The 112,446-nt window shown below is 69.0% G+C and carries 98 protein-coding genes, 2 tRNA genes and 2 pseudogenes (2 of these 102 only partly in view); 60 read left to right on the forward strand and 42 right to left on the reverse strand.

Annotation, left to right across the window (positions count from 1 at the left end):
- From AC07VX_RS15755 to AC07VX_RS15780, 6 genes are all read left to right on the forward strand, one after another.
- Nucleotides 1–1,700: the 3' portion of a DNA topoisomerase IV subunit B gene (locus tag AC07VX_RS15755; RefSeq protein WP_493166411.1), read on the forward strand. 295 nt of this gene lie to the left of the window's left edge; only the last 1,700 of its 1,995 coding nucleotides appear in the window; its start codon lies beyond the left edge, outside the window; it ends in the stop codon at nt 1,698–1,700.
- Nucleotides 1,700–2,731 (forward strand): histone deacetylase family protein, encoded by a 1,032-nt coding sequence (locus tag AC07VX_RS15760; RefSeq protein WP_493166410.1) that lies wholly within the window; start codon nt 1,700–1,702, stop codon nt 2,729–2,731. The genes AC07VX_RS15755 and AC07VX_RS15760 overlap by 1 nt, the downstream gene beginning before the upstream one ends.
- The gene (locus tag AC07VX_RS15765; protein WP_493166409.1) at nt 2,728–3,252 is read left to right on the forward strand and encodes a GNAT family N-acetyltransferase; all 525 of its coding nucleotides are present in this window, start codon (nt 2,728–2,730) and stop codon (nt 3,250–3,252) included. The genes AC07VX_RS15760 and AC07VX_RS15765 overlap by 4 nt, the downstream gene beginning before the upstream one ends.
- Nucleotides 3,249–3,905 (forward strand): lytic transglycosylase domain-containing protein, encoded by a 657-nt coding sequence (locus tag AC07VX_RS15770; protein ID WP_493166408.1) that lies wholly within the window; start codon nt 3,249–3,251, stop codon nt 3,903–3,905. The genes AC07VX_RS15765 and AC07VX_RS15770 overlap by 4 nt, the downstream gene beginning before the upstream one ends.
- Nucleotides 3,902–6,229, forward strand: a complete 2,328-nt coding sequence (gene parC, locus AC07VX_RS15775) for a DNA topoisomerase IV subunit A (RefSeq protein WP_493166407.1) — start codon at nt 3,902–3,904, stop codon at nt 6,227–6,229. Before AC07VX_RS15770 ends, parC begins: the two co-directional genes overlap by 4 nt.
- Before the next feature lie 196 nt (nt 6,230–6,425).
- Nucleotides 6,426–6,923: an FxDxF family PEP-CTERM protein gene (locus tag AC07VX_RS15780; RefSeq protein ID WP_493166406.1), complete on the forward strand. Its 498-nt coding sequence runs from the start codon at nt 6,426–6,428 to the stop codon at nt 6,921–6,923.
- Here AC07VX_RS15780 and AC07VX_RS15785 read toward each other — a convergent pair whose 3' ends face one another.
- From AC07VX_RS15785 to AC07VX_RS15805, 5 genes are read right to left on the reverse strand one after another with little or no spacing between them, the layout of a single operon-like run.
- Nucleotides 6,924–8,936, reverse strand: coding sequence for an alpha/beta hydrolase family protein (locus AC07VX_RS15785; protein ID WP_493166405.1), 2,013 nt, complete (start codon nt 8,934–8,936; stop codon nt 6,924–6,926).
- A gap of 24 nt (nt 8,937–8,960) precedes the next feature.
- Nucleotides 8,961–10,976, reverse strand: coding sequence for a S9 family peptidase (locus AC07VX_RS15790; RefSeq protein WP_493166404.1), 2,016 nt, complete (start codon nt 10,974–10,976; stop codon nt 8,961–8,963).
- Between the two features lie 41 nt (nt 10,977–11,017).
- Nucleotides 11,018–11,515: an outer membrane protein assembly factor BamE gene (locus AC07VX_RS15795; protein WP_493166403.1), complete on the reverse strand. Its 498-nt coding sequence runs from the start codon at nt 11,513–11,515 to the stop codon at nt 11,018–11,020.
- Nucleotides 11,516–11,524: 9 nt separating this feature from the next.
- Nucleotides 11,525–12,565, reverse strand: coding sequence for a quinone-dependent dihydroorotate dehydrogenase (locus tag AC07VX_RS15800; RefSeq protein ID WP_493166402.1), 1,041 nt, complete (start codon nt 12,563–12,565; stop codon nt 11,525–11,527).
- On the reverse strand, nt 12,556–13,518 hold the full coding sequence (locus tag AC07VX_RS15805; protein ID WP_493166401.1) for a LysR family transcriptional regulator: 963 nt from the start codon (nt 13,516–13,518) through the stop codon (nt 12,556–12,558). Before AC07VX_RS15805 ends, AC07VX_RS15800 begins: the two co-directional genes overlap by 10 nt.
- A gap of 106 nt (nt 13,519–13,624) precedes the next feature.
- Between AC07VX_RS15805 and AC07VX_RS15810 the strand changes: the two genes are divergently transcribed.
- The 8 genes from AC07VX_RS15810 (at nt 13,625) to rpiA (ending at nt 21,982) form a co-directional block, all read left to right on the forward strand.
- Complete coding sequence (locus AC07VX_RS15810; protein ID WP_493166400.1) at nt 13,625–14,551, forward strand: DMT family transporter; 927 nt, start codon at nt 13,625–13,627, stop codon at nt 14,549–14,551.
- 28 nt (nt 14,552–14,579) lie between these two features.
- A complete protein-coding gene (locus AC07VX_RS15815) occupies nt 14,580–15,701 on the forward strand; it encodes a 3-deoxy-7-phosphoheptulonate synthase (RefSeq protein WP_493166399.1) in 1,122 nt (373 codons plus the stop codon).
- Between the two features lie 299 nt (nt 15,702–16,000).
- Nucleotides 16,001–16,429 (forward strand): DUF2141 domain-containing protein, encoded by a 429-nt coding sequence (locus AC07VX_RS15820; RefSeq protein WP_493166398.1) that lies wholly within the window; start codon nt 16,001–16,003, stop codon nt 16,427–16,429.
- 11 nt (nt 16,430–16,440) lie between these two features.
- A complete protein-coding gene (locus AC07VX_RS15825; RefSeq protein WP_493166397.1) occupies nt 16,441–17,922 on the forward strand; it encodes a carotenoid oxygenase family protein in 1,482 nt (493 codons plus the stop codon).
- Nucleotides 17,923–18,167: 245 nt separating this feature from the next.
- Complete coding sequence (locus tag AC07VX_RS15830) at nt 18,168–18,836, forward strand: PEP-CTERM sorting domain-containing protein (protein ID WP_493166396.1); 669 nt, start codon at nt 18,168–18,170, stop codon at nt 18,834–18,836.
- A gap of 18 nt (nt 18,837–18,854) precedes the next feature.
- Entirely contained in the window at nt 18,855–19,490 is a 636-nt protein-coding gene (locus AC07VX_RS15835; RefSeq protein ID WP_493166395.1) for a PEP-CTERM sorting domain-containing protein, read from the forward strand.
- A 5-nt stretch (nt 19,491–19,495) separates the two neighbouring features.
- Nucleotides 19,496–21,268, forward strand: a complete 1,773-nt coding sequence (locus AC07VX_RS15840) for a glycoside hydrolase family 16 protein (RefSeq protein ID WP_493166394.1) — start codon at nt 19,496–19,498, stop codon at nt 21,266–21,268.
- A gap of 54 nt (nt 21,269–21,322) precedes the next feature.
- The gene (rpiA, locus tag AC07VX_RS15845) at nt 21,323–21,982 is read left to right on the forward strand and encodes a ribose-5-phosphate isomerase RpiA (RefSeq protein WP_493166393.1); all 660 of its coding nucleotides are present in this window, start codon (nt 21,323–21,325) and stop codon (nt 21,980–21,982) included.
- A gap of 48 nt (nt 21,983–22,030) precedes the next feature.
- Here the strand turns inward: rpiA and AC07VX_RS15850 are convergent, their stop codons facing one another.
- The 8 genes and pseudogenes from AC07VX_RS15850 to AC07VX_RS15885 all read right to left on the reverse strand — a co-directional run bounded on the left by AC07VX_RS15850 (nt 22,031) and on the right by AC07VX_RS15885 (nt 32,518).
- On the reverse strand, nt 22,031–23,587 hold the full coding sequence (locus AC07VX_RS15850) for a M4 family metallopeptidase (RefSeq protein ID WP_493166392.1): 1,557 nt from the start codon (nt 23,585–23,587) through the stop codon (nt 22,031–22,033).
- 294 nt (nt 23,588–23,881) lie between these two features.
- Nucleotides 23,882–24,898, reverse strand: a pseudogene (locus AC07VX_RS15855) (methyl-accepting chemotaxis protein); the annotation flags it as partial.
- Between the two features lie 407 nt (nt 24,899–25,305).
- Nucleotides 25,306–27,177, reverse strand: coding sequence for a bifunctional tRNA (5-methylaminomethyl-2-thiouridine)(34)-methyltransferase MnmC2/FAD-dependent 5-carboxymethylaminomethyl-2-thiouridine(34) oxidoreductase MnmC1 (gene mnmC, locus AC07VX_RS15860; RefSeq protein ID WP_493166391.1), 1,872 nt, complete (start codon nt 27,175–27,177; stop codon nt 25,306–25,308).
- Nucleotides 27,174–28,469, reverse strand: a complete 1,296-nt coding sequence (locus AC07VX_RS15865) for an MgtC/SapB family protein (RefSeq protein ID WP_493166390.1) — start codon at nt 28,467–28,469, stop codon at nt 27,174–27,176. Before AC07VX_RS15865 ends, mnmC begins: the two co-directional genes overlap by 4 nt.
- Nucleotides 28,469–29,839: an MBL fold metallo-hydrolase RNA specificity domain-containing protein gene (locus tag AC07VX_RS15870; RefSeq protein WP_493166389.1), complete on the reverse strand. Its 1,371-nt coding sequence runs from the start codon at nt 29,837–29,839 to the stop codon at nt 28,469–28,471. The genes AC07VX_RS15865 and AC07VX_RS15870 overlap by 1 nt, the downstream gene beginning before the upstream one ends.
- Nucleotides 29,836–30,495: a Rossmann-fold NAD(P)-binding domain-containing protein gene (locus tag AC07VX_RS15875; RefSeq protein ID WP_493166388.1), complete on the reverse strand. Its 660-nt coding sequence runs from the start codon at nt 30,493–30,495 to the stop codon at nt 29,836–29,838. Before AC07VX_RS15875 ends, AC07VX_RS15870 begins: the two co-directional genes overlap by 4 nt.
- Before the next feature lie 27 nt (nt 30,496–30,522).
- Nucleotides 30,523–31,701, reverse strand: a complete 1,179-nt coding sequence (locus tag AC07VX_RS15880; RefSeq protein WP_493166387.1) for a DUF5666 domain-containing protein — start codon at nt 31,699–31,701, stop codon at nt 30,523–30,525.
- Complete coding sequence (locus AC07VX_RS15885) at nt 31,673–32,518, reverse strand: DUF6502 family protein (RefSeq protein ID WP_493166386.1); 846 nt, start codon at nt 32,516–32,518, stop codon at nt 31,673–31,675. The genes AC07VX_RS15880 and AC07VX_RS15885 overlap by 29 nt, the downstream gene beginning before the upstream one ends.
- 83 nt (nt 32,519–32,601) lie before the next feature.
- Here AC07VX_RS15885 and AC07VX_RS15890 point away from each other — a divergent pair, with 83 nt between their 5' ends.
- Nucleotides 32,602–33,042 carry a (2Fe-2S)-binding protein gene (locus AC07VX_RS15890; protein WP_493166385.1) on the forward strand — a complete coding sequence of 147 codons (441 nt, stop codon included), beginning with the start codon at nt 32,602–32,604 and terminating at the stop codon, nt 33,040–33,042.
- A gap of 13 nt (nt 33,043–33,055) precedes the next feature.
- Complete coding sequence (locus AC07VX_RS15895; RefSeq protein WP_493166384.1) at nt 33,056–35,287, forward strand: xanthine dehydrogenase family protein molybdopterin-binding subunit; 2,232 nt, start codon at nt 33,056–33,058, stop codon at nt 35,285–35,287.
- Between the two features lie 135 nt (nt 35,288–35,422).
- Here the strand turns inward: AC07VX_RS15895 and AC07VX_RS15900 are convergent, their stop codons facing one another.
- Nucleotides 35,423–36,910 carry a DEAD/DEAH box helicase gene (locus tag AC07VX_RS15900; RefSeq protein ID WP_493166383.1) on the reverse strand — a complete coding sequence of 496 codons (1,488 nt, stop codon included), beginning with the start codon at nt 36,908–36,910 and terminating at the stop codon, nt 35,423–35,425.
- A 162-nt stretch (nt 36,911–37,072) separates the two neighbouring features.
- Nucleotides 37,073–38,641, reverse strand: coding sequence for an ABC transporter substrate-binding protein (locus AC07VX_RS15905; RefSeq protein WP_493166382.1), 1,569 nt, complete (start codon nt 38,639–38,641; stop codon nt 37,073–37,075).
- A gap of 93 nt (nt 38,642–38,734) precedes the next feature.
- On the opposite strand from AC07VX_RS15905, the gene ettA reads away from it, so the two are divergent.
- The 4 genes from ettA (at nt 38,735) to AC07VX_RS15925 (ending at nt 43,234) form a co-directional block, all read left to right on the forward strand.
- Complete coding sequence (gene ettA, locus AC07VX_RS15910; RefSeq protein ID WP_493166381.1) at nt 38,735–40,399, forward strand: energy-dependent translational throttle protein EttA; 1,665 nt, start codon at nt 38,735–38,737, stop codon at nt 40,397–40,399.
- A gap of 139 nt (nt 40,400–40,538) precedes the next feature.
- A complete protein-coding gene (locus AC07VX_RS15915; RefSeq protein ID WP_493166380.1) occupies nt 40,539–41,024 on the forward strand; it encodes a Spy/CpxP family protein refolding chaperone in 486 nt (161 codons plus the stop codon).
- Between the two features lie 91 nt (nt 41,025–41,115).
- Nucleotides 41,116–41,835, forward strand: coding sequence for a response regulator (locus tag AC07VX_RS15920; protein WP_493166609.1), 720 nt, complete (start codon nt 41,116–41,118; stop codon nt 41,833–41,835).
- Between the two features lie 10 nt (nt 41,836–41,845).
- Nucleotides 41,846–43,234, forward strand: a complete 1,389-nt coding sequence (locus AC07VX_RS15925; RefSeq protein ID WP_493166379.1) for a HAMP domain-containing sensor histidine kinase — start codon at nt 41,846–41,848, stop codon at nt 43,232–43,234.
- Here AC07VX_RS15925 and AC07VX_RS15930 read toward each other — a convergent pair.
- From AC07VX_RS15930 to trpS, 3 genes are read right to left on the reverse strand one after another with little or no spacing between them, the layout of a single operon-like run.
- Entirely contained in the window at nt 43,231–44,574 is a 1,344-nt protein-coding gene (locus AC07VX_RS15930) for an MATE family efflux transporter (RefSeq protein WP_493166378.1), read from the reverse strand. The genes AC07VX_RS15925 and AC07VX_RS15930 overlap by 4 nt on opposite strands.
- On the reverse strand, nt 44,571–44,981 hold the full coding sequence (locus AC07VX_RS15935) for a DUF3717 domain-containing protein (protein WP_493166377.1): 411 nt from the start codon (nt 44,979–44,981) through the stop codon (nt 44,571–44,573). The genes AC07VX_RS15930 and AC07VX_RS15935 overlap by 4 nt, the downstream gene beginning before the upstream one ends.
- Nucleotides 44,978–45,979 carry a tryptophan--tRNA ligase gene (gene trpS, locus AC07VX_RS15940; protein WP_493166376.1) on the reverse strand — a complete coding sequence of 334 codons (1,002 nt, stop codon included), beginning with the start codon at nt 45,977–45,979 and terminating at the stop codon, nt 44,978–44,980. Before trpS ends, AC07VX_RS15935 begins: the two co-directional genes overlap by 4 nt.
- 45 nt (nt 45,980–46,024) lie before the next feature.
- Between trpS and purN the strand changes: the two genes are divergently transcribed.
- On the forward strand, nt 46,025–46,657 hold the full coding sequence (gene purN / locus AC07VX_RS15945) for a phosphoribosylglycinamide formyltransferase (protein ID WP_493166375.1): 633 nt from the start codon (nt 46,025–46,027) through the stop codon (nt 46,655–46,657).
- Here the strand turns inward: purN and AC07VX_RS15950 are convergent.
- Nucleotides 46,650–47,294 (reverse strand): DUF1345 domain-containing protein, encoded by a 645-nt coding sequence (locus AC07VX_RS15950; protein WP_493166374.1) that lies wholly within the window; start codon nt 47,292–47,294, stop codon nt 46,650–46,652. The genes purN and AC07VX_RS15950 overlap by 8 nt on opposite strands.
- A gap of 35 nt (nt 47,295–47,329) precedes the next feature.
- Here AC07VX_RS15950 and AC07VX_RS15955 point away from each other — a divergent pair, with 35 nt between their 5' ends.
- The 3 genes from AC07VX_RS15955 (at nt 47,330) to AC07VX_RS15965 (ending at nt 50,538) form a co-directional block, all read left to right on the forward strand.
- Nucleotides 47,330–48,592 (forward strand): RsmB/NOP family class I SAM-dependent RNA methyltransferase, encoded by a 1,263-nt coding sequence (locus AC07VX_RS15955; RefSeq protein ID WP_493166373.1) that lies wholly within the window; start codon nt 47,330–47,332, stop codon nt 48,590–48,592.
- Nucleotides 48,593–48,732: 140 nt separating this feature from the next.
- The gene (locus tag AC07VX_RS15960) at nt 48,733–49,944 is read left to right on the forward strand and encodes a DesA family fatty acid desaturase (RefSeq protein WP_493166372.1); all 1,212 of its coding nucleotides are present in this window, start codon (nt 48,733–48,735) and stop codon (nt 49,942–49,944) included.
- A 99-nt stretch (nt 49,945–50,043) separates the two neighbouring features.
- Nucleotides 50,044–50,538: a DUF3016 domain-containing protein gene (locus AC07VX_RS15965; protein ID WP_493166371.1), complete on the forward strand. Its 495-nt coding sequence runs from the start codon at nt 50,044–50,046 to the stop codon at nt 50,536–50,538.
- A 97-nt stretch (nt 50,539–50,635) separates the two neighbouring features.
- On the opposite strand, the gene rpmG is transcribed toward AC07VX_RS15965, so the two are convergent.
- The 3 genes from rpmG to trxB form a co-directional block, all read right to left on the reverse strand.
- Nucleotides 50,636–50,806, reverse strand: a complete 171-nt coding sequence (gene rpmG, locus AC07VX_RS15970; protein WP_025564431.1) for a 50S ribosomal protein L33 — start codon at nt 50,804–50,806, stop codon at nt 50,636–50,638.
- Between the two features lie 34 nt (nt 50,807–50,840).
- A complete protein-coding gene (gene rpmB, locus AC07VX_RS15975; RefSeq protein ID WP_025564080.1) occupies nt 50,841–51,074 on the reverse strand; it encodes a 50S ribosomal protein L28 in 234 nt (77 codons plus the stop codon).
- A 189-nt stretch (nt 51,075–51,263) separates the two neighbouring features.
- The gene (gene trxB, locus AC07VX_RS15980) at nt 51,264–52,223 is read right to left on the reverse strand and encodes a thioredoxin-disulfide reductase (RefSeq protein WP_493166370.1); all 960 of its coding nucleotides are present in this window, start codon (nt 52,221–52,223) and stop codon (nt 51,264–51,266) included.
- 163 nt (nt 52,224–52,386) lie between these two features.
- Between trxB and AC07VX_RS15985 the strand changes: the two genes are divergently transcribed.
- Genes AC07VX_RS15985 through AC07VX_RS16005 form a run of 5 tightly spaced genes read left to right on the forward strand, consistent with a single transcriptional unit; the run spans nt 52,387 to nt 58,273 of the window.
- Nucleotides 52,387–53,055 carry a Crp/Fnr family transcriptional regulator gene (locus AC07VX_RS15985; protein WP_495119381.1) on the forward strand — a complete coding sequence of 223 codons (669 nt, stop codon included), beginning with the start codon at nt 52,387–52,389 and terminating at the stop codon, nt 53,053–53,055.
- A gap of 17 nt (nt 53,056–53,072) precedes the next feature.
- A complete protein-coding gene (locus tag AC07VX_RS15990) occupies nt 53,073–55,451 on the forward strand; it encodes a DNA translocase FtsK (RefSeq protein WP_493166369.1) in 2,379 nt (792 codons plus the stop codon).
- Complete coding sequence (lolA, locus tag AC07VX_RS15995; protein WP_493166368.1) at nt 55,448–56,053, forward strand: outer membrane lipoprotein periplasmic chaperone LolA; 606 nt, start codon at nt 55,448–55,450, stop codon at nt 56,051–56,053. The genes AC07VX_RS15990 and lolA overlap by 4 nt, the downstream gene beginning before the upstream one ends.
- Before the next feature lie 44 nt (nt 56,054–56,097).
- A complete protein-coding gene (locus AC07VX_RS16000; protein WP_493183918.1) occupies nt 56,098–57,390 on the forward strand; it encodes a replication-associated recombination protein A in 1,293 nt (430 codons plus the stop codon).
- Complete coding sequence (locus tag AC07VX_RS16005) at nt 57,368–58,273, forward strand: amino acid ABC transporter substrate-binding protein (protein ID WP_493167443.1); 906 nt, start codon at nt 57,368–57,370, stop codon at nt 58,271–58,273. Before AC07VX_RS16000 ends, AC07VX_RS16005 begins: the two co-directional genes overlap by 23 nt.
- Here AC07VX_RS16005 and AC07VX_RS16010 read toward each other — a convergent pair.
- Both AC07VX_RS16010 and AC07VX_RS16015 read right to left on the reverse strand, forming a co-directional pair.
- Nucleotides 58,270–59,610 carry a sigma-54-dependent transcriptional regulator gene (locus AC07VX_RS16010; protein WP_493167441.1) on the reverse strand — a complete coding sequence of 447 codons (1,341 nt, stop codon included), beginning with the start codon at nt 59,608–59,610 and terminating at the stop codon, nt 58,270–58,272. The two genes, AC07VX_RS16005 and AC07VX_RS16010, sit on opposite strands and share 4 nt — an antisense overlap.
- Nucleotides 59,603–61,450 (reverse strand): sensor histidine kinase, encoded by a 1,848-nt coding sequence (locus AC07VX_RS16015; RefSeq protein WP_495122017.1) that lies wholly within the window; start codon nt 61,448–61,450, stop codon nt 59,603–59,605. The genes AC07VX_RS16010 and AC07VX_RS16015 overlap by 8 nt, the downstream gene beginning before the upstream one ends.
- 305 nt (nt 61,451–61,755) lie before the next feature.
- Here AC07VX_RS16015 and AC07VX_RS16020 point away from each other — a divergent pair, with 305 nt between their 5' ends.
- Genes AC07VX_RS16020 through AC07VX_RS16035 form a run of 4 tightly spaced genes read left to right on the forward strand, consistent with a single transcriptional unit; the run spans nt 61,756 to nt 65,312 of the window.
- Nucleotides 61,756–62,679: a branched-chain amino acid ABC transporter permease gene (locus AC07VX_RS16020; RefSeq protein WP_493167439.1), complete on the forward strand. Its 924-nt coding sequence runs from the start codon at nt 61,756–61,758 to the stop codon at nt 62,677–62,679.
- A gap of 13 nt (nt 62,680–62,692) precedes the next feature.
- On the forward strand, nt 62,693–63,775 hold the full coding sequence (locus AC07VX_RS16025) for a branched-chain amino acid ABC transporter permease (protein ID WP_493167438.1): 1,083 nt from the start codon (nt 62,693–62,695) through the stop codon (nt 63,773–63,775).
- A 13-nt stretch (nt 63,776–63,788) separates the two neighbouring features.
- Nucleotides 63,789–64,574, forward strand: a complete 786-nt coding sequence (locus AC07VX_RS16030) for an ABC transporter ATP-binding protein (RefSeq protein WP_493167437.1) — start codon at nt 63,789–63,791, stop codon at nt 64,572–64,574.
- Between the two features lie 15 nt (nt 64,575–64,589).
- Nucleotides 64,590–65,312 (forward strand): ABC transporter ATP-binding protein, encoded by a 723-nt coding sequence (locus tag AC07VX_RS16035; protein ID WP_493167436.1) that lies wholly within the window; start codon nt 64,590–64,592, stop codon nt 65,310–65,312.
- A 147-nt stretch (nt 65,313–65,459) separates the two neighbouring features.
- On the opposite strand, the gene AC07VX_RS16040 is transcribed toward AC07VX_RS16035, so the two are convergent.
- From AC07VX_RS16040 to AC07VX_RS16060, 5 genes are all read right to left on the reverse strand, one after another.
- On the reverse strand, nt 65,460–67,796 hold the full coding sequence (locus tag AC07VX_RS16040; RefSeq protein WP_493167435.1) for an alkaline phosphatase D family protein: 2,337 nt from the start codon (nt 67,794–67,796) through the stop codon (nt 65,460–65,462).
- A 13-nt stretch (nt 67,797–67,809) separates the two neighbouring features.
- Nucleotides 67,810–69,282 (reverse strand): OmpP1/FadL family transporter, encoded by a 1,473-nt coding sequence (locus AC07VX_RS16045; RefSeq protein ID WP_493167434.1) that lies wholly within the window; start codon nt 69,280–69,282, stop codon nt 67,810–67,812.
- 157 nt (nt 69,283–69,439) lie between these two features.
- On the reverse strand, nt 69,440–70,492 hold the full coding sequence (locus AC07VX_RS16050) for a Leu/Phe/Val dehydrogenase (RefSeq protein WP_495122018.1): 1,053 nt from the start codon (nt 70,490–70,492) through the stop codon (nt 69,440–69,442).
- Nucleotides 70,493–70,587: 95 nt separating this feature from the next.
- Nucleotides 70,588–71,316 (reverse strand): 2OG-Fe dioxygenase family protein, encoded by a 729-nt coding sequence (locus AC07VX_RS16055; protein ID WP_493167432.1) that lies wholly within the window; start codon nt 71,314–71,316, stop codon nt 70,588–70,590.
- Nucleotides 71,317–71,321: 5 nt separating this feature from the next.
- A complete protein-coding gene (locus AC07VX_RS16060) occupies nt 71,322–72,350 on the reverse strand; it encodes a CDP-6-deoxy-delta-3,4-glucoseen reductase (protein WP_493167431.1) in 1,029 nt (342 codons plus the stop codon).
- 47 nt (nt 72,351–72,397) lie between these two features.
- Here AC07VX_RS16060 and AC07VX_RS16065 point away from each other — a divergent pair, with 47 nt between their 5' ends.
- A complete protein-coding gene (locus tag AC07VX_RS16065) occupies nt 72,398–73,285 on the forward strand; it encodes an SDR family oxidoreductase (protein WP_493167446.1) in 888 nt (295 codons plus the stop codon).
- On the opposite strand, the gene AC07VX_RS16070 is transcribed toward AC07VX_RS16065, so the two are convergent.
- Nucleotides 73,282–73,863 carry a rhomboid family intramembrane serine protease gene (locus tag AC07VX_RS16070; protein ID WP_493167430.1) on the reverse strand — a complete coding sequence of 194 codons (582 nt, stop codon included), beginning with the start codon at nt 73,861–73,863 and terminating at the stop codon, nt 73,282–73,284. The genes AC07VX_RS16065 and AC07VX_RS16070 overlap by 4 nt on opposite strands.
- A gap of 89 nt (nt 73,864–73,952) precedes the next feature.
- Nucleotides 73,953–74,037, reverse strand: a tRNA-Leu gene (locus tag AC07VX_RS16075).
- A 90-nt stretch (nt 74,038–74,127) separates the two neighbouring features.
- On the opposite strand from AC07VX_RS16075, the gene cysM reads away from it, so the two are divergent.
- The 3 genes from cysM to AC07VX_RS16090 are packed head-to-tail and all read left to right on the forward strand — an operon-like array spanning nt 74,128 to nt 75,798.
- Nucleotides 74,128–75,024, forward strand: a complete 897-nt coding sequence (gene cysM / locus AC07VX_RS16080; protein WP_493167429.1) for a cysteine synthase CysM — start codon at nt 74,128–74,130, stop codon at nt 75,022–75,024.
- Nucleotides 75,021–75,566: an NUDIX domain-containing protein gene (locus AC07VX_RS16085; protein ID WP_493167428.1), complete on the forward strand. Its 546-nt coding sequence runs from the start codon at nt 75,021–75,023 to the stop codon at nt 75,564–75,566. The genes cysM and AC07VX_RS16085 overlap by 4 nt, the downstream gene beginning before the upstream one ends.
- A 4-nt stretch (nt 75,567–75,570) precedes the next feature.
- Nucleotides 75,571–75,798, forward strand: a complete 228-nt coding sequence (locus tag AC07VX_RS16090) for a sulfurtransferase TusA family protein (protein ID WP_493167427.1) — start codon at nt 75,571–75,573, stop codon at nt 75,796–75,798.
- Here the strand turns inward: AC07VX_RS16090 and galU are convergent.
- Nucleotides 75,795–76,688: a UTP--glucose-1-phosphate uridylyltransferase GalU gene (gene galU, locus AC07VX_RS16095; RefSeq protein ID WP_493167426.1), complete on the reverse strand. Its 894-nt coding sequence runs from the start codon at nt 76,686–76,688 to the stop codon at nt 75,795–75,797. The genes AC07VX_RS16090 and galU overlap by 4 nt on opposite strands.
- A gap of 87 nt (nt 76,689–76,775) precedes the next feature.
- Here galU and AC07VX_RS16100 point away from each other — a divergent pair, with 87 nt between their 5' ends.
- Nucleotides 76,776–77,723 (forward strand): NAD(P)-dependent oxidoreductase, encoded by a 948-nt coding sequence (locus AC07VX_RS16100; protein ID WP_493167425.1) that lies wholly within the window; start codon nt 76,776–76,778, stop codon nt 77,721–77,723.
- On the opposite strand, the gene AC07VX_RS16105 is transcribed toward AC07VX_RS16100, so the two are convergent.
- Complete coding sequence (locus AC07VX_RS16105; RefSeq protein ID WP_493167424.1) at nt 77,717–80,533, reverse strand: valine--tRNA ligase; 2,817 nt, start codon at nt 80,531–80,533, stop codon at nt 77,717–77,719. The two genes, AC07VX_RS16100 and AC07VX_RS16105, sit on opposite strands and share 7 nt — an antisense overlap.
- 155 nt (nt 80,534–80,688) lie before the next feature.
- Between AC07VX_RS16105 and AC07VX_RS16110 the strand changes: the two genes are divergently transcribed.
- The 5 genes from AC07VX_RS16110 (at nt 80,689) to AC07VX_RS16130 (ending at nt 83,504) form a co-directional block, all read left to right on the forward strand.
- On the forward strand, nt 80,689–81,141 hold the full coding sequence (locus AC07VX_RS16110) for a Spy/CpxP family protein refolding chaperone (protein ID WP_493167423.1): 453 nt from the start codon (nt 80,689–80,691) through the stop codon (nt 81,139–81,141).
- On the forward strand, nt 81,141–81,428 hold the full coding sequence (locus tag AC07VX_RS16115) for an ATP-binding protein (protein ID WP_493167422.1): 288 nt from the start codon (nt 81,141–81,143) through the stop codon (nt 81,426–81,428). Before AC07VX_RS16110 ends, AC07VX_RS16115 begins: the two co-directional genes overlap by 1 nt.
- 7 nt (nt 81,429–81,435) lie before the next feature.
- Complete coding sequence (locus AC07VX_RS16120) at nt 81,436–82,149, forward strand: response regulator transcription factor (RefSeq protein WP_493167421.1); 714 nt, start codon at nt 81,436–81,438, stop codon at nt 82,147–82,149.
- A complete protein-coding gene (locus AC07VX_RS16125; protein WP_493167420.1) occupies nt 82,146–83,219 on the forward strand; it encodes a HAMP domain-containing sensor histidine kinase in 1,074 nt (357 codons plus the stop codon). The genes AC07VX_RS16120 and AC07VX_RS16125 overlap by 4 nt, the downstream gene beginning before the upstream one ends.
- A 108-nt stretch (nt 83,220–83,327) precedes the next feature.
- Nucleotides 83,328–83,504: a hypothetical protein gene (locus tag AC07VX_RS16130; RefSeq protein ID WP_493167419.1), complete on the forward strand. Its 177-nt coding sequence runs from the start codon at nt 83,328–83,330 to the stop codon at nt 83,502–83,504.
- Between the two features lie 62 nt (nt 83,505–83,566).
- Here AC07VX_RS16130 and AC07VX_RS16135 read toward each other — a convergent pair whose 3' ends face one another.
- Complete coding sequence (locus tag AC07VX_RS16135) at nt 83,567–84,202, reverse strand: response regulator (RefSeq protein WP_493167418.1); 636 nt, start codon at nt 84,200–84,202, stop codon at nt 83,567–83,569.
- A gap of 194 nt (nt 84,203–84,396) precedes the next feature.
- Here AC07VX_RS16135 and AC07VX_RS16140 point away from each other — a divergent pair, with 194 nt between their 5' ends.
- Together AC07VX_RS16140 and AC07VX_RS16145 are read left to right on the forward strand one after the other, a co-directional pair.
- Nucleotides 84,397–84,663 carry a hypothetical protein gene (locus AC07VX_RS16140; protein WP_493167417.1) on the forward strand — a complete coding sequence of 89 codons (267 nt, stop codon included), beginning with the start codon at nt 84,397–84,399 and terminating at the stop codon, nt 84,661–84,663.
- Entirely contained in the window at nt 84,660–85,124 is a 465-nt protein-coding gene (locus AC07VX_RS16145; protein WP_493183911.1) for a BON domain-containing protein, read from the forward strand. Before AC07VX_RS16140 ends, AC07VX_RS16145 begins: the two co-directional genes overlap by 4 nt.
- 128 nt (nt 85,125–85,252) lie before the next feature.
- On the opposite strand, the gene pobA is transcribed toward AC07VX_RS16145, so the two are convergent.
- The 3 genes from pobA to AC07VX_RS16160 all read right to left on the reverse strand — a co-directional run bounded on the left by pobA (nt 85,253) and on the right by AC07VX_RS16160 (nt 89,260).
- Nucleotides 85,253–86,425: a 4-hydroxybenzoate 3-monooxygenase gene (pobA, locus tag AC07VX_RS16150; RefSeq protein WP_493167445.1), complete on the reverse strand. Its 1,173-nt coding sequence runs from the start codon at nt 86,423–86,425 to the stop codon at nt 85,253–85,255.
- 63 nt (nt 86,426–86,488) lie between these two features.
- Nucleotides 86,489–88,036 carry an acyl CoA:acetate/3-ketoacid CoA transferase gene (locus tag AC07VX_RS16155; RefSeq protein ID WP_493167415.1) on the reverse strand — a complete coding sequence of 516 codons (1,548 nt, stop codon included), beginning with the start codon at nt 88,034–88,036 and terminating at the stop codon, nt 86,489–86,491.
- Nucleotides 88,037–88,060: 24 nt separating this feature from the next.
- A complete protein-coding gene (locus AC07VX_RS16160) occupies nt 88,061–89,260 on the reverse strand; it encodes a thiolase family protein (RefSeq protein WP_493167414.1) in 1,200 nt (399 codons plus the stop codon).
- Between the two features lie 201 nt (nt 89,261–89,461).
- Between AC07VX_RS16160 and AC07VX_RS16165 the strand changes: the two genes are divergently transcribed.
- Genes AC07VX_RS16165 through AC07VX_RS16180 form a run of 4 tightly spaced genes read left to right on the forward strand, consistent with a single transcriptional unit; the run spans nt 89,462 to nt 93,425 of the window.
- Nucleotides 89,462–90,271 (forward strand): crotonase/enoyl-CoA hydratase family protein, encoded by an 810-nt coding sequence (locus tag AC07VX_RS16165; protein ID WP_493167413.1) that lies wholly within the window; start codon nt 89,462–89,464, stop codon nt 90,269–90,271.
- Entirely contained in the window at nt 90,268–92,118 is a 1,851-nt protein-coding gene (locus AC07VX_RS16170; RefSeq protein ID WP_493167412.1) for a feruloyl-CoA synthase, read from the forward strand. Before AC07VX_RS16165 ends, AC07VX_RS16170 begins: the two co-directional genes overlap by 4 nt.
- Nucleotides 92,115–92,879, forward strand: coding sequence for an SDR family NAD(P)-dependent oxidoreductase (locus tag AC07VX_RS16175; protein ID WP_493167411.1), 765 nt, complete (start codon nt 92,115–92,117; stop codon nt 92,877–92,879). Before AC07VX_RS16170 ends, AC07VX_RS16175 begins: the two co-directional genes overlap by 4 nt.
- A gap of 48 nt (nt 92,880–92,927) precedes the next feature.
- Complete coding sequence (locus AC07VX_RS16180; RefSeq protein ID WP_493167410.1) at nt 92,928–93,425, forward strand: MarR family winged helix-turn-helix transcriptional regulator; 498 nt, start codon at nt 92,928–92,930, stop codon at nt 93,423–93,425.
- Nucleotides 93,426–93,477: 52 nt separating this feature from the next.
- Here AC07VX_RS16180 and AC07VX_RS16185 read toward each other — a convergent pair whose 3' ends face one another.
- Nucleotides 93,478–93,975, reverse strand: a complete 498-nt coding sequence (locus tag AC07VX_RS16185) for a MarR family winged helix-turn-helix transcriptional regulator (RefSeq protein WP_493167409.1) — start codon at nt 93,973–93,975, stop codon at nt 93,478–93,480.
- 166 nt (nt 93,976–94,141) lie between these two features.
- Between AC07VX_RS16185 and AC07VX_RS16190 the strand changes: the two genes are divergently transcribed.
- The 11 genes and pseudogenes from AC07VX_RS16190 to AC07VX_RS16240 all read left to right on the forward strand — a co-directional run bounded on the left by AC07VX_RS16190 (nt 94,142) and on the right by AC07VX_RS16240 (nt 110,385).
- Entirely contained in the window at nt 94,142–94,918 is a 777-nt protein-coding gene (locus AC07VX_RS16190) for an amino acid ABC transporter ATP-binding protein (RefSeq protein ID WP_493167408.1), read from the forward strand.
- On the forward strand, nt 94,915–96,018 hold the full coding sequence (locus AC07VX_RS16195) for a 2-hydroxyacyl-CoA dehydratase (RefSeq protein WP_493167407.1): 1,104 nt from the start codon (nt 94,915–94,917) through the stop codon (nt 96,016–96,018). The genes AC07VX_RS16190 and AC07VX_RS16195 overlap by 4 nt, the downstream gene beginning before the upstream one ends.
- Before the next feature lie 11 nt (nt 96,019–96,029).
- Nucleotides 96,030–97,292 carry a 2-hydroxyacyl-CoA dehydratase subunit D gene (locus AC07VX_RS16200; RefSeq protein WP_493167406.1) on the forward strand — a complete coding sequence of 421 codons (1,263 nt, stop codon included), beginning with the start codon at nt 96,030–96,032 and terminating at the stop codon, nt 97,290–97,292.
- The gene (locus AC07VX_RS16205) at nt 97,289–98,425 is read left to right on the forward strand and encodes a CapA family protein (RefSeq protein WP_493167405.1); all 1,137 of its coding nucleotides are present in this window, start codon (nt 97,289–97,291) and stop codon (nt 98,423–98,425) included. The genes AC07VX_RS16200 and AC07VX_RS16205 overlap by 4 nt, the downstream gene beginning before the upstream one ends.
- A gap of 22 nt (nt 98,426–98,447) precedes the next feature.
- Nucleotides 98,448–99,701, forward strand: a complete 1,254-nt coding sequence (locus tag AC07VX_RS16210; protein WP_493167404.1) for a CaiB/BaiF CoA transferase family protein — start codon at nt 98,448–98,450, stop codon at nt 99,699–99,701.
- A gap of 2 nt (nt 99,702–99,703) precedes the next feature.
- Entirely contained in the window at nt 99,704–100,567 is an 864-nt protein-coding gene (locus tag AC07VX_RS16215) for a transporter substrate-binding domain-containing protein (protein ID WP_493167403.1), read from the forward strand.
- 23 nt (nt 100,568–100,590) lie between these two features.
- Nucleotides 100,591–101,481 (forward strand): amino acid ABC transporter permease, encoded by an 891-nt coding sequence (locus AC07VX_RS16220; RefSeq protein ID WP_493167402.1) that lies wholly within the window; start codon nt 100,591–100,593, stop codon nt 101,479–101,481.
- A 209-nt stretch (nt 101,482–101,690) separates the two neighbouring features.
- On the forward strand, nt 101,691–104,408 hold the full coding sequence (locus AC07VX_RS16225) for a TonB-dependent receptor plug domain-containing protein (protein WP_493167401.1): 2,718 nt from the start codon (nt 101,691–101,693) through the stop codon (nt 104,406–104,408).
- Nucleotides 104,409–104,448: 40 nt separating this feature from the next.
- Nucleotides 104,449–107,562, forward strand: coding sequence for a CocE/NonD family hydrolase (locus AC07VX_RS16230; protein WP_493167400.1), 3,114 nt, complete (start codon nt 104,449–104,451; stop codon nt 107,560–107,562).
- Nucleotides 107,559–108,608 carry an alpha/beta hydrolase gene (locus AC07VX_RS16235; protein WP_493183909.1) on the forward strand — a complete coding sequence of 350 codons (1,050 nt, stop codon included), beginning with the start codon at nt 107,559–107,561 and terminating at the stop codon, nt 108,606–108,608. Before AC07VX_RS16230 ends, AC07VX_RS16235 begins: the two co-directional genes overlap by 4 nt.
- Before the next feature lie 31 nt (nt 108,609–108,639).
- Nucleotides 108,640–110,385: pseudogene (locus AC07VX_RS16240) on the forward strand (CocE/NonD family hydrolase).
- Nucleotides 110,386–110,439: 54 nt separating this feature from the next.
- On the opposite strand, the gene AC07VX_RS16245 reads toward AC07VX_RS16240, so the two are convergent.
- The 4 genes from AC07VX_RS16245 to AC07VX_RS16260 all read right to left on the reverse strand — a co-directional run.
- Nucleotides 110,440–110,715 (reverse strand): MipA/OmpV family protein, encoded by a 276-nt coding sequence (locus AC07VX_RS16245; RefSeq protein WP_493167398.1) that lies wholly within the window; start codon nt 110,713–110,715, stop codon nt 110,440–110,442.
- A 251-nt stretch (nt 110,716–110,966) separates the two neighbouring features.
- Nucleotides 110,967–111,042: transfer RNA gene (locus AC07VX_RS16250), tRNA-Ala, on the reverse strand.
- A gap of 11 nt (nt 111,043–111,053) precedes the next feature.
- Nucleotides 111,054–112,013 carry an NmrA/HSCARG family protein gene (locus AC07VX_RS16255; RefSeq protein ID WP_493167397.1) on the reverse strand — a complete coding sequence of 320 codons (960 nt, stop codon included), beginning with the start codon at nt 112,011–112,013 and terminating at the stop codon, nt 111,054–111,056.
- 159 nt (nt 112,014–112,172) lie between these two features.
- A protein-coding gene (locus AC07VX_RS16260) for a winged helix-turn-helix domain-containing protein (RefSeq protein WP_493167396.1) crosses the window boundary here: on the reverse strand, nt 112,173–112,446 show its final stretch. The gene runs 2,372 nt beyond the window's last position; only the last 274 of its 2,646 coding nucleotides appear in the window; its start codon lies beyond the right edge, outside the window; it ends in the stop codon at nt 112,173–112,175.

A 112,446-nucleotide genomic window follows, 5' to 3' on the forward strand; every position in this document is an offset into this window, starting at 1 on the left:
AGATCGTCTTCACCCGCCTGCATGCCGGCGGCAAGTTCGACAAGGGTTCAGGCGGCGCCTACAGCTTCTCGGGTGGCCTGCACGGCGTGGGTGTGTCCGTCACCAACGCGCTGGCCAAGCGGCTGGAAGTGGCCGTCTGGCGCGACAAGCAGGTGGCCGGCATCGCGTTCGAACATGGCGACGTCGTCCAGCAGGTGGTGGTACGGCCGGCCGCCAGCGGCGATCGCAAGCAGGGCACGACGGTGCGTGTCTGGCCCGAGGCCAAGTATTTCGAGACCGCCGAGCTGCCCAGGCATGAGCTGGTGCACCTGCTGCGCTCCAAGGCCGTGCTGATGCCGGGCGTGACGGTCACGCTGAAGATCGAGAAGACCGGCGAGGTGACGACCTGGCAGTACAAGGCCGGCCTGCGCGACTACCTGGCCCAGGCCCTCACGGCCGATCCCATCATCCCGTCCTTCGAGGGCGAGGGCTTTGCCGGCGCCGGCGAGAGCGAGAACTTCGCCGAAGGCGAGGGCGCCGCCTGGTGCGTGGCCTTCACGGAAGACGGTTCGCCGCTGCGCGAGAGTTACGTCAACCTCATCCCGACGGTGGCCGGTGGCACCCACGAGTCCGGGCTCAAGGACGGCCTCTTCGGCGCCGTCAAGGGCTTCATCGAGATGCACTCGCTGCTGCCCAAGGGTGTGAAGCTGATGCCCGACGACGTGTTCTCTCGCGCCAGCTTCGTGCTGTCGGCCAAGGTGCTGGACCCGCAGTTCCAGGGCCAGACCAAGGAGCGCCTGAACTCCCGCGACGCGCTGCGCCTGGTGTCGGCCTATGTCAAGCCGGCCTTCGAGCTGTGGCTGAACCACCATGTCGAGCATGGCAAGAAGCTGGCCGAGCTCGTCATCAAGCAGGCCCAGACGCGCCAGCGCGCCAGCCAGAAGGTCGAGAAGCGCAAGGGCTCGGGCGTGGCCGTGCTGCCGGGCAAGCTCACTGACTGCGAGAGCCGCGACCTGCTGCACAACGAGGTCTTCCTCGTCGAGGGTGACTCCGCCGGCGGCAGCGCCAAGATGGGCCGCGACAAGGAGACCCAGGCCATCCTGCCGCTGCGTGGCAAGGTGCTGAACGCCTGGGAGGTCGAGCGTGACCTGCTGTTCAAGAACAACGAGATCCACGACATCTCGGTGGCTCTTGGCGTGGACCCGCACGGCCCCAACGACACGCCGGACCTCTCCGGCCTGCGCTACGGCAAGGTCTGCATCCTGTCCGATGCCGACGTCGACGGCTCGCACATCCAGGTGCTGCTGCTCACACTCTTTTTCCGCCACTTCCCCAAGCTGGTCGAGACGGGGCATGTCTTCGTCGCCCGCCCGCCGCTGTACCGTGTGGACGCACCGGCCCGCGGCAAGAAGCCGGCTGCGAAGCTGTATGCACTGGACGACGGCGAGCTGACCGCCACGCTGGACAAGCTGCGCAAGGAAGGCGCCCGCGAAGGCAGCTGGAGCATCAGCCGCTTCAAGGGCCTGGGTGAGATGAGTGCCGAGCAACTGTGGGACACGACGCTGAACCCAGAGACGCGCCGCCTGTCGCGCGTCGAGTACGGCCAGCTCGATTTCGCCGCGACCGTGGACGCCTTCAACAAGCTGATGGGCAAGGGCGAGGCCGCCTCGCGCCGCGAATTGATGGAGCTGCACGGCGACGCCATCGAGGTCGACGTCTGATGCAGACGGTCTATAACGCTGTGCACGCGGCCCATGCGGCGACGCATGAGTTCTTCCGCGGCCGTCTGGTGCCGGCGTTCGAGATCCCGGCGCGGGCCGACTACATCCTGCACGCCGTGCACAAGGCCGGTCTGGGCGAGGTGCTTTCGCCCGTCGACCATGGCCGCGTACCGCTGGAGCGTGTGCATTCGACGCGCTACCTGGACTTCCTCCAGGGCGCCCACGCCGAGTGGCTGGCCACTGGCGGGGAGGGCGACGCCTTCCCGGCCGTGTGGCCCGTGCGCTCCCTGCGCAGCGACATCGAGCCCGCCAGCTTCGCGGCCCGCATGGGCCTGTACTCAATGGACAGCGGCACGCCGCTGACGGCCGGCAGCTGGGCCGCGGCCGATGCCGGCGCCCAGGCCTCGCTGACGGCGCTGGACCTGGTGCTCGCCGGCCAGCGTTCGGCCTATGTGCTGACCCGCCCGCCCGGCCACCACGCTGGCGCCGACTTCTTCGGTGGCTACTGCTTCGTCAACAACGCTGCCGTGGCTGCGCAGGCGGCACGCGATGCAGGCCTCAAGCGCGTGGCCATCCTGGATGTGGACTACCACCACGGCAATGGCACTCAGGCCATCTTCTACGACCGCGCCGATGTCTTCTACGCCAGCATCCACGGCGATCCGCGCACCGAGTACCCCTTCTTCCTCGGTCATGCCGACGAGACCGGTGCGGGCGAGGGCGCCGGCTTCAATGCCAACTTCCCGCTGCCGGTGGGGGTCGCCAACGAGGACTGGTTCGCCGCGCTGGAGCAGGCCCTCGCGCGGTTGAGTGCCTACAAGCCCGATCTGCTCATCGTGTCCCTCGGCGTGGACACCTACGGTGGCGACCCCATTTCCCACTTCAAACTGGACGAACCCGAGTTCCGGGCCATGGGTCGCCGTCTGGCCGCCTTTGGCGCGCCGACACTCTTCGTCCAGGAGGGCGGCTATGCGACCGAGGCCATCGGCCGCAACGTCGTCGCCGTGCTGACCGGTTTCGAGGGCACATGAGCCTGAGATTGCGCCCGACCATGCTTTCCGATCTCGACTGGGTCGTCTCGGTCGAGCGCGACGGCGCCAACCTGCCCTTCATCACGCCCTGGGAGAGGCCTCAGCACGAGGGTGCCATCCGCTTCCCGGACTCGCGCCACTTCGTCGTCGAAGAGGGCGATGGGCTGGAGCGCATCGGCTTTGTCATCCTGCAGGGTTGTCGCAACCCCAACGGCTCCGTCGAGCTCAAGCGCCTGGTGCTGCAACCCAAGGGCCGTGGCCTGGGCCGCTCGGCCGTGCGCCAGCTCAAGGCCATGGCCTTCACGCAGCTCAAGGCGCACCGCTTCTGGCTGGATGTCAAGGCGCTGAACACGCGGGCGCTCAGGCTGTACCAGAGCGAAGGCTTTGTCGAGGAAGGCCGGCTGCGCGAGAGCGTGCGCGTGACCATCGACGGCGCCGACGGCTACGACTCGCTGATCGTCATGTCGCTGCTCGACCGCGAATACCAGGCCCGCGTGGCCCTGGGGCTGGAGTCGGCATGAGGCGCTGGCTGCCCTGGCTGCTGCTGCTCCTCGCGCTGCCGGCGCGCGCCGAGCTGTGGGGCTATGTCGATGCGGTCGGCGTGGCACATTTCGCCTCGCGCCGGATCGATGCGCGCTACGCGCCCGTGCTGGGCGGTGCCGGCATGCAGCGCGTGCCGGGCAAGACCGACGCCGGCCCGGCCCTGCTGAACTGGCTGGACATTGCCCCCGAGGTCAAGGCCGTGCAGCCCTGGGTGCGCGAGGCAGCCGAGAAGACGGGGGTCGACGCCGAACTGCTGAAGGCCGTCATCGCCGTCGAGTCCGGCTACCAGCGCGGTGCGGTGTCGCCGCGCGGGGCGCTGGGCCTGATGCAGATCACCCCCGAGACGGCCAGCCGCTACGCGACGCCGGCCGACGCCGCGCGGCTCATCGAGCCGCGCATCAACATCCACACCGGCGCGCGCATGCTGGCCGACCTGATGCGCCGCTTCGGTCGCATCGACGCGGCCCTGGCGGCCTGGAATGCCGGCGAGGGCGCCGTACGCCGCGCCGGCAACCGCGTGCCCGACATCGATGAAACCCAGGCCCATGTGCATCTCGTCCTCGAGCTGTACTGGGCCCTGCTGCAGCAGAGCCAGCCGGCCCGCGCGCAGCGCCTGACCTTGCATCCATGAGTTCCCAGACCACCATCGACTTCACCGCCCCGACCGAGGGCGACGGCAGCAACGCGCTGACCCTGGCCGCCTACGCCCAGCAGGCCTATCTCGAATACGCGCTCAGCGTCGTCAAGGGCCGCGCGCTGCCGTCCTACGCCGACGGCCAGAAACCCGTGCAGCGCCGCATCCTCTACTCGATGCAGCGCCTGGGCCTGGGCTGGAGCGGGAACTCCGGCGCCAAGCCCGTCAAGGGCGCCAAGGTGGTGGGCGACGTGCTCGGCAGCTTTCATCCGCACGGCGACCAGTCGGTCTACGACGCGCTGGTGCGCATGGCCCAGGATTTCTCGCTGCGCTATCCCCTCATCGACGGCCACGGCAACTTCGGCAGCCGCGACGGCGACGGCGCCGCGGCGATGCGTTACACGGAAGCGCGCCTGGCCCCTATCGCTCGTCTGGTGCTGGACGAGATCGACGAAGGCACGGTGGACTTCCGGCCCAACTACGACGGCACGACGCAGGAGCCCGTCGAGCTGCCGGCGCGCCTGCCCTTCGCGCTGCTGAACGGCGCCAGCGGCATTGCCGTGGGCCTGGCCACCGAGATCCCCAGCCACAACCTGCGCGAGGTTGCTGCCGCCGCCGTTGCGCTGCTGAAGGACGACCAGCTCTCCGACGATGCGCTGTTCGACCTGATCCCGGGCCCCGACTTCCCCGGTGGCGGCCAGCTGATCAGCGCGCCCGAGGAGATCCGCGCCGCCTACACCTGCGGCCGCGGCAGCCTCAAGGTACGCGCGCGCTGGAAGATCGAGGATCTGGCCCGCGGCCAGTGGCAACTCGTTGTCACCGAGCTGCCCCACGGCACCAGCGCCCAGAAGGTGCTGGAAGAGATCGAGGAGCTGTCCAACCCCAAGGTCAAGGCCGGCAAGAAGACGCTGACGGCCGAGCAGCTGCAGCTCAAGGCCAGCCTGCTGGCTGTGCTGGACGGCGTGCGCGACGAGTCCAGCAAGGACGCCGCCGTGCGCATCGTCTTCGAGCCCAAGAGCCGCACGGTCGAGCAGCAGGACCTCATCAACGCCTTGCTGGCCCACACCAGCCTGGAGAGCAGCGCCTCGGTCAACCTGACGATGATCGGCGCCGACGGCCGGCCGACACAGAAGAGCCTGCGCGAAGTGCTGACCGAGTGGGTGGGCTTCCGTCAGACGACGGTGCGCCGCCGCACCGAGCACCGTCTGGCCAAGGTCAACGAGCGCATCCACGTGCTCGAAGGCCGGCAACTGGTGCTGCTGAACATCGACGAAGTCATCCGCATCATCCGCGAGTCGGACGAGCCCAAGGAGGCTTTGATCGCCCGCTTCAACCTGAGCGACCGCCAGGCCGAGGACATTCTCGAAATCCGGCTGCGCCAGCTCGCGCGGCTGGAGGCCATCAAGATCGAGCAGGAGCTGTCCAAGCTGCGCGACGAACGCACCAAGCTGGAGGACATCCTGGGCTCGGCGGCCGCGCTGCGGCGTACCGTGATCAAGGAAATCGAGGCGGACGCCAAGCAGTACGGCGACGACCGCCGCACACTGATCCAGGCCGAGAAGCGCGTCGTCGCCGAGGTGAAGATCGTCGACGAGCCCGTCACCGTCATCGTCAGCCAGAAGGGCTGGGTGAGGGCACTCAAGGGCCACGAAGTGGACGTGGCCGCGCAGACCTTCAAGGCCGGCGACGCCCTCTGGGGCCACTTCCGCTGCCGCAGCGTCGATCCGCTCATCGTCGTGGGCAGCAATGGCCGCGTCTACTCGGTGCCCGTGTCGACGCTGCCGGGCGGCCGGGGCGACGGCCAGCCCATCACGACCATGATCGAGCTGGAGAGCGGCAGCCAGATCGCCCACTACGTGGCCGGCGCGCCGGCGCAGCGGCTGGTGTTCGCAGGTTCAACGGGTTATGGCCTGATCGCCCAGATCGGCGACCTCGTCGGCCGCCAGAAAGCCGGCAAGACCTTCCTGGCGCTGGACGATGGCGAAGTGCCGTTGCTGGCCAGCGTGCCTGACGACGCCGTCGCCCTCCAGCTCGGCGTGCTCAGCGCGCAGGGCCGATTGCTGAGCTTCCCGCTGGACGAGCTCAAGCACCAGCCCAAGGGCGGCAAGGGCCTGATGCTGATGGACCTGGAGGCAAAGGACAGCGTTGCATCGGTGGCCTGCTTCACGACCCAGCTGCGCGTGCTCGGCAGCGGCCGCGGCGGCAAGCCGCGCGAGGAGATGCTGAAGAACCAATCCCTGGCGGCTCACGCCGGCAAGCGTGCCCGCAAGGGCAAGGCGGTGGATGGACTCCAGAAGGTGGCGAGGCTGAGCACCGATTGAGGCATGCGCTCAGAAAAGGTGTCATGGCGCCGTGACTTGGTGCACATCTGACAAAGATCCGGCCTGCGCTTACACCGCGCTACAAGAAGGTTCCTGGGCCTCCCTAGGCCGAAGGGGCTATGCGGCTTTTCATAACTTCGCTGCACCGCACAATGATTTTCGGCGGTTGTGCTTGACCGTCAGTCAGGAGCTACCAATGAAGTTGAAATCCATTGCCGCCGCCTCCGTGGTGGCATTCACCGCGATGAGCAGCCATGCCACAGCCACCAGCTGGGGCTCGCATGATCTGCTCGAAAGTGCCCTCGGCCTCGGTGCCGGAGGCGTTATCTTCGACACCTTCAGTTTTTCCCTGGGTGCCCGGTCCGACGTGGCCAGCAGCGTGACGTCGCTGGGCACCATCATGCCGGCGACCTACAGCCTGTTCTCGGTGGGCGGAGACGGCTTGGTCGGCACGTCTGACGACGTGGGTGTGGCGGCCTGGACCTTTGGCGGTCCGCCGACGGTGCATACCGTGACCCTGGGGGCCGGCAACTACTACTACTCGGTGTTTGGTTTCGCGAGCGGCGTCGCGGCCTACTCGATCAATTCGGCGGCGACCGCAGTGCCGGTGCCGGAACCCGAGACCTACGCCCTGCTGGGCGCCGGCCTCGGCGTCATCGGCTTTGTCGTCTCGCGCCGCCGTCGCGATCGTTGATCAGGGCTTGACCGGGGCGCCGCCGATGTGGCGCTCCAGGAAGCGCTCGACACGCCCCCAGAAATCCTTGTTCGTCTCCAGCGCGCGCCAGCCATGGCCCTCGTTCGGATAGACGACCCATTCCAGGCCCTGGTAGCCCGCCGCTGCCAGGGCCTCTTTCATGGCGAAGCCCTGCTTGATCGCAACGCGCGTGTCCTCGGCGCCGTAGGCCATGAGCAGCGGGCGCTTGAGCTTGGCGGCCTGCCGCACCGGTGAGTTGTCCGCCAACATCTGCGCGTCGGCCACGGGGTCTCCTACCAGTTGTGGCAGGTCGTAGCTCTTGAAGAGATCGCCGACGTCGGTGCTGTTGCGGCTGAAGAGGAAGTCCAGGCCGGTGACGCCGGCCCATTCGAAACCGCAGGCGAAGACGTCAGGGTCACGGATCAGCCCCATCAGCGTGGCATAGCCGCCGTAGCTTGGGCCGGCGATGCAGATGCGCTTGGGGTCTGCCATGCCCTTCTCGACTGCCCAGCGGGCGGCATCGACGAGGTCGGCCTGCATGGCCTGGCCCCACTGCCTGCGGCCGCGGTTCTCATGGCGCGTGCCGTAGCCCGTGCTGCCGCGGAATTCGGGTTCGATGACCAGATATCCCCGGTTGGCCAGGAACTGAGCGTGCTCTTCCCAGAACCAGTGGTTGCCGCGCATCCAGGGCCCGCCGTGCACCAGCACGATCGCCGGGCGGGGCCGTGGGGGGCCCAGCGGCCGGGTGAGCTGGAGCGGCATGGCGACGCCGTCGCGTGTCTTGATGCGCAGCACCTCGCGCGGCGCCATCTCGGCCGCGTTGATACCTGGCTGCGAGCGGAACAGGGCCTGGAGACTGCCGTCGGCACGGTCGTAGAGATAGGTGATCTCGGGTTGCCGGTCCGAGCGCGAGAGCACGAGCAGACGGCGGTCATTGCGGCAGTCGCGGCACTGGAGGAGGTTGACGGTGCTGGAGAGCTTCTTGTCGATGCCGTCCTGCAGCGCCTTCATGTCGCGGTCGAACCAGGCGGTGTCGGCCACGTCCGCTTCATAGGTCAGGCCCTGCAGCCGGTTGCTCGCGGGGTCCAGGATGGCCTCGCCGGCCCAGTCGTAGCCGGGGATGCTGATCAGCGTGTCGCCGCCGCCGAGTTCGGTCGTCTTGAGGCGGCGCACGACGCGGATGTCGTCATGCGGGCTGCCCTCGTCGGACGCGCTCACAAGCAGGTCGCCACCTGCCAGCCGTGCGAGCGGGATGGGCCATTCGTCGACGTTGCGCCGGCCGGTGCGCCAGCGCTTCCAGGCCCTGCTCTCTTCGTCGAAGAGGTGCACGCCGAAGTCTGGGCCGTCGTAGGTGATGCAGGCGAAGGCCTTGCCATGGTGGTCGACGGACCAATGGCGCACATGGGCCGGCACGTTCTCGGTTTCGAGCCTGAGCTTGCCGGTTCGGGTGTTGAGCCGGCCCAGCACGAGGTGGCTCACCTCGCCCGTCGAATCCCACTCGACGCGCTGCACCATCACCTCCTCGCTGCCGTCGTCCAGCACCCGCACGACGCTCCATTCCCAGGGCAGCACGCGGTCGACCTCGGCCTTGCTGCCCACGCGGTTGATGACCGGCTTGGGCTGGTCGTCGATGAGCTGGCGGACGTCGCCGCTGGGCAGGTCCAGCAGCCACAGGCCGTTGCTCAGGGGCTCGTCGCGCAGCAGGTTCGCCTGCCCGACGTGGAAGACCAGCCGCGTCGGCGTCAGCCAGTGCACGCCGATGACATCGCGGTTGTCGACGGACGCCACCAGTCGCGTGCTGTTGCCGTTCTCCAGGTCCAGCATGGCGAGCTGCGTGCGCTCGCCGGGGCGGTTCACCAGCACCGCGACCTTGCCCAGGTCGGGGGACAGTTGCGCGCCCAGGAACATGGGCGGCCGCATGAAGGTCTCGACGGGCAGCCTGGGCGCCTGGGCGGCAGCCAGAGTGGACGACAGCAGGGCCAGCAGCGCGCCGGCCCGGGCGATGAATTTCATGAGAGGGCTTCCGGCGTGGGTTGGTCAGGGCTTGGCGGCGCCACCGATGTGTCGCTCCAGGAAGCGTTCGACACGCCCCCAGAAGTCCTTGTTCGTCTCCAGCGAGCGCCAGCCATGGCCCTCGTTCGGGTAGACGACCCATTCCAGGCCGGCGTAGCCAGCCGCTTCCAGGGCCTTCTTCATGTCAACGCCCTGCTGGGCCTCGACGCGGCGGTCCTCGGCGCCGTAGGCCATCAGCAGCGGTTGCTTGATCCTGGCGGCCTGCCGCACGGGCGAGTTGTCGGCGAACATCTGCGCGTCCTTCTCGGGGTCGCCGATCAGCTGCCGGAGGTCGTGCTCCCACAGGCTCTGGATGTCGGTGCGGCTGCGGCTGAACATCGCGCCAAGGTCGGTCACGCCCACCCATTCGAAGCCGCAGCGGAAGAGCTCGGGATGGCGCACCAGGCCCATCAGCGTCGCGTAGCCGCCGTAGCTGGCGCCAGCGATGCAGATGCGCTGGCCGTCGGCCAGGCCCTTGTCGACGGCCCATTGCGCCGCGTCGGCGAGGTCGGCCTGCATGGCCTGGCCCCACTGCTTGCGGCCGAGGTTTTCGTGACGCAGGCCATAGCCCTCGCTGCCACGGAACTCGGGCTCGATGACCAGGTAGCCGCGGTTGGCCAGGAACTGGGCCATGTCGCTCCAGTACCAGTGGTTGCCGCGCACCCAGGGGCCGCCATGCACCAGCACGACGGCCGGCCGTGCGCCGGCCGCTCCCAGTGGCTTGGTCAGCTGCATGGGCATGTCCAGCCCGTCGCGCGTATTCACGCGCAGCACCTCGCGCGGCGCCATGTCGGCCGCCTTCAGCGTCGGACGCGAGCGAAACAGCGTCTTGATCTGACGGCTGTCGCGGTCGTAGACGTAGATGATTTCCGGCTGGCGGTCCGACGCCGCGTGGACGAGCACGCGCCTGTCCTTCAGGCAGTCGCGGCAGCTGATGTGGTTGACCGTTGCGGGCAGCAGCTTGTCGACCTCGGCCTGCAAGGCCTTCATGTCCTTGTCGAACCAGGCGGTGTCGGCGGCGTCGGCCTCGTAGCGCAGACCCAGGGGCCGGCCGCTGTCGCGGTCCACCACGACCTGGCCGGTCCAGTCGTAGCCGGGAATGCTCAGCAGGGTCTGGCGCGCTTCACCGGCCGCGCTGAAGCGTTGCACGACGCGGATGTCGCCTTTGGACTCGGCACGGTCGTAGCCGGCCACCAGCAGGTCGCCGCCGGGCAGGCGGGCCAGCGGCATTGGCATGGCGTCGATGTTGCGGCGGCCCGAGCGCCAGAGCTTCCAGGCCTTGGTGTCGGCGTCGAAGAGATGCACGCCGAAGCCGGCACCCTCGTAGGTGATGCAGGCCTGGGGCTGGCCCTGGCGGTCCACCAGCCATTGCGCCACGTGGTTGGGCACGTTCTCCGTGATCAGCGTCAGCTTGCCCGTACGGGTGTTCAGCCGCCCCAGCACTTCGTGGCTGAACTCGCCCGTCTCGTCCCAGGTGTAGCGCTGCACCATGACGTCGTCGCTGCCGTCGTCCAGCGCGCGCAGCAGCCGCCAGGTCCAGGGCAGCAGCTTGTCCACGGCTTCTTTGATGCGCGTGCCCAGCTGGGCCTCACCGGCCGTCATGTTGTAGCGGGTGGAGATCAGCTGCTTCACTTCGCCGCTGGGCACGTCCAGCACCCACAGGCCCACCGAGATCGGCGTGTCGCGCAGCTCATGCCGCTGGCCGGCCTGGAACACCAGGCGCGTCGGACTGAGCCAGTGGACGCTGCTGACGTCGAGCTGGTCGACCGCGGCAACCACATCGGTGGGGCTGTCATCGTCCAGGCGCGCCAGGGCCAGTCTGGTGCGCTCGCCAGGGCGGTTGACCAGTACCGCGACGTGGCTCTGGTCTGGCGACAGCACGGCGCGCTCGAAAGCCGGCGGCCTGAAGAAGGCCTCGATGGGTAGCTTCGGTGCCTGGGCGCCAGCGATGGTGGACGACAGCAGGGCCAGGGCTGCGATGGCCCGTGCGATGGATCTCATGACTTCTCCCTGAAAAACGGGGCGAAGCCTAATCGATCCTGCTAATCGTCAAAGCCAGGGAAGAGCCTGCTGGGGAAGACCATGCTCTGTGTCGTGCGCGCGACGAGTCCGTCCTTGAAGTGGACGTTGAAGCGCATGCCGTAGCCCGACTGGTCGGGCTCGATGGTCCAGTCCCACACGTCCTCGCCGCTGAGGCGGAAGAACACGCGCGAGCGCTCGCGGCCCAGCAGGCGGCTGACCTGTTCGGGCGTCATGCCGGGCTCGATGCGCGCCCGGCCGGCAGGAGAGAGGCCGTCCTCGACGCCCAGCAGCCGACCGTCGGCACCCAGTCGCACCATGTAGACGTGCCGGCCCATGGGCTGGCTCGAATACTCCAGTGTGCGGCCGCCGTCGGCCTCGGGCCAGACGCGGCCGGGTGGCCCGTAGATCGCGACGACATCCACCTCGCGGCTCGTGCCTGGCAGCAGCCGCGCATCGCGGTCCGGCGTCGCGCAGCCGGCGAGCAGCGCGAGGCAGAGGGCGAGGGCGGCGAGGCGCATGGCGTTGATTCAGCGGCGGGCCAGGGCCCTCGCGCAGTCGCTGACGAGGCCCGGGCCCTTGTAGATGAGACCGGTGTAGACCTGCACCAGATCGGCACCGGCCTCGATCTTGGCACGAGCATCGGCACCGCTCATGACGCCACCGACGCCGATGATGGGATAGCCGGCCGGCAGCGCCGCGCGCAGCAGGCGGATGACGCGGTTGCTGGCCTCGAACACCGGCGCACCGGACAGGCCGCCCGTCTCGTCGGCATGGGCCAGGCCCTGCACCTTGTCGCGGGCGATGGTGGTGTTGGTGGCGATGACGCCGTCGATGTCGTTGGCCTTCAGCGTCTGCGCGATGACGGCCACCTGGGCTTCCTCCAGATCGGGCGCGATCTTCACGAACATCGGCACCTTGCGGCCGCTCCGGGCCTGCAACTGCAGCTTGCGCTGTTGCAAGGTGGACAGCAGCGCGTCCAGCGCCTCGTCGCTCTGCAGCGCGCGCAGGTTCTTGGTGTTGGGGCTGGAGATGTTGACGGTGACGTAGTCGGCGTGCGGGAACACGCCCTCCAGGCCCAGCAGGTAGTCGTCGGCTGCGTTCTCGATGGGCGTGGCGGCGTTCTTGCCGATGTTCAGGCCCAGGATGCCGCCGGCCTTGCGGAAGCTGTGGGCGCGCTGCACGTTGGCGATGAAGCTCTGCAGGCCCTCGTTGTTGAAGCCCAGGCGGTTGATCAGCGCGTGAGCCGCGGGCAGGCGGAACATGCGCGGCTTGTCATTGCCAGGCTGCCCCTTGGGTGTCACGGTGCCCACCTCGATGAAGCCGAAGCCCATCGCGCCCAGGCCGTCGATGCAGCGGCCGTTCTTGTCGAGGCCCGCGGCGAGGCCGATGCGGTTGGGAAAGCGCAGGCCGGCAACCGTCACCGGGTCGCTGACACGTTCGCCGCACCACAGCGCTTGAGCGGGCGTGTTCTGCAGCTTGGCGATGCTGTTCAGCGTCAGTTCGTGGGCGTGCTCGGGGTCCAGGCCGAACAGGAAGGGGCGGGTGAGGGCGTAGGGGATCAGGGGCATGCCTGCATTGTCTCTTCCCGGTCCCAGGGCGGCACCTCGCCCATCTTCTCCAGCATGAAGTCGATCAGCGCCCGCACCTTGGGGGCCGGGTGGCGGCTGGGCAGGTAGACCGCGTAGAGCGTGTCGGCGTCGGCCAGGCCGCCCACCGGCTGCCAGCCGGGCAGCAGCGCGCGCAGCCGGCCGGCGCGCAGGTCGGCGCCGATGGCGTAGGTCGGCAGCACCGCCAGGCCCATGCCGGCCAGGGCCGCCACGCGCAGGCTCTCGCTGCTGTTGGCCGTCAGCCCGCTCTCGAAGCGCAGCACGCCGCGGGTCTCGACCTCGGCTTCGCCGTGATCCGCGTGCCTGAAGCGCCAGCGGTCGGGCGACTGCAGATAGCCGAAGCGCAGGCAGCGGTGGCCGGCGATGTCGGTCACGGTCTGCGGCTCACCGTGCGCCTGGAGATAGGCCGGCGCCGCGCAGAGCACGAAGCGCATGGCCGCGAGGCGCCGCGCGACGAGGCCGTCCGACGGCTTGTGCGTGAGGCGCAGCACCACGTCGAAGCCTTCTTCGGCGAGGTCGACATAGCGGTCGTTCAGCCCCAGCACCACGTCCAGCAGCGGGTGGCGGGCGCAGAACTCGGCCATCAGCGCCGTGAACTGCAGGTTGCCGAAGGCGGTGGACGTCGACAGCCGCAGCACGCCGCGCGGTTCGTCGCGGCGGCCGGCGAGCTCGGTCTCCATCGCCAGGGATTCATCCAGCAGCCGCAGCGCCCGTTCGTAGACGGCCCGGCCCTCGGCCGTGGGGCTGACGCTGCGCGTCGTGCGGTGCAGCAGCCGGGTGCCGAGCTGGTCTTCCAGGCGCTGGACCTGCTTGCTGACGGCAGACTTGGTCGTGCCCAGCAGCCGCGCTGCACCCGAGAAGCCACGCGCGTCGACGACGCGGGCAAAGGCTTGCAAGTCTTCGAGGCGGCCCATGTTGACTGTGCTCCGTTTGGAAACTCTGAATCAATTTATGGCTGGATTGTGTCTCGAATGATTGATTCCTAGAGTGGCGGCCTGTCTCTCTGCACGGAGTCGCCTCATGTCCTCCACCACCTTGTCGCCCTGCGCCGCGCAGTCCTTCCGGCCGAGCCTGCTGGAGCGACTGCCGGGCGCCGTCGCCGCGTCCAGTCTGCCCATGCTCTTTATCCTGCTCTGGAGCAGCGGCTACGTGGCCGGCAAGCTGGCCCTGCCGCACACCGGGCCGCTGACGCTGCTGACGCTGCGATTCGGCCTCGCCGCCGTCGTGCTGATCACCGTGGCCATCACCACCGGCGCGCCCTGGCCGCACCGTGCACGGGCCTGGGGGCATCTGGCCGTCGTGGGCCTGCTGATGCAGGTGCTGCACTTCTCCTGCATCTACTTCGCCTTGCAGTGGGGCCTGAGCGCCGGCGTGGCCGGTCTGCTGATCGGCCTGATGCCGCTGGCCACCGCGCTGGGCGCCCACCTGTGGCTGGCCGAGCAGCTCAATGGCCGGCAATGGCTGGGCCTGCTGGGCGGCCTGGCCGGCGTGGCGCTGGTCGTGGCCGACAAGCCGCTGCACGGCGCCTGGGCCGGCTATGCGGTCGCGGGCCTGGGCCTGCTGGGGCTTGTTGCCGGCACGCTGTACCAGAAGCGCTTCTGCGCCCACATGGACCTGCGCAGCGGCGCCGGTGTGCAGATGGCCGTGTCGGCCCTGGCCGTGGCGCTTTTGGCCGGCCCGACGGAAGGCTTTGCCGTTGACTGGCGGCCCGAACTCGTCGGTGCCTGGTTATGGCTGGGCCTGGTGAACTCCATCGGCGCCTTCAGCCTGATGTTCATCATGATCCGTCGCGGCCAGGCGGGGCAGGTGGCGCGGCTGTTCTTCCTGATCCCGGGCGTGTCGGCGCTGATGGGTTTCGTGCTGCTGGGCGAGCGGCTGGAGCCGCTGGCCATCGCCGGTTTCGGGCTCTCGGCGATCGCCGTGTGCCTGGCGGCCGGCAAGCGGTGAGAATCGAGGGCTTCCCTGGAGCCCTGCGATGAAACCTTTGGACGACCCCCACCACGACCACGAAGCGGGCTCCCGCGACGAAACCCGCGACACCACGCGCACCGACGACACCCGCATCGGTGCCGTCCGTGCGCTGATCAGCCCGGCCCTGCTGCTGGAAGAGCTGCCCATCCCCGACGCGACGCTGGAGCTGGTCGAGCAGGCCCGTCAGCAGATCAGCGACGTGCTGCACGGCCGCGACGACCGGCTGCTGGTCATCGTCGGCCCCTGCTCCATCCACGATCACGACCAGGCGATGGACTACGCGCGGCTGTTGAAGGCCGCGCGCGACGAGCTCAGCCGCGACCTGCTCATCGTCATGCGCGTCTACTTCGAGAAGCCGCGCACCACGGTGGGCTGGAAGGGCTACATCAACGACCCACGCCTGGACGGCAGCTTCCACATGAACGAGGGCCTGCGCCTGGCCCGCCAGCTGCTGCTGGACGTCAACGGCCTGGGCCTGCCGGCGGGCACCGAGTTCCTGGACCTGCTGTCGCCGCAGTACATCTCCGACCTCATCGCCTGGGGCGCCATCGGCGCGCGCACGACCGAGAGCCAGAGCCACCGACAGCTGGCCTCGGGCCTCTCCTGCCCGGTCGGCTTCAAGAACGGCACCGACGGCGGCATCAAGGTCGCCAGCGACGCCGTGCTGGCCGCCAGCAGCGCCCACGCTTTCATGGGCATGACCAAGATGGGCACGGCCGCCATCTTCGAGACCCGCGGCAACGAGGACTGCCACGTCATCCTGCGTGGTGGCAAGGCGCCCAACTATGACGCGGCATCGGTCAACGCCGCCTGCGACTCACTCAAGACTTCCGGCCTGCGCGAGCAGGTGATGATCGACTTCTCGCACGCCAACTCCAGCAAGAAGTACGAGCGCCAGGTCGATGTCGGCCGCGACGTGGCCGGCCAGATTGCCGGCGGCGACGCACGCATCACCGGCGTGATGATCGAGAGCCACCTGCAGCCCGGCCGCCAGGACCTGGCCGAAGGCCAGACCAAGGCCGACCTCAAGCCCGGCGTGTCCATCACTGACGCCTGTCTGGGTTGGGCCCAGACCGAGCCGCTGCTGCGCGAGCTGGCAGCGGCCGTGCAAAAGCGCCGCGGCTGAATAGACGGTGTCCCTCGCCCAAGCTGGCCACGCTGGACGCGGGCCTGCCTGGTCGGTCCCCCGGGGTGGGCGATGCTTGCGGCTTCGAGCCGCAAGCACATCGTCAGCGCGGGCCGGCTAGGGAGCGGCCCGGCGCTCGGCCCGCAGAACAGCCGTCGGTGAATCCCATGGCAAACGGCTGACGCTCGTCTGGCGCCGTTGGCGCCCTTGAATTGCCACCCGTCGCAGCGCGCTCGCGCCGCGGCGGGGCGGTTTCCATCATTCAGCCATTCCCACTGCTGAACCCGATGGAGACCGTGATGAAACGACAGACCCTTGCCGCCGTCCTGGTCGCGCTGCTGCCGCTGTGCAGCCGGGCGGCCGACCTCACCCTCGACGTGGAGGGCCTGGACACCAGCCGCCTGCAGGGCGCGTCACTGATGGTGGCCATCTACACCGAGCCGGCCAACTGGCTGCGCCAGCCCCAGGTGGGCCGGCGCTTCCCGCTGGACGCGGCCACGGAGGGCAAGCTGACCGTCGTGCTGAAGGATCTGCCCGACGGCCCGCTGGCGCTCAGCCTGTTCCAGGACGCCAATGCCAACGGCCGTCTTGACATGAACGCGATGGGCATTCCCGTCGAGCCCATGGGCTTTTCGAACGACGCCATCGGCAACTTCGGGCCGCCGAAGTTCGCCCAGGCTGTCGTGACGCCGGTGGCGGGCCAGCCGCTCAAGATCCGCCTGAACTGAGGAGCGCCGCCATGACGACGACCCGCCGCTCCCTTCTCGCCGCGCTGCTGGCTGGCGGCCTCAGCCCCGAGTTGCTGGCCCTGGGCCTGCCCGCGGACGGCTTTGCGCCGGATGCGCCCGAGCTGGCGCCGCTGCGCGGCCTGGCCGGTGAAGCGCTCGACACTGCCGGCGCCACCATCGAAGGCCGCCTGCCCGCGGCGCTGCGCGGCCGCTACTTCCGCAACGGGCCGGGCCTGATGCAGCGGGGTGCCGAGCGCTACCGCCACTGGTTCGACGGCGACGGCTTCGTGCAGGCCTGGATGCTGGCCGACGGCCGCGCCAGCCACCGCGGCCGTTTCGTGCAAACGGCCAAGTTCCGCGCCGAGCAGCAGGCCGGGCGCTTTCTGCTGCCCGCCTTCGGCACGGCCATCAAGGCCGAGCGCCCGGTGCGCGGGCCGGACAGCGTCAACGTGGCCAACACCAGCGTGCTGCTGCAGGGCGAGCATCTCTACGCGTTGTGGGAAGGCGGCAGTGCCTACGAGCTGGACCCGGCGACGCTGGCCACGCGCGGCGTCAAGACCTGGACCCCCGAGCTGCGCGGCATGCCGTTCTCGGCCCATCCCAAGGTCGAGCCAGACGGCACGGTGTGGAATTTCGGCACCTACAACGGCCGCCTCGTCGTCTACCAGATCGATGCCGCCGGCCAGGTGCGGCGGCATGCCGTGCTGGACGTGGGCGCACCGGCCATGCTGCACGACTTCGCCGTGTCGCAGCGCCATCTTGTCTTCCTGCTGCCGCCGATCACCATGGACCGCGCCGCGCTGGCGGCCGGCGCCGCCATGACCGATGCGATGCGCTGGGCCGCCGAAGCGCCCATGCGCGTGCTGGTCGTGGACAAGGCCGACTTCTCGAACTGGCGCGTCTTCGAGATGCCTGCAGCGCTGGTGCTGCATGTCGGCAACGCCTGGGACGACGGCCGCCTGCTGCGCGTGGACTATGTGCAGAGCGTGCCGCTGCCCGCGTACAACGCGGCCTCAGGGCAGATCATGCGTGGCCTGCGCACGGCGCGCGAGGTGTCCACGCCGCGGGTGCTGGAGATCGACCTGCAGACCGGCCGGCTCAGCCTGGCGGCCCGCGACGAGGCGGTCGAGTTCCCCGTCGTCGACCCGCGCGTCGTCGCGCAGCGGCATCGCTTCGTCTGGTACCCCACCGCCATCGACACCGGCCCGCGCTGGGGCTTCAACGGCTTGATGCGGCTGGACATCGAGACCGGGGCGCGCGAGCGCTTCAGCTTCGGCGCGGATGTCGTCGTCGAGGAGCATGTGCTGGTGCCCCGGCCCGGCAGCACGAGGGAGGGCGAGGGCTGGCTGGTCGGCATGGGCTATGACGCGCGCCGCCAGCGCAGCTTCCTGAGCGTCTTCGATGCTCTGCACCTGGCCGACGGGCCGCTGACGCGGGCCTGGCTGCCCTACTGGGTGCCCTACGGCTTCCACGGCAGGTTCTACGCCGCCTGAAGCCGCACGCCAGACCTTGGACACAGCCGCCCGGCAGGCCAGCTGCGGCGGCGTCTTGCTGTGAAACTGGGGGGCAGGTCTAACCCGGAGATCAAGGGCAGGCCGCATTGACAGCCCGAATTCCCGGCCCTAAGGTCGCGCCGCGTGAAAGCGCTTTCAGAAAGCGCTTTCAGTTTTGGCGATCGGCAGACAGTTCGTCGTCGCCTCGTTCGGGCCGCCAGAGCCCATCAAACCCAGGAGACAACATGCTGAATCTGAAGACCTCCGCGGTCATTGCCGCGGCCCTGATCGCCGGCGCGGCCGGTGCCGCCACCACCAACGGCTTTGCCAATGGCGGTTTCGAGGCCGCCGGCAGCGGCGGCCAGATCGCCGCCGGCTGGCTGACGGCTGCGACGAGCAGTCCGGCCACCCTGTCCACCGACGCCCACTCCGGCAGCTTCGCCCTGCTGCTCAGCGCGCCGGGCGGTTTCGACGCCTCCATCGCGCTGCAGGACTCCGTCGGCCACGGCGGTATGCCGGCCCTGACGGCCGCCAATGTCGGCGACGCACCCTGGCTCACGTTCTGGGCCAAGGGCGACGCCAGCACCACGGGCAATGCCTTCGTGAAGCTGCAGTACTTCGGCAGCGGCGGCAACGTGCTGGCGCTGGAGCGGCAGTTCCAGTCCCAGATCAACCTGAACGGCTGGACCCAGATCAGCTTCCAGGCCGCGGCCATTCCCGTGGGCGCGACGGCACTCTTCCTCGAGATCGGCACCGCCGTGGGCCCAATCCTCGACGGTCGCCCCAACGCCGTCCTGGTGGACGACCTGCAGTTCATGCTGACCACCGCCGCCGTGCCGGAGCCGAGCAGCTATGCGCTGCTGGCCGCCGGCCTGGGTGCCGTCGCCGCCATCGCTCGCCGCCGTCGCGCCTGAGATCGCAGGAGACAAGCCATGCAATTCCAGATTCACGCGCTTTCCAAAACCGCCGCGGCCCTGCTGCTTTGCGGCCTCGCTGCCCATGCCAGTGCCGCCGGCACCGTCGTGCTCGACACCTACGGGTCCGATGTCGACAAGCTGGACGGCTGGCCCACGCCGCTGTTCCCGGGCCAGGACATCGCCATCGCCTTCAGCCTGGTCGGCGCCACGTCTGTCCAGTCGCTTCTCACGTCTCTCGACGGCGTGGGCGGCGTGACGCTGGGCATCGTGGCGCGCACCGGTGCCTCGCCCGGCGCCAATGGCTGGCTCTACAGCACCCACCTTGTCGACCCCTTGCAGAACACGCTGCTGTCTCCCACCGGCTGGTCCCTCGCCGCCGGCAACTACTGGTTGATGGCCGTGGCCGACAGCGGCTTCAGCGGCCAATGGCAAAGCGGCACCGACTCGCCGAACGGCAGTTGGGGCTACTCGTCCGGCAGTGGCTGGGTGGACATGAGCGCCTCGCCCTTCACCGGCATGCCCGGGGCCCGCATCACCGTCGCCGCTGCCGTGCCCGAGCCGGCCACCTACGGCCTGATGCTTGCCGGCGGCCTGCTCGTCGCCGCCGCCGCCCGTCGGAATTCCGGCAAATCCAACGTCCGCCAAGGATGAACGTCATGAACCGTCAACAAATCATCGGCGGCCTCGTCGGCAGCGTCTTGCTGGCCGCCAGCGCCGCGGCCTCCGCCAGCGTCACCAGCCCCGTCATCGGCAAGCTGCTGTGGTCCGAGGAATTCAACGGCGCCAGCCTGAACACCAGCCTCTGGACGGCCAGCAACGGCAACGGCTGTCAGATCGGCCTGTGCGGCTACGGCAACCAGGAGCTGCAGTCCTACAGCCCCAGCAACCTCAGCATCGCCGACGTGCCCTTCGAGCCCGGCACGCGGGCGCTGGCCATCACGGCGCGGCGCGAGGTGGTCGGCAGCAACCAGTTCACCTCCGGCAAGCTGGACACTGCCGGCAAGCTGCAGGTGAAGTACGGCCTCATCGAGGTCCGCATGGCCACGCCCAAGGTCGGCGTGGGCCTGTGGCCGGCCGCATGGATGCTGGGCACCAGTCTGCAGCCCTGGCCGCGCAAGGGCGAGATCGACATCATGGAGCAGGGCGGCCGCCAGCCCGCGGGCCTGCCGCCCATCTCGCCGGACCAGTTCGTCGGCTCCAACGTCATCACCTACGCCGATGCGGCCTGCGTGCCCGGCAACGAGAGCTGCGCCGCCTCCACCGCCTGGCAGAACAAGAACTGGGTCACCCCGAGCCGGTCGCTGGCCAACCGCTTCGTGACCTACCGGCTGTACTGGACGGACACGCAGATCCGCTTCACGCTGCTGGACGGCACGCGCGAGTACGACATGTACAAGGCGCCCATCTCCACCGTCGGGTCGCCCGCGCTGCAGGCGCCGTTCTACCTGCTGCTGAACATGGCCGTGGGTGGCAACTTCACGCCGGCGGCCACGCCCGCGCAGATCACCGCGCCGCTGCCCGCCACCACCTACGTGGACTACGTGCGCGTCTACGAGCTGGACGGCCTGGGCGAGGTCAAGCTGGGGGTGGGCATCTCGCAGGAGGTCGGCAAGTTCGGGGTGTTCACCGACACCACGCCGGTCAACAACGGCCAGGCACTCGGCAGCTCGGCCGACTTCTACATCTGGAACACCGGCTCCATGGGCGGCGGCACCCTCCCGCCCTACGAGGGCAGCAACGTGCTGGCCTTGAGCTACTTCGCGCCCGGGCAGTGGTTCGGTGGCGCCATCGCGTCGCGCGAGGCGCACGACATGAGCGGCTTTCGCAACGGCCACATCAAGCTCAAGATCAAGGCGCCCGCCAACGTGGCTTTCAAGATTGGCATCCTGGACACCTACACCAACCACGGTTGGGTGACCTTCCCCGCCAACACCACCGCTTACGGCCTGGTGCGCAACGGCGACTGGGGCACGGCCACCATCCCGGTGGCCGAGATCGCCGGGCCGCTGGTGGCGCTGCAGTCCATGAGCTCGCTGTTCGAGTTCCTCAGCGTGGACGGCGCCAACCCGACCTCTGCCTTCCAGATCGCCTTCGACGACATCATCTGGGACTCGGGCGTGCCGAGCGCGCCGCAGGTGGCGGCGGCCGCGCCGGCGCTTGCCAGGATCGCCGCGGTTTCCGGCAGCTCTGCCCAGGCCGGCGCCACCACGCTGGAGTTCGCCGTACCGGCCAGCGGCTGGGTGGACGTGCACTACAGCGTCAATGGCGGCGAAGCCCGGACCGTGCGCATGCGCCAGGACGGCGGCACCAGCCGCTACACGGCCGGCGGCCTGAAGCGCGGTGACGTCGTCGAGTACCGCTTCACCGCCTGGGACGTTGCCCGTCAGATGGCGGTCGACTCGGCCTCCAAGGTGGCGGTCGTCAAGTAAGACCCGCGGGGATCGGAAGGGTCCCGGCCCTTGCGATCCCTCAAAATCGGGGTCATGAACCAAGACCAACTCAAGCAACTCGTCGGTCGCGCCGCGCTCGACTACGTCATTCCCGGCCAGGTCCTCGGTGTCGGCACGGGCTCCACGGTGGACTGCTTCATTGACGCCCTGGCCGCCAGCGGCATCGCCGTTGCGGGTGCCGTCTCCAGCTCGGAGCGTTCCACGCAGCGCCTGCTCAAGCATGGCATCAAGGTGCTGGACGCCGCCGAGGTGACCGGCCTGACCGTCTACATCGACGGCGCCGACGAGATCGATCACGGCGGCTTCATGGTCAAGGGCGGCGGCGCCGCGCTCACGCGCGAGAAGATCGTGGCCGACCTTGCGAGCAAGTTCGTCTGCATCGCGGATGCCTCCAAGCTCGTGCAGACGCTGGGCAGGTTCCCGCTGCCCGTCGAGATCATCCCCATGGCCGCGGCCCAGCTGACGCGCCGCTTCGCCCAGCTCGGCGGCACGGCAAAGCTTCGCGAGGGCGTCGTCACCGACAACGGTGGCCACATCCTCGACGTGACTGGCCTGGCCATCACCGACCCGCTGGCCTTCGAGACCGAGGTCAACCAGTGGCCCGGCGTCGTCACCGTCGGCGTGTTTGCGCGCCACAAGGCCAGCGTGTGCCTGCTGGGCGGTGCGGAAGGCGTAAAGACGCTGACATTCTGAAACAAGAAAGGGGCGCCACCGGCGCCCCTCGGTCGGTGTGCCGATGGCTCAGTTCACGCCCACGGCCGTCCAGGCTGCGGCCACGGCATTGGCCTGGACGCTGCCCGCGCCGTAGAGATCGTTGGCCGCCAGGATGCTCTTGGCGCGCGCATCGGCGTAGTTGGTCGACGAGGTGAACTTCGTCGTCAGCGCGCGGTACCAGATCTTGGCCGCCGCATCGCGGCCGATGCCGGTCAGCGAGCCCGTGCCGGTGGCGACGCGGGTGTTGCCGGCCACGCAGGTCGGGCTGTTGCCGTAGGCGCTGTTGGTGCCCTCGGCCAGCAGGAAGTAGAAATGGTTGGCCACGCCCGAGCTGTAGTGCACGTTGAGGCTGCCGACGCCTGAGTACCAGCAATCCGCCGAGGCGCCGTCGCTGCTGGGCTTGACCATGCTGCGCAGCGAGCCGCCACCCACCATGATCTTCTCGCCGATCAGGTAGTCGCCGGCGTCGCTGGTGTTGTTGGCATAAAACTCCACCATCGTGCCGAAGATGTCGGAGGTGGCCTCGTTCAGGCCGCCGGACTCCCCGGAGTAGGTCAGGTTGGAGGTGCGGCTGGTCACGCCGTGCGTCATCTCGTGGCCGGCCACGTCCAGCGACACCAGCGGCTTGATGCTGGTGCCGTCGCCGTCGCCGTAGGTCATGCAGAAGCAGGAGTCCGACCAGTAGGCGTTGGCGTAGTTGCGGTTGTAGTGCACGCGGTTGTAGGCGCCCTTGCCGTCGTTGGCAATGCCGTTGCGGCCATGGACGTTCTTGTAGTAGTCCCAGGTCATGGCGGTGCCGTACTGGGCGTCGGCCCCGGCGCTGGCGGCATCGCTGGTGGCGTTGTTGCCCCAGATGTTGTCGGCGTCGGTCATGACGCTGCCGCCGCTCCTGCGGCCACCCATGTCGATCGTGTAGGTGTTGCCGCGGCTCGGGTCGCGCAGCTCGTAGCCGCTGCTGATGCTGTTGGTCGTCAGCACCACGTTGCCGCTGTAGAGCGTCTTGCCGGTGCCGTTGGCGGCCGCGGTGTGGATGTCGTCCCAGGCGTCGAGCTGGCTGCCCGTGTTCGCGTCCACGATGACGTGCTTCTCGAAGGGCGTGCCGTCGGCGCCTTCGCCGGAAACGGGCACGTCCCAGGCCAGGGCAGGGGCCTGGTCGCGGGCGTAGATGACGAGCTCGGGCTTGCCGGTGTCGCCTGCCATCGTGCGCTGCACGGCCAGCGCGGCGCGGTTGGCGTTCAGGCCGGGCTTGGTGTCGACATCCAGGCGCCAGCGCAGGGTGTGATGCATGGCGCGCAGCGTGCCGGAACGATCGTTCTGCACGACGAGGTCGCCGCCGATGACGCGCAGGCCTGCGACGCTGCGATCCATGCGGACATGGCTGCTGCCATCGGCGTCGACGACGACGTCGCGCACGCTGTAGCTGTGGTCGCGGCCGTCCATGCTGAGGCCGGGGAACTGGCGCACCTGGGCTTCGGCGCGGCTCTTCATCTGCGCCACCTCGGCGGCGCGGTCGGATTGGGCCTGGACGGACGAGGCTGCCAAGGCGAGGCTCAGCAGCGTCAGGCGAAAGAGGGGGTGATACATCAGGGCTCCTGGTCTTCTTTGGTTGTGCGCGGCGGGTCTGCCGCGGGGTGCGCCGGTGCGGCGCGGGCGTGACTTTGCTCACCCGCCGCAGCCCCGCCCCTCGGGATCATCCCGGGCTGGCGCCGGCATGCAACAGTTGCGGGTCCTTGCGGATGCCTCAGGCCGCCGGGGCATGCTTTTGCATAGCGGGGCTCAATGGGCCGACCCTGAACCCGGGACGGGCAGTTCCGGATTCCCAGGAACGAAAAAGCCGGGCTGGGCCCGGCTTCGGTGTTGCTGCAGCCGACGCGCGGCTCAGAAGGTCTCCCAGTCGCCGTCGTCCGTGGCGGCCGCAGGCGCCGGTGCCGGCGTAGGCCGGGGGGCGGCTACGGGCGCGGCGGGCTTGGCGGCGGCCGGCCTGGGGCTGGCCGGGGCCTTGGCCGGCAGCGGCTTGGCCATGGGCTTGATCGCGGCGTGCTTGGGCGCTGCCGGCGCCCGGGCAGCCACCGGGCGATGGGTGACGCCGGCGAGCTTGAAGACGCCGATGGATTCGGCCATGCGGGCCGACTGCTCGCGCAGGCTCTCGGCGGCGGCGGCGGACTCCTCCACCAGGGCGGCGTTCTGCTGCGTCATCTGGTCCAGCTGCACGACGGAGCCGTTGACGACGCCGATGCCCTCGCTCTGCTCGCGCGCCGCGGCGCTGATCTCGCCAATGATGTCGGTCACGCGCTGCACGCTGGCGACGATCTCGGTCATGGTGCTGCCGGCGGCCTGCACCTGCTGGGTGCCGGAGTCCACGCGCTCCACGCTGGCGCTGATCAGCGTCTTGATCTCCTTGGCCGCGCCGGCCGAGCGCTGCGCCAGCGAGCGCACCTCGGCGGCCACGACGGCGAAGCCTCGGCCCTGCTCGCCGGCACGCGCGGCTTCCACGGCGGCATTCAGCGCCAGGATGTTGGTCTGGAAGGCGATGCCATCGATGACGCCGATGATGTCGTTGATCTTGCGCGAGCTCTGGCTGATCTCGTCCATGGTGGCGACGACCTGGGACACAGCCTCGCCGCCGCGCTGGGCCACCGATGCGGCCGAGCTGGCGAGCTGGTTGGCCGTCATCGCGGCGTCGGCCGTCTGCTTGACGGTGCCGGTCAGCTCGCTCATGGATGACGCCGCGTTCTGCAGATTGCTGGCCGTCTGCTCGGTGCGCTGACTGAGGTCGAGGTTGCCGGTGGCGATCTCGGTGCTGGCCGTGCCGATGCTGTCGGCGGCGCTGCGCATGTCGCCGATGATCTTCTGCAGCGAGCGCTGCGTGGCCTCCAGTGCCGTCAGCAGGCGGCCCACGTCATCGGAGCCGCCGTTCGGGATGGGATGGGTCAGGTCGAAGCGGGCCAGCGCCTCGGCGGCCTCTGTGGCTGCGTGCAGGCTGGAGCCCGAGCCGCCGCCGCCCAGCAGCAGGCCGGCCATACCGGCGATCCAGGTCAGCACGAGGCTGGCGATGAGCCAGCCCTTGGCGGAGCCGTCGCCGGCCAGCGCCATGCCCACGCAGACCGTCACGATACCGATCGTGGCCAGGAGCGCCCACTTCATCTTTTGCGAACCGCTGCCAGAACCGAACATGCTGTCGTCTCCATCGGAAAAAGGAAACGCCGGACCGGGCCGGCGACAGCGCGCAGTGTGCCGCCCGTGCCCGCCGTGCCGGCCGTCGATGAGCCGGTCAAACCGGCAATAGTTGCGCGAAGCCTGGGTCAGCGACCGGGCCGGCGCTGGCGTCGCAACGCGAAGCGCAGCGGGTCGACGGCGTCCAGCAGGTCGGCTTCCAGCGGCCGCGGCCCACCCAGGGCGAGGGCCGCTACCAACTGCCCGGCCAGCGCCGCCCAGCCGATGCCGCGCGAGCCGAATGCGGTGCAGACGACCAGGCCCGCGCGGCGCGGCTGCAGCCGCAGCTGCTCGGCCAGGGGGCCAGGTGTTGCCAGGCCGCCGATCAGCGGCAGGCGGTCGGGCGTCAGCAGCCGCCAGCCGACGCGGCCGGCGAGCGCGGCACGGGGCACCTCGGCCAGGCCGCCCAGGCGCGCGTAGCGGGCGAAGTTGTCGGCCTGGTCGGCCTCGCGCAGCGCGGGGTCGAGGTCGTCGTCCTGCGTCGTGGCGCCGCACCACAGGCCACCCTGGCCGTCGGCGATGGCGTAGCCCTCGCCGGCCATCGGCACGGCTGGGCACCAGGGGGCGGCGGGCAGGTGGCTGATCTGGCCGCGCTGCACGACGAGGTCCTGCGCCAGGTTCGCCAGGGCGCCGAGGAGCGGCAACTGGCCGTGGCCGCCGGCGAGCACGACCAGGGGGGCGCTGTCGATGATCTTGCCGCCGGCGCTCAGCAATTGCCAGCCTTCAGGTCCTTCGCGCAGCGCCGCCACCGCGCTGCCCAGCCTCAACTCGGCCCCGCTCGCGGCCAGCATGGCCCGCGTGTAGTCGGCAGGGGCCAGCGCACCGCCGCCGGGATAGAACCAGGCCGGGTTGGCCAGGGCGGTGCCGGCCAGGGCCGCCGCCGCGTGGGCGGACAGTGGCTCCACATAGCCGGGCGCGCCCTGCATGGATTCATGCGCCAGCCGGGTCTCCAGCCGCAGCAGGCCGCGCTGGTACGGCAGGCTCAGCTCGGCCAGCCGGGCCTGCGTGGCCAGGGCCGCGGCGCGGTTGAAGCGGGCGTGAGGGCCATCGTCCGGATTGACGGTACCGTGGAAGAGTCCGGCAGGGTTTCCCGAGCTGGCCTGGGCCGGCGCGGGCAGGGCGTCGATGACGGCACAGGCCACACCCTCGCGTGCCAGGGCCAGCGCGCAGGCGGCGCCCGCGAGTCCGGCGCCGACGATGACGGCACGGCGGGCCTGCGGCGCCAGCGGCTCGCGGCCTGGGGGCCGCTGCGGCAGGTGGCGTGGCGCGAAGCGGGCGACGGTCATCTCCGGCTTGTTGGCAAAACCAGGGGCCAGTCCGACCTCGAAGCCGAGTGAAGCAAGCGCACGGCGCATCGAACGGTTGATGCTCCAGGTTGCGGCCGTCGTGCCGGGAGCGGCGTGGCGCGAGAGGCTCTTCAGCAGCCACTCGTCCCACAGTTCCGGGTTGCGCTGCGGTGCGAAGCCGTCTAGATAAAGCGCATCCGCCGTCAGGACCAGTTCGCGCAGCAGCTCACGCGCATCGCCCAGTCCCAGCAGCAGCTCGACGCGGCCGGTCTCGAAGCTCAGCGCGTGCAGGCCCGAGGTCAGCGGAGGCCAGCGCTCGACGAGCTGCGCGGCCAGCTCGGCCAGAGGGCTGTCGGCGTGGGCCCGCGCGAGGTCTTCCCTGCGCAGCGGATGCTTCTCGACGCTGACGAAGACCAGGCGCTCGCAGCGTGCCGCGTCCTGCCGCCAGGCATCCCAGGTGGCGAGGAAGTTGTTGCCCAGGCCGAAGCCCGTCTCCAGCACGACGAAGCGCGCGCGCCCCTGCCAGCGACCCGGCAGGCCGTTGCCGTCGACGAACACGTGGCGGGACTGGGCCAGTGCACCGGCGCGCGAGTGGTAGACGTCGCCGTAGGCGGGCGACGCCGGCGCCGCCGGGTCGGAGAAGTCGACCTCGGCCGGGGGGACGGCCAGCGTCATGCCAGGCCGCCGTGCAGCGCCGCAGCCAGGCCCGTGCCCAGCAGCAGCGGCAGGGCCAGCGCCGGGATGATGTAGCGCGCGAAACGCCAGCCGCCGGCGACCACGGCGGCGATGCTGCGCGTCGCGCTGTTGCAGGCGAAGGCCAGCAGCAGGCCGAGCAAGGCCTGGTGGATGGTGATGCTGCCGGCGGCCTGCAGGCCCGCCAGCGAGGCGATGGGTGCGTGCACGTCGGCAAAGGCGGCCAGCGCGACGGCGCCGTAGAGGCCGGAGGCGCCGAAATGCTCGCGGCCCCAGCTCACGGCCACGGCCACGGCGCTCAGCATCAGCGACAGCAGCAGCGCCTCGCGCAGCCGCAGCGGCCCGCGGCGGTTGGCAACCTGGGAACTGCTGGCATGGCCGTCCTGCTCCAGCCGGTGCGAGCGGCGGGCCAGCAGCCAGCCCAGGCCGCCGCACAGAGCGATGCCGAATAGCGCGACCGGCAGAACGGCCAGCGCGGCCTGCGGCGCCAGCGCAAACAGCATGGCCTCGGCCTGCAGCCAGGTGGCGCAGGTGGACATCACCGCGCCAGCCGCGCAGGCCATGCGCAGGCCCGGCTCTGCGCGCGCCCTGGTGCCCATGGCGGCGATGGTGGCCGTGCTGGACACCAGCCCCGACAGCAGGCCCGACAGCGCCAGCCCGGCCTGCGGCCCGGCCATGCGCAGCGCGACATGTCCCACCGCCTGCAGCGTCAGCAGCAGCAGCATCAGGCCCATCAGGGAATGCGCCTTCATGCCGGCGAGCCAGGGCAGCGGCTGCTGCGGCATCAGCGGCAGCACCACCAGGGCCAGCGCGCCAAGCAGCAGGCCATCGTGCAGCTCCTCCTCGCGCAGCACCTCGGTGGCGAAACGGTGCAACCGCGTGCGGGCGGCGAGCAGGGCGGTCATGACGACGGCGGCCGGCGCGCCGAGCAGCGGTGCAGTAACGCACAGCGCACCGATCAGGTAGGTGAGCAGCAGGGCCAGCGCCGTCGTCAGGTGAGGGTCGCGGCCGCGGCCGCGGGCGTAGGCGACGCCGGCCAGCGCGGTGATGGCCACGGCGCCCACGGCGACAAGGCCCGGCAGGGCCAGGGCCTGCGCGAGCGCGCCGCCCATCGAGGCCAGCGTGAAGGTGCGCAGCCCCGCCGGTTCGCGGTGCGGGCCGTGGTACTTGCTGCGCTCGCGCTCCAGCCCGATGAGCAGGCCGCTGCCGAGCGCGGCGGTCAGGCCGGTAAGCAGTTCGTTGGAGACGCCGAAGGCCGGCCCGAGGCCGTCCATCACCAGCTGACGGTTTCGCCGTGCTGGGGCACGCGCACCGCCCAGCCCAGCTCGTCCTGGATGCGGCAGCGCAACGCGTCCGCGGCGGCCGGCTCGCCATGCACGACGTAGACCTGCTCGGGCGGCCGGGGCAGGGCGCGCAGCCACTGCATCAAACCGTCGGCGTCGGCATGACCGGAAAGCCCTTCGAGCTGGCTGACCTCGGCGTTCACCGGCACCCAGCGGCCGCGCACCTTGATCTCGCGCTCGCCGCCCACCATGCGCGCGCCGCGCGTGCCACCGGCCTGGAAGCCGGGAAAGGCGATGTGGTGGCGGGCCTGGGGTGCCATCGTCTCGATGTAGTTCAGCACCCGGCCGCCTGTGGCCATGCCGCTGGCGGAGATGACGATGCTGGGCTTGGCGCGGGCCTGGGCCAGCGTGGCGGCGAGCTTGAGACTCTGGGCCTGCTTGGTGACGTAGTGCACGCGGTCGGTCAGGCTGCGGGCGTCGCTGGCCGAGATGCGCAGCAGCCGGGCGTGCTGGACGGTCAGCTCGGTGGCCTGCTCGGCCATGGGGCTGTCCAGCCAGATCGGCACGTCCAGCGGCAGCTCGCCCGCGTTGCGCAGGCGTTGCAGCAGCAGCAGCAGGGCCTGGGCGCGGCCGACGGCAAAGCTGGGCAGCAGCACGGAGCCGCCGCGCTTGAAGGTGTTGCGCAGGATCTGGCCGAGGTGGGCCTGGGCGTCCTGGGCCGGGTGCAGGCGGTTGCCGTAGGTCGATTCGATCAGCACGATGTCGGCCGCGGCCGGCACCTGGGGCTGGGGCATCAGCAGGTCATTGACGCGGCCGATGTCGCCCGAGAACAGCAGCGAGCGGCCGGCATGGCTGACATGGACGCTGCTGGCGCCCAGCAGATGGCCGGCCGGCGTGAATCGCACCTCGGTGGCGCCGAGCTTGAGCTTGCCGTCTCGCGGCAGGGGGGCGAACTGCTTGAGCGTGGCCTCTGCCTCGCGCACGCTGTACAGGGGCAGGGCCTTCTCGTGGCGGCTGCTGCCCTCCTTGTTGGCGCGGCGGGCATCTTCCTCCTGCAGATGGGCGCTGTCGCGCAGCATGACTTCGCAGAGGTCGCGTGTGGCGGAGGTGGCGTAGATCGGGCCCTTGAAGCCCTGGCGGCGCAGCGCGGGCAGGTAGCCGCAGTGGTCCAGGTGGGCGTGGGACAGCAGCACGGCGTCGAGCTGCATGGCGGGGGCACCGAGGGCCATCCAGTTGCGCTCTCGCAGGGCCTTGTAGCCCTGGAAGAGGCCGGCGTCCAGCAGCACGCGCTGCTCGCCCAGCGTGAGGAGATGGCGGGAGCCGGTGACGGTGTCGGCGGCGCCGAGGAAGGTGATTTTCATGGGACTCCAAGGGTCTGCATGGCGCGCGATTCGAGCACCTGCACGGCCGGGCCGTCTTGCGAAAGCGCAAGCCTCAGCGCGCGGGCGACGCGCTCGGCGGCGATGGGCCGCCAGGCGGTCGGGATCAGTCCGGCCACGGGGCGCAGCAGGCGCAGCGTCCAGGACTCGGCGGTGCGCCGCGGCTGGGCCAGGGCTTCGCGATGGCCGTCGAGCAGGGAGGGGCGGGCGATGACGAGGCGTTCGAAGCCGAGGGCGATCAGGACTGCTTCGGCCTCGCCCTTGACGCGGTTGTAAAAGACGCTGGAGCGCGCGTCGGCGCCCAGGGCCGAGACGACGCCGCAATGCGTGGCGCCGCGTTCGCGGGCGGCGCGTGCGACGGCCACGACGGCGTCCAAGTCCACCGCGCGGAAGGCGGCCTGCGAGCCGGCCTGGGCCATCGTCGTGCCAAGCGCGATGAAGACGCGCCGGGGCGCGGGCAGATCGGCCGGCAGGTGCAGCAGGTCGACGACGGCTTCGCGGCGCGCGGCGCTGGCGGCCAGGCCGGCAAGCGGGCGGCGCACGAGGGCCAGCACGGGCGCGTCGTCAAGCTGGGCCAGCAGCTCACGCCCAACCAGGCCGCTGCCGCCCGCGACCCATGTCAGATCGGGGGGATTCATGCCCCCGATCTTGCCTCAGCGGCGGCGTCACTCCAGCGCGATCTGCAGGGCCATCAGCACGTTGTCGCCGGGCAGCCAGTTGCCCTTCACGGCCAGCTTGCGGCCGTTGCGCAGGCCCGCGGCGCTGCCGCCGCTGAAGCGGGTGGCGGCCGTCCAGTGCACCTGCCAGCCCTTGAGCATGAAGGTCTGCTGAGCGGTGTCGAGCGCGGCCAGCCGGCCGCTGATCTCCAGCGGCTCGGGCGCCTCGGCAGCCACCTCGGTGGCGACCAGCACGCCGTCGTGCATGCGGCCATGCACTTCGGCCACGGCGCCGGCCTGCAACTGGGCCTGGCCCTCGATCTGTGCGCCGCTGGCGTCCACCGGCACGCCGTCGAGGGCGAACTGGCGGGCCGACGTGAACTGCGTGATGCGGCCCTGCAGCTCAACGGCCAGGCCCTCGGGCGGACGCAGTGCGTCGTCGCGGGCCTGCAGCAGCTGCCAGCTGCCGTCGGCCAGCGGTGCGCCGAGCACGAGGCGCACGAGGGCGCCGGGTGCGAGGCCGGCGGGGATGAGCGAGGCATTCGCTGCGCGGGCCAGCAGCGGGCCGACCTGCAGCCAGTCGCTGCCGCGCGCGCTCAGCAGGCCGCGCAGCATGGGGGCGTCCTTGGGCTGGGCGCGCTCCAGGCGCGAGGCGACGATGCGGCCGGCGATCAGGTCGAGCTGGCCCCAGACCTGCACGTCGGCCGGCGCGCCCGCAGCGCCGGGGCCGCGCAGCGCGCTCGCCGGCACGCTGACGCGCTGGCCCAGCGCGAGCAGGGTTCGGCTGTCCAGCCAGGTGGCGGTGCCGACGAGCTGGGTGTCGACGATGACCGAGTAGGCCTGGGCGGACGAGGCGACGATGGTGCCGGCCAGCACGCGGGCGGTCATGCCCTCGGCGAGCTCGCTGCCGCGCAGCGTGGCGCCGTCGCCGTCGGTCAGCGTGGCGCCGCCGGTGGCGAGGCTGACGCCACCGACGGTGAGCGGCGCGGTGGCCGTGACGGTGGCGCTCAGGAAACTCTGGATGCGGCCCGTGCCGCCGGTGGCCACGCCCAGCGGGTGGGCGCTGGGGGCTTCCTCGGTGAGCGTACCGCCACCGCCGCAGGCCGCCAGGCCGCTGGTGCCGGCCAGGGCCAGCCAGTGGCGGCGTGACAGCGGGGTTTCAAGGCTGGGCAGCGGGGGGCGCTTCATCGTGGGGCTCCGGTTCGTTGTAGGTGAAAAGGCCCAGGCGGGCGCGGTGGGTGCCGGGACGGCCGGCAGCCTGGTCGGCGGCGATCAGGCGCTCCAGCTCGGGAATCAGTTCGGCGCGCAGCCTCGCCCACTGGGCGCGGGCGAGGTCGGCAATAGCGCCGGCGGAATGCGCGCTCAGCTCGTCGGCGTAGATGGCCTGCTCGAAGTGGCGGCGGTCGCGGTGCACGACGTTGGCGGCGGCGGCGGCGAGGTGGTCTCCGACGTTGGCGCCGAGGAAGCCGAACATCTGTGCGTCGTCCTGCGTGGGCGAGACGCGGTCAGGCACGAAATGCACGGTCTGGCCGTCGTCCGACAGCTGCACCAGGCCCAGGCGCAGCATTTCGTCGAGCAGGCTGCGCGGGTGCACGTGGCGGGTGATGGACTGGGCCAGGCTCTCGAAGCTGGGCGCCGGGCCGCTGCGCGCAAGCGCGCGCGGCCGGCCGTCGGGGCCGGCGCAGTCGGGGTGGGTCATCCAGTGCGCGTAGGCGCGCCCGGCCGGGCTGGGGTGCTGGGCGGGCAGCGGGCAGAACTCGCCGATATCTCCACTCAGGCGCGCCACTTCGCGCCGGCTCAGGCCCGTGGCGACGGCGACCTGGCTCACGTCGCGCGCCCCGCTGGCGCCCGTGGCCTGCCGGGCGTCGCGCGCGGCGCGCACGAAGGCGCGCTTGAGCAGTTCCTCCACCGGCGCGTGGGGCAGGCCGTGGTCCACGCACAGGCGTGCCAACGGCGCGAGGAGGGCCTCGAGTGCGGGGAGTAACAACTCATCACGTTTGTCCATTTGACGAGTCAATTCTGAGCGCGCACCATGAAATGCGCAATTTGTGCATTTGTTTGAAATCGTAAGCGAGAAGGAGACGCGCGATGCCGAGTTACACGCTGAATGTGAACGGGCGGGACCAGCAGGTCACCGTCAGTTCGTCCGGGATGCCCCTGCTGTGGGTGCTGCGCGACGTGCTGGGGTTGACGGGCACCAAGTACGGCTGCGGCATCGAGATCTGCGGTGCCTGCACCGTCTGGGTCAACGGCGAACCGCAGAAGAGCTGCGACATGGACGTGTCGTCGGCCGTGGGCAAGCGCATCACGACCATCGAGGGCCTGTCGCCCGACCGCAGCCATCCGGCGCAGAAGGCCTGGGTGCTGCACCAGGTGCCGCAGTGCGGCTACTGCCAGAGCGGCATGCTGATGAAGGTGGCGGGCGCGATGAACGCCGGTCATCACGGCGCGGAGATCGCGAGCGAGGTCAGCAACCTCTGCGTCTGCGGCACCTACCAGCGCATCAAGACGGCCGTGGCCGGGCTGTGAGGGGAATGAAGCCATGAACGCACGCATTCCCGAAGCCGCCGCCGGCCTGGACCGGCGCCAGTTCCTCGCCGCCGGCAGCGGCCTGACGCTGGGCCTGGTGCTCGGCGGCAAGGCCGAGGCGGCCACCAGCACCGCCGTCAACGCCTGGCTGACCATCGGCAGCGACGGCAGCATCACGCTGGCCAGCGGCGCCTCCGACATGGGCCAGGGCTCGTTCTCCGGCCTGGCCCAGATCCTGTGCGAAGACCTGATGGTGGACCCGACCCAGGTGCGCGTCGTGCCGGCGGCGCCGTCGCTGGCCAGCCCGGCGCCGGTGGGCGTGGCCATCAACACGGTGGGTTCCAGCGTCACTCGCAACAACTTCTGGCGGCTGCGCGACGCCGGCGCCATCGCCCGCGAGATGCTGGTCAGCTCGGCCATGGTGGAACTGGGCGACGCCACGCGGGCCAACTATGCGGTGGCCAAAGCGGTGGTCACCCATCTGCCCAGCGGTCGCAGCTTGGCCTACGCGCAGCTGGCCGCGCGCGCCGCGACGCTGCCCGTGCCGGCCTCGGCGCCATTGGTGCCGGACGCGCAACTGCGCTGTATCGGCAAGTCACTGCCGCGGGCCGACATCCCGGCCAAGGTGGACGGCAGCACGGTCTACGGCATCGACGTGCGCCGGCCCGGCATGGTCTATGCCGCCATCCGCCACTGCCCCACGTTCGGCGGCGTGCTGGCGGCCACGCCGGCGCTGCCCAGCGGCGCGCTCGCGGTGGTTCCTGTCAAGGTGGCGCCCGGCACGGCGCGCGGGCTCGAGGCCGTGGGCAACGTCAATGCCGTGGCCGTCGTCGGCCCGACGACCTGGGATGCCTGGCAGGCCGCCAGGCGCCTCAGCCCCAACTGGACGCTGCCTGCGAATGCGTCAGCGCTGAACAGCGCGCAGTTCATGGCCGACGCCCAGGCTCTGATGACCTCGGCGACCCCTTACGTCGCCGGTGCGGCCAATGGGCCGGGTACGGCCTACACGGTGGAGAGCAGCGGCATGCCCGATGCCGCCATCGCCGCGGCTGACCTGAAGCTGGAGGCGACCTACAGCCTGCCCTATGTGTCGCATGCCTGCATGGAGGTGCTGAACTGCACGGTGGACTATCGGCCGGGTGTCGGCTGCGAGGTGTGGGCACCGACGCAGTCGGCCCGGTCAGCGCTGACGCTGGTCATGGCGCTGACGGGCATGACGGCGGCCCAGGTGACCATCCACGTGACGGCCCTGGGCGGCGGCCTGGGGCGCAAGGCCGAGCAGGACTTCATCAGCCAGGCCGTGCAGGTGGGCATGGCCGTGCAGAAGCCGGTCAAGCTGATGTGGCCCCGCGAGGAGGACTTCACCCACGACCAGTACCGCCCGATGGCCCTGGTGCGCGTGCGAGCCGGGCTGAACAAGTCGGGCCAGGTGCTGGGTTGGACCTACCGCAACGTGTCGCCCTCCATCCTCGGCCAGCGCGGCGTGCCGCTGCCGGCGACCGGGGACAGCCAGGGCTACGAGGCCTCGCAGGCGCTGCCCTATGACTTCGGCGCGCGGCTGACGGAGTGGGTGAGCCACACGGCGGGCATCCCGGTGGGCTTCTGGCGCTCGGTGGGCGCGTCCATCAACACCTTCGCGGTCGAGTCCATGGTCGACGAGATGGCCCTGGCGGCCGGTGCCGACCCCTACCAGTACCGCCGTGCGCGCCTCACGAACTCGCGCTGGATGGCGGTGCTGGACGCAGCGGCGCAAGCCGCGGGCTGGGGCGGCACGGTGCCGGCAGGCCGTGCGCGCGGCATCGCCATCGGCACGGCCTTCAACACCATCGTGGCCCAGGTGGTGGAGGTCAGCGCGACGACGACCGGCCCGAAGGTGACGCGGGTCTGGTTGGCCATCGACTGCGGCTGGGTGGTGAACCCGAATTCGGTGGAGGCGCAGCTCATCGGCGGCGTCGTGCACGGACTGAATTCCGCGCTCTATGGCAAACAGACCTTCGTCAATGGCGCGGCGCAGGGGAAGAACTTCAACACCAACCGGATGATTCGCCTCGGCGAGATGCCCCAGGTGGTGGTGAAGCTGATGCCGCAGCCCGCGGTGCTGGATCGCAGCGCCGTGATGGGTGGCGTGGGCGAGCTCGGCGTGCCGACGCTTGCTCCGGCTCTGGCCAACGCCTGGGCCCGGCTCAGCGGCAAGCGGGTGAGGGCGCTGCCGTTCTACCCGGATGCCACGATGGGCGACGGCTGAGGCGCTCAGCAAAAGCAACGGCCCGCGCTCCGAAGAGGGCGGGCCGTCGATCGGTCGCTCATGCCCGGCCGCCTGCATGCGGCTGGGCCTTCGACCCGCGTCGCAGAGCACGCAAGTGCTCCGCTCGGTCCTGCCTCAGCGCTTGGGCTGGGTCAGGCGCGGGCCGTTGTTGTGGCGCGGCGTGCTGCCATCGCCACGGCTGGGCTGGCTGGAGGCCGAGCGCGGCGCGTGCTGGGCATGCGGCTTGGGCGCAGGCTTGGCGCCGCCGTGGCCGGTGTGGGCCTGCGGCTTGCCGCCCGGGCGGCCACCATCGCGCTGGCCGCCGCGGCTGTCGCCGCCTCGGCCACCACCACCGCCACCACCGCCACCCGGCCGGCCACCACGGCCGGCGTGCTGCGGCGGGTTGGGGTTGCGGCCCCGGCTGCCGTTGGGGTTGAGCACGGTGCGGCCCAGCACGATGGGCTCGGCACGCTCGTTGGGGTCGGGCGCGAAGCCGGGCACGATCTCCTTCGGGATCTCGCGCTTGATGAGCTTCTCGATGTCGCGCAGGAAGCCGTTCTCGTCGACGCAGACCAGGCTCACGGCCTCGCCCTGGGCGCCGGCACGGCCGGTGCGGCCGATGCGGTGGACATAGTCCTCCGGCACGTTGGGCAGCTCGAAGTTGACGACGTGGGGCAGCTGGTCGATGTCGATGCCGCGGGCGGCGATGTCGGTGGCCACCAGGCAGGTCAGGTCGCCGGACTTGAAATCGGCCAGCGCCTTGGTGCGTGCGCCCTGGCTCTTGTTGCCGTGGATGGCCATGGCGCTGATGCCCTGGTCATTCAGGTAGTCGGTCAGTCGGTTGGCGCCGTGCTTCATGCGCGTGAAGACTAGCACCTGGTGCCAGTCGCCGCTCTTGATCAGGTGGGCCAGCAGTTCCTTCTTGCGCTCGCGGCCGACCGGGTGGACCTTCTGCGCAATGGCGTCGTTGGTCTGGTTGCGGCGGGCCACTTCGATCAGCGCCGGGGCATTGAGCAGGCGGTCGGCGAGATTCTTGATCTCGTCGCTGAAGGTGGCGCTGAACAGCAGGCTCTGCTTCTTGGCGGGCAGCAGCGCGAGCACCTTCTTGATGTCGTGCACGAAGCCCATGTCGAGCATGCGGTCGGCTTCGTCGAGCACGAGGATCTGCACTTGCGACAGGTCCAGCGTGCCTTGCTGCGCGTGGTCGAGCAGACGGCCGGGCGTGGCGACGAGGATGTCGACGCCGTCGCGCAGCTTGTTGATCTGCGGCTGCATGCCGACGCCGCCGAACATGACCATGCTCTTCAGCGGCAGGTACTTGCCGTAGGTCTGCACGCTTTCCTCGACCTGGGCGGCCAGTTCGCGGGTGGGCGTCAGCACGAGGGCGCGGATGGCGATCTTGCCGCGCTTGTTCAGCAGCTTCTCGCCGGTGGACAGGCGGTGCAGCATGGGCAGGGTGAAGCCGGCGGTCTTGCCGGTGCCGGTCTGCGCGCCGGCCATCAGGTCGCCACCGTTCAGCACGGCGGGAATTGCCTGGGCCTGGATGGGGGTGGGGGTGGTGTAGCCAGCGTCAGCAATGGCCTTGAGCAGCGGAGCCGCCAAGCCGAGGGAATCGAAACTCATCTAGAAAGGGAGTGAGCACGCCTGGTCGCATCGCCTGCCGCGCCGCTCAGGGGCGGCGCCAGTCTTCGGGCAGGGCGGGCAGCGTGCAGGGGCTGAAAAGAGAACGCCGCGCAAGACTGGAAGCGCGGCGGTGAGCCATTCTAACGGCTGGGACGGCGCGGACTATTTCGAAACCGTGACCCAGTCCATGTTTGCCCAGTTGTTGGGCGAATGCGGGATGCTGACCTCGCGCTTCATGGCCCAGGGAATGACCTGGCGGTGCAGCGGGATGATGTTGACCTGGTCGCGGTAGGCCTGCAGCGCCGACTTGATCAGGCCTTCGCGCTTCTTCGGGTCGGTCTCGACGGTGGAGGCGGCGGCCAGCGCGTCGGCCTCGTTGTTGACGATGCCGCCGTAGTTGGCCACGCCCACGCCCTGCTCGCCGCGGTTGCGCAGCACTGGCGTCAGCATGATCTCGGCGTCGGTGGAGCCGCCGCCCCAGCCGGCGAGGTAGAGGCTGGTGTCGAACTTTTCGACCTTGGGGAAGAACACCGTGCGCGGGATCGCGTTCACCTTGACCCTGACCTTGACCTGCGCCCACATGCTGGCCAGCGCAATGCAGATGCGCTCGTCGTTGATGTAGCGGTTGTTGGGGCAGTCCATCGTGATGTCGAAGCCGTCGGCGTAGCCGGCCTCGGCCAGCAGCTTGCGAGCCAGCGCAGGGTCGTAGGGCAGGCGGGTTTCGAGCCTGGCGTCGCCGTAGGCTCCACGAGCCGACGGGGTGATGCCGCCGGTAGGCAGCGAGTAGCCGCTCATGAGCTTGGTCTTGATGGCCTCGATGTCGATGGCGTGGTACATCGCCCGGCGAACGCGCACGTCCTTCAACGGATTGCGGTCTCCCGGCGCCTGGCCGTGCAGCAGCTTGTCGCGCGCCTGGTCCATGCCGACGAAGACGAGGCGGTTCTCCTCGCCGTCCAGTACCTTGAGCTGGGGCAGCGTGCGCAGCCGGGCTAGGTCACGCGGCGGCGGGTCGATGACGAAGTCGATTTCGCCGGAGATGAGGGCGGCGGTGCGCGTGGCATCGTTGCCGATGGGCAGGTAGACGAATTCCTGCAGATTGCCCTCGAACCTGTTCCACCAGGCCGGGTTGCGCCTGAAGACCGTCTTCACGCCCGGCTGGCGGCTCACCAGCATGAAGGGGCCGGTGCCGTTGGCGTTCTGGCTGGCATAGGACTCTTCCTGCTTCTTGAAGTCCAGCGGCCGCGTCACGCGGTGCTCCTCGCACCAGCGCCGATTCATGATGTAGAGCGTGGTGAGCATCTCCGGCACGATGGGGTTGGGCTTGTCCAGCGCGAAGACGACGGTCAGTGGGTCGACGGCCTTGGGGATGCCGACCGCATTGGCATAGACGCGTTGCGGCGCGTTCGGGTCGCGCAGGCGCTGCATGGAAAAGACCACATCGTCGGCCGTGAAGGGCGAGCCGTCATGGAACTTCACGCCCGGGCGCAGCTTGAAGCGCCAGATCAGCGGCGTCACCTGGGTCCACTCCGTCGCCAGCGACGGACCCACACTCACGTCCTTCATGCGCCGGGTCAGGGTCTCGTAGACCTGGTTGTTCAGGCTGTTGGTCATGACCTCGTTCTGCGAGTGCGGATCTGTCGTCTGCATGTCGCCCTGGCTGGACCAGCGCAGGCTCTGGGCCTGGGCGAATCCAGCAGCGAAAACGAGCAGGACGGCGAAAAGACGGAGCATCTGACTTCCTGAAAACCCGGGCTCGGCGACAATAGCAGGCAACGCAGGCCTCCTCGGGGGCCTGCCGCCATTTCAGCCTCACAGGATTTGCCCATGGCCCAGTACGTCTTCTCGATGAACCGTGTGAACAAGACGGTTCCCCCCAAGCGCCACATCCTCAAGGACATCTCGCTGAGCTTCTTCCCCGGCGCCAAGATCGGCGTGCTGGGCGTGAACGGCTCGGGCAAGTCGACCATCCTGAAGATCATGGCCGGCGTCGACAAGGAGTACGAGGGCGAAGCCATCCCGATGCCGGGCATCAAGATCGGCTACCTGGAGCAGGAGCCGCGCCTGAACCCCGACCAGACGGTGCGCGAGGCCGTGGAAGAGGGCATCGGCGGCGTGCTGGCCGCCAAGAAGCGCCTGGACGAGGTCTACGCCGCCTATGCCGAGCCGGATGCCGACTTTGACGCGCTTGCCGCCGAGCAGGGTGAGCTGGAGGCCATCATCTCTGCCGCCGGCTCCGAGAACACCGACCTGCAACTGGAACTGGCTGCCGACGCGCTGAACCTGCCGCCCTGGGATGCCCAGATCGGCGTGCTGTCCGGCGGCGAGAAGCGCCGCGTGGCGCTGTGCCGCCTGCTGCTGAGCAAGCCCGACATGCTGCTGCTGGACGAACCGACCAACCACCTGGACGCCGAGAGCGTGGAGTGGCTGGAGCAGTTCCTGCAGCGCTTCCCCGGCACCGTCGTGGCCATCACCCACGATCGCTACTTCCTGGACAACGCCGCCGAATGGATCCTGGAACTGGACCGCGGCCACGGCATCCCGTGGAAGGGCAACTACTCCGAGTGGCTGGACCAGAAGGAACGCCGCCTGGAGCAGGAGCAAAAGAGCGAAGACGCCCGCATGAAGGCGATGAAGGAGGAACTCAAGTGGGTGCGCTCCAACGCCAAGGGCCGCCAGGCCAAGAGCAAGGCGCGCCTGGCCCGCTTCGAGGAGCTGAGCGACGTTGAGTACCAGCAGCGCAACGTGACGAACGAGATCTTCATTCCCGTGGCGGAGCGCCTGGGCAATGAGGTGATCGAATTCGAGAACGTCACCAAGTCCTTCGGCGACCGCGTGCTCATCGACAACCTCAGCTTCAAGGTGCCGGCTGGCGCCATCGTCGGCATCATCGGCCCCAACGGCGCGGGCAAGTCGACGCTCTTCCGCATGATCCAGGGCGTGGAGCAGCCGGATTCCGGCACGGTCAAGATCGGCAAGACCGCCAAGCTCGCCTTCGTGGACCAGAGCCGCGAAGGCCTGGCGGCCAACAAGACCGTCTGGGAAGACGTCTCCGGCGGCCTGGACAACATCGTCGTCGGCAAATTCGTCATGCCCAGCCGTGCCTACATCGGCCGCTTCAACTTCAAGGGCAACGACCAGCAGAAGATGGTGGGCCAGCTCTCCGGCGGCGAGCGCGGTCGCCTGCACCTGGCCAAGACCCTGGCCCAGGGCGGCAACGTGCTGATGCTGGACGAACCGTCCAACGACCTTGACGTCGAAACCCTGCGCGCGCTTGAAGAAGCGCTGCTGGAGTTTGCCGGCTCGGCCATGGTCATCAGCCACGACCGCTGGTTCCTGGACCGCATCTGCACCCACATCCTGGCCTGCGAGGGCGATTCGCAGTGGTTCTTCTTCGACGGCAACTTCCACGAGTACGAGGCCGACAAGAAGAAGCGCCTGGGCGAGGAAGGCGCGCGACCGAAGCGCATGCGCTTCAAGCCCATCAAGTAAGGCGGGCGGCGGGAGAGGCCGGTTCACGAAAAGTGAAATGGGCCTTGTTTGCCGACACAGTTCTTTACTCCGCCCCCAAAGATGCCTCACAGGCCGCCTGGAAGATGAGCCCACTCACTCTTCTTTCAGGAGACCTCTGATGAAGTCCTTCCAGATCCAGCACATCTTGCGCGTCGCCACCGTGGCGGCCGCGCTGGCCGTCGGTGGCGTGTCCGCCCAGGCTCAGCCCGGCCCCGGCCATCACGGCGGCCCGGCCATGATGGCCCCCGGCGGCCTGTTCGGCGGCCACATGGACCACCTGCTCGACGCCGTCAACGCGACGGATTCGCAGCGCAGCCAGGTCGAAGCCATCTTCAAGGCCGCCCGCCAGGACCTGGCCGGCCAGCGCGACGCCGGCATGAAGCTGCACCAGCAGATGGCGACCCTTTACACGGCCACCAACATCGACGCCGCCGCCATCGAGGCCGTGCGCGTGCAGATCAGCGCGCTGCACGAGACCGCCTCCAAGCGTCTCAGCCAGGCCAGCATCGACGCCGCCCGCGTGCTGACGCCCGAGCAGCGCGCCAAGATCGCCGAGCTGATGAAGAAGCGCCAGGCACGCATGGCCGCCCGCCAGGCCGGCTGATTGGCTCTCGTTCAGGAGTTCTGCGATGCTTGAGCCCCGTTCCACCGGCGTCGAAGCGCGCCGGCTTCCTTTCTCTTCCCTCGCCCCGGTGATGAGTAGCGCCCGACTGCTGTTGATCGACGACGATGCCCGCCTGACCGGCATGGTGGGCGACTACCTCCGCGCCGCCGGTTTCGAGGTCAGCACGGCCGGCAACCTGGCCCAGGCCCGCGAGGCCCTGGCGCACGGCCGCTTTGAGCTGCTGGTGCTGGACCTGATGCTGCCCGACGGCGACGGCCTGGACTTCTGCCGCTGGCTGCGCGGCGATGCGCGCTGGCGCCACCAGCCGGTGCTGATGCTGTCGGCCCGTGGCGAGCCCATGGATCGCATCCTGGGCTTGGAACTGGGCGCTGACGACTACCTTGCCAAGCCTTTCGAGCCGCGCGAGCTGCAGGCCCGCATCAAGGCCCTGCTGCGCCGCCTGGAGCCCAAGCTGGATGGCGACGAGGTGTTGCGCTTCGGTCGCCTCGAGATCGACCTGGCCGCCCGTGTGGCGCGTCTGGACGGCAAGATCTGCGATCTGACCAGCCACCAGTTCGACCTGCTCGTCGTGCTGGCGCAGAGCCCCGGCCGCGTGCTGAGCCGCGACCAGATCATGGACGCGCTCAAGGGTCATCCGCTGGAGGCCTTCGACCGCTCCATCGACGTCCACATCTCGCGCATCCGTGCCGTCATTGAGGACGACCCCAAGAACCCCCGCCGCGTGCTGACGGTGCGCGGAGCCGGCTATGTCTTTGCCCGCAAGCAGGACGCCGACGCCGACGCCGCCTGAACGCCCTGGCTTGAAGTCTCTCTACGTCCGCATCTACCTGACGCTGGTCGCGCTGCTGCTGGCCTTCGCCTTCGGCTCGGCCTGGCTGTTCCAGCGCCATATCGAACAGGAGCGCGGCAACGTCGAGACGGCGGCGGGCGAGCGGCTGAACGCGATGGCTGGCCTGCTCAAGCTGGCGCTGCCGCCGGCGGGCGCGCCGCGCGCAGAACAAGCCGAGGCCTTCACCGACTGGGGGCAGCGCCTGCGCATGCCGCTGGCGCTGGAAGACGCCGACGGCAAGCGCATCGCGACGACGCAGATGTTCCTGCGCCGGGTCGATGATCCCGGCGCCATCGTCGTCAGCGCCAACCTGGGTGACGGCCGCAGCCTGGAGATGGTGCGTAGCGTGCGTCCGCCCGGACCGCAGGGGAACGCTTCCGGCCCTGGTGGCCCTGGTGGCCCTGGTGGCCCCGGAGCTCGCCTGCCGCGCGCGGACGAGGGCCCCTGGACCGGGCCCTGGCTGCAGCGCCCGGTATCGCCCGGCGCGCCGGCGGTGTCGACGCTGGCCGTTGTGCTGGTGCTGCTCTTCATCGGCGTGGCCGCCGGCGCCTACCCGGTGGTGCGCCGGCTGACGCGCCGGCTCGAATCCCTCAAGCGTGGCGTCGAGCAGTTCGGCGCCGGCCATCTGGGCCATCGCGTCGACGACGGCGGCCGGGACGAGGTGGCGGCGCTGGCCGCCAGCTTCAATCAGGCCGCCGATCGCATCGAGACGCTGCTGCGATCCCACCAGACGCTGCTGGCCAATGCCAGCCACGAACTGCGCTCGCCGCTGGCGCGGCTGAAGATGGCCTTCGCAATGCTGGACGACGCGGCGCCGGCCCAGCGTCAGCGCCTGGCGCACGAGATCGACGTCAACATCGCCGAGCTGGACGCCCTTGTCGAAGAGGTGCTGCTGGCCAGCCGGCTGGAGGCAGGCACGTCGCTCGGTGAGACCCATGCCGTCGAACTGCTGGCGTTGGGCGCCGAGGAGGCCGCCCGCGCCGAGGCTGCCTTCGAGCCCGAGACGGACACGGCTCGCGTCGAGGGGCAGGAGCGGCTGCTGCGCCGCGCGCTGCGCAACCTGCTCGACAACGCTCGCCGCTACGGTGGGCCGGAGGTGGAGCTGGCCTTGCGGCCGGTGGCCGGCGGCTATGAATTCGTCGTTGCCGACCGCGGCCCTGGCGTGCCTGCCGACCTGCGAGAGCGCATCTTCGAACCCTTCTACCGCCTGCCCGGTCATGCCGAAATGGCGGGTGGCGTGGGCCTGGGCCTGAGCCTGGTCAAGCAGATCGCCGAGCGCCACGGCGGCAGCGTGCGCTGCCTGCCGCGCGATGGCGGCGGCAGCCGCTTCGTGCTGTTCCTGCCTGCGGTGAAGGGCTAGCGGTTCTCGTCGAATACGCGCCTGAGCAGCAGGCCCAGCAGCAGCGCCGCCGCGAGCAGGCCGGCCGTGGCCGCCTGCCAGAAGCCCACCGCACCAGCTCCTTCATGGCCGAAGGCCAGGAAATAACCACCGCCGATGCCCAGGCCCCACAGCGCGACGACGTAGATGATCATGGGCAGCGTGGCGACCTGGTAGGCGCGCAGCACGTAGGCCGCCACCGTCTGCAGCGCATCGCCGAGGTGGAAGAACCAGACCCACACCAACAGCGGGAGCGCCGCCGCTGCGGTCGCCGCGTTGGACGTGTAGAGCGCGACGATGGGCTCCCGGGCCAGTGCGACGATGGCACCCACGGCAGCGGCCGTCAGTGTGGCCAGCGTCATTGCGTGGCGCCCCACGATGCGCGCTGCGCGCTTCTCGCCGGCGCCCAGGTGCTGGGCCACCAGCGTGCCGGCCGCGGTGGCCAGCCCCAGGGCAATCATGAACATCATCGCTACGAGGTTGACCGCGATCTGGTGGCCGGCCACGGGTGTTGCGCCCAGCCGGGCGATGAAAAAGGCCATGAAGGTGAAGCCCGTCACCTCGACGAGGATGGAGCCGCCCATGGGCAGGCCCAGCTTCACGAGGGCGGCCTGTTCGTGCCAGTGCGGCCGGGTCTGCCACAGATGGGGAATGCGAAAGGGTTGGTAGAAGGCATCCCGCCTGAGCAACAGCATCGCAGCGCCGGCCTGGCCGATCAGGGCGATGGCTGTGGCCCAGCCGCAGCCGGCCACGCCCATGGCCGGAATGGGTCCCCAGCCGAACACCAGCAGGGCATTCAGCGGCACCTTGGCCGCCAGGCCCGTGAGCTGCATGGCCATGACGGCCTTGGGCCGGCTCACGGCCGTGGAGAAGCCGCGGAACGCCGTGAAGAGCAGGGCGGCTGGCAAGGCCAGGGCTTCCGGTCGCGTGTAGGCGCGCACCTTGGCAGCTTGCGCGGCGTCGAGCTGGGCCAGGGCCGTGAACGGGTCGGGGAACCACAGCGCCAGGCAGCCTGGAATGCAGAGCAGCAGCGCCAGCCACTGGGCCTGCACGAAGCTGCTGCCCGCGCCGGGCAGATCCTGCGCGCCGAACTGGCGGCCCGCGATCGGGCCCACGGCGAGGATGACGCCCATCAGCCCGACGAAGATGGTGACGTAGGCAGCCGAGCCGACGGCCAGGGCCGCCAGGTCCTCGGGGCTGACGCGGCCCATCATCAGCGTGTCGATGGTGCTGAACATCATCACGGCGATCTGTCCGACCAGGACGGGCCAGGCCAGAGGCACGAGGCGGCGAACGCTGTCGGCGAAGCGGATCCGGCTCATCGCGCCGCTCTTTCGGCGTAGCGGTTGAAGCGCCAGGCCGTGCCGTCCTTGGTGATGCGTTGCCAGACGATGCGCTTCTCGAAGGGGCCCAGCTCGGGCCAGTGCTGCACCTCGTCGAAGCTGCGGCCGCAGCCCTTGCAGACGGGGTCGCCTTGGGCCGTGGAGCAGATGGCGATGCAGGGCGAGTCCGGCGTGGTTTCGTACCAGGCCAGCCAGGCGCCCAGGGCCTGGTCGCTCAGCGCGTCGACGTCCAGCTCGCTGGTGCGGTTCCACGCGAGCAGCGCATAGGCCTCCGCCAGCGCGCGCACTTCGGGAGCGGCGCTGACGCCGTCGGGCGAGGGTGAACGCTCGCGCCACCAGTTGATGGCGGCTTCGAGGTCGGTGACATGGACGGTTTCGAGACTCAAGCCACCAGCCCCATGGCGGCGCGCACTTCGCGCAGCGTCTTGCGCGCGACGGCGCGGGCGCGCTCGGTGCCGACTTCGAGTGTCCACTTCACCTGCTGCGGGTCCAGCGCCGCCGCGCGCTCGCGCCAGGGGGCCTGCTCACGCTGGATGGCCTCGATCAGCGGCTGCTTGCAGTCCAGGCAGCCGATGTCGGCCGTGCGGCAGCCGGTGTCGCAGGCAGTGCGCGTGGCATCGTCGCTGTAGATCTGGTGCAGCGGCCAGACGGGGCAGCGCGCCGGGTCGCCGGCGTCCGTGCGGCGCACGCGCTGCGGGTCGGTCGGCATGGTGCGGATCTTGGCGGCGACAGTCTCGGGCTCGTCGCGCATGGCGATCGCGTTGTCCAGGCTCTTGCTCATCTTCTGGCCGTCGAGGCCCGGTACACGGGCGGTTTCGGTCAACAGCGCCTGGGGTTCGACGAAGACCGGCATGGCCTCGGCATAGAGCCGGTTGAAGCGGCGCGCAACCTCTCGAGTCACCTCGACGTGGGCGGCCTGGTCTTCGCCGACCGGCACGCCGGCGGGCTTGTAGAGCAGGATGTCAGCTGCCTGCAGCAGCGGGTAGCCCAGGAAGCCGTAGGTGGCCAGCTCGGGGTCGGCAGCCACCTGGTCCTTGTAGCTGGGCATGCGCGCCAGCCAGGAGGAGGGCGTGCACATGGCCAGCAGCGTGAACAGCTCGGCGTGCTCGGGCATGCGGCTCTGCAGGAAGAGGGTGCAGCGCTCGGGGTCGATGCCGGCGGCCAGCCAGTCGGTGACCATCTCGTAGACGTGCCGGGTCAGCGTCTCTCCACTGGGGCGCTGGGTGGTCAGGGCGTGCCAGTCGGCGACGAAGAAGAAGCCCTCGTGCGTGTCCTGCAGCCGCACCCAGTTCTTGATGGCGCCATGGTAGTGGCCGAGGTGCAGGGCGCCCGTTGGGCGCATGCCCGACAGGACGCGTGGGCGGATGGGGGTGGTGGTCGACATGGGGGGCGGATTGTCGGACAAGGCCGCCGCCTACACTGAAGGCCTATGAAAAGGCTGGTGATTCTGATTTCGGGACGGGGCTCCAACATGGAGGCCATCGTGAGGGCCTGCAAGGCCGAGGGGTGGCCAGCCGAGGTGGCTGCCGTCATCAGCAACCGGCCCGATGCGGGCGGTCTGCAGTTCGCCGCCGAACGCGGCATTGCGACGGCCGTCGTCGACCACAAGGCCTACGCAAGCCGCGAGGATTTCGACGCCGAGCTGGCCCGGGTCATCGACGGCTTTTCGCCCGACCTTGTCGTGCTGGCGGGCTTCATGCGCATCCTGACGCCGGGCTTCACGGCCCGTTATGCGCGCCGCATGCTCAACATTCACCCTTCTTTGCTGCCGGCCTTCACGGGACTGCACACCCATGAGCGGGCGCTGACCATGGGATGCAAGGTGGCCGGCGTGACGGTGCACTTCGTGACCGCCGAGCTCGACCACGGCGCCATCGTCATGCAGGCGGTCGTTCCGGTGCTGCCGGGCGACGATGCCAAGGCGCTGAGCGCACGCGTGTTGACGGCCGAGCACCGCATCTATCCGCAGTCGGTGCGCTGGTTCATGGAAGGCGCGCTGATGTGGGACGGCGAGGTGGTGCGTCACCGCGACGGCGCGGCCCAGCAGCTTTTCGTCAGCTGATCAGCCCGGCCAAGATATTGATCGCCAGGGCCAGCACGCCCGTGTTGAAGACGAAGGACAGCAGGGCCTGCAGCAGCACCAGGCGCCGCATGGGCCGCGAGCTGACGGTGATGTCCGACGTCTGGGACGTGGCGGCGACCGTGATCGAGAAATAGAGAAAGTCCCCATAGTCCGGCGGCCCGTCGTCGCCGGGGAATTCCAGGCCGTGGGTCTTCTGCCCGCGGCGGTGGTAGAGGCTCGCATAGGCCAGGCCGAACTCGACCGGCAACAGCAGCCAGGAGCCAGCCACGGTGGCCAGGGCGAGCAGGACGTAGCGGCTGTCGTGCGATTGCCGCGCCGCCTGCAGCTCAAGCGTGATCGCGGCCAGGCTGGCCAGCGCGCCCAGGACGGCCAGCGCCAGCATGGCCGGGATGCCTTCGGTCAGGTCGCGCGCCTTGCTCTGCACGTCGGCGGCATCGCGGCGGCCGAGCATCATCCACAGCACCAGCGGCAGGTAGATCCAGATCACCAGATTCCATCCCAGCAGCGCGCGGGCGACGGCGGACAGCGGGCCGGGCCAGACCATCGCGATGGCGCTTCCGACCAGCACCGCCGTCAGCAGGCGAGGGCGCAGGCGCAACTGGGTCCAGAGCTTCATGCGGGTCGGCTGGGCGAGCTTGGGATAATGCGGCGATGCATCCTAATGCCCTGCTGGAGCTGTGCGCCGAGCTGATCGCCGCCGTCAACAAGCTCGATGCGCCGGCCGACGCCACCGTCTCGGCCTTCTTTCGTCAACACAAGAACCTCGGCCAGCGCGAGCGCGCCAGCCTGGCAGAGACCGTCTACGCGATGCTGCGCGAGCGGCTCAAGTTCCAGAATCTGGCCCAGAGCGGCAGCGGACCCATGCCGCGGCGCCTGGCCATCCTGGCCTGGCGCGGCAGCGACAGCTTCCTGCGCGGCGCACTCAGCTCTACCGAGCAGCAGTGGCTGGTGCAGGTGCAGGCCATTGCGCCCGACAGCCTGGCGTCCAAGCTGCGCCACAACATGCCCGACTGGCTGGCCGAGCCGCTGCTGGCGCGGCTGGGTGAGGACGAGTTCTGGAAGCTTGCAGCGGCGCTGAACGAGGCCGCCCCGCTTGACCTGCGCGTCAACACGCTCAAGCTCAGGCGCGAGGAGGCCCAGGCGCAACTGGCGGCAGCGGGCATCGCCGCAGTGCCGACGCCTTACTCGCCACTGGGTCTGCGCATCGATGGCAAGCCTGCGTTGAACAAGCTGGAGCTCTTCACCAATGGTTCCGTCGAGGTGCAGGACGAGGGCAGCCAGTTGCTGGCCCTGCTGCTGGCGCCCAAGCGCGGCGAGATGGTCGTGGACTTCTGTGCCGGCGCCGGCGGCAAGACTTTGGCGCTGGGCGCGGCGATGCGCAACACCGGGCGGCTCTACGCCTTCGACGTTTCCGGCCACCGGCTGGATGCGTTGAAGCCGCGCCTGGCGCGCAGCGGCCTGTCCAACGTCTATCCGGCCCAGATCGCCCACGAGCGTGACGACCGCATCAAGCGCCTGGCCGGCAAGATCGACCGGGTGCTGGTGGACGCCCCCTGCTCGGGCCTGGGCACGCTGCGTCGCAACCCGGACCTGAAGTGGCGCCAGTCGCCCCAGGCCGTGGCCGAACTGCAGGCCAAGCAGCGCGCCATCCTGGCCAGCGCCGCCCGCCTCGTGAAGCCGGGAGGCCGGCTGGTCTACGCCACCTGCAGCCTGCTGGACGCCGAAAACGAGGTCATCGCGGCCGAGTTCGCCGCAGCGCATCCGGATTTCAAGCCGCTGGACGCCGCCGAGGCGCTGGCCAAGGCCCAGGTCGAACGGTCGGCCGAACTGGTCGACGGCGGGGCGCTGCGCCTGTGGCCGCACCGGCACGCTACCGACGGTTTCTTTGCCGTCGCATGGGAGCGGGCGGCCTGAAAAGGCTTGATGGCGGACAAGGAACGCGTCGATTCGCACGTCGCCGCCCGAATGCGGTGCCATGGACCCCTTGATTTTGGGGGCCTTCCTCTACAATTAGTATTCTTTTGCATGGCCTATTCGGCCGAGGTCCTGGACGCATGAACGAATTCTTCGACGCGCTGCTGAACTGGGTCGCCAACGGCCTGGCTGATTTCAGTGCTTGGCAATTGGTGATCTACACGCTGGTTGTGACCCACATCACGATCGCTTCGGTCACGATCTTCCTTCATCGTGCCCAGGCTCACCGCGCGCTGGATCTTGGTCCCATCCCGTCGCATTTCTTCCGTTTCTGGCTGTGGCTGACGACCGGCATGGTCACCAAGGAGTGGGTGGCCATCCACCGCAAGCACCACGCCAAGTGCGAGACCGAGGAAGACCCTCACAGCCCGCAGACCCGCGGCCTGAAGAAGGTGCTGGCCGAGGGCGCCGAGCTCTATCGCGCCGAAGCCAAGAACATGGAGACCATCGCCAAGTACAGCCGCGGCACGCCGGACGACTGGATCGAGCGCAATCTCTACACCAAGTACAGCTGGCAGGGCGTGGGCCTGATGCTGATCATCAACGTGGCATTGTTCGGTGCCGCCGGCGCGACGATCTGGGCCATCCAGATGGCCTGGATCCCGATCTGGGCGGCCGGCGTCGTCAACGGCATCGGCCATTATTGGGGCTATCGCAATTTCGAGGCACCCGACGCATCGACCAATCTGACGCCCTGGACGCTGATCATCGGCGGCGAAGAGCTGCACAACAACCACCACACCTACCCCACGTCGGCCAAGTTCTCGGTCAAGCCGTACGAGTTCGACATCGGCTGGATGTACATCCGCGGCCTTGAGATGCTCGGCTGGGCGAAGGTCCGCAAGACGGCGCCCAAGCTGAGCCTGGGGGAGATCAAGCCGGCCGATGCCCGCACGCTGGAGGCGCTGATCGCCAACCGCTACGAGGTCATGGCCAGCTACGCCCGGGACCTGAGGTCCGCTTGCGCGGCCGAACTGGCCAAGATCAAGGCCGAGAGTGGCAAGCACAGTGAGCGATTTGCCCAGTTCAAGCTGGCCAAGCGCTGGATGCATCGCGACGAGGAGCGTATTCCCGTTGCCGTGCAGGGCGATCTGGCCAACGCGCGTGCTGCTAGCCCCGTCATCGACAAGCTGGTGACGATGCGCGAGGAACTGCGCCAGATGTGGACCCGCACCAATGTGTCGGCCGAGCAGCTGGTGGCTGACCTGCAGGCTTGGTGCCGCCGCGCCGAGGAAAGCGGCATCGCCGAGTTGCAGGCCTTTTCGATGCGTCTGCGCGCCGCTCACGCCTGAGGCCGGGTTTCGCCGATGTAAAGGGCGCCCCTTGCGGCGCCCTTTTTTCTGACCTGGCCTAGACTTGAACCATGCAGTCGCTGAATTAGGAGGCTTGCCATGACCTACCGCTGGATCGTCCTGGCCGTGATGGCCCTTGCATCCACTGCCGTGAGTGCGGATGTGCAGGTGAACTTCATCCATCCCGAGAAGTTCACCGACACCAAGGACAACAACGGCTTCCGCCAGCCGGATGTGCTGAAGGACATTGAAGCCCACCTCAAGTCTGAGGCGGAGAGGCGCCTGCCGGGGCGCGACGTCCGCTTTGACGTGCTGGATGTGGATCTGGCGGGCGAGGTCGAGCCGTTTCTGTGGCGGGGTCAATGGCTGCGCGTGATGCGCTCCATTACGTCGCCTTCCATCGAGCTGAGCTGGGAAGTTCGCGAGGCAGGCAAGGTCGTTCAGCAAGGCAAGACGCGCCTTCGGGACATGAACTACCAGGACGGCTTCAACGCCTATTACAGCGGTGATTCGCTGCGCTACGAGAAGCGCATGCTTGACCGCTGGATGCAGCGCGAATTCGGCGCGGCCCTGGCGTCTGCGCCCAGCCGCTGAAGCCGGTCTGCCCAAAAGAACAAACCCGCCAGCGTTGCCGCTTGGCGGGTTTGTTTTTGCCGGGAGGGCAGGGCGGTCGGTCAGACCGCCCAGGCCATCACTTCAGCTTGATTTCCTTGTACAGGACGTGCTTGCGCGCCTTGGGGTCGAACTTCATGAATTCGAGCTTTTCGGGCGTGGTCTTCTTGTTCTTGTTCGTCGTGTAGAAGTGGCCGGTGCCCGCAGTGGACTCCAGCTTGATCTTTTCGCGGCCGCCTTTGGATGCCATGGTCGTATTCCTTTAGTGAGTCAGTGAACGACGATCAGAGCTCGCCCTTGGCGCGCAGATCGGCGACGACCTGGTCGATGCCGACCTTGTCGATCAAACGCAGAGCGGCGTTCGTGATGCGCAGGCGCACCCAGCGGTTTTCCGATTCCACCCAGAAACGGCGGTATTGCAGGTTCGGCAGGAACCGACGCTTGGTTTTGTTGTTGGCGTGGGAAACGTTGTTCCCGACCATGGGCTTCTTGCCCGTGACTTGACAGACGCGTGCCATGACGCTTCTCCGGTTTGACTTCTCTGACCAGCTACCCGAACGCTCGGGCAACCCTTTGACCGCAAATGCCTGCTAAATCCTCACCCCGACAACATGGTCAAGAGCGTCGGATGCGGTCTATCCGGCAGGCAAGCCCGCGAGTATAGCGGCAAACCCGCAGATGCGCCACCGACTGCGAATCGCTTTGAATCAGCCGTTCTCCTGCTCCAGGAAGCGCTGGGCGTCCAGGGCCGCCATGCACCCCGTGCCGGCGCTGGTGATGGCCTGGCGGTAGACATGGTCCTGCACGTCGCCGGCGGCAAACACGCCCGGCACGCTGGTCATCGTGGCAAAGCCGTTCAGGCCGCTCCTGGTGATGATGTAGCCATCCTTCATCTCCAACTGGCCCTTGAAGATGTCGGTGTTGGGCTGGTGGCCGATGGCGATGAAGCAGCCGTGCACGGGGATCTCGGCCTTGCTGCCGTCCTGCACGTTGAGCGTGCGCACGCCAGTCACGCCCGAGGCATCGCCCAGCACTTCGTCGAGCTGCTGGAACAGGTGCAGCTTGATCTTGCCGGCGGCGGCCTTCTCCATCAGCTTGTCGACGAGGATGGGCTCCGCGCGGAACTTGTCGCGTCGATGGATCAGGTGGACGGTGCTGGCGATGTTGGACAGGTAGAGCGCTTCCTCGACGGCCGTGTTGCCGCCGCCGACGACGCAGACCTCCTGTCCGCGGTAGAAGAAGCCGTCGCAGGTCGCGCAGCCGCTGACTCCTCGCCCCATGAAGGCCTGCTCCGAATCAAGGCCCAGGTATTTGGCCGAGGCGCCGGTGGCGATGATGAGCGCATCGCAGGTGTAGGTGCCGCTGTCGCCGGTCAGCGTAAAGGGGCGCTTGGAGAAGTCGACCGAGTTGATGTGGTCGAACACGATCTGAGTCTGGAAGCGCTCGGCATGCTGCTGGAAGCGCTGCATCAGCTCGGGGCCCTGCACGCCCATCACGTCGGCCGGCCAGTTGTCGACCTCGGTCGTCGTCATCAGCTGCCCGCCCTGGGCCATGCCGGTGATCAGCGTGGGCTTGAGATTCGCGCGGGCGGCATAGATGGCGGCCGTGTAACCGGCGGGGCCGGAGCCGAGGATGAGCAGGCCGTGGTGTTGGGTGATGGCGGTCATGGCGAAGGAAATGAGGGCGACGAACCGGCGTGCAAGTCTGCTCCGGGGTGAAAACCCCGAGGCAAGACATTGAGGCAAGCGCTGTCAGGTGTGCAAAATGCACGCCATTTTAGGCAGGCGTCTTTTCGGTCGCCGGCCTGGGCTGCAAACTTGGAGATTGCATATGGCGATGATTTCCAACCTGGACCTGATCCGCCGGGTTCCGCTGTTCTCGATGTTGACCACCGATCAGGCCCAGTCCATTGCCGACAGCGTCGTCAAGCGCCGTTTCAAGCGCGGTGAGCTGATCGTCGAGCAGGGCACCAAGTCCAACGCGCTCTTCATCCTGCTCAACGGCCGAGCCCGCGTGCTGACGGCCGACCATCGCGGCCGCGAGGTCATCCTGGCCGTGCTGCAGTCGGGCGACTACGTCGGCGAGATGAGCCTCATCGACAACGAGCCGCACTCGGCCACGGTGCGCGCCGAGGTGCAGACCGACATGCTCGTGTTGGGTCGCCTGGAGTTCGCGCGTTGCCTGCCGGAGAGCAGCAGCCTGTCCTACGGCATTCTGCGCGGCCTCGTCGCGCGGCTGCGCAATGCCGACCGCCAGATCGAGTCGCTGGCGCTGCTGGACGTCTACGGCCGCGTCGCCCGCACGCTGCTTGACATGTCCGAGGACGAGAAGGGCATCAAGCTCATCCGCGGCAAGGTCTCGCGCCAGGACATGGCCAAGGTCGTCGGCGCGTCGCGCAAGATGGTCAGCCGCGTCATGAAGGACCTGGAAGAGCGCGGCGTCATTGAAACGCTTGAGAACGGTTCGGTGGTCATCAAGGAGCGGCTGACCCACGATTGAGGGGCCACAATGGCGGCATGAGTTTTCCCCTCGGTTCCCTGCTGGGCGGCGACGATGCCGCCGGCGAAGCCGCCAGCCCCACCAAGCCCGTCCGCCGCCAGCCGCCCAAGCGCGAGGTGGCCCAGCCATCCGCAGCGTCGAGGCTGTTGCGCACGCCGCTGTGGCTGGCCCTGACGGCCCTGGCCCTTGCCCTTCTCGTGCTGGCCATGGCCACGCATGATCTGCGCGACGCAGCCTTCAGCACCAGCGGCCAGCGCGAGCTGGTCCATAACCGCATCGGCAGCCTGGGCGCCTGGGTGTCGGACGGACTGCTATTCCTTTTCGGCTTCTCGTCCTGGTGGCTGCCGCTGCTGGCGGTGCGGGCCTGGCTGCGCGGCTTGGCCGGTCTGCTGCGCCACGATGCGCCCGAGCCCGTGCGCTGGAGCCGGCGCCTGCGCTGGTGGGCGGGCGTGCTGCTGCTGATCGGGGCCAGTTGCGCGCTGGAATGGAGCCGCCTCTACGCGGTCGAGGCGCGCCTGCCCGGTCATGCCGGCGGGATGGTGGGTTACGCGCTGGGGCCTCTGGGCATGAAGGGCTTGGGCTTTGCCGGCTCGGGTGCTGTCTGGATCGTGCTGCTGCTGACCGGCATGGCCTGGGCCTTTCGCTTCTCCTGGGGCCATCTGGCCGAGTCCATCGGAGAGCGCATCGAGCAGTTGCGCGAGCAGCGCATCGAGCGCCGCGAGATCAAGGCCGACCAGAAGGCCGGCGAGCAGGCCGTCAAGGAGCGTGAACAGGAGGTCGAGGTCGAGCGCCAGATCGAGCGCCAGGTCGAAGCCGAGCATGCGCCGCTGGTTATCGAGACCCCGGTCGTCGAGGTACCGCAGTCCACCCGAGTGGCCAAGGAGCGCCAGCAGACGCTGTTCGTCGACGCCGGCGACGCCAAGCTGCCGCAGGTCGACCTGCTGGATGCCGCCCCGGGCCGCCAGGAAACGGTGACGCCCGAATCGCTGGAGATGACCAGCCGGCTCATCGAGAAAAAGCTGCGCGACTTCGGCGTCGAGGTGCACGTCGTCGCCGCGTCGCCGGGCCCCGTCATCACGCGCTATGAGATCGAGCCGGCCACCGGCGTGAAGGGGTCGCAGATCGTCGGCCTGGCCAAGGACTTGGCCCGCTCGCTGAGCCTTGTCTCCATCCGCGTCGTCGAGACCATCCCGGGCAAGAACTACATGGCCCTGGAGTTGCCCAATGCGCGGCGCCAGACCATCCGCCTGTCCGAGATCCTTGGTTCCCAGGTCTATGCGGACGCCGCCTCCCAGCTGACCATGGGACTGGGTAAGGACATCGTCGGCCTGCCCGTCGTCGCCGACCTCGCCAAGATGCCGCACTGCCTCGTGGCCGGCACCACCGGCTCGGGAAAGTCGGTGGGCATCAACGCGATGATCCTCAGCCTGCTCTACAAGGCCGAGGCCCGCGACGTGCGGCTCATCCTCATCGACCCGAAGATGCTGGAGATGAGCGTCTACGAGGGCATCCCGCACCTGCTGGCGCCGGTCGTCACTGACATGAAGCAGGCCGGCAATGCGCTGAACTGGTGTGTCGGCGAGATGGAGCGGCGCTACAAGCTCATGTCCAAGATGGGCGTGCGCAACCTGGCCGGCTACAACAAGAAGATCGACGAGGCCAAGGCCAACGGCATCAGCATCCCCAACCCCTTCGCGCTGAACAACGACGAACCGGAGCCACTGGAACGCCTTCCCTTCATCGTCGTCGTCATCGACGAGCTGGCCGACCTGATGATGGTTGTCGGCAAGAAGATCGAGGAGCTGATCGCCCGCCTGGCGCAGAAGGCGCGCGCGGCCGGCATTCATCTCATCCTCGCCACTCAGCGGCCCTCGGTCGACGTCATCACCGGCCTCATCAAGGCCAACATCCCGACCCGCCTGTCCTTCCAGGTCAGCTCCAAGATCGACAGCCGCACCATCCTCGACCAGATGGGCGCAGAGGCGCTGCTGGGCATGGGTGACATGCTCTACATGCCCTCGGGCACCGGCCTGCCCATCCGCGTGCATGGCGCCTTTGTCAGCGACGACGAGGTGCACCGCGTTGTGGAGTACATCAAGTCCCAGGGTGAACCCAATTACATCGAAGGCATCCTCGAAGGCGGCGTGCTCGACGACATGGGCGGTGAGGCGCCCGCGCCGGGCGAGGCCAGCGGAGAGCAGGACCCCATGTACGACCAGGCCGTGGCGATCGTGCTGCAGCATCGCAAGGCGTCCATCTCGCTGGTGCAGCGCCATCTGCGCATCGGCTACAACCGCGCCGCGCGGCTGCTGGAGCAGATGGAGAACTCCGGCCTCGTCGGTGCCCTGGCTGCCAACGGCAGCCGTGAACTGATCGTTCCCAAACGCGACGAATGAAGACACTGCTGTTCCCGTTCTTGCTGGCTGCCGCCGGCTTGGCCCACGCCGATGCCGTCGATGCCCTGCGCGCCTTCGCCGCCGACGTGAAAAGCGGCAAGGCCAACTTCACGCAGACCGTGACCTCGCCCGACGGCAAGCGCAAGAAGGTCTCCTCGGGCAGCTTCGAGTTCCAGCGCCCCAACCAGTTCCGTTTCGCCTACGCCAAGCCCTTCGAGCAGACCATCGTGGCCGACGGTCACAAGGTCTGGATCTATGACGCCGACCTCAACCAGGCCAGCTCCCGCAAGCTGGCCGACGCCCTGGGCACCACGCCTGCAGCCTTGCTGGCCGGCGCCAACCTTGAGCGCGACTTCGCGCTGAAGGCCCTGCCGGCCGAGGCGGGCCTGGACTGGGTGCTGGCCAGCCCGAAGCAGGCCGAGTCCACCATCCAGTCGCTCAAGCTCGGCTTCAAGGTCAAGGAGCTGGCGGCCATGGAAATCGTCGACGGCTTCGGTCAGCGCTCGCGGCTGGATTTCAGTGCCGTGCAGGCCAATGTGGCCGTGCCCGCCGAGCGCTTCCAGTTCAAGCTGCCGGCCGGCGCCGACCTGATCGAGCAGTGAGCGGCTCGCTGTTCGACGACGACACACCGGTTTCGGGGCCTGCGGTGGCACCGGTGCCACCGCGCGAGGGCGTCCCGCTCGCCGAGCGCCTGCGCCCGAAGACGCTGGACGAAGTCATCGGCCAGCGCCACCTGCTGGGCCCCGGCATGCCGCTACGCGTCGCCTTCGACGCCGGCCGCCTGCACAGCATGATCCTCTGGGGCCCGCCGGGCGTGGGCAAGACCACGCTGGCGCGGCTGATGGCCGGCGCCTTCGAGGCGCAGTTCATCGCCATCTCGGCGGTGCTGGGCGGCGTGAAGGAAATCCGCGAGGCCGTCGAACGCGCGCAGGTCGCCGCGGCCCAGGGCCGGCGCACGGTGGTGTTCGTCGACGAGGTGCACCGCTTCAACAAGTCGCAGCAGGACGCCTTCCTGCCGCACGTCGAGGCGGGCCTCTTCACCTTCATCGGCGCGACGACCGAGAACCCCAGCTTTGAGGTCAACTCGGCGCTGCTGTCGCGCGCGACGGTGCAGGTGCTCAAGAGCCTGGACGCCGAGGAACTGGGCCTGCTCATCGCCCGCGGTGCCGCCGAGCTGGGCGTGCCCGAACCCACGCCCGAGGCGGCGCAACGCCTCGTCGGCTACGCCGACGGCGATGCTCGCCGGCTGCTCAATGCCTTCGACACGGCCGCCTCGCTGGCGCAGGGCGCGCAGATCGACGAGCCGCTGCTGGAGCGGGCCCTGGGCGAGCAGCTGCGACGCTACGACAAGGGCGGCGACCAGTTCTACGACGTCATCAGTGCCCTGCACAAGTCCGTGCGCGGCAGTAGCCCGGACGGCGCGCTGTACTGGTTCGCACGCATGCTGGATGGCGGCGTGGACGCCCGCTACATCTCGCGCCGCCTCATCCGCATGGCCAGCGAAGACATCGGCCTGGCCGACCCGCGCGCGCTGCGCATCACGCTGGACGCCGCCGAGGCCTACGAACGCCTGGGCTCGCCCGAGGGCGAGCTGGCGCTGGCCGAGGCGGTGGTCTACCTCGCGATCGCGCCCAAGTCCAACGCGGTCTACAAGGCCTTCAACGAGGTCAAGGCCTTCATCAAGCAGGACACCTCCCGCCCCGTGCCCGTGCACCTGCGCAACGCGCCCACCAAGCTGACGAAGGAGCTGGGCTACGGTCACGCTTACCGTTACGCCCACGACGAGCCCAACGCTTACGCGGCCGGCGAGCAATACCTGCCTGACGGCATGGAAGGGCAGGGCTGGTACACGCCCGTGCCGCGAGGGCTGGAGACGCGCATTGCCGACAAGCTGGCCGAGCTGCGCCGGCTGGACGATGAAGCGGCTGCTGGCGGCTAGCGCAGCGCTGGCCGCGCTGTGGCTCGGCACCGCGCAGGCGGCCGACGGGCCCACGCTTGCCCGGGTGCGCGACACCGGTGTCATCGTCATCGGCTACCGCCCCGCCTCGCTGCCCTTTTCCTACCTCGACGCCCAGTTGCGCCCCACCGGCTACACGGTGGAGCTGTGCGACCGCATCGTCGCCGCCGTGCGAGTCAAGCTTCAACTGCCCGACCTGGAAGTGCGGCGCGTCGAGGTGGCCTCGGCCACGCGCATGCCGCTGGTCATCAACGGCACGCTGGACCTGGAGTGCGGCATCACCACGCACACCGCCGAGCGCGCCCGCCAGCAGGCCTTCTCTCTGACCATCTTCATCGCCGAAACGCGGCTGATGACCCGTGGCGGCGAGCGCGTGCGTGGGCTGGCCGACCTGCGCGGGCTGCCGGTGGCCTCCACCATCGGCACCACCAGCATCCAGCACCTGGCCAAGGTCAACGAGCAGCAGGATCTGGGCATCCGCATCCTCGGCGGGCTGGACGACCCAGAGGGCTTCCAGATGCTCAAGAGCGGCCGCGCCGCGGCCTTCCTGATGGACGACGTGTTGCTGCGCGCGCTGCTGGCCCAGCAGGGGCCGGGCGCGGACGACTACCGCATCTCCGACCAGGCGCTGACGGTGGAGCCCTACGCCATCGGCCTGCGCAAGGGCGACCCGCAGTTCAAGGCGCTAGTGGATGAGGTGCTGGCCGGGCTCTACCGCAGCGGCGAGATTCACGCCATCTACCGCCGCTGGTTCGAGTCGCCGCTGCCCTCGCAGGGGTTGAACCTCAAGCTGCCGATGAGTGCGGCTTTCCGCCGCGTCATCGCACAGCCCACCGATTCACCTGATCCCGACAAGTACCGCTAGCGAAAGGCATCCAGCTGGATGCCATGCCGATTCAGCTTGTCGTACAGCGTCTTCCTCGGCGTGCCCAGCAGCTCCATGGCCGCAGGCACCTTGCCGCCGCAGCGGCGCAGGGCCTGCTCGATCAGGGTCTTCTCGATGAGGTCCATCTGCCGCGCAAGATTCAGCGCCGGCACGGCCTGCAGCGCGGCTTGGGGGTCGAGGTCGTCCAGCGCCAGCACGAAGCGGTCGGCCGCGTTGCGTATCTCGCGGACATTGCCCGGCCAGTCGTGGGCGATGAGTTCGCGCAGCTTCTCAGGCGTCAGCTCGGGCGCTGCGCGCTCGTAGCGGGCGCAGGCCTGGGCCACGAAATGCTCGAACAGGAGCGGGATGTCTTCGCGGCGCTCGCGCAGCGGCGGCAGCGTGAGCGTGGCGATGTTGAGGCGGTAGTAGAGGTCGCTGCGGAACTCGCCCTTGGTCGACTGCTCCTTCAGGTCGGACTTGCTGGCTGCGATGAAGCGCACGTTGACCGGCACTTCCTCGTTCGAGCCCAGGCGCTCCACGCGGCGCTCCTGGAGCACGCGCAGCAGCTTGATCTGCAACGCGATGGGCATGGTCTCGATCTCGTCCAGCAGCAGGGTGCCGCCGTTGGCGTGCTCGATCTTGCCGATGCGGCGCTTGGCCGCGCTGGTGAACGAGCCGGGCTCGTGGCCGAACAGCTCGCTCTCGAACAGTGCCTCGGGCAGGCCGCCGCAGTTGATGGCGACGAAGTGGCGATCGCGGCGGGCGCTCTGGTCGTGCAGGCAGCGCGCCACCAGCTCCTTGCCCGTGCCGGTCTCGCCGACGATGAGCACATCGGCCGAGGTGCCGGCGAGGTTGAGCACCTGGCGGCGCAGCTGCAGCATGGCGGGTGACTGGCCCAGCAGTGCGGCCTCGATGCCGCTGGCGCGCTGCAGCTGGGCGCGCAGCTCATCGGCCGAGTGGCGCAGCGTGCGCAGGTTCAGCGCCCGAGCGGCCACGTCCAGCAGTCGCTCGGGCGCGAAGGGCTTCTCGATGAAGTCGTAGGCGCCGGCGCGCATGGACTGCACGGCCATGGTCACGTCGCCATGCGCAGTGATGAGGATGGTGGGAATGCCAGGGTCGGTGGCCTGCACATGGGCCAGCAGCGCGCGGCCGTCCATACCGGGCAGGCGTACGTCGGTGATGACGATGACGGGCGCGCCGGGCTGAATATGGGGCAAGGCCTCCTCGGCGCTGCGACAGGGGACGACGGCGAAGCCCTCCAGCTCCAGCGTCTGCGTGAGGCTCACGCGCACCGGCAGGTCGTCCTCGACGAACACGACCTTGTAGCCCTCAAACATCTTGGCTCTCCCAGGTGTCGACCATCAGGTCGAACTCGAAACTCATGCCATGGTCCAGCCTTTCGGCGCGCAGCGTGCCGCCGAACTCGTGGACGATCTTGGCGGAAATGACCAGGCCCAGGCCCAGGCCTTCGCCGGCGGGCTTGGTGGTGAAGAAGGGCTCGAACAGGCGCGCCAGGTCGGCCTCGCCGACGCCGGGGCCGCTGTCCTGCACGCGCACGAGGGCGCGCTGCCCGCCGTCCTGGGCCGTGACGTTCACGACGAGGCGGCGCTCGGCTTCGTTCTGCATCGCGTCGATGGCGTTGCCGAACAGGTTGACCAGCACCTGCTCCAGCCGGTTCGCTTCCGCGTGCACGCGCAGCCCCGGGGGAATGTCGATCTCGGTATGCAGGTTCATCGCGCGGCTGCGGTGCTCCAGCAGCAGCAATGCATTGCGCACGCAGTCCAGCAGCGAGACCGACCCGGTCACCTGCTCGTCGGCCTTGCGCGCAAAGCTCTTGAGCTGGCGCGTGATGCGGCTCATGCGTTCGACCATGTCGTCCATGATCTGCAGGTTGGCCGCCACGGCTTCGGCGCGGCCGGTTTCCAGCAGGCGGATGGAGTTGCGCGCCAGGGCCCGCAGCGCCGTCAGCGGCTGGTTGACCTCGTGCGACAGCCCCGCCGACATCTGCCCCAGCACGGCCAGCTTGCTGGCCTGCAGCAGTTCGCCCTCGGTCTGCAGGCGCTGGGCGATCTGCGTTTTCAGCGCGTCGTTGGTCTGGCGCAGCTCGGCCGTGCGGCTGTCCACCAGTTGCTCGAGCTGGACGTGGGCCTCGCGCAGCGCGGCCTGGGCATGGGTGAGCTGGCGCAGCGCGCGTCGGCGTGACGAGAGATACAGAACCAGCAGGCCGATGCTCGCGCCGAAGGCCGCACCGCCCCAGGCGGCGTATTGAGCACGTTGTCGCACTTCGCTCAGATCGGACAGCGCGACGAGGCGCAGCCCCAGCGGCACGATCTGGCGCTGCTGGGCCAGCATGGGCTTGGCACCGGTGGCCCCGGGCAGGGGGAGCCTCACCTGCTGCCCCTGGTGCACCTCCAGCGTGGCCGGCAGCTCCAGGTCCGGGCCGATGGCCTGGGGGTAGCGCGCACTGGCCTGCAGGGCCTGGCGGCGCGAGGGGTCAGCGTGATCCAGCACGGCGTACTTCCAGGCCTGCACCGAGCTCATGATGACGACGTCCTGGTCGTCGGCCACGAGGATGCGTTCGCCCTGCGAACGCAAGCCCAGGTCCACCCACGTTGCTTCCAGCGGCGCGAGGTTGAAACGCACGACGATGACGCCGCTGGCACGGCCGCTCTGGCGAAGCGAGTGCAGCAGATAGAAGTCGGTGCTGCCCGTGTTGGGGTCGGCGGCGAAGAAGTGCACGCGGCCCTGGGCCAGCGCCTCGGCGAGGCGGGGCGGCGGCGTCAGCGTCTCGCTGGCGGCCAGCACCTCGCCCTGCGGTGTGGCGACGAAGATCTGGTGGGTGCCCGCACGCACGTTCACGCGCGCCAGCATCTGGCTGGCCGCGCGACGGGTCGCTTCGTCACCGGGCGCGTGCATCAATGCTTCCAGTGTCGGCGCGATGGCCAGCAGGCTGGGCAGGGAGGCGTGCCGCCCCAACTCGGCGGCGAGGTTGCTGGCGTAGAGCTCCAGGCGCTCGGTGCTCAGTGCGGAAAGCTGCTCGCGGCCGCTGCGTTCACTGAGGCGGTGCGCCAGCACGAAGCCCAGCACCATCAGCAGGCCGGTCAGGAAGAAATGAAAGCTCGGACGGCTCAGCAGCCGGAGCAGGCGCAGCGCGCGGGGGCGGAGGGTTTCGGGCACAACCATGGCAAACGGGCCGTGTAGTGTGCCCATGCCAAAGAGGCGATGACAGGCCCGCGAGCTGTTTTTTCGGCCCTGGCGGAGAACCGCTCGGCCCGCGTGCGGTTTGTGCGGATTTCCGCCCAGTTTTTGGTGGCCGACACTCGTGAATTCTGACCAGTCCGGTCCCCGTGGGACGGATGGAACGGTCGGTGCTTTCAACCCGTCGGTGAATACCCTTGAAACGCCTTGATTGGCACGAGGGTTGCGATTTGTCCCGAGTCGCGTGGCGCATGCTGCGCCCAACGAAATCTTCTGGAGCCCTCATGGAGACTCTGATTCAACAGATCATCAATGGCCTGGTGCTGGGGAGCATGTATGCCCTCGTCGCCCTGGGCTACACGATGGTCTACGGCATCATCAACCTCATCAATTTCGCCCACGGCGAGATCCTGATGGTCGGCGCCATGGTCAGCTGGACGCTGGTCACGTTGCTGGCGGATTCCGGCCTTCCTGGCTGGCTGCTGATGGTCATCGGCCTCGCGGCCGCCATCGTCGTCTGTGCCACCTTGAACTTCGCGGTCGAGAAGATTGCCTACCGGCCGCTGCGCAACGCACCGCGCCTGGCGCCGCTGATCACTGCCATGGGCATGTCGCTGCTGCTGCAGGTGCTGGCCATGATCATCTGGAAGCCCAACCCCAAGCCCTTCCCGCTGCTGCTGCCCACCACGCCCTTCGACCTGGGTGGTCCGGTGATCACCGTCACGCAGTGCCTGATCCTGGGCCTGACGGTCGCCATCCTGGCGGCGCTGATGTACCTGGTGAACTACACCAAGCTGGGCCGCGCGATGCGCGCCACCGCCGAGAACCCGCGGGTGGCCGGCCTGATGGGCGTGAAGCCCGACTTCATCATCTCCACCACCTTCGTCATCGGCGCCGCACTCGCGGCCGTGGCCGGCCTGATGTGGGCGGCCAACTACGGCACGGTGCAGCACACCATGGGCTTCATGCCGGGCCTGAAGGCCTTCACGGCGGCCGTGCTGGGCGGCATCGGCAACCTAGCCGGTGCGGTCGTCGGCGGCGTGCTCCTGGGCCTCATCGAAGCTATCGGCGCCGGCTATCTCGGCGACTTGACCGGTGGCGTGCTGGGCAGCCACTACGCCGACATCTTCGCTTTCGTCGCCCTCATCCTCGTGCTGACGCTGCGCCCCTCGGGCCTGCTCGGCGAGCGCGTTGCCGATCGCGCCTGAAGGGAGCCTAGACATGAACACCAAGAAACTCTTCACCTTCCTCGCCGCCGCCATCGGCCTGCTGGTCGTGCCGCTGTTCGCACAGCAGCTCGGCAATGGTCCGGTCCGCATCATCGACCTGGCGCTGCTCTACGTGCTGCTGGCGCTGGGCCTGAACATCGTCGTCGGCTACGCCGGCCTGCTGGACCTGGGCTACGTGGCTTTCTACGCCGTCGGCGCCTACATGTTCGGCCTGATGGCCAGCCCGCATCTGAGCGAGAACTTCGAGGCCTTCCAGGCCATGTTCCCGACCGGCCTGCACTCGCCGATCTGGCTCGTCATCCCCGCGGGCGCAGCGCTCGCGGCGCTGTTCGGCGTGCTGCTCGGCGCGCCGACGCTGAAGCTGCGCGGCGACTACCTCGCCATCGTCACGCTGGGTTTCGGCGAAATCATCCGGGTGTTCCTGAACAACCTGGAGTACCCGCTCAACATCACCAACGGCCCGCGCGGCATCGGCCAGATCGACTCCTTCCACATCTTCGGTGTGGACCTGGGCAAGTCACTGCAGATTGGTGACTACACGCTGCCCTCGGTGACGCTGTACTACTACCTCTTCCTGGCCCTCGTCGTGGCCGGCGTGGTGATCTGCTACCGCCTGGAGAACTCGCGCATCGGCCGTGCCTGGATGGCCATCCGCGAGGACGAGATCGCCGCCAAGGCCATGGGCATCAACACCCGCAACCTCAAGCTGCTGGCCTTCGGCATGGGCGCCACCTTCGGCGGCGTGTCGGGCGCGATGTTCGCGAGCTTCCAGGGCTTCGTGTCGCCCGAGTCCTTCAGCCTGCAGGAGTCGGTGATGATCGTCGCGATGGTGGTGCTGGGCGGCATCGGTCACATCCCCGGCGTCATCCTCGGCGCGCTGATGCTGTCGGCTCTGCCCGAGGTGCTGCGCTACGTGGCCGGCCCGCTGCAGCAGATGACCGACGGCCGCCTGGACGCCTCCATCCTGCGCCAGCTGCTGGTGGCGCTCGCGATGATCGGCATCATGCTGGCCCGCCCGCGCGGCCTGTGGCCCGCGCCGGAGCACGGCAAGGCCGCCCCCAAGCCCGCGAAGTGAGGAGGAACCGCTCATGAGCACCCACGACAACATCGTTCTCAACGTCAGCGGCGCGTCCAAGCGCTTCGGCGGCGTGCAAGCCCTGTCCGACGTCGGCATCCAGATCCAGCGCGGCCAGGTCTACGGCCTGATCGGCCCCAACGGCGCCGGCAAGACGACCTTCTTCAACGTCATCACGGGCCTGTACGTGCCCGACGGCGGCAGCTTCTCGCTGGGCGGCACGCCCTACACGCCGCAGGCCGTGCACCAGGTGGCCAAGGCCGGCATCGCCCGCACCTTCCAGAACATCCGGCTGTTCGCCGAGATGACGGCGCTGGAGAACGTCATGGTGGGCCGGCACGTGCGCACCAAGTCCGGCCTGCTGGGCGCGGTGTTGCGCACGCCTGCGTTCAAGGCCGAAGAGGCTGCCATCAAGGCGCGTGCGCAGGAACTGCTGGACTACGTCGGCATCGGCAAATATGCGGAGTTCAAGGCCCGCACGCTGAGCTACGGCGACCAGCGCCGCCTGGAGATCGCCCGGGCCCTCGCCACCGATCCGCAGCTCATTGCGCTGGACGAACCCGCCGCCGGCATGAACGCGACCGAGAAGGTCGTGCTGCGCGAACTCATCGACCGCATCCGTAACGACGGCCGCACCATCCTGCTCATCGAGCACGACGTGAAGCTGGTCATGGGCCTGTGCGACCGCGTGACCGTGCTGGACTACGGCAAGCAGATCGCCGAAGGCACGCCGGCCGAGGTGCAGAGCAACGAGAAGGTCATCGAAGCCTATCTGGGCGCTGGCCACAAGGCCCACTGAGCGGAGAACAAGAACATGGCAGAAGCAAAGCAAACCCTGCTCAAGGTCAGCGGCCTGAAGGTGGCCTACGGCGGCATCCAGGCCGTCAAGGGCGTCAACTTCGAGGTGCGCGAGGGCGAACTGGTGTCGCTGATCGGCGCCAACGGCGCCGGCAAGACGACGACGCTGAAGGCCATCACGGGCCTGCAGCCGGTGGCCGCTGGCACGGTCGAATACCTCGGCCGGGCTATCAAGGGCCAGGGCGCCTGGGACTTGGCCAAGCAAGGCCTGGTGATGGTGCCGGAAGGCCGCGGCACGTTCACGCGCATGACCATCATCGAGAACCTGCAGATGGGCGCCTACAACCGCAACGACGGCGAGATCCAGGCCGACATGGACAAGGTCTTCGGCCTTTTCCCGCGGCTCAAGGAGCGCGCCAAGCAACTGGCCGGCACCATGTCCGGCGGCGAGCAGCAGATGCTGGCCATGGGCCGCGCGCTGATGGCCCGCCCCAAGGTGCTGCTGCTGGACGAGCCCTCCATGGGCCTGTCGCCCATCATGGTGGACAAGATCTTTGAGGTCGTGAACGACATCCATCAGCAGGGCGTGACCATCCTGCTGGTCGAGCAGAACGCCAGCCGCGCGCTGCAGCTGGCCAACCGCGGCTACGTCATGGAGTCGGGCGAGGTGACGATGGACGGCGAGGGGCACGCGCTCTTGAACGACCCCAAGGTGCGCGCGGCTTACCTGGGCGAGTAACAGCCTACCCCCCCCCCGAGGCGCTGACGCGCCTCCCCCTCAAGGGGGCGCCGCCTGTGGCCTGGCAAAGCCAGTTCCACGGCGGTCGCCGGATGAACAAACGCCCGGTTGAACCGGGCGTTTGTGTTTCCGGACGATGGACTGGTCTTAGAGGCTCGCCACCACGCTGACGTCGGTCACGCCGGCCGCGACGCGCACGGTCTTGACGCTGGCCACCGGCGTCGCCGGCGCGGTGCCACCGACCTGGCGAGCCATCTTCTTGAACGTGCAGATCAGCTCGGTCTTGCTGAGCGACACGACGGCATAGCCCTGGGCGTCGCTGTCGACATGCTTGATCCAGGGGTTGTTGACCGTCGGCGGCGCGCCCGTCGTCGAGTTGGCGAAGGGGTTCAGGCGCTTGACGATTTCCGAGGCGGGTACCAGGTTGGCCGGGATGCCGAGGGCCGCGGCCAGCGACTGCTGGATCAGGCCGTAAAGCGTCATCGCGGCCACCGACTTGCCCGCGCCGGCCAGGCCTGCGATGGTGCTGGCGACGATGCCGCCCATCGTGCCGGCCTGCGTCTCGTCGAAGGTGTTGATGACGGCCTTGGACAGCGTAGCCGTCGGCGCGAACGCCGCGGCCGGCACCTTGCCGGCGAGGATGGCGCCCTGCACGGCGGCCTGGATGGCGGCCGTGTTGCTCAGGTCGGTCACGCCGGCCGCGATGGCGATGGCCGCGCTCAGCATCTGGATGGCGATGCCTTCGGCCTCGGCCTCGCTGGTGGCCACCAGCGGCTTCAGCGCGGCGAACGACGGGGTGGTCGCAGCACCGTAGAAATAGCTGAAGTTCGAGTTGCTGGACACGCCAGCCGTGACGAGGTCCACCATCGCCGGCACCGGCGTGGCGGCGTCGTAGTCGGCCATCACCACGCCGGCATAGAAGGCGTGGATGTCGCCGGTGACGGCGACGACGTTCTTCACGCCCTTGGCCAGCAGCTGGCCCATCAAGTATTTGCGCTCGGCGTTGAAGCCGTCCCACTGGTCGGCGTTCAGCACGAACTTGGCCTTGAAGGCGGCGGGTGCGGTGGGGATCTTGTTGCCGTCGATGCCCATGCGCAGCAGCGAAACCTCGTTGCCCCAGACCTTCCACTGCGCGGTGGAGGTGGTCATCGTCTGCACCCACCACTGGCGCTGGGCGCCGCCCAGCACGCTGACCAGGGCCAGCGGGTCGGGCAGCGTCGCGCCGGCCGTGAGCTTGGCGGCCTCGACGCCGGCCAGCGTGGCCTGCGGCACCATGTAGCGCGCGCCAATGCTGCCGACGGCCTGGCCCGTCAGCGGGCTGGGCGCGGCCTCGGGGATGAGGTGGTCGGCGCGGTACAGGCGCTGGTCGGTCATGACCAGGTGCATCAGCTTGCCGAACTTCAGGTCGCGGTAGATGCGGATGCCGGTGATGCCCTGGCCCGGGTCCAGCGTGAAGCTGATGTCGGCCGGCATGTTCTCGAACCAGGCCTGGTTCGCCGCCAGGCGGCGCGAGGTCTGGGCGGTGTTGTCGCCGACCTGGGTCGTCGCGTTGAACGTGCCGTTGTCGTAGGTCTCGCGGTCCTGCCAGCAGTCGTCGCTGAACTCGTGGTCGTCCCAGACGGCCACGAAGGCGAAGCGCTCGTGCAGGTTCTGCAGGCGGCGGTCGGTGCGGTAGCGCTTGTAGAGGTAGCGGTAGTCGGCGATGGTCGTCGCGTACTTGCCGCCGGTGGGCAGAGCCGTACCGGCAGGCAGCACCAGCGCCGCGTGGGCGCTCTCGACCCCACCGGCCTGGTAGTCGGCGCCGACGGCCTCGTAGATGTAGTCGCCCAGGTGGACGATGAAGTCCACGTTCTCCTGGGCCAGCGAGTCCATCCCTGCCCAGTGGTTGACGCTCCAGTCCTGGCAGGAGATGAAGGCGAAGTTCAGCGCGCTGATGTCGGCTTCGGCGGCGGGGGCCGTCTTGAATCGGCCGATGCGCGAGACGCTGCTGCCGGCGGTGAACTGGTAGTAGTAGACCGTGGCAGGCTGCAGCCCGCTGATGCGGTGGCGCAGGGTGTGGTCATAGAACTCGTAAACCGGCACGTCGGCGGTGGCGTCGGTGCTGCCGGTCAGCGCCGAGGTCGTGCCGAGCAGGGCGGCGTTGCCGGCCGCGCTGCTGATTTTCAGCGTCACGTTGTAGCTGCCGGCGCCTGCGGCGCTGGTCACGTCATCGGCCGTGCTGGGCACGACACGGGCCCACAGCACGGCACCGTCGGGCTTGGGGTCGCCCGAGGCGATCGACTGCGGGAACTTGAACGTGCCGCTGGCGGCAGAGGTGGTCGGCAGCGGCGTGCTGCTGCCGGGGAAGGTGGCGGGCAGCGGCTGGATGGGCGTGCCGGCGTCACCGCCGCCGCCGCAGCCGACGAGGCTGGACAGGGCCGTGGAGGCGGTGATCAGGGCGCCCGCTTGAGCGGCGCTGCGGCGGAGAAAACTGCGGCGATCCATGATGTTCGCCTCCTCAGAACTTGTAGTTGAACTGGACACCGAAGATGGTGGCCTTGGTGGCGTAATTGCCGCGTGCGGTGGCGAAGGAGCAGTTGCACGGGCTGTCGCCGTCGCCGTCGTCCGTCGCGTTCATCGCGGCGTCCTTGAGCTTCACGTGGCCGAAGGAGACGTCGACGCTGGCGTTGTCCATCAGCGCCCAGTTGGCGCCCAGCGCGAGCCAGGTGCGAGCGGCGTCGGGCAGGGCCGGGCTGCGCGTGGCCGAGGGCACGGGCGAGACGTCCTTGCTGTAACCGGCACGCAGCAGCAGTGAGGGCAGGGCCTTCCATTGCGCGCCGACCGACACCTTGGTGCTGTCCTTCCAGTGCTCCGCGGTGATGGAGTCGGCCGTCGAGTTCGCGAAGTCGATGCGCAGCTGCTTCAGGCGCGAGTCGCGCGTGATCGTGAAGTCGCCCATCACGGCGATGGTGGACGTGAGTTGCTGGAAGCCGTGCACGGACAGCGACTCGGGCGTGCGCACCGACAGGCTGGCGTCGGAGTCGTTGTGGTCCAGCGCCGAGATGCCGTTGTAGGGCGCTGCGGTGATGGCGGCCAGAACGGTGGCGGGCAGGTTGCCGGGCTGGGTCCAGTCAGCGTGGCCGCGCAGCTTGTGCGTGACGCTGCTGCGGTAGCTCAGGCCCACCCGGGTGCCTGCGGCGGGCTCCCACAGCAGGGCGGCGTTGAAGCCCAGGCCCCAGTCCTTGCCGTCGACGGAGATGCTGCCGTCGTAGGACGAATTGCCGAAGATCTGGGCCGCCTGCTGCTGCAGCTGCAGCGCCAGGCCCGGCGCGCCGCCCACGGCGGCCTGGTGGGCCGCATTGAGCAGACCGGCCGCGTAGACAGAGGCGTAGGGCACGGCGCGCTTGAGCTTGCCTTCCATGTACTGCACGTTCAGGCCGGCGGCCAGCGACAGCTCGGGCGAGACCTTCCAGGCGACGTTGGGGTTGAGCGACAGCGACTTCAGCTCCACCGACTGCAGGTTGTAGCGCCCGCCCCAGCCCTCGGGGTAGCCGAGCTTGGTGCCCCAGGGCACGAACACGCCCAGGCCGTAGGCCAGCGTGTCGGAGGCCTGGTAGCTGAGGTAGGCGTGCGGCACGGCCTGACCCTTGGCGAAGCTCATAGTGTCACCGGCAGTGCCGGTGGCGCGGGGCTGCAGGCCCGAGCCGGGCAGCGAGATGGTGGAGCCCTGGTCGGTGAAGCGGGTCTTGGGGTCGACATAGTCCAGCACGCCGGAGAAGTTCCAGCCCTTGAGCCGCGTGATGCCGGCGGGGTTGGCGAACAGCGTGCTTGCGTCGGCGGCCTCGGCGCCGTTGGCATTGGCCGTGCCCTCGGCAGCGGCGCTCTGGGTGCCGAAGCGGTAGCCGGCGGCCTGGGCCGTGATCGCCAGCGGCAGCAGCGCGATGGCCACCAGCAGCGGGCGCAGCGCGCCCGTGGGACGTGGATTTCTCATGATGGGTCTGTCTCCGTAATCTTGCGTAACCGCTGCGATTGTGCGCAGTGGCTGTGTCACGCGGAGGACAAACCCGTCCAGGGAAACCCTGGACTGGGGAGGGCTCTCTAGATGTTGGCCGGACGCCACCGTCCGGCCACGCCAGGGATGGACCTGGTTAAAGCGCGCGGACGAGCTTGGAGCGTGCCCAGTCGTCGGCGACGCGGGCCGGCGTCGAGTCGGCGCTCTGCACGCGCTGCAGCAGTTCCTCCACGCGCTCGGCGATCCGGCTGACCTCAGCCATCACAGCCTTCTCCTCGCCCTCGTTGCGGTACTCGCGTGCCACGCTGATGATGCCGCCGGCATTCACCAGGTAGTCGGGCAGGTAGCAGATGCCGCGGCGTTGCAGCGCGTCGCCGTCGGCTGGCGTGGCGAGCTGGTTGTTGGCGGCGCCCGCGACCAGCTTGGCACGCAGCGTCGGCACGGTCTGCTCGTTCAGCGAGGCGCCCAGCGCGCAGGGTGCCAGCACGTCGACGTCGACGGCCAGGATGTCGGCTACGCTGACCGCGGTGGCGCCGAACTGCGCGACGGCGCGCTCGACCTTGGCTGCATCCACGTCGGCCACGACCAGCTTGGCGCCGGCCTGGTGAAGGAACTCGGCAAGGTGCCAGCCCACGGCGCCCAGGCCCTGCAGCGCGACGCGCACGCCGTCCAGGGACTGACGGCCCAGCACGAGGCGGGCGCCGGCCTGGATGGAGACGAACACGCCCCAGGCCGTCTTGGGGCTGGGGTCGCCGCCGAATGCGCCTTCGCGCGGGATGCCGCTCACAAACGGCGTGACAGCCTGCATGCCGCGCATGTCGGCCGTCGTTGTGCCGACGTCCTCGGCAGTGATGTAGGCCCCCTGCAGCGACTGCACGGCGCGGCCGAAGGCGGCGAACAGGGCAGGGCGGTCGAACTGACCCTCGGGTTTCAGGATGACGGCCTTGCCGCCGCCGAAGGGCAGGTCGGCCAGCGCGTTCTTCAGGCTCATGCCCTGGGACAGTCGCAGCGCGTCGTTGAGCGCGGCGGCTTCGGACTCGTAGTGCCACAGGCGGCAGCCGCCGAAGGCGGGGCCGCGGGCGGTGCTGTGCACGGCGAGGATGGCCTTGAGGCCGGTGGCCGGGTCGGTGGCGAGCAGCACGCGCTCGTGGGGTGCTTGCTCGGGCAGGCCGAAGAGGGAGGTCGTCATCATGGAAGGCGCTGGGTAAGCGCGGCAGTGGAAGAAGAACGGCCACGCTTGTGGCGTGGCCGTTCGGGATTCTACGGAGCGACGTGGCGCGGCGGTCAGGGGCCCTGGAAGCCGTCCCTTCGCAAGGTGATGACCAGGGTGTCGCGCCAGCCGCGCTCGCCCGCTTCCAGCGGCTGGATGGGCGTGGTTTCGTGGATGACGCGCTCGTCGTCCAGCAGCAGCGTCGTCCAGGGCTGGGTCATCGTGAAGCGCTGTCCGGCGGGGCCGTGGGCTTCGAAAACGCGCGATTCGCCGCCCTTGATCTGGTGGCGGCCCACCATCAGCACCGCCACCAGGTCCACGCCGTCGCGGTGGGCGCCCTCGGGTGTCGGGCGGCCGATGCCGTCACTGGTGTCGATGCGAAACGGGTGGGCCTCGATGAACCAGGGCCGCTCGCCCTTGAAGGCGGAGGTGACCCGTGCCAGGCCCAGCAGCAGGGCCGTCCAGGCGGGCGAGGCCAGCATCTCCTGCGCCAGCGGCACATACCAGCGCTGGATGCCGCCGTGCAGCGCGTTGTAGTCCAGCGGCTGCCAGTGGGCGCGGTGCGGGCTGAGGGTGAGCGTGTCGCCTTCGGCCACGAAGCAGCCGTGGCGGCGGAAGCGGTAGCGGCCGCCGTCGCGCAGATAGCCGTCGGGCGGCAGGTCGTCCCAGCAGGGGCGCAGCGCCTCGAGCTCGGCCGCCGACACGCCCAGCACGCCGAGCGACGCGGGTGCCAGCACGGCCTCGCCATTGCGCTGCAGGGCGCCGACGATGTCGGCAGGATCGGTCCAGGGCGGCTCGAACATCGCGTTCAGCCTGCCGCGTGCTTGTCGGCTTCGGAGGTGAACGCGTCCGCGTAGAACTCTTCGTCAGGCAGCTTGCACTGGGCGACGAAATCCTTGTGCGCCGACTCGACCATGATCGGCACGCCGCAGGCATAGACCTGGTGGCCGGACAGGTCGGGGTGGTCTTGCATGACGGCGCGGTGGACGAAGCCCGTCCGGCCGGTCCAGCCGGCTTCCGGCTCGGACAGCACCGGCACATAGCGCAGCATCGGCCACTCGGCCGCGATCTGCGCGGCCCAGTCGTTCAGATACAGGTCGGCCTGCTTGCGGGCGCCCCAGTACAGCACCATGGGCCGCGTCGACTCGATGTGGCGGGCGCGCTCGATGATGGCCTTGATGGGTGCGAAGCCCGTGCCGCTGGCCAGCAGCACGATGGGCTTGGCGCTGTCCTCGCGCAGGAAGAAGCTGCCGAAGGGGCCTTCCATGCGCAGGATGTCCTTCTCCTTGAGCGCGCCGAAGACGTGGTCGGTGAACTTGCCGCCAGGCATGTGCCGGATGTGCAGCTCGATCTGGCCCGGCAGCGAGTGCGGCGCATTGGCCATCGAATAGCTGCGACGCGACCCGTCGCGCAGGATGAACTCGACGTACTGGCCGGCCCGGAACTGGAAGTTCTGGTTGGCGGCCAGCTGCATCGTCAGCACGGCCACGTCGGGCGCAGGGCGGGCGATGGCCGTCACGCGCGAGGGCAGCTTGAGCACCGGGAACTCGCCGGCGCCGGGCACGGTGCGGGCCTCGATGGTGCAGTCGGTCTGCGGTCGTGCGCAGCATGTCAGCACGAAACCGGCGGCCTCTTCCTCGGCCGACAAGGCCTTGGGCTGGTGGTTGCCATGGATGACGGCGCCTTCCAGCAGCTTGCTCTTGCAGGAGCCGCAGGCGCCGTCCTTGCAGCCATAGGGCAGGCCGACACCGTTGCGGATGGCGGCGGCGAGCAGGGTGTCGTCGCCCTCGGTCTGGTAGACGCGGCCGGCGGGCTGGATGGTGATCTGGTGGGACATGGGTTTCAAAAAAAAGCGGCCCCACATGAGATTCACTGGGCCGTAGACTGCCCGCCATTTTGCCCGAGGCCGGTTTGACCCCACGACTCCTCATCATTGGCTGCGGCGATGTCGGCCTGCGTGTGCTCAAGGCGCTGGCCGGCCGCTGGCGCGTGTTCGCGCTGACCTCGTCGCCGGATCGCGCCGCTGCCTTGCGCGAGGCGGGTGCCGTACCGCTGGTGGGCAACCTCGACGACCCGGCCACGCTGGCGCGTCTGGCGGGCCTTGCTGACCTCGTGCTGCATCTGGCGCCGCCGGCCCGCGAGGGGGATGCGGACAGGCGCACCCGCCACCTGCTGACGGCGCTGGCGCGCAAGCCCCCGGCGACCCTCGTCTACGCGAGCACGACGGGCGTCTACGGCGACTGCGGCGGCGCCTTCATCGATGAGATGCGCGCCCTGAATCCGGCCACTGACCGCGCGCGCCGCCGCGTCGACGCCGAGGCCCAGCTGCGCGCCTTCGGCAGGCGCCATGGCACGCGCATCGGCCTGCTGCGCATCCCGGGCATCTACGCCCGCGACCGCGAGGGTGGTCACCCGCGCGAGCGCCTGTCGCGCGGCACGCCGGTGCTCCGGCGCGAGGACGACGTGTTCACCAATCACATCCATGCCGACGATCTCGCCACAGCCTGCGTGCTCGCGCTGCTGCGCGGCCGGCCGCAACGCGCCGTCAACGTCTGCGACGACAGCCAATTGCTGATGGGCGACTACTTCGATCTGGCCGCCGAGCTGACCGGACTGTCCCGGCCCGAGCGAATCTCGCGCGCCGAGGCTGCCGAGCGGATGAGCGCGATGCAGCTGAGTTTCTGGAGCGAGTCGCGCCGGCTGACCAATCGCAGGCTCAAGCGCGAGCTGCGCCTGAGGCTGCGCTACCCGACGCCGCGGGACGGTCTTTAACCGCGCCGCCGCGGCGAGCGCCAGTGGCGGACCAGCAGCCAGGCGCCCAGCATGCCGCCCAGGTGGGCGAAGTGGGCGATGCCGCTGGTGCGGCTGAAGCCGAGGATGAGCTCCAGCCCACCGAAGACAGCCACGAAAACCTTGGCCTTCATCGGGATCGGCGGGATCAGCGGCACGATGATGCGGTTGGGGAACAGCATGCCGAAGGACAGCAGCAGGCCGAAGATGGCGCCCGAGGCACCTACCGTGGGCGAACCCGAGCCGATGGCCCAGGTGAAGAGCAGCTGCACCAGGGCCGCGCTGAGCGTGCTGGCGACGAGGATCTGCATGTAGCGACGCGGACCCCAGACGCGCTCCAGCTCGCCGCCGAACATCCACAGGCCCAGCATGTTGAACAGCAGATGGGTGAAGTCGCCGTGCAGGAAGGCGTAGCTCACCACCTGCCAGGGCATGAAGGCGCCCGTGGCCAGCGGCCAGAGTTCGAACCAGAAGGCCAGGCCCGGGAAGAGTTCGAAGAAGAAGAAGAAGCCGACGCAGGCCAGCAGGAAGGCTTTGGTGACCGAGGGCAGCGGAGGCATGAGGGCGCGGCTGTGCGCCGAAGCGGCGCTTCGCAATCGGGAAGGCCGATGCTTACCGTTTGAGTGTATGCCAGGGGTTGTGAGCCCTATGGTGCCCGGGGCCGGACTCGAACCGGCACACCTTGCGGCGGGGGATTTTGAGTCCCCTGCGTCTACCGATTTCGCCACCCGGGCCATCGGACTCACAGATCGCCATCGCGGCGAGGGGCTGGATTATGCACTCGTCAAGGCTGGGACTTTGAAGCCGCTGCCACAATCGGCTGCATGAGCTACCCGACCCTCGAAGACGTCATCGGTGCCACGCCACTCGTCCGCCTGCAGCGGCTGCCCGGCGAGGACGCGCGCGGCAACGTGATCCTGGCCAAATTGGAGGGCAACAACCCCGCAGGCTCCGTGAAGGACCGCCCCGCCATCAGCATGATCCGGCGCGCCGAGGAGCGCGGCGAGATCAAGCCCGGCGACACGCTGATCGAGGCGACTTCGGGCAACACTGGCATCGCCCTGGCCATGGCGGCCGCCATCCGCGGCTACCGCATGGTGCTGATCATGCCGGAGGACCTGTCCATCGAGCGCGCGCAGACGATGAAGGCCTTCGGCGCCGAGCTGATCCTCACGCCCAAGACCGGCGGCATGGAATACGCCCGTGACCTGGCCGAGCAGATGGCCCGCGAAGGCAAGGGCCGGGTGCTGGACCAGTTTGCCAACGCCGACAACCCGCGCGTGCATTACGAGACCACCGGCCCGGAGCTGTGGCAGGACACGAACGGGCGGATCACGCATTTCGTCAGCGCCATGGGCACCACTGGCACCATCACCGGGGTCTCGCGCTTTCTGAAGGAGAAGAACCCGGCCGTGCGCATCGTCGGCGCCCAGCCGGCCGAGGGTTCGCGCATTCCGGGCATCCGCAAGTGGCCCGAGGCCTACCTGCCCAAGATCTACGACCCCAGCGGCGTGGACGAGCTGGTGCTGGTCAGCCAGAACGACGCCGAGGACATGGCGCGCCGCCTCGCCCGCGAGGAAGGCCTGTTCGCCGGCATCTCGGCAGCGGGCGCCTGCTGGGTGGCGCTGCAGATCGCGAAGCGGGTGGAGAACGCGACCATCGCCTTCATCGTCTGCGACCGCGGCGACCGCTATCTGTCCACAGGCGTCTTTCCTGCATGAACGTCGAGTTCAGGTTCTGCCCGGTCTGCGCGACCGAGCTGGCTTGGATCTCCCAGGCCGAGGACGGCGGCGACAAGACGCGGCTGCGCTGCCCTGCCTGCGGATTCACGCACTGGAACAACCCGACGCCGGTGCTGGCCGCCGTCATCGAATGCACCGACCGCGACGGCCAGGTGCTGCTGGCCCGCAACGCGGCCTGGCCGGGGCGCTTCTTCGGCCTCATCACGGGTTTCATGGAGGCCGGCGAGACGCCTGAGGAGGGCCTTCGCCGCGAGATCGCGGAAGAAACTTCGCTGCGGGTCGACGGCCTGAATCTTCTGGGCGTCTGGGACTTCCAGCGCATGAACCAGATCATCATTGCCTACCACGCGCAGGCGCAGGGCGAGATCCGTCTGTCGCCCGAACTGGCCGAGTACAAGCTGCTCGCGCCCGAGGACGTGCGCTGCTGGCCGCAGGGCACGGGCCAGGCGCTGGCGACCTGGCTGCGGTCCAAGGGGATCGAACCTCGGTGGCTGGACCTCACCGACATGAAGCGAGAATGAGCCGATGGACGTCCAACGCGAGATCGACACCCGGGGGCTGAACTGCCCCCTGCCTATCCTTAAGGCCAAGAAGGCCCTGGCCGAGATGCTCAGCGGCGAGCTGTTGCGCGTCGTCGCGACGGACCCGGGTTCGATGCGCGACTTCCAGGCCTTTGCGCGCCAGACGGGCAATGAACTGGTGGAGCAGAACTCGTCGGGCGACGAGTTCGTCCACGTGCTGCGCCGGCGTTAGAGCGCCAGGCCCTGCAGGAATTCCCGGAAGCCCGGGCCCAGCTGCGGGTGGGCCAGGGCAAGCTCCACGTTGGCCTGCAGGAAGCCTTCCTTGCTGCCGCAGTCATAGCGCTTGCCTTCGTAGCGGTAGGCGAACACCTTCTCGCGCCTCAGCAGGCCGGCGATGCCGTCGGTGAGCTGGATCTCGCCGCCCACGCCGCGCGGCTGGTTGGCGATCTCGTGGAAGACGCCCGGCGTCAGGATGTAGCGGCCGGCCACGCCCAGGCGTGAGGGGGCGACTTCCGGCGCGGGCTTCTCGACGATGCGGTTCACGTCCATCAGCTGGTCGTTGACCTGGGTGCCGGCCACGATGCCGTAGCGGCGCGTATGTTCGGCCGGCACTTCCTGCACGGCGAGGATGGAGGCTCGCCAGTCGGCGAACTGCTCGACCATCTGCTTCAGGATGGGCCGATCCGGGGTCGGGCCCACCATCAGGTCATCGGCCAGCAGCACGGCGAAGGGCTCGTTGCCCACCAGGCGCTGGCCGCACAGCACGGCGTGACCCAGGCCCAAGGCCTGGGCCTGGCGCACGTAGATGCACTCCATGTCGTCCGGTTTGACCGAGCGCACGACTTCCAGCAGCTCCTGCTTGCCGGCCTGCTCCAGGGCCACTTCCAACTCGAAGGTCATGTCGAAATGGTCTTCGATGGGGCGCTTGTGGCGGCCGGTCACGAAGATCATCTCGCGCACGCCGGCGGCGTAGGCTTCCTCGACGGCGTACTGGATCAGCGGCTTGTCAACGACCGGGAGCATCTCCTTGGGCTGGGCCTTGGTGGCCGGCAGGAAGCGGGTGCCGAGGCCGGCGACCGGGAAAATGGCTTTGGTGATCGGCGACTTGGACGAGGAGGTCATGAACGTAAACTCGTTTGACGGGAAGGCGCGCGGATTCTGTCATGCAGGGTGTGACGGTCTGAACAGGACGCCAACCCGATCCCCAAGATGACAGTCCTGATCCTCGAACCTCTGGAAGCCGATGTCGTGCAGTGGCTGGCCGAACGCCACGATGCGCGCTTTGCACCCGAGCTGGTGGGCGATCTCGACGCTCTGGTCGAGGCGCTGCGGGATGCCCGCGCGCTGATCGCGCCTCCCGAGGTGCGCGTCGATGCCGAACTGCTGCGCCGTGCGCGGACGCTGCGGGCCATCGGCCGGGCCAGCGGTGGCGCCGACAACGTCGACGTCGAGGCCTGCCGCAAGGCGGGCGTGGAGCTGGTGCGTTCCCAGGCGTCCACGGCCAGCGCCGAGGCCGAGTTCGCCATCGGGGCGCTGCTCAGCCTGCTGCGGCGCGTGCCCGTCGAGGGGAGCGACGGCCTGAAGGTCGGGCGCGAGCTGGGCTGCTCCACCGTCGGCCTGCTCGGGCTGGCCCCGGCCGCCCGCGTGATGACGCAGCTGCTGCAGGCTTTCGGCGCCCGCGTCATCGGCTACGACCCCTCGCGCCACCCGAATGACGCGATCTGGGCGCGCTGGGGTATCGAGGTGGTGAGCCTGTCCGAGCTGGTGGAGCAGGCCGACGGACTGGTGCTGTTGCTGCCTTATTTCGACCGCTATCGCGGCCTGCTCGGCGAGCGGCAGCTGGAGAACGCGCGGCAGGGGCAGGTGCTGGTGGGGCTCAGCCAGTCGGGCCTGGTGGACGAACTGGCGCTGGCGCGCGCGCTGCGCAACGGCAGGATGCGTGCGGCCTGGTTCGACTGCCTGGAGCCGGGCTGGCTGGAGTCGGGCCGGCCGCTGCACGGCATCGGTGCGCTGCAGGTGACGCCGCGGCTGGCCGGCACGACGCGAGAGTCCCGTGTGCGTGCGGCCTGGGCCGTGGCCCGGGCCATCGACGGGCTGCTGGGCTCGCAGACCCACGGCAAGGGCCAGGGCAGCGAGCCGGTCATCGACTTCTACTGAGCTGGCAGACGGGCGAGTTGCTCGCGCAGGCGGGCGACCGTCTCCTTGAAGCCCGCCACGCGGGCGCGCTCCTGGTCGACGACGGCCGCCGGTGCGCGGGCGACGAAGCTCTCGTTGGAGAGCTTGGCCTCGGCCTTGGTGATCTCGCCTTCCAGGCGCACGGCTTCCTTGGTCAGGCGGGCACGCTCGGCCTCGACGTCGATCTCCACCTTCAGCGCCAGCTTGGCGGCGCCATGCACTAGGACCGGCGAGGTCGCGCTCTGCCTGGCGAACTCGGTCTCGTCGGCGATCAGCTCGACGGCGCTGAGCTTGGCCAGCACCTTGAGCACCGAGGCGGCCTCAGCGAGGAAGCTCAGGTCGCCGCCCACCAGCAGCGGCACGCGCTCGGCAGGGCTCAGGGCCATCTCGCTGCGCAGGCTGCGCGTGGTGCCGACGACTTCCTTGAGCTGGGCCACCCAGGCGTCGGCGGCGGCGTCGATGCGCTCCAGCTGGGCGACGGGGTAGGGCGCCTGGCCGATGTAGTCCACCGTCTTGCGGCCGGCGATGGGCGCCACTGCCTGCCACAGCTCCTCGGTGATGAAGGGCGCAATGGGGTGCAGCAGGCGCAGCGTCGTTTCCAGCGTGCGGATCAGCGTGCGGCGCGTGGCGCGCTGCTGGCTCTCGTCGCCGGTCTGGATTTGCACCTTGGCGATTTCCAGGTACCAGTCGCAGTACTCGTCCCAGACGAAGCTGTAGATGGCGTTGGCGACGTTGTCGAGGCGGTATTCGGCGAAGCCCTGGGCCACGGCAGCTTCCACGCGCTGCAGCTCGCTGGTGATCCAGCGGTCGGCCTGGCTGAAGTTGTTGTAGCCCGGCGGGCAGTGGCCTTCGGCGTGCGCGAGGCCGCAGTCCTGCCCCTCGGTGTTCATCAGTACGAAGCGAGTGGCGTTCCAGAGCTTGTTGCAGAAATTGCGGTAGCCCTCGCAGCGCTTGGTGTCGAAGTTGATGTTGCGGCCCAGGCTGGCGTAGCTCGCCATCGTGAAGCGCAGTGCGTCGGCGCCGTAGGCCGGCATGCCTTCGGGAAATTCCTTCTTCACGCGGGCGGCAACCTTGGGCGCTGTCTCCGGCTTGCGCAGGCCGACGGTGGACTTGGCCGTCAGCGTCTCCAGATCGCAGCCTTGGATGAGGTCCACCGGGTCCAGCACGTTGCCCTCGGACTTGCTCATCTTCTGGCCTTGCGAGTCGCGCACCAGGCCGTGGATGTAGACGTCCTTGAAGGGCACCTGGCCCGTGAAGTGCGTCGTCATCATGATCATCCGGGCGACCCAGAAGAAGATGATGTCGTAGCCCGTGACGAGCACCGAGGAGGGCAGGAACAGCTCCTGCTCCAGCGTCTTCTCGGGCCAGCCCAGCGTGGAGAAAGGCACCAACGCGGAGGAGTACCAGGTGTCCAGCACGTCGGGGTCCCGGGTCAGCTCGCCCAGATACCCGGCGGCCTTGGCGCGGGCCTGGGCTTCCTCTTCGCTTCGCGCGACGAACAGCTCGCCGCCCGTGCCGTACCAGGCCGGGATCTGGTGGCCCCACCACAGCTGGCGCGAGATGCACCAGTCCTGCAGATTGCCCATCCAGTGGTTGTAAGTGTTGACCCACTGCTCGGGGTGGAACTTGACAGCCCCCGTGTCGACGGCGGCGATGGCCTTGTCGGCAATGCTCTTGCCGTCCGCGCCCGGCTTGGTGACGGCGACGAACCACTGATCCGTCAGCATGGGCTCGATGACCTGGCCTGTGCGCTCGCAGCGCGGCACCTGCAGCTTGTGCTTCTTGACCTCGACGAGCAGGCCCAGCGCCTCCAGGTCGGCCACGACGCGCTTGCGCGCGACGAAGCGGTCCAGGCCACGGTAGGTCTCGGGGGCTTGATCGTTGATCTTGGCCTGCAGGTCCAGCACCGAGATCATGGGCAGGCCGTGGCGCTGGCCGACGGCGTAGTCGTTGGTGTCGTGTGCCGGCGTGACCTTGACGACGCCAGTGCCGAACTCACGGTCCACGTAGTCGTCGGCGATCACCGGGATCTCGCGGTCGGTCAGCGGCAGCTTGACGAGCTTGCCGATCAGCGCCGCGTAGCGCTCGTCCTCGGGGTGGACCATGACGGCCACGTCGCCCAGCATGGTCTCGGGGCGCGTGGTGGCCACGACGACCGAGCCGGAACCGTCAGCGAGCGGGTAGCGGATGTGCCACAGCGAGCCGTCCTCCTCTTCGGACGACACTTCCAGGTCCGACACGGCGGACTGCAGCACCGGGTCCCAGCTCACCAGGCGCTTGCCGCGGTAGATCAGGCCTTCCTCGAACAGGCGCACGAAGGTCTCGACGACGACGGTCGAGAGCTTCTCGTCCATCGTGAAGTACTCATGGCCCCAGCTCACCGAGTCGCCCAGGCGGCGCATCTGGCTGGTGATGGTGTTGCCGCTCTCCTGCTTCCAGTCCCACACGCGGGCGACGAAGTTCTTGCGGCCCAGGTCGTGGCGGCTCTGGCCGGCGGCCTGCAACTGGCGCTCGACGACGATCTGCGTGGCGATGCCGGCGTGGTCGGTGCCCGGCACCCACAACGTGTTGTCGCCCTTCATGCGGTGGTAGCGGGTCAGCGAGTCCATCACCGTCTGGTTGAAGGCGTGGCCCATGTGCAGCGTGCCGGTCACGTTGGGCGGCGGCAGCTGGATGCTGAAGGACGGCTTGGCCTTGTCCAGGGTCGGCTCGTACAGGCCGGCGGCTTCCCACTTGGGGCCCCAGTGGGCTTCCAGGGCGGCGGGTTCGAAGGACTTGGCAAGTTCGGTCACGGGGCTGATCTCGGCTGGACGGGCGATGGACTGGGCCAACGATTTTAAGGGTCGACCCCGATACAAAACGAAACCCGGCGATACCGCGTCGAGATGCTCCGCAGAGGGCGGCTCGGAATGATGGGAGTCATCCCAACCCGCCATGGAGAACCGCCATGAACTTCTTTCGCCGCTGGCACGCCCACCATGAATTTCGCCACCACTTTGGGCGCGGCCATGACGGCCATCATTTCGGCCACCACGCTGACGCTGACGCTGACGGCTTCGCCGACCACCTCGTCGCACGCGTGGGCTTCAAGCTGGACCTGGACGACGAACAGCAGCGTCGCCTCGCTGCCTGGTTTTGCCAGCTCCAGGACCAGCGCGACGCGCTGAGGGGCCTGGCCCGCGGGCCGGAGCTGGCGGGCCTGGTCGCCGGCGAGCAGTTCCCGCGCGAGTCGGCCCGGCAACTGCTGGACGCCCGGTTGGACTCGCTGCGCGCCGCCGGCCCTGGCGTCATCACGGCTTTCGCCGAGTTCTTCGACTCGCTGGACAACGAGCAGCGCCAGGTGCTTCGCTTCATGATGCGGCGCTTCGGTCACTCGCGCCGGCACGGCGACGCGGCGTGATGGACGTCCACTGCGGCAAGCAGCCCCGTGGCCGCTTCGCGCCGCACATCGACCGCAACCGCTGCGAGGGCAAGGGGCAATGCGTCGCCGTCTGCCCCTTCAACGTGTTTACGCTGGGCAAGCTGCCGCCCGGGCAGCGCCGGGACCTGAGCCTGTTCGGCAAGCTGCGCGGCATGGCGCATGGCTGGGAGCAGGCCTTCACGCCCAACGCGGCCGCGTGCGAAGCCTGCGGCCATTGCGTAAGCGCCTGCCCGGAGCGGGCCATCACGCTGGTTCGCGCCGAATAATCAGGTCATGCACCGACTGCTGCTGATCGACGACGACGAGGCCCTGGCCGGGCCGCTGACGCAATACTTGGCGCGCTTCGACCTCCGGCTGGAAGCTGTCACGCGCCCCAGCGCGGCGCTGGAGCGGCTGGCCGTGGAGCGCTTCGACGCGCTGATCCTCGACGGCATGCTGCCCGAGATGGATGGCTTCGAGTTCTGCAAGCGCCTGCGCGCCGGCAGCGACGCTTGGCGCGACATGCCCATCCTGATGCTGACGGCGCGTGGCGACCTGACGGACCGTGTCGTCGGCCTGGAGCTGGGCGCCGACGACTACCTGCCCAAGCCCTTCGAACCGCGCGAGCTGGCCGCGCGGCTGCAGACCATCCTGCGCCGCACGCGTTTCGCGCAGGTTGCCACGCCCACGGCGGCGCCGCCTGCCGGCAGGCTCTGCTTCGAAGGCCTGGAGATCGACACGACGCGCCGCGAGGTGAAGCGTCACGGCGGACTCATCGAGCTGACCGGCACGGAGTACGAACTGCTGGTGCTGCTGGCTCGCGAACCGGGCAGGGTGTTCTCGCGCGACGACATCCTGAACCGCCTGCGCGGCCAGGAGGCGGAGCTGTTCACGCGCGCTGTGGACATCCTCGTCAGCCGGTTGCGCCGCAAGCTGGAACCACTGGCGGCACTGAAGACACTGCGCAACGCGGGTTACTGCTTCGCGTTGCCGGAGCAGGTCGCATGAAGCCTCACGCCTACGACCACCGCTGGCGCGAGCGCTGGGAGCGGAAGAAAGCCAAGCGCGCCCGACGTATGAACCGCGATTGGGACTACCGTTGGCGCGTGCGTCATCGCTGGCACCAGCGCTGGCACCACCAGCGCGCGCGCTTCAAGCACTCGCTGGGTGCGCGGCTGATCGCGATCTTCGTCATGCTGGCCTGCGTCAGCAGCGCCATCCTCTGGATGTCCATGGGCAGCGCCTACGGCCTGCTGTGGGCCGTGCCGGCGCTGCTGGTGGTGACGGGCGTGGCCTTCGGCATGATCCGCCACATGGTGGGTCCGCTGCATGCGCTGGCCCTCGGCGCCGAGGCTTTCCGCCGCGGCGAGTTCTCGCACCGCGTGCCCGTCATTCATGGTGACGAGATCGGCGACCTGGCCCTGCGCTTCAACCAGATGGCCGCCGACATCCAGGCCATGCTGGACGGCAAGCGTGCACTGCTGCTGGCCATCAGCCACGAGCTGCGCAGCCCGTTGACCCGCGCCCGCCTGCACGCCGAACTGGTGGGTGAGGGCGCTTCGCGCGACGCGCTGCTGGGCGAACTGGCGCAGATGCGCGACCTCATCACGGCGCTGCTAGAGAGCGAGCGCCTGGGCAGCGGTCACCGTGCGCTGCAACTGGCGGACTGCGACCTGGCTGAGCTCGTGAACGAGCAGGCGGGCGAGGGTGTCGAGCTGCACGTCGAGCCGGGCCTGCCCGTGCTTCAGCTGGATCGGTTGCGCGTGCAACTTTTGCTTCGCAATCTCGTGCACAACGCGCAGCGCCACAACGATGCGGCGCGCGGCCCGGTCCGGCTGACGCTGGCGCGTGATGGCAGCCAGGCGCTGCTCACGGTGCGCGATCACGGCCCCGGAGTACCACCCGAATCTCTGCCCCAGCTTGGCCTGCCGTTCTATCGCCCCGACGTCGCGCGCACACGGAACGAGGGCGGTGTGGGGCTGGGCCTGTGCCTGTGCAGGCTGGTGGCCGAGGCGCATGGCAGCCGGCTGGAGCTGCGTAATGTCGAGCCGGGATTCGAGGCTTCGGTGCGGTTCTAGGGCCGTTCGCCGCCAGGGTGATGGCCGCAGGCTTGTCAAAACTGGTGTTTACCCTATAATCGGGTTTACCCTAGTGAAAGACATGTGGGCCACGAGCCCCGAACCATCATGAGCCTGATCCAGAACCTTCTGCATTCCCTGCGCAGCGTGCTGACCGTGGACACCCAGTCAGACGTCGAGGAGCGCTACCTGTCCAACGCCATCGACCACGCCGATCTGGAGCGCCGTATCGCCAGCCAGTCGCGCGCCTCGGTGACGATGGCGCCGCTGAACATCGGCCGCTGAGCCCAGGCCCGGCCACCAGAGTGAACGGCCCCGCAAGGGGCCGTCGTCATTTGTGGCCTCTCTCACTGGATCAGGCCATTCTTGAGTGCGTAGTAGGTCAGGTCGCTGTTGGTTTCGAGCCGGATCTTCTCCAGCACGCGGGTACGGTAGGTACTGACGGTCTTGACGCTGAGGAACATGGCCTTGGCCATTTCGCCCACCGTCTCGCCCTGGGCCAGTCGCAGGAATACCTGCAATTCGCGTTCCGACAGCGACTCGTGCAGCGGCCTGTCGCTGGCGCCGCTGGCCACGCCGTCGGCCAGCAGTTCGGCCACGGTCGGGCTGATGTAGCGCCGCCCGCGTGCCACGGTGCGGATGGCGTTGGCGATCTCCTCCGGCTCGCATTCCTTGCTCAGGTAGCCACTCGCACCCTGGCGCAGCAGCGTCGTCGCGTAATGCGTCTCCGGGAAGCCGCTGAGGATGAGCACAGGCAGTTCCGGGAAGCGCGTCCTGATGGCCGAGAGCGCATCCACACCGCTCTGGCCGGGCATGGAAATGTCCATCAGCAGCACGTCCACCTCGCCGCCGCGGGCCAGTTCCAGCGCATCGCGCCCATTGCCCGCTTCACCGGTGACGCGCAGGTCCACGTTCTCGCCGAGGAACTGGCGCAGGCCCGAGCGAACGATGGCGTGATCGTCAACGATGCCGATGCGAATCATGTTGCGCTCCGAATCAAATGATGAGGATGGGAAAAGCCTAGCAACGCGAATTTCGTTTTGCGATCGGCGCTGTCCTACACGCAGGGCTGCCTGCGTGTTGTCCTACGGCGCCTTGAGAGGGCGGCCGGCGGCGCAGTCGCCGGGGATTTCACAAAGTCAGGCCATGCGGCCGCGCCGGCCGTCCAGGAGTGACGATGAAAGCCCTGACCGAGACACTGGCCCTGTTCGCGCCGCCGCTCTGGCTGGCTGCAGCCCTGGCCGCGCTGCTGGGTGTGGCGATGTTGGCGGCTTTCGTCGACACCCTGCACGAGAACGCTCGCCGCGGCGAGGCCGTGCGCCAGTGGCAGCGAGTCGGCGTCGTCCGACAAGCGATAGGCGCGATGGCCAACGCCGCGCCGGGTGCCCGGGCAACACAGTCGGGGGCATCGCTGTCGCAGGGCTCCCCGAAATTCCAGCGATGAACAAAGGACGCAAGATGAACCACAACACCCGCTCCCGCGCGCCACTGATTGGCGCCCTGGCCCTGGCCGCCGCGCTGGCTGCCTGCGGCAAGCAGCAGGATGACCGCACCGCAGGCCAGAAGCTTGACGGCGCCATCGCCGAAGCCAAACAGGCCGGCGCCGAGGCCAAGGTGGAAGCCGGCCAGGCCGTGGACAAAGCCGAGAGCAAGCTCAAGGACGCCACCGCGGCGGCTTCCGAGGCCGTCGCCGATGCGGCCATCGTCACCAAGATCAACGCCGCGCTGATGGCTGACGACCATCTCAAGGCAAGCAGGATCGACGTCAAGGCCGAGAGCGGCCGCGTGACGCTGACCGGCACGGCGCCCGATGCCGGATCCCAGGCACGCGCGTCAACGCTGGCCTCCGCCGTGAACGGCGTCCGCTCGGTGAACAATCTGCTCGTGGTGGCGCACAACGGCTGACGGCATCGTCAGGAACCAAACGAAGCCTTGGAGCGTCCGCTCTCAAGGGCTTTCGGTCTGGCGGGGAGGGCGTGGGCTGCCGGTGTTATCGGTGGGCGACGAGACTTGTCGCCGCTGTCGTGGCGGCATCACCAAGGCAGGCCGACGTAGTTTTCCGCCATCGAGGCCATCGCGGCTTCCGAGCTGACGACGTACTCCAGTTCGGCTCGGTGCAGCTTGGCATCGATCGCGGGTTCGTGCGGCAGGTTGTGCATCAGGCTGGTGAACCACCAGGAGAAGCGCTCGGCCTTCCAGATGCGCGACAGGCAGCGCGCCGAGTAGTGCTCGATGCCGGCCTGGCTGCGCTCGCGGTAGTGCTCGATCAGCGCCTGGGACAGGTAGTGCACATCCGAGGCGGCCAGGTTCAGGCCCTTGGCGCCGGTGGGCGGCACGATGTGGGCGGCGTCGCCGGCGAGGAAGAGGCGGCCGAAGCGCATCGGCTCAGCGACGAAACTGCGCAGCGGCGCGATGCTCTTTTCCAGCGAGGGGCCGGTGACCAGGGACGCGGCGGCTGCCGGGTCCAGGCGCAGGCGCAGCTCGTCCCAGAAGCGCTCATCGCCCCAGTCGCCCACCTGCTCGGTCAGCGGCACCTGCAGGTAGTAGCGGCTGCGGGTGTTGGAGCGCATGCTGCACAGCGTGAAGCCGCGCTCGTGGCGGCCATAGATGAGCTCATGCGACACCGGCGGCGTGTCACTCAGCAGGCCCAGCCAGCCGAAGGGGTAGACCTTTTCATGCGTCTGGATGGCGCCGGCGGGCACGCTGGCGCGGCTGACGCCGTGGTAGCCGTCGCAACCGGCGATGTAGTCGCAGCGGATTTCGATGCGCTCGCCATCCACCGTGCAGCGGGCGCCGGGGCTGTCACCGTCGAAGTCGAACAGCTCGACGTCGGCCGCCGAGTACAGCGTGGGCTCGCCGACTGCGGCTCGGGCTTCCATCAGGTCGCGGGTCACCTCGGTCTGGCCGTAGACCATGACCGATTTGCCGCCGGTCAGCCGGCTCAGGTCGATGTGATGGCGCTGGCCGTCGAACATCAGCTCGAAGCCATGGTGTACCAGCCCCTCGGCATGCATGCGCGCGCCCACGCCGGCCCGGTCCAGCAGGTCCACGGTGGTCTGCTCCAGCACGCCGGCGCGTATGCGGCTGAGCACGTAGTCGCCGGTCTGGCGCTCCACGATGAGGTTGGCGATGCCGGCCTTGTGCAGCAGCTGCCCCAGCAGCAGGCCCGAGGGCCCTGCGCCGACGATGAGTACCTGGGTGTGCAGTGTCTTCATGTCTCTCTCCGTTCTTGCCGGGCGACCTGGTGGCCACCGGGCGATGTGCCAGGTTCACTGGATCTGCAGGCCGCCCCAACGCTCCCGGAACAGTCCGGGGTCCATCGTGCGAACCTTGCGCACGATGGGGCGGAAGTCCATGTGGGCCAGCACGTCCTTTTCCAGGTCGATGCCGGGCGCGATCTCGGTCAGCTCCAGGCCGTCGGCGCGGAGGTGGAAGACGGCTCGCTCGGTGACGAAGACGACCTCCTGGCCGCGTTGCGCGGCGTCGCGTCCGTTGAAGGTGATCTGCTCGACCTTGCCGATGAATTTGCGTGAGCGGCCTTCGGCCTGGATCTTCAGTTCACCGTCCCCGATGGACAGTTCCAAACCGCCAGCGGTAAAGCTGCCGCAGAACACCAGGCGCCTGGTGGAACGGGTGATGTTGACGAAGCCACCGCAGCCGACCGGGCGGCCGTTGAACTTGCTGACGTTGACGTTGCCCGAGGCATCGACCTGGGCGAGGCCGAGGAAGCTGGCATCCAGGCCGCCACCGTCGTAGAAGTCGAACTGCAAGCTCTGCTCGATGATGGCCTCGGCGTTGTAGGCGAGGCCGAAATCGCCGAGCTGGGCCGGGATGCCACCGGTCACGCCGCTTTCGATGCTGAGCGTCAGCGCGTCCGAGACACCTTCCTCGGCGGCGACGGATGGAATGCCGGCCGGGATGCCGATGCCGAGGTTGGTGACGGCGCCGCGCGTGAGCTCCATGGCGGCGCGGCGGGCGATGACCTTGCGTTCGTCCAGGGCCATGGGCTTGAGGCTGCCGGTGGGCACCTGCAGGTCGCCGCACAGCGCGGGATCGAACTGCGTGGAGATCGTCTGCATGTGGTTCTCGGGGCGGCCGATGACGAGGTAGTCCACCACCACGCCCGGGATCTTGACCGCCTTCGGGTGCAGACTACCCGCCTTGACGATGCGCTCGACCTGGCAGATCACGATGCCGCCGCTGGCGCGCGCCGCCTGCGCGATGGAGAGCTGTTCCAGCAGTACGCCCTCCTTGTCCAGCGTGACGTTGCCGTGCTCGTCGGCAATGGTGCCGCGGATGATGGCGACGTCGATCCGGGGCGCCTTGTAGTACAGCCATTCCTCGCCGTCGAAGTCGACCAGGCGCACCAGATCCTCCGTCGAGCGGCTGTTCATCTTGCCGCCCTCCTGGCGCGGGTCGACGAAGGTGCCCAGGCCCACCTTGGTGAGCACGCCGGGCGAACGGCAGGCGATCTGACGGGTCAGGTGCGACAGCGAGCCCTGCGGGAAGTTGTAGGCCTCGACCTCGCCGTCGAAGACCATCTTCATCATCTCCTTGCCCGTCTGGCCAAAGTGGCCTGCCACCACGCGCTTGATCATGCCGGGGTGGGCGAAGTGCTTCATGCCCGCCGCGCCCGAGTTGCCGATGGCTCCGCAGGCCCAGGTCGTCAGACGCTGCGGGTGGCCGGTCTGCAGGAAATGCTGCTCCAGGCCGAGCAGCACTTCCTCGGGCAGGCTGGTGACGGCCAGGCCGCCGAGGAAGATGGTGGCGTCATCGGCGATCAGGGCGCCGACGTCTTCGGGACGAATGACTTTCATGGATGTGGTCGGTCTTGAGAGGGGTCAGCGTGCGTCGGTGACGCGCAGTACGGTCGCCAGGCCGGTGTCGCCGGCCGCGCAGCCGGTGAAGAGCCCGACGCCACCTCCACGCAGCACCAGCTCCTCGATCAGCTCGATCACGCCGCGCAATCCGGTCGGGGCCTGGGGATGGCCCCAGACGATGGAGCTGCCGTAGTTGTTCATGCGCTCCCAGGGGAAGCCCAACTGTTCGGCCAAGGCGAGGTCGTTGACGGCGAAGGGGTTGTGCGTCTTGACTGCATCGAGGTCGGAGACGGCAAGGCCGGCGCGCTTTAGCGCCTGCAGGGCGGCCGGTCCGGGCGCGGCCGGCATGAAGCCGGGGGCCTCACGGTGCATACCGAAGCTCAGCAGCTCGATCTCGATGCCGGCGTCGGTGGCAAGCTCGCGTGCCAGGTCTCGCGTGGTGACGATGGCGCCAGCGTTGCCGTCGGCCGGGTGGGTCTGCCCACCGAAGGTGATCGTGCCGCCTTCCTTCACCGGCTTGAGCTTGGCCAGGCCCTCGGCCGTCGTCGGGAAGATGCCCTCGTCACTGCTCAGGACGCCGCGGCTCTTGCGGAAGCGGCTGTCGAACAGCGGCGCATCGACCATGAAGCGCCGCTGGAAGGCGCGGTCGTCGGCCAGGGCCTGCTGGTACTGCTCGTGGCGGCGCAGCTTCAGCGCATGCTGTTGCTCCGTCGAGAAGCCGTGGCGCGCGGCGACGTTCTCGCCCGTCTGCAGCATCGGGTTCCCGGCGTAGGGGTCGTGCCCCATGTTGTCGGTGACCCAGTGCTCGGTGATGCCGTAGCCGCCGCTGCCGCTCGGGTCGGGGTAGTAGACGACCGGGCCGTTGGACTGGCGGTCGGCCATCACCAGCAGAGCGCAGCTGGCGTTGCCTGTGACCACCTCCTGGCTCGCCATCTGCAGCGCGCGCACGCTGCTGGCGCAGGCCTGCTGGATGGTGGGGCCCGCGACCCGGTCGATGCCCATCAGGCCGGTCACCCACGGCAGGCCGTAGAAGCCGCCTTTCTGGGGATTGGTCACGCCCAGGATGCCCAGATCGATGCGCTCCACGGGGAACTGCCTGCGCGCCAGCGCCTCCTTTCCGCACAGCGCCGCCAGGTGAAGCGCGTTCAAGTTGGCGAGGGATCCCTGCCACTTTGCAAACGGGGTGGACCAGTAGATGCCGTAGGGCATGAAGGCGTTCATGGAGGGGTCTTTGCTTTGTGTGATTACAGTCTATAACTATTAAATTGAGTAAGCAATATGGCCGAAGCGGCATTGACTTCGCGCATCGCAAATCCGCTGGATTGTGGCGGGTAAACCCTTGAAAAATTGACTTGAGGGCCGCCTTGTTTCGGCGCATCATTCGCCTGCAATGTACTTACTGTTGATAAGCAAATGATCGCCATGACCGAGACCGAAGTGGCCGTTGGCGGCCTGCTGGCCACCTTGGAGCTGCTGAGCATCAGCAGGCATGGGGCCGTGCTGCAGATCCGGCTGAACAGGCCCGCCAAGCGCAACGCCATCAACGACCCCTTGATCGCCCAGCTGCACACCGCCTTCCTCAACCTGCCCGAAGACGTGCGAGCCGTGCTGATCAGCGGCGAGGGTGGGCACTTCTGCGCCGGCCTCGACTTGTCGGAGCTGGTGCAGCGCGACATCGACGACGCGGTTCTCCACTCCCGCAGCTGGCATGCCGCCTTCGATGCCATCCAGTACGGCAGGGTGCCTGTGGTCGTGGCGCTGCACGGTGCCGTGGTCGGCGGCGGATTGGAGCTCGCCGCTTCTTGCCACATCCGCGTCGCGGACGACTCGGCCTACTTCGGCCTGCCGGAAGGGCAGCGCGGGATCTTCGTCGGCGGTGGCGGGTCGGTGCGCATTCCGCGCCTGATCGGCGTGGCCCGCATGACCGACCTGATGCTGACCGGGCGTGTGCTGGATGCGGACGAGGCCGAGCGGGCGGGGTTGGTGCAGTACCGCACGCCGGCGGGCGAGGCCGTCGCGAAGGGACTGGCGCTGGCGCAGAAGGCGGCTGCCACGGCGCCCATGACCGCATTCGCTGTCATGCACGCGCTGCCGCGCATCGTCGAGCAGTCGCCGTCCGAAGGCCTTTTCACAGAGTCCCTGATGTCGGCGGTGGCGGCCAACACCGCCGAGGCGCAAGCCGGCCTGCGCGCGTTCCTGCAGGGCAAGGCGGCGAAGGTGGTGAAGTCATGACGGCGGCCCACCGGCCCGCGCGCGTGGGCGGCTGCATCGAGGCCCAGCTGCTGGCGCTGGACGATGGCAGCCGGCTGCTGAAGTCGCTGGAACCGCTGGGTGACTACCCCGAGCGCTGGAGTGATGTGCTCGACGCGCATGCGACTCGGTCACCCGGTCGGTGCTTCATCGCCCAGCGAGGCCAGGACGGCGAGTGGATTCGCATCAGCTATGCCGAGATGCGCGATCGCGCGCGCCGCGTGGGGCAGGCCTTGCTGGCAGCCGGCCTGTCGGCGGAGCGGCCGCTGGCGATCCTGTCCGGCAACGACCTCGAACACGCGACGCTGATGCTGGCGGCATCGTGGGTCGGCGTTCCCTACCTCAGCGTCTCGCCGGCATATTCGCTGCTGTCGAAGGACTACGCCAAGCTCCGCCATATTCTGGATATCGCGACCCCAGGCATGGTCTACGCCGCCGATGCGAGCTTCGGCCAGGCCATCGCGGCAGTGCTCCCGCCGAGTGTTCCGGTCCTGTTCCGCAAGGACTTCGCCGAACTGCTGGCCACGCAGCCGACCCATGTTGTCGAGGCTGCTCGGCAGGCCACGAACGCGAACACCATCGTCAAGCTGCTGTTCACCAGCGGCAGTACCAAGCTGCCCAAGGGTGTGGTCACCACCAACCGCATGCTGTGCGCCAACCAGCAGATGCTGCGCCAGTGCATGGCTTTTCTTGCCGACGAGCCGCCGGTGCTGGTGGACTGGCTGCCCTGGAGCCACACCTTTGGCAGCAACCACAACCTGGGCATTGCGCTCTATAACGGCGGCAGCTTCTACATCGACGAAGGCAAGCCGACTCCCACCGGCTTTGAACAGACGGTGCGCAACCTGAAGGAGATCTCGCCCACGGTCTACTTCAACGTGCCCAAGGGTCTGGAAGAGCTGGCCAACGCGATGGACGGGGACGCCGCGCTGCGGGACTCGCTGTTCCGCCACCTCAAGGCCTTCATGTTCGCGGCTGCGGGGCTCTCGCAAGCCGTGTGGAACAAGCTCGATGCCCACGCCATCGCGGCCACGGGTGAGCGCGTGCGCATCTTCACCAGTCTCGGCATGACAGAGGCCGCGCCTTCCTGCACCTTCCTGGTCGGCACGCATGCGCAGTCGGGCCATGTGGGCCTGCCATGCCCGGGCGTGGAGGCCAAGCTGGTGCCTCTGCAAGGCAAGACCGAGATCCGGTTTCGCGGCCCCAACGTCATGCCCGGCTACTGGCGTGACCGCGAGCAGACGGCCGCCGCCTTTGATGCCGAGGGTTTTTATTGCACCGGCGACGCCGTGCGATTCGTGGACGAAGCGCAGCTGGCGTTGGGGCTGATGTTCGACGGGCGCATCGCCGAGGACTTCAAGCTGTCGACCGGCACCTTCGTCAGCGTCGGCCCCTTGCGCGCCCGGATCATTCTGCAGGGGCACCCCTTCGTCCAGGACGTCGTCCTCACGGGGATGAATCGCGATGAGCTGGGCGCGATGATCTTCCCGCGCCTGGCGGACTGCCGGGCGCTGAGCGGGCTTGGCGAGCAGGCCGGTGCGGCCGACGTGCTCCACCATCCCAAGGTGCGCGACTTCTTCCAGAGCCTGGCTGACGAGCTGCACGCGCAGGGCAGCGGCAGCGCCAACCGCGTGGTCAGGCTGCATCTGCTGGTCGAACCGCCGTCCGTCGAGCACGGCGAGATCACCGACAAGAACTCCATCAACCAGCGCGCGGTGCTGAGCCATCGTGCCGGGCTGGTCGAGGCGATGTACGGCGGCACCGAGACGGATCCCTGGCTGATCCGGCCCAGGGCTGCAACTCCCACAACGGCAAAGGACAAGCCATGAAGATTCAAGGACAAGCGGCGCTCGTGACGGGCGGTGGGTCGGGCCTGGGCGAGGCGGTGGCGCGCGAGCTGGCGCGGCAGGGCGCCAAGGTCGCGGTGCTGGACATCAACGCTGCGGGGGCGCAACGTGTGGCCCAGGACATTGGTGGTCTGGCCGTCGCGTGCGACATCACCGACAGCGCCTCGCTGCAAGCGGCGCTCGACAGCGCCGAGGCGGCCCACGGGCCTGCACGCATCCTCATGAACATCGCCGGCATCGGTACGGCCAAGCGCGTGATCGGGCGCGATGGCAGCCCGGCGCCGCTGGAGGACTTCGAGCGCGTGGTGCGTATCAACCTGATCGGCGCCTACAACGTCATCCGCCTGGCAGCGGCCCGCATGGCCAAGCAGGACGGCCTGGAAGACGGCGAGCGCGGCGTCATCCTGTGCACGGCCTCGGTGGCCGCGTTCGATGGCCAGGTGGGCCAGGAGGCCTATTCGGCGTCCAAGGCCGGCATCGTCGGCATGACCCTGCCGCTGGCGCGTGACCTCGCCCAGCATGGCATCCGTGTCTGCACCATCGCGCCGGGCCTGTTCGCCACCCCGCTGCTGAAGGAGCTGCCCGCAGAGGTGCAGGCGAATCTGGCGGGCTCCATCCCCTTCCCGAAGCGACTGGGGCATCCCGAGGAGTTCGCCTCGCTGGCCGCGCATTTCGTCACCAACGGGCACCTCAATGGCGAGGTCATCCGCCTGGACGGCGCGCTGCGCATGGCGCCCCGCTGAGCCGGCGATGCCGACGTGGCGGGCATGAAAGGCGGCATGATCCACGGTATGAATGTGTCGAAACACAAGAAGCCCGCGATCGAGGAAGGGCTGCTGCAGAGCCTGATCGGCTACCGCATCGCCAAGGCGCGCGTCGCGACCCAGGCGCTGTTTGCACGCCACATCGGCGCACCCTTCAGCCTTCGGCCGGTCGAGTACTCGCTGCTGATGCTGCTGCATGCCAACCAGGCGCTGACGCCCAAGCAGCTGAGCCGCGCGCTGGCGTTGCCGGGGCCGAACCTGACCATCCTGATGGATCGCATGCAGTCGCGTGGCCTCATCGAGCGGGTGCGCAGCGAGGTCGACCGGCGTTCCCAGCAAGCCCTGCTGACGCCGCAGGGTGCCGCGTTGGCTGCGCAGCTGGCCGAGCAGACGCCCGTTGTCGAGAAGGACCTGGAGCAGCATCTCAGTCCCGGCGAACTCGTGATGCTTGCCGAGCTGCTGGACAAGGTTTCCAGCGTTGCGCGGGCGCGCGGTGAAGACGCCCCCGGGCCCGCCGAGGTCTGACGCGGGGCTGTGGAGCCTGCGCGGTCTCCTGCCAGAGGATGGGGGCCGCCGATCAGCCCAGATCGATGCCGACCTCGCTCATGTGCGACGCAAGCATCTTCCTCACCAGCCGGACGAGCTCCGTCCGTTCGGCCTCGTCCAGCACGCCCAGGAGCATTTCGCTGTGGCCGGCAATGCGCAGCTGCGCACGCTGCCAGAGCTGCTCGCCGTCGGGCGTCAGAGCGAGCTTGAGGTAGCGCCGGTCGGCGCCGTGCTCCTCTCGGCTCACGAGCTTGCGCATCACCAGGTCCTGGATCAAGGTGGTGACCTGCGACTTGCGCATCAGCATCACGCGCGCCAGTTCGTTCTGGGTCACGCCCTCGTTGGCCGCGATCAGGCCCAGCATCGTCAACTGCCCGGCAGCCAGGTCGAGCTCGCCGACGAAGGTGTCGGCCGACTGCTGCGCCACGTTGCGCATGACCCGCGACAGGTAGCCCATGTTGTCCCGCAAGACCCCTAGCCTGAGCGGCCGTCGCTGGGGCGAGTCCTTGGTGATTTGCTGATTGGTCATAACTAGTTATGCAAAGGAATCGGCCTCCGGGTGCTGCGATTCGAGCGAGGCCTCTGTGGAGTGCGGGAAATCACCAACGTAAAGAGCCAAGATTTTGGTTGATGTGCGCGCCTCAATGGTTCACACTTTAAACAGTTACTACTTATAAGTAATTCAGCGAGACAACATGGATCAGCGACCTCCGGCCCTGCACCTGCAGGGGCTCGTCAAGCGGTACGGCAGCACGGTCGTGCTCGATGGCATTGATCTCCAGGTGGCGGATCGCGAAGTGGTGGCGCTGATCGGGCCCTCCGGCTCGGGCAAATCCACGCTGGTTCGTTGCGTTCATCAGCTTACGCCCATCGATGCCGGCGCCATCTATGTCAATGGCGTGCTGCAGGGCTACGAGCACCACAACGGTGGCCTGCGCGCCCTGGGCGAAGCGGCGATTGCCGCCCAGCGCCAGCGCATCGGCATGGTGTTCCAGCAGTTCAACCTGTTCCCGCACATGAGCGTGCTGCGCAACGTGATGGAAGGGCCTGTGCAGGTGCTGCGCGAGAGCGCCGACGCGGCCCAGGCTCATGCCGAGCAGTTGCTGGACCGCGTGGGCCTGCTCAAGAAGAAGGACGCCTACCCCCGCCAGCTCTCCGGCGGGCAGCAGCAGCGCGTGGCCATCGCCCGCGCGCTGGCGATGCGCCCGCAGGCCATGCTGTTCGACGAGCCGACCAGCGCACTGGACCCGGAACTGGTGGGTGAGGTGCTGGCCGTCGTGCAGGATCTGGCCAGGCAGGGCATGACGATGATGGTCGTCACGCACGAGATCCAGTTCGCCCGCGAGGTGGCGGATCGCATCATCTTCATGGAGGCAGGTCGCATCGTCGAGCAGGGGCCCGCCCGCAGGACCATGGCCGCGCCGAGCACCGAGCGCCTGAAGGCCTTCCTGTCGCGTTCGGGGCAAGCATGAGCGCCGCCCAGTCTTTCTCGGTGCTGGAGCAGGCCTACCGCGATCGCCTGGCCCTGGTGCAGCGGCAGACCCGGCCCGTCGTGGGCTATGTCGGCAACACGGTGCCCGTGGAGTTGATCCTCGCCGCCGGTTGCGTGCCGGTGCGCATTGCGCCCGTGCAGGGCAACACGCAGTTCGCGGATCGCTTCGTCGAGAGCGTGTCCGACCCGGACGTGCGCTGGATCTTCGAGCTGTACTGCAGCGGCGCGCTGGACGCACTGGATCTGCTCATCGTGCCGCGCTCGTCCGAATCCCAGCACAAGCTCTACCTGTCTCTGCGCGAAGCACGCCGCGCCGGCGTTACCCGCAATGGCCCCAGGCTCTGGCTCTACGACATCCCGCACACGCAGCGCGCCAGCAGCCATGCCTATGGCCTGACGCGCAGCCGCGCCCTGTGGCAAGCCCTGGCGGACATCGGCGGCAAGCCTTGCGACGACGGCGCGCTGCGCGAGGCCATCGGCGCCTGCAACCGGGTCCGCGTGCTGCTGGCCGGCCTGCATGAGCAGCGCTGGCAGCGCGCTCTGTCGGGCCGCCAGGCGCATGTCGCCACCGGTGCGCTGCGCTTCATGCCGCTGCAGGCGGGCCAGGTGGCGCTGCAGCAGTGGCTGGATGCCGGCGGCCCGGCCGACGTGCCCGCAGGTCCGCGCCTGCTGGTGCGCGGGGTGCCGCAGGACCATGACGCCCTGCATGCGCTGGTCGAGTCGCTGGGCGCTCGCATCGTGGCCGAGGATGACGACTGGGGCTCGCGCGCCGGCGAGCCGCTGATTCCGGCCGACGCCGAACCGCTGCAAGCCGTCTTCGAGCACTACTGGCGTGACGTGCCCTGCGTGCGCGTGCACCCCAACCCGGACGCCTGGTTCCAGGCCGCCGTGGCCCGCCCCGGCCTGGACGGCGTGCTCTTCTACCTGCCCAGGCCTGACGACGTGCATGGCTGGTCCTACCCCGCCGATCGCGAACGGGCCGAGCACCACGGCCTGCCTTCGCTGCTGATCCGCGACGACGCACGCCAGCCCGAGGCCGTGCGACCGGCCCTGCAGGCCTTCATTGCGTCGCTGCGCTGAGAAACACCACCATGTCCAACGACAAACAACTCCACTGCACCCAGGCCGCCGGCGACAAGCAGAAGGCCTGGTTCGCCGAGCTGCGCCGCGACGTGTTCGAGCAGCACAAGCCCTACGCCATCATCAACGCCGACACGCCGCACGACCTGTTCCACGTGATGGGCGTGCCCGTAGTCACCAACCAGTGGTGGGCGGCGGTCGTCGCCGCCAAGCGGCTCTCGCAGGACTACCTCGACGGCATGAACGAGCTGGGCTACAACGAGAGCCTGTGCCGCTACTGCAGCATCGGCCTGGCCACCAGCAAGATTGACCTCGGCGAGCGTGCGCCCTGGGGCGGCCTGCCGCAGCCGGCCATCCTGTGCGCCCGCCTGACCTGCGACTGCATGCAGCGCGTCTTCCAGCAATGGGCCGACTTGATGGGCGCGCCTTTCTTTGCGCTCGAAGCCCCGGGCTCCAGCGTGCTGCCCGCCAACTGGTGGGAGCTGTCGCGCGAGCGCTGGGCCGAGCTCTGTGAACCGGAGCGCCTGGACCTGGCCGTGGCCGAGCTCAAGGAGCTCATCACGGTGCTGGAGCGCATCAGCGGCCGCGCCTTCGACGAGGATGCGCTGCGCGCCTTCCTTCAGCGGGTGAACCAGCAGGAAGAGTATTTCGAGGAGGCCCGCCAACTGATCGCCGACGCGCCCAGGAGCCCCGTGCGCATCGGCGAGCAGATCAGCAACGTCATGGCCACGCAGTGGCATCGCGGCAGCGAGTGGGCGCTGAACCATGCCCGCACCTTCCGCGACGAGGTCAAGGCGCGCGTCGAAGCCGGCGTCGCCGCCTGCCCGGGCGAGCGCAAGCGGCTGATGTGGGTCGGCGCGGGCCTCTGGCACAACACGGCCTTCTACAACGCCTTCGAGGACAGCCACGGCGCCACCTTCGTCTGGTCGATGTACCTGCCGTTCGGCCCGGACTGGTACATCCGCTACGGCCTGGACGACCCCTTGCGCGCACTCGCCAGCCGCGTCGTGACGATGAACGAGGTGCTGCACAACCCGCCGTATGCGCCGTCGTGGATCGTCCGTGAAGCGCAGCGCAACCGCATCGACGGCGCCGTCGTGCTGATGCCCAAGGGCAACCGTCCGGCCGCGGCGGGCAAGCTCTTCATCGCCGATGCGCTGGAGAAGGCCGGTATCCCCACGATCATGATCGAGTCCGACATGGTGGACGGTCGCGACTGGGACGAGGCGGCCATGCAGGCCCGCATGGCGCAATTCATCGAGGAGCGCCTGTGAGCACGACCGACATCACCCTGCTGATGGTGGGCGACATCATCCTCGACGAGCCCAACCCCGGCCCGCTGTTCGACCCCAGCCGCGAGGTGCTGGCCCGCGGCGACCTGGTGATAGGCCACGTGGAAGTGCCGCACACCCGGCGCGGCACAGAGCAGAGCACCGACATCCCGGCGCCGCCGGCCGACCCCGACCACCTCACGGCGCTGGCCGAGGCGGGCTTTCACGTCGCCACGCTGGCCGGCAACCACATCGCCGACTGCGGCCCCGCCGGCATCCTGGACACCGCCGCCACGCTGCAGGGCCTGGGCATCGCGCCCACCGGCGCCGCCGCCAACCTGGCCGAGGCACGCAAGCCGGCCATCGTCACCCGAAAGGGTGTGCGAGTCGGTGTGCTGAGCTACAACTGCGTGGGCCCGCGCGAGTCCTGGGCCACGTCCAGGAAACCCGGCTGCGCCTACGTCAAGGTACTGACCCACTACGAGCTGGACTACGCCAGCCCCGGCGGCCCGCCGACGATCTACACCTTCGCCGCGCCCGAGAGCCTGGCCGCGATGGCCGACGACATCGCCGCGCTGCGTGCGCAGGTGGACATCGTCGTTGTCGCCTTCCACAAGGGCGTGGGCCACACGCCGGCCAGGATCGAGATGTACGAGGGCCCCGTGAGCCGCGCCGCCATCGATGCCGGCGCCGACATCGTCATCGGCCACCACGCCCACATCATGCGCGGCGTCGAGCTGCACCGCGGCAAGCCCATCTATCACGGCCTGGGCAACTTCGTCAGCGTGACGCGTGCCCTGTCCGTCAGCGAGAACGACAGCCCCGAGCGCCTGGCCTGGGCCAAGCGCCGCCAGCAGCTGTTCGGCTTCGCGCCCGACCCGGCCATGCCCACCTATCCCTTCCACCCGGAAAGCCGCAATACCGTCATCGCCAGCTGCCGCGTCAACGCCGCCGGCGTGGTCGAGGCCGGCCTGATCCCCTGCTACATCGACATCGACGCCAGACCCGTGCCCTTGCAGCGCGGCCAGGGCGGCGAAGCGGTGGTCGAGTACATCCGCGGCATCTCTCGCACGGCGGGCCTCAAGGTCCGCCTTGAATGGCGGGACGACGACTGGGTCTCGGTGCTGCCGGGCTGACCAACGAATCCGAAAGACCTCCGTGCGTACCAACACCGACAACCTGCCGCGCCCCCTCGAAGGCGTCACCATCCTCGACCTGACCACGGCGCTGGCCGGCCCCTATGCCACGCTGCTGCTGGCCGGCCTGGGTGCTCGCGTCATCAAGATCGAGAACCCAAAGGTGCCGGACACGGCGCGCAACAACGCGCCCTTCCTCGGCCGCGACGGCGTGGCCATGGTGCGCCGGCACAGCGACGACATGTCCCTGGCCATCATGGAGCGGGCGCGCAACAAGCAGTCCATCACGCTCAACCTGAAGGACGCGCAGGGCAGGGCGCTGTTCGACAAGCTCGTCGCCAAGGCGGACGCCGTCGTCGAGAACTACAGCGCCGGTACCGCCGACCGGCTGGGCACCGGCTACGCTGCCTGCGCGGCCATCAACCCGCGCATCGTCTACACGTCGATCAGCGGCTTCGGCGCCAACATGGTGTCGCGCCAGAACAAGGCCATGGACACCATCGTCCAGGCGCTTTCGGGACTGATGATGACGTCGGGTGACGCCGGTGCGCCGCCCGTGCGCGTGGGTGTGCCCTTCGGCGACCTGACGGCGCCGCTGTTCGCCGTCATCGGCACGCTGGCCGCGCTGATGCAGGCGCGCACCACGGGCAGGGGCCAGCATGTGGACGTGTCGCTGCTGGGCGCCATCACCGCCCTGGTGGCTGCCGAGCCTTTCGAGGTGATGCGCCGGGCCGGGCAGGAGACGCGCTCGGGCAACACCATGCCGCGGCTCGCCCCCTTCGGCATCTTCGCCACGCAGGACGGCTACATCGCCGTCTGCGCGCCGACTGACGGCTTCACCAGTTCGCTCTTCGCGGCGATGGGCCGGCCCGATCTGGCGGCCGACCCGCGCTTTGCCAGCCGCGACCAGCGCGTGCAGAACAGCAGCGAACTTCACGCGCTGCTCGAAGCCTGGTCGCGCACCCTGTCGACCGACGAGGCAGTCGAAGCGCTGGAGGCCGCCGGCGTGCCCTCCGGCCGGGTGCGGGATCCGGGCGAGGCCACGCGCGACGAGCGGCTGCTGGCCCGCGGTGAAACCGAGCGCATCGAGCACCCGGTCTATGGCGCGGTGGATGACATCATCGTCGGCGGCCTGCCCATCCGCATGACCGGCGCCTTTGCCGGCTTCGACAAGCCGGCGCCGAACCTGGGCGAGCACAACGGCGCGATCTACGGCGAGTTGCTCGGCCTGAGCGAGGCCGACCTGGGCGCGCTGAACGCTGCGGGCGTGATCTGATCATGGCCAAGCAAGCCTTCATCCTGTTGGTCCTGGCGGTGGTGCGGTTCGCCTCTGCCGCCGGACTGTCAGCGCCCGACCCGCAAGCGCCGCTTTACGACCATCTGCCCGCAGACATCAGGAAGGCGGGCGTGCTGCGCTTCGTCGGCGACTCGCATCCGCCCTACCGTATCGTCACGGACGACCGCCAGATCAGCGCCGGCATCGAGCCCGACCTGGCGCGGGCGCTGGAGAAGATGCTGGGCGTGCCGATCCGGCATCACGTCGTGAACAGCCTGTCGGCGACGCTGGCAGGCCTGGAAGCCGGCCGCTACGACCTGGCGCTGGGCCCCGCGGTGGCCACGGCCGAGCGGCAGAAGCGCTTCGACGGCGTGACCTGGATGAACACCCGCCCGGCCTTCGTCTTCCCGACCGACCGGCCGGCGCGCTACGCGCAGGTGCCCGACCTCTGTGGCCGCAAGATCGCCTACGTGGCCGGCAGCGTCACGGAACGCGTCGTCAACCGCGTCGTCGAACGCTGCGAGAAGGAGGGCCGCCCGCCGGCCATCCACGTGCCGCTGGTGGACACCAACATGACCCTGGTCGCCACTCAGGCCGGGCGCGCCGACCTGGCCGGCATGACGCTGACGGCCGCGCTGCATGCCGTGCACGAGAACGGCACGCGCTTCGGCATGTACAGCGACGAGAGCGGCAGTCTGGGCAAGGACATCCTGAGCCTGTTCGTGACCAAGCGGTCCGGCCTTGGCCCGGTCATGCAGGCCGCGTTGACCGTGCTGATCGCCAGCGGCGACTACGAGCGCGTGATGAACCACTGGGGCGTCGCGGCCGTGCGCGTCGACAAGGCCCAGCTGAATGTCGCGAAGTGAAGCGACGAGAGGAACCCCCCACCATGAACACCGCCACGCCTGACTTCCTCAATGCCCCGCTCGACGACGTGGCCCGGGCCAAGCCCCGGCTGCGCATCGGTCGGTGGATCGCCAACGTGCTGGTGGCGCTGGTCAGCCTGCAGGTCGTCTACTTTCTGATCTCCAACCCGCGCTTCGAGTGGGGCGTCGTCGCCGAATTCCTGACGGCCAAGACGGTGCTCAACGGCCTGGGCATCAGCATCGTGCTGACCGTCTTCGGCATGACCCTGGGCACGGTGCTGGGCACGGTGCTGGCGCTGATGAAGCTGGGCCGCTTCGCCACGGGCCGCGCAGTGGCGGGTTTCTACACCTGGCTGTTCCGCGGCACGCCGCTGCTGATCCAGCTGCTGTTTTGGTACAACCTGGCCTACCTCATCCCGCGCATCGGCATCCCCTTCGGCCCTGACTGGGACACCAACGACCTGATCACGCCCTTCATCGCCGCCGTGCTGGGCCTGGCGCTGAACGAGGCGGCCTATATGGCCGAGATCATGCGTGCGGGCATCCTCTCCGTGGACAGCGGCCAGCATGACGCCGCCCGCGCCCTCGGCTTCACGCCGGTGCGGGCCTTCTGGCGCGTCGTCTTCCCGCAGGCCATGCGCATGGTGCTGCCGCCCGCGGGCAGCCAGGTCATCGGCATGCTCAAGGGCACCTCGCTCGTCAGCGTCATCGCGATGACCGACCTGCTGTTCTCGGTGCAGACCATCTACAACCGCAACTTCAAGGTCGTGCCGCTGCTGTTGGTCGCGGTCATCTGGTACCTCCTGATCTTCAGCCTGCTGTCGCTGCTGCAGCGGCGCATGGAAGCCCATTTCTCTCGCGGACATGCGCCGCAGATTCCGGCGGAGGCGAGCGCCGCGAAGGGAGGCCCATGATGTCCCATCACCTGTTGACGCGGCTGCCCGCCAGGCTGCGTCTCCGATGGCGGCGCCACGTCATCGATGGAGATCGTCACGGAATCTGACAGCGATCCACCGGTTTCCGACCAAGGGCGCAAGCCCGTCACCGCGTACTGAATCTTCCGCACAGCCCCCGTTCAGGAGGGGATCTGGCGGAGCCCTGCCCAGACAACCAAGGAGACATGATGAACCACGCCCTCTCGAACCGCCTGCCCACGCTCCGACCGGTCTGCGTGGCCGTGCTGGTGCTGACCTCGCACGCCGCCGCCATCGCCCAGACGACCGCCGCGCCCGCGGCGGACGGGAAGGACGAGGCGGCCACGCAGCAGCTCAACACCGTCGTCGTCACCGGCAGCCGCATCCGCGGCGTCGTGCCGGTGGGCGCCGTCGTCAACGCGATGTCGCGCGAGGACATCGAGACCTCGGGCGCTACGTCGACGGCCCAGCTCGTCCAGCAGCTGCCGCAGGTGTTCAACCTGGGCGTGTCCGAAAGCTCGCGCGGCCAGTCCGGCGGCTCCGGCAACATCACCTATGGCTCGTCCATCAACCTGCGCGGCATCGGCCCCTACGCCACGCTGGTGCTGGTCAACGGCCACCGGGTGGTGGGGCAGGGCACCACGGGCGCCGCGGTGGATCCGTCCATCCTGCCCTCGCTGGCGCTGGAGCGCGTGGAGATCGTCGCGGACGGCGCCTCCGCCCTCTACGGCTCGGATGCCGTGGCCGGCGTGGCCAACCTCATCATGCGACGCAACGAGAACGGGGCCCAGGCCTATGCCCGCTTCGGCGTGGGCGACCGCTACCACGAGCGCCAGGTCGGCGGCCTGTGGGGACGCAAGTGGCAGGGCGGGCAGCTCGCGCTGACCTTCGAGAACACCCTGCGCAGCGCCCTCAACGGCCAGGACCGCGATTTCTTCACCGGCAACCTGACGTCGCAAGGTGGCGGCGACTTCCGGTCCACGCAATGCGCGCCGGGCAACATCGTCATCAGCGGCGTGTCCTACGCCATCCCCAGCGGCGGCGTCACGGCCGCCAACCGCTCGGCCCTGGTGGCCGGCACCGCCAACAAGTGCGACAACCTCAAGTACCAGGATCTGCTGCCCAGCCAGGAGCGCAACAGCCTGGCCTTCACCTTCAACCAGAACCTGTCCGAGGGCATCAGCCTCTACGCCGACGGGCTGGTGTCAAAGCGGGACTACCGATTCAGACCCGGCATGCTGGCCTCCAACCTGACGGTTCCCGGCACCAACCCCTTCTACGTTCGCCCGGCCGGCGCCCCCGCGGGGGGCTCGGAAACGGTGGCCTATTCCTTCCTGAACGACCTGCCCGTGAACACGGCCAACGGCAGCTCCAAGACGGCCCAGGCCACGGTGGGCGTGGACGTCAACCTCGGGGGAGACTGGAAGGCGGGTGCGCTGGTCACCCACGGTGAGAACCGCGATCTCTCCGTCACCCTGCATGGCCTGAACACGGCCGCGATCACGGCCGCGCTGGCCGACACCAACCCCGCCACGGCGCTCAACGTGTTCGGCTCGGCCCCCAACAACCCCGCCACCCTCGCGGCAATCTCCAACAACGTCTCGTACTCGCCGGGCCTCACCAAGCTAGACAACGTGGTGGTCAAGGCGGACGGCTCCGTCATGGAGCTGCCGGGCGGCAAGCTGCGCGCCGCAGTCGGCCTGGAGTGGCTGAAGTCGGCGTCCACCGGCGGCCAGACCAACGGCCCTGCGACCAACCCGGTGTTCGGCGAGGTGAGCCTGAGCCGCACGGTGAAGTCGGCCTATGCCGAGCTGCTGGTGCCGCTCTTCGGCGAGCGCAACGCGCTGCCCGGCCTGCGCCGGCTCGCCGTCAGCCTGGCTGCCCGCACGGACCGCTACAGCGACGTGGGCAGCACCGACAACCCGAAGGTGGGCGTCACCTGGGAGCCGGTCGAGAACCTCGCCGTGCGCGGCAGCTACGGCACGTCTTTCCGCGCGCCGGGCCTCACGCAGATTCGCGGCTTCGCCAACGGCGGCAAGGGCGGGCTGTACGTGCAGAACTACTCCGACCCCACTCAGGGCGGCGCGCTGCGCGTGGGTGTGGCCATCTCCGGGGCCAACACCGACCTCACCCCCGAAACTTCCAAGACCAAGACGCTGGGCTTCGACTGGAAGCTGCCCATCGGCAACGCCACCAAGCTGAGCCTGACCTGGTTCGACATCCAGTACGACAACCAGATCGTGGGCTATCTGTCGGACCTGACTGTGCTCAACCGGGAGGCCCAGTTCGCGGGCACGTCCATCATCCAGCGCAACCCGTCGGCGGCCGCCGTCGCCCAGGCGATCGCCACCTATCCGCTCGCATCCGGCGTGCTGCCCGCCACCTGGACGCTGCTGGTGGACGGCCGCCAGTTCAACCTCGGCGGCTCGCAGTCCAACGGCTTCGACTTCCAGGCCACGACGCGCATCCTGGGCGGCAACCTGGGCGACTTCACCCTCGGCGCCAACGGCACCGTGTTCACCAGGTACCGCGTGGCGCAGACCCCGGCGAGCGCGCAGGTGGACCAGCTCAACACCATCTACAACCCGCTGAAGTTCAAGGCGCGGCTGTCGCTGGGCTGGGCGCTGGGCCCGTGGCAGGCCAACTTCGCGCTCAGCCACCAGAACGCCTACGACAACAACCTCACCACGCCGGTGCAGAAGGTGGCGGCCAACACGACGATGGATGTGCGCCTGGCCTACACCTTCGAGGCCGAGGCCGGCCTGCTCAAGGATGCGACCATCGCCGTGGGGGCCGTGAACCTCTTCGACAAGAAGCCGCCCTTCGTCAACGTGGCGCAGAGCTCCAACGGCGGCGGCGGCTTCGACCCCAGCCTGAGCAACCCCATCGGCCGCATCGTGTCGCTCTCGCTGGACAAGCGCTTCTGATGCCGGCAAGGCCCCTGGCGCGCTGCCCGAGGACACCCACATGACGAGAGCCTGCATCCGCCGGGCCGTGGCAGCGGCCCTGCTGCTGGCGACCTGGGCCGGCACCACCGCCGCGCAGCCGGCCGGCTTCGGCCAGTACCGGCCCCAGGCGGCCTACGCTGAGAGCGTGACCACGTCGCTCTACCTGCCCATGCGCGACGGCGTGCGCCTGGCCGTCAGCATCACGCGGCCGGCCCGCGATGGCCGGCCGGTCGAAGGCCGCTTCCCCGTCATCTGGCATCACACGCTGGCCATCGCCGGCCCGGGCGCCGACGGCGGGCCGGTGGGCCAGACGCCGCGCGGGCACCGCGACGCGCCCCTGCTGGTGCGCCAGGGCTATGTGGTCGTGCAGGTGGCGCGCCGCGGCCAGGGGCCGTCCTTCGGCAAGCGCCGCGGCTACAACGACCGCACCGAGGCCTATGACGCCTACGAGGTCATCGACTGGCTGGCTGCCCAGCCCTGGTCCACCGGGGCGGTGGGCGTCTACGGCTGCTCCAACACCGGCGACGCGGCGATGCACGCGGTCACCGCGGCCAACCCGCACCTGAAGGCGGCGTGGTCGGGGTGTTTCTCCTGGGAGAAGTACGACGGCTTCCTGCGCGGCGGCATCTTCGCCAACTGGGGCACGGGGCCGGAGCGCAGCATCGCGGACGACCTGAAGAACACGCCGGTGCAGGGCGACGAGGCCAAGGTCCTGCTTCGCCAGGCCGCCGAGGAGCACCAGGGGGGCACCGTGCTGCGCCAGATGTGGGAGGGCATGCCCTTCCGCGACGACTACGCGCAGGGCGTGGGCAGCCGCTTCTGGTACGAGGGCAGCATCGCCAGCTACCTGCCGCAGATGCGCGCCTCCGGTACCGCCGTCTACGTGCAGGGCGGCTGGCGCGACGACCTGCGGGGCCAGGGCCTGGTGACCTTCGCCAACATGGCGGGCGACCGCCATCTCATCATCGGCCCCTGGGGCCACTGCGAGAACGGCGACTTCGACCTGCTGTCGGAGATGCAGCGCTTCTTCGACACCCACCTGAAGCAGATCGACACCGGGCTGCGCCAGGACGACCCGATCCACTACTACACCGTCAACGCACCGGCCGGGCAGGAATGGCGCTCCGCCAGGTCCTGGCCCGTGCCGGGCACCGTGCCGGCCCGGTACTTCCTCGCGGGCGCCGAGCTGTCGCCCCAGGCGCCCGCCCGCACCGGCAACGCGACGCGCTTCGAGGTGCGCTACGACCTCGACTGCCCCGGCATGCGCAAGCGGCCGGACGGCCTGCTGACGGGCTTCCCGCCCTGCCCGCAGGCGCAGGGCGGCCCGCACTTCGTCACGCCCCCGCTGGCTGCCGACACGGAGCTGACCGGCGATGCGCTGGCCGACCTCTGGATCTCGTCGACCGGCCCGGATGCCAATGTGTTCGTCTATCTTGAAGACGTGGCGCCCGATGGCAGCGTGGCCCAGGTCACCGACGCCCGGCTGAAGGCCTCGCTGCGCAAGCTCGGCACGCCGGGCTACGAGAACTTCGGCCTGCCGTATCACCGCGCCCACCATGAGGATGCGCAGGCGCTGAAGCCCGGCGAGCCGGTGCAGCTGCGCTTCGCGTTCCTGCCGATCTCGCACGTGTTCAAGGCCGGTCACCGCATCCGCATCTCGGTCGCGGGGGCGGACTACCGCGAGCGCAACCTCGCGCCTGTGGTGCCGGCGCCCGTGCTGACCCTGCTCAACGATGCGGCGCACCCGTCGTCGGTGACGCTGCCCTTCGTCAGGCCCGCCGCACCGGCCGCCACCACCCATGGCAGGCTGCCGGACGGCACGCCGTATCGCATCGACGTGCCCGGCCATTGGAACGGGACGGTGCTGGTGGGGCTGGACTATGCCGGGCGCGACCCGATGGCGCCGGACGACGCTGGCGCCACGAGCCGCGCGCTGATGGCGGCCGGCTTCGCGATGGCGGGCACGACGCGCACCGTCACGGGCTGGGCCATCCACCAGGCCGCGGAGAATGCCGTCCGGACCCTCGACCTGTTCGAGCGGGCCCATGGCAAGCCCAGGCATGCCGTCGAGTTCGGCAGTTCGCAGGGCGGGCACACGGCGGCGGTGGCGCTCCAGGCCTACCCCGGGCGCTGGAGCGGCGCCGTGGCCCTCTGCCCCGGGCTGGCGGGATCGGTGGGTCAATGGCAGGCCAAGTTCGATGCGCTGTTTGCCGCCAAGGCACTGTTGGCACCCGACACCGACCTGCCCGTCGTCGGCATTCCCAGGGACTGGCAGACGACCGCCTTGCCGGCCTGGCTGAGGGTGCTGGACGGCGCGCGCAGCAGCCCGCAAGGCCGCGCACGCCTGGCGCTGGCGGCCCTGCTGGGCCAGCTGCCCGACTGGGCCGATCCGGCCAAGCCGAGGCCACGGCCCGACGATCTCGACGCCCGCGAGGCGGGCTTGGCCGACAGCCTCGTGATGCCGCGCGCCCTGGTCGCCCAGGCCATGAGCAGCCGGGCGCAGATCGAGGCGCTGGCGGGGGGCAACGTGACGTCGAATGTCGGCGTCGACTATGCCGACCTGCTGCGCCAGGTGGACGCCGAGGGCCTGATCGCCCGGCTGTATCAGCGGGCCGGCCTGGACCTGAAGGCTGACCTGGCCCGGCTGGCCAGCGCGCCGAGGGTTTCTGCCGATCCCAAGGCCGTCGGCTACATGGCCACCGGCGTGTTCGATGGCCGGCTCATGGCGCCCGTGCTGACGCTCAGCGGCATCGGCGACCCCATCTCGGCCGTGGCCGGCCAGCAGTTCTACGAGAGCGTCGCGCAGGCCGCGGGCGCGTCGGCCCAGCTGCGCCAGCTCTACACGGCCAGCGCCGGCCATTGCGGCTTCAAGCCTGCGGAAACCGTGGCCGCCGTGCAGGCGCTGGTGCGGCGCCTGGAGTCCGGCGACTGGCCCGCCACGGACGCGGCGGCGATGAACCGGGCGGCCGCGGCGACGGGGCTGGGCGAGTCGCGCTTCATCGCCTTCGAGCCTCCCCGTTTCGTGCGCCGCTACACGGCCTGCGATTTGCAGGCCGCCGGCGCGGCCCTTGTTCACGCGGCCGGCCAGTCACTGCCGGTGTGCCCGTCACCCACGAAAGCGAGCCCGTCATGACCTTCCAGGTCTTCAAGCAGTCTTCATGCGCAGCCGCCATGGCGCTGGCGCTGTCCAGCGCCTTCGCCCAGGGCGCGAGCCCGGCGCCGGTGGAGTTTCCGCCAGGGCCCAACGCGCCCTATGTGACGCCGGATACGCCACTGGGCACCGGCCGCTACCCGGCTGTCATGCTGGCCGAGCCGACGCTGCCCAGCCACACGATCTACCGGCCCAAGGATCTGGCGGCGCTGGGCGCCGAGAAGCTGCCCATCGTCGTGTGGGGCAACGGGGCCTGCGTCAACACCGGCAACCGCTTCCGCCACTTCCTCAGCGAGATCGCCTCGCACGGCTTCCTGGCCGTGTCGCTGGGCCCCATCGGCCCGGCGGAGGTCGAGAGCATCACCAGCGGCAGCAGCCTCCTGTCCCGCGGCCAGCCGGCGCTGGGCTCGCCGGCGGCGGTCATGGCCGCTGGCGGCCGGCTGCCGTCGGACACCCAGCGGCCCGCCGCGCCCTACACCACGGCCAACCAGTTCATCGATGCCATCGACTGGGCCATCGCCGAAAACCAGCGCGCCGGCAGCCCGCTGGCCGGGCGCATCGATATCGCCAGCATCGCCGTCATGGGCCAGTCCTGCGGCGGCGTGCAGGCCATCGATGCGGCGCGCGACCCGCGCGTCAAGACACTGGGCGTGTGGAACAGCGGCCTGTTCCCGGTCGAGTCGCGTGCCTGGGAAATCGCCGCGTCGCGCGTCACCAAGGCCGACGTGGCCAAGATGCACACCCCGGCGATCTACGTGACCGGCGAGCCTTCGGAGGTGGCCTTCAAGAACGCCGATGACGACTTCGAGCGAATCAGCGGCGTGCCCGTCGTGCGTGCCTGGCGCGAGAAGACGGGGCACAGCGGTACCTACCGCGAGAGCCATGGTGGCGCCTTCGGTCCGGTGGCGGTGGCCTGGCTGCGGTGGCAGCTCAAGGGCGACGAGGCCGCGGCCCGGATGTTCAAGGGCGAGCGCTGCGGGCTGTGCGTGCAGCCGGACTGGCACGTCCGCAAGAAGCTGGTCGATTGACGTGGTGGACGTCCTCGGGCTGCTGAAGTGCATGGCGGTGGTGGTGGCGTTGGTCGGCCATGGCGCCCAGGCCGAGCCGGTGTCGAGGCCGGGTGAGTACTCCGGCTACTCGCCCCGTCTGTACAAGAGCTGGTCCCGCGTCAGCGTCTACGTGCCCGTGCGCGACGGCACCCGGCTGGCGGTGGACATCTACCGCCCGGTCGGCGAAGACGGCCAGCCCGTCGCCACTCCCTATCCGGTCGTCTGGATCCATACGCCCTACCAGCGTGCCGTGCGCGCTGCCGACGGCTCCATCCAGCTCAGCGGCAACACCTTCATGCCGGCGCGGGATCTGACGCTGCACGGCTATGTCGTCGCCATCGTCGACACCCGCGGCAAGGGGGCGTCCTTCGGAACGCGCCGGGGCATGCAGGACAGCACCGAAGGGCGCGACGCCTACGACATGACCGAGTGGCTGGCGCGCCAGCCCTGGTCCGACGGCAAGGTCGGCATGATGGGCTGCTCCTACGTGGGCGACTCGCAGAACAACGCGGCCATGACGACGCCGCCGAGCCTGAAGGCGATCTTCCCCGGCGCATCGGCCTTCAACCGCTACGACTTCGTGTCGCGCGGCGGCCTGACAGCGCAGTTCCACACCCGCCCGGAAGACCCGCGCGACCTCGGCGTGGGCACGCTGCCCGTCGATGCCGATCCGCAGGGTCTGGCGCTTGTCGCGGCCCGCGAGGCGCATGCGAAGAACACCGCGATGGCCAGCATCTGGCAGAACATTCCTTACCGCGACGACCATTCGGCGCTGCTGAACAGCAGGTTCTGGGAGGAGACCAGCCTGAGCGCCCACCGCAATGCCGTCGAGATGCACGGGCCGGTGATGTACCGCTGGACCGGCTGGGCTGACGAATTCTCGGCCGAGCAGTTCATCGCGCGGGCCAACCTGAAGAACGTCGTCAAGCTGCTCATCGGCCCCGAGGGCCATTGCCGCAGCCAGCAGTTCGACATGTTCAGCGAGCACCTGCGCTACTTCGACCGCTACCTCAAGGGTGTGGACAACGGCATCGACCGTGAGCCGTCGATCTACTACTACACCTACAACGCCGAGCCGGGCCATGCGTGGAGCAGCGCCGACCGCTGGCCCCTGCCGGGCACGCGGATGCAACGCTACTTCCTGTCAGCGGGGGCGGGGGAGGGGGCGGCCCAGGGCCGTCTGCAGACCGGCAGGCCCGGACAGCCGTCGGCCCTGCGGTTCGAGGTCGACTACTCGGTCGTCGGGCAAGACGGCCAGACGCTGCTCTGGCCGGTCTCGCAGTTCGGCCATGGGCTCAGCTACGTGACTGAGCCGTTCGGTGCCGACGCCAAGCTCACCGGCCATGCCGTCGTGTCGTTGTGGGCGTCGATGACGACGGCCGATGGCGACGTGTTCGCCTAACTCGAAGAAGTGCATCCCGACGGCACATCGGCGCTGCGCGCGCACGGCCGCCTGCGTGCCTCGCACCGCAAGCTGGGGACGCCGCCCTACGACTACCTGGGCCTGCCCTGGCATCGAAGCTTTCGCGAGGACCACCAGCCCATGCCGCCCGGCGTGCCGCAGGAACTGCGCTTCGACCTGTTGCCGACCTCGACCCTGCTGCGCAAGGGCGACCGGCTGCGGCTGGTCATCACCGGCGCCGACCCACGGCAGCGCAGTGCGCCATGGACGTCGCCAGTGCCGGTCGTGTCGGTGCACAGCGGTGGCGCGCAGGCCTCGTACATCGACCTGCCTTTCGTGCCGCTGCAGCCTTGATGGTGAATCGCTCCGGCGCCGTGACGACGAGGCAAGCCGGGGGGCGCCAGCGCCTTAGAAGCTGTACGAGGCCAGCACCCCACCTTGCGGCGACGTCTTGCGACGAGCCAACGGACTATCGCCAGCATCTCCCAGCAGCCGGGTCACTCCGCCCATCGTGGTGACGCTCCAGTGCTCGTCGATGCGATGGCTCCAGGTCAGCGTCACGTCGGACTTGTAGAAGGCGGCCTTGGGGGTGAAGCTGGCGTACCCGGACTTCCGCGATTGCTGCGCGGTCACTCCGAAGTAGGTGCGCAGATAACGATCAAGCTGCGACTCATGCGGACACACTCCGCCAAATTCAAGCTTTACGGGCCAGCAAGGCACGCGCCTGGGCGCTGTTCGCCCGTTGGGTCAGGGGTAGGTACTGGGCCAGCGGATCGAGTGGCACCACGGCCCCAGGGCCAGGGCCGGTGTTGCCCTGGGGAGGCCGCCTACCCAGCCTGGGCGGTCCATTCCCCATAGCGTCCCCAAGCCAGAAAACCAAAAGCAAACGGCGCTCAATCGAGCGCCGTAAGTTCTTGATTTGCAAGGAAAAAATTTGGTGGAGAGGAGGAGGATCGAACTCCCGACCTCCGCATTGCGAACGCGGCGCTCTCCCAGCTGAGCTACCCCCCCCACGCGGAACGTCAGTATAGGGGAAGGCGGCCGGCACCAGGCCGGCCCGCCGGCGCGCGCAGCAACTGGCGCAGCACATCGGCGCGGGCCCGGGTCCAAGATGCGAAATCGAGGAGGCCAGGGTGCAGGCTGCGTGCCAGCTCGGGCGGGCGGATGGCGCAGTAGCGGGCGTGCTCGGTCTGCTGGAAGGTAAAGGCGCGCGCCATTTCGGCCGCGCCCGGGAAGGGCTGGCGGCCGAAGTCCGCGGGGGTGACGGGCTGATGCAGTACGGGCTCTTCCAGCACGGCGCCCAGACAGGCCGCCATCTCGGCCCCGCTCAGCTGGTCGCCGGCCAGGCCGATGCGCTGGCCGACTGCGTCCTCGCCCTGCACGAACAGGGCCGCCACACAACTGCCGATGTCCTCGGCGGCGATGCCGCACAACGGCGCCGAGCCGATGGGCAGGGGCCAGACCAAGGCACCCGCAGCCGTGCGCTGCGGGTGCAACCCGAGCTGGATGAAGTTGTCCCAGTAGAAGGAAGGCAGCAAGTAGGTGGTGGGCAGGTCGCGGAAGAAGCCGTCGGCCTGGCCCTTGGCATCCATCTGCGGCACCTGCCAGCCGGCATCGCGGCTGGCCCGCGTGTCTTCCTGGGTCGACCAGACCAGGTGGCGGACGCCGGCATGCCCGGCGGCCTCCGCCAGGCGTGCTGCCTGGCGCAGTTCGCGCTCGGGGCTGAAGTGCTCCCAGAAGTCGGTGATGCCGAACACGCCGTAGGCACCGGCCAGGGCTGCTGGCAGGGTGCCGGGGCGGTCGAGGTCGGCTTCGACGACTTCGGCGCCGGCCTGGGCCAGGGCACGGGCCGCGCGGGCGGCCGGCTGTCGCGTGAGGGCGCGTACGGCGAAGCGCTGCCAGGGGTCGCGCAGCAGGGCGCGCGCCAGGCCGCCGCCCTGGGCGCCGGTGGCGCCGAAGATGGCAATGAGCGGGCGGCTCATGGCCGGCTGGGCCGTGGCAGCGGCGTGGGCGAGATGTGGGGATGGGGCATGGGGTCTCCGGGATGCTGGCTTGGCGGGCATCTTCCGGATCCGGGGCCGCGGCGGCATCGCCCGGTGGAGCCATTGCGCCGCAGGCGGCGAGCCACGCAAGGGCGTCGCTCAGCGACGGTGCCAGTGGGCGGCGGCCTGGGTGCGGCTGTCGAGTGCGAGTTTGGTGAGGATGTTGGCCACGTGGCGCTTGACGGTGTGCAGGCTCAGGTCCAGTGCCCGGGCGATGAGCTTGTTGCTCTGCCCTTCGGCCAGCAGGGCCATGACCTCGCATTCGCGTGCCGACAGCAGCTCGTGGGCGGCGATGGGCGCCGCGGCGGTGGGGTTGGGCTGCCAGGCGTCCAGGCGGGCGCGCAGAGTGGCCTGGATGGCGGCGCTAGTCTGC

The organism is Roseateles sp. GW821-FHT03B02 (assembly GCF_059421025.1).

Bases quoted from the DNA above. Each gene is read 5' to 3' on its own strand.
- AC07VX_RS15760 (WP_493166410.1), top strand. From the start codon at position 1,700: ATGCAGACGGTCTATAACGCTGTGCACGCGGCCCATGCGGCGACGCAT.
- AC07VX_RS15765 (WP_493166409.1), top strand. From the start codon at position 2,728: ATGAGCCTGAGATTGCGCCCGACCATGCTTTCCGATCTCGACTGGGTC.
- AC07VX_RS15770 (WP_493166408.1), top strand. From the start codon at position 3,249: ATGAGGCGCTGGCTGCCCTGGCTGCTGCTGCTCCTCGCGCTGCCGGCG.
- parC (WP_493166407.1), top strand. From the start codon at position 3,902: ATGAGTTCCCAGACCACCATCGACTTCACCGCCCCGACCGAGGGCGAC.
- AC07VX_RS15780 (WP_493166406.1), top strand. From the start codon at position 6,426: ATGAAGTTGAAATCCATTGCCGCCGCCTCCGTGGTGGCATTCACCGCG.
- AC07VX_RS15785 (WP_493166405.1), bottom strand. From the start codon at position 8,936: ATGAAATTCATCGCCCGGGCCGGCGCGCTGCTGGCCCTGCTGTCGTCC.
- AC07VX_RS15790 (WP_493166404.1), bottom strand. From the start codon at position 10,976: ATGAGATCCATCGCACGGGCCATCGCAGCCCTGGCCCTGCTGTCGTCC.
- AC07VX_RS15795 (WP_493166403.1), bottom strand. From the start codon at position 11,515: ATGCGCCTCGCCGCCCTCGCCCTCTGCCTCGCGCTGCTCGCCGGCTGC.
- AC07VX_RS15800 (WP_493166402.1), bottom strand. From the start codon at position 12,565: ATGCCCCTGATCCCCTACGCCCTCACCCGCCCCTTCCTGTTCGGCCTG.
- AC07VX_RS15805 (WP_493166401.1), bottom strand. From the start codon at position 13,518: ATGGGCCGCCTCGAAGACTTGCAAGCCTTTGCCCGCGTCGTCGACGCG.
- AC07VX_RS15810 (WP_493166400.1), top strand. From the start codon at position 13,625: ATGTCCTCCACCACCTTGTCGCCCTGCGCCGCGCAGTCCTTCCGGCCG.
- AC07VX_RS15815 (WP_493166399.1), top strand. From the start codon at position 14,580: ATGAAACCTTTGGACGACCCCCACCACGACCACGAAGCGGGCTCCCGC.
- AC07VX_RS15820 (WP_493166398.1), top strand. From the start codon at position 16,001: ATGAAACGACAGACCCTTGCCGCCGTCCTGGTCGCGCTGCTGCCGCTG.
- AC07VX_RS15825 (WP_493166397.1), top strand. From the start codon at position 16,441: ATGACGACGACCCGCCGCTCCCTTCTCGCCGCGCTGCTGGCTGGCGGC.
- AC07VX_RS15830 (WP_493166396.1), top strand. From the start codon at position 18,168: ATGCTGAATCTGAAGACCTCCGCGGTCATTGCCGCGGCCCTGATCGCC.
- AC07VX_RS15835 (WP_493166395.1), top strand. From the start codon at position 18,855: ATGCAATTCCAGATTCACGCGCTTTCCAAAACCGCCGCGGCCCTGCTG.
- AC07VX_RS15840 (WP_493166394.1), top strand. From the start codon at position 19,496: ATGAACCGTCAACAAATCATCGGCGGCCTCGTCGGCAGCGTCTTGCTG.
- rpiA (WP_493166393.1), top strand. From the start codon at position 21,323: ATGAACCAAGACCAACTCAAGCAACTCGTCGGTCGCGCCGCGCTCGAC.
- AC07VX_RS15850 (WP_493166392.1), bottom strand. From the start codon at position 23,587: ATGTATCACCCCCTCTTTCGCCTGACGCTGCTGAGCCTCGCCTTGGCA.
- mnmC (WP_493166391.1), bottom strand. From the start codon at position 27,177: ATGACGCTGGCCGTCCCCCCGGCCGAGGTCGACTTCTCCGACCCGGCG.
- AC07VX_RS15865 (WP_493166390.1), bottom strand. From the start codon at position 28,469: ATGGACGGCCTCGGGCCGGCCTTCGGCGTCTCCAACGAACTGCTTACC.
- AC07VX_RS15870 (WP_493166389.1), bottom strand. From the start codon at position 29,839: ATGAAAATCACCTTCCTCGGCGCCGCCGACACCGTCACCGGCTCCCGC.
- AC07VX_RS15875 (WP_493166388.1), bottom strand. From the start codon at position 30,495: ATGAATCCCCCCGATCTGACATGGGTCGCGGGCGGCAGCGGCCTGGTT.
- AC07VX_RS15880 (WP_493166387.1), bottom strand. From the start codon at position 31,701: ATGAAGCGCCCCCCGCTGCCCAGCCTTGAAACCCCGCTGTCACGCCGC.
- AC07VX_RS15885 (WP_493166386.1), bottom strand. From the start codon at position 32,518: ATGGACAAACGTGATGAGTTGTTACTCCCCGCACTCGAGGCCCTCCTC.
- AC07VX_RS15890 (WP_493166385.1), top strand. From the start codon at position 32,602: ATGCCGAGTTACACGCTGAATGTGAACGGGCGGGACCAGCAGGTCACC.
- AC07VX_RS15895 (WP_493166384.1), top strand. From the start codon at position 33,056: ATGAACGCACGCATTCCCGAAGCCGCCGCCGGCCTGGACCGGCGCCAG.
- AC07VX_RS15900 (WP_493166383.1), bottom strand. From the start codon at position 36,910: ATGAGTTTCGATTCCCTCGGCTTGGCGGCTCCGCTGCTCAAGGCCATT.
- AC07VX_RS15905 (WP_493166382.1), bottom strand. From the start codon at position 38,641: ATGCTCCGTCTTTTCGCCGTCCTGCTCGTTTTCGCTGCTGGATTCGCC.
- ettA (WP_493166381.1), top strand. From the start codon at position 38,735: ATGGCCCAGTACGTCTTCTCGATGAACCGTGTGAACAAGACGGTTCCC.
- AC07VX_RS15915 (WP_493166380.1), top strand. From the start codon at position 40,539: ATGAAGTCCTTCCAGATCCAGCACATCTTGCGCGTCGCCACCGTGGCG.
- AC07VX_RS15920 (WP_493166609.1), top strand. From the start codon at position 41,116: ATGAGTAGCGCCCGACTGCTGTTGATCGACGACGATGCCCGCCTGACC.
- AC07VX_RS15930 (WP_493166378.1), bottom strand. From the start codon at position 44,574: ATGAGCCGGATCCGCTTCGCCGACAGCGTTCGCCGCCTCGTGCCTCTG.
- trpS (WP_493166376.1), bottom strand. From the start codon at position 45,979: ATGTCGACCACCACCCCCATCCGCCCACGCGTCCTGTCGGGCATGCGC.
- purN (WP_493166375.1), top strand. From the start codon at position 46,025: ATGAAAAGGCTGGTGATTCTGATTTCGGGACGGGGCTCCAACATGGAG.
- AC07VX_RS15950 (WP_493166374.1), bottom strand. From the start codon at position 47,294: ATGAAGCTCTGGACCCAGTTGCGCCTGCGCCCTCGCCTGCTGACGGCG.
- AC07VX_RS15955 (WP_493166373.1), top strand. From the start codon at position 47,330: ATGCATCCTAATGCCCTGCTGGAGCTGTGCGCCGAGCTGATCGCCGCC.
- AC07VX_RS15960 (WP_493166372.1), top strand. From the start codon at position 48,733: ATGAACGAATTCTTCGACGCGCTGCTGAACTGGGTCGCCAACGGCCTG.
- AC07VX_RS15965 (WP_493166371.1), top strand. From the start codon at position 50,044: ATGACCTACCGCTGGATCGTCCTGGCCGTGATGGCCCTTGCATCCACT.
- rpmG (WP_025564431.1), bottom strand. From the start codon at position 50,806: ATGGCATCCAAAGGCGGCCGCGAAAAGATCAAGCTGGAGTCCACTGCG.
- rpmB (WP_025564080.1), bottom strand. From the start codon at position 51,074: ATGGCACGCGTCTGTCAAGTCACGGGCAAGAAGCCCATGGTCGGGAAC.
- trxB (WP_493166370.1), bottom strand. From the start codon at position 52,223: ATGACCGCCATCACCCAACACCACGGCCTGCTCATCCTCGGCTCCGGC.
- AC07VX_RS15985 (WP_495119381.1), top strand. From the start codon at position 52,387: ATGGCGATGATTTCCAACCTGGACCTGATCCGCCGGGTTCCGCTGTTC.
- AC07VX_RS15990 (WP_493166369.1), top strand. From the start codon at position 53,073: ATGAGTTTTCCCCTCGGTTCCCTGCTGGGCGGCGACGATGCCGCCGGC.
- lolA (WP_493166368.1), top strand. From the start codon at position 55,448: ATGAAGACACTGCTGTTCCCGTTCTTGCTGGCTGCCGCCGGCTTGGCC.
- AC07VX_RS16005 (WP_493167443.1), top strand. From the start codon at position 57,368: ATGAAGCGGCTGCTGGCGGCTAGCGCAGCGCTGGCCGCGCTGTGGCTC.
- AC07VX_RS16010 (WP_493167441.1), bottom strand. From the start codon at position 59,610: ATGTTTGAGGGCTACAAGGTCGTGTTCGTCGAGGACGACCTGCCGGTG.
- AC07VX_RS16020 (WP_493167439.1), top strand. From the start codon at position 61,756: ATGGAGACTCTGATTCAACAGATCATCAATGGCCTGGTGCTGGGGAGC.
- AC07VX_RS16025 (WP_493167438.1), top strand. From the start codon at position 62,693: ATGAACACCAAGAAACTCTTCACCTTCCTCGCCGCCGCCATCGGCCTG.
- AC07VX_RS16030 (WP_493167437.1), top strand. From the start codon at position 63,789: ATGAGCACCCACGACAACATCGTTCTCAACGTCAGCGGCGCGTCCAAG.
- AC07VX_RS16035 (WP_493167436.1), top strand. From the start codon at position 64,590: ATGGCAGAAGCAAAGCAAACCCTGCTCAAGGTCAGCGGCCTGAAGGTG.
- AC07VX_RS16040 (WP_493167435.1), bottom strand. From the start codon at position 67,796: ATGGATCGCCGCAGTTTTCTCCGCCGCAGCGCCGCTCAAGCGGGCGCC.
- AC07VX_RS16045 (WP_493167434.1), bottom strand. From the start codon at position 69,282: ATGAGAAATCCACGTCCCACGGGCGCGCTGCGCCCGCTGCTGGTGGCC.
- AC07VX_RS16050 (WP_495122018.1), bottom strand. From the start codon at position 70,492: ATGACGACCTCCCTCTTCGGCCTGCCCGAGCAAGCACCCCACGAGCGC.
- AC07VX_RS16055 (WP_493167432.1), bottom strand. From the start codon at position 71,316: ATGTTCGAGCCGCCCTGGACCGATCCTGCCGACATCGTCGGCGCCCTG.
- AC07VX_RS16060 (WP_493167431.1), bottom strand. From the start codon at position 72,350: ATGTCCCACCAGATCACCATCCAGCCCGCCGGCCGCGTCTACCAGACC.
- AC07VX_RS16070 (WP_493167430.1), bottom strand. From the start codon at position 73,863: ATGCCTCCGCTGCCCTCGGTCACCAAAGCCTTCCTGCTGGCCTGCGTC.
- cysM (WP_493167429.1), top strand. From the start codon at position 74,128: ATGAGCTACCCGACCCTCGAAGACGTCATCGGTGCCACGCCACTCGTC.
- AC07VX_RS16085 (WP_493167428.1), top strand. From the start codon at position 75,021: ATGAACGTCGAGTTCAGGTTCTGCCCGGTCTGCGCGACCGAGCTGGCT.
- AC07VX_RS16090 (WP_493167427.1), top strand. From the start codon at position 75,571: ATGGACGTCCAACGCGAGATCGACACCCGGGGGCTGAACTGCCCCCTG.
- galU (WP_493167426.1), bottom strand. From the start codon at position 76,688: ATGACCTCCTCGTCCAAGTCGCCGATCACCAAAGCCATTTTCCCGGTC.
- AC07VX_RS16100 (WP_493167425.1), top strand. From the start codon at position 76,776: ATGACAGTCCTGATCCTCGAACCTCTGGAAGCCGATGTCGTGCAGTGG.
- AC07VX_RS16110 (WP_493167423.1), top strand. From the start codon at position 80,689: ATGAACTTCTTTCGCCGCTGGCACGCCCACCATGAATTTCGCCACCAC.
- AC07VX_RS16115 (WP_493167422.1), top strand. From the start codon at position 81,141: ATGGACGTCCACTGCGGCAAGCAGCCCCGTGGCCGCTTCGCGCCGCAC.
- AC07VX_RS16120 (WP_493167421.1), top strand. From the start codon at position 81,436: ATGCACCGACTGCTGCTGATCGACGACGACGAGGCCCTGGCCGGGCCG.
- AC07VX_RS16125 (WP_493167420.1), top strand. From the start codon at position 82,146: ATGAAGCCTCACGCCTACGACCACCGCTGGCGCGAGCGCTGGGAGCGG.
- AC07VX_RS16130 (WP_493167419.1), top strand. From the start codon at position 83,328: ATGAGCCTGATCCAGAACCTTCTGCATTCCCTGCGCAGCGTGCTGACC.
- AC07VX_RS16135 (WP_493167418.1), bottom strand. From the start codon at position 84,202: ATGATTCGCATCGGCATCGTTGACGATCACGCCATCGTTCGCTCGGGC.
- AC07VX_RS16140 (WP_493167417.1), top strand. From the start codon at position 84,397: ATGAAAGCCCTGACCGAGACACTGGCCCTGTTCGCGCCGCCGCTCTGG.
- AC07VX_RS16145 (WP_493183911.1), top strand. From the start codon at position 84,660: ATGAACAAAGGACGCAAGATGAACCACAACACCCGCTCCCGCGCGCCA.
- AC07VX_RS16155 (WP_493167415.1), bottom strand. From the start codon at position 88,036: ATGAAAGTCATTCGTCCCGAAGACGTCGGCGCCCTGATCGCCGATGAC.
- AC07VX_RS16160 (WP_493167414.1), bottom strand. From the start codon at position 89,260: ATGAACGCCTTCATGCCCTACGGCATCTACTGGTCCACCCCGTTTGCA.
- AC07VX_RS16165 (WP_493167413.1), top strand. From the start codon at position 89,462: ATGACCGAGACCGAAGTGGCCGTTGGCGGCCTGCTGGCCACCTTGGAG.
- AC07VX_RS16170 (WP_493167412.1), top strand. From the start codon at position 90,268: ATGACGGCGGCCCACCGGCCCGCGCGCGTGGGCGGCTGCATCGAGGCC.
- AC07VX_RS16175 (WP_493167411.1), top strand. From the start codon at position 92,115: ATGAAGATTCAAGGACAAGCGGCGCTCGTGACGGGCGGTGGGTCGGGC.
- AC07VX_RS16180 (WP_493167410.1), top strand. From the start codon at position 92,928: ATGAATGTGTCGAAACACAAGAAGCCCGCGATCGAGGAAGGGCTGCTG.
- AC07VX_RS16185 (WP_493167409.1), bottom strand. From the start codon at position 93,975: ATGACCAATCAGCAAATCACCAAGGACTCGCCCCAGCGACGGCCGCTC.
- AC07VX_RS16190 (WP_493167408.1), top strand. From the start codon at position 94,142: ATGGATCAGCGACCTCCGGCCCTGCACCTGCAGGGGCTCGTCAAGCGG.
- AC07VX_RS16195 (WP_493167407.1), top strand. From the start codon at position 94,915: ATGAGCGCCGCCCAGTCTTTCTCGGTGCTGGAGCAGGCCTACCGCGAT.
- AC07VX_RS16200 (WP_493167406.1), top strand. From the start codon at position 96,030: ATGTCCAACGACAAACAACTCCACTGCACCCAGGCCGCCGGCGACAAG.
- AC07VX_RS16215 (WP_493167403.1), top strand. From the start codon at position 99,704: ATGGCCAAGCAAGCCTTCATCCTGTTGGTCCTGGCGGTGGTGCGGTTC.
- AC07VX_RS16220 (WP_493167402.1), top strand. From the start codon at position 100,591: ATGAACACCGCCACGCCTGACTTCCTCAATGCCCCGCTCGACGACGTG.
- AC07VX_RS16225 (WP_493167401.1), top strand. From the start codon at position 101,691: ATGAACCACGCCCTCTCGAACCGCCTGCCCACGCTCCGACCGGTCTGC.
- AC07VX_RS16230 (WP_493167400.1), top strand. From the start codon at position 104,449: ATGACGAGAGCCTGCATCCGCCGGGCCGTGGCAGCGGCCCTGCTGCTG.
- AC07VX_RS16235 (WP_493183909.1), top strand. From the start codon at position 107,559: ATGACCTTCCAGGTCTTCAAGCAGTCTTCATGCGCAGCCGCCATGGCG.
- AC07VX_RS16255 (WP_493167397.1), bottom strand. From the start codon at position 112,013: ATGAGCCGCCCGCTCATTGCCATCTTCGGCGCCACCGGCGCCCAGGGC.